Annotated in this window: 133 protein-coding genes, 2 tRNA genes and 1 other RNA gene (1 of these 136 only partly in view); 66 read left to right on the top strand and 70 right to left on the bottom strand. The window is 51.1% G+C overall.

The window, feature by feature from the left end:
• A protein-coding gene (locus QU595_RS09010) for a hypothetical protein (RefSeq protein ID WP_315921033.1) crosses the window boundary here: on the bottom strand, positions 1-818 show its 5' portion. The gene continues 460 nt to the left of window position 1, outside the view; the window shows 818 of its 1,278 coding nt (coding positions 1-818); the start codon lies at positions 816-818; the stop codon falls past the left edge of the window.
• A gap of 146 nt (positions 819-964) precedes the next feature.
• Here QU595_RS09010 and QU595_RS09005 point away from each other — a divergent pair, with 146 nt between their 5' ends.
• Together QU595_RS09005 and QU595_RS09000 are read left to right on the top strand one after the other, a co-directional pair.
• Positions 965-2,137 carry a polysaccharide biosynthesis/export family protein gene (locus tag QU595_RS09005; protein WP_315921031.1) on the top strand — a complete coding sequence of 391 codons (1,173 nt, stop codon included), beginning with the start codon at positions 965-967 and terminating at the stop codon, positions 2,135-2,137.
• A complete protein-coding gene (locus QU595_RS09000; protein WP_315921029.1) occupies positions 2,137-4,173 on the top strand; it encodes a hypothetical protein in 2,037 nt (678 codons plus the stop codon). Before QU595_RS09005 ends, QU595_RS09000 begins: the two co-directional genes overlap by 1 nt.
• A gap of 188 nt (positions 4,174-4,361) precedes the next feature.
• Here the strand turns inward: QU595_RS09000 and QU595_RS08995 are convergent, their stop codons facing one another.
• From QU595_RS08995 to QU595_RS08985, 3 genes are all read right to left on the bottom strand, one after another.
• Positions 4,362-5,030, bottom strand: coding sequence for a nuclease-related domain-containing protein (locus QU595_RS08995; RefSeq protein WP_315921027.1), 669 nt, complete (start codon positions 5,028-5,030; stop codon positions 4,362-4,364).
• A gap of 121 nt (positions 5,031-5,151) precedes the next feature.
• The gene (locus tag QU595_RS08990; protein ID WP_315921025.1) at positions 5,152-5,568 is read right to left on the bottom strand and encodes a hypothetical protein; all 417 of its coding nucleotides are present in this window, start codon (positions 5,566-5,568) and stop codon (positions 5,152-5,154) included.
• An 18-nt stretch (positions 5,569-5,586) separates the two neighbouring features.
• The gene (locus QU595_RS08985; RefSeq protein WP_315921023.1) at positions 5,587-5,883 is read right to left on the bottom strand and encodes a hypothetical protein; all 297 of its coding nucleotides are present in this window, start codon (positions 5,881-5,883) and stop codon (positions 5,587-5,589) included.
• A 96-nt stretch (positions 5,884-5,979) separates the two neighbouring features.
• Between QU595_RS08985 and ffs the strand changes: the two genes are divergently transcribed.
• Both ffs and QU595_RS08975 read left to right on the top strand, forming a co-directional pair.
• Positions 5,980-6,074, top strand: an RNA gene (gene ffs / locus QU595_RS08980) — signal recognition particle sRNA small type.
• A gap of 17 nt (positions 6,075-6,091) precedes the next feature.
• On the top strand, positions 6,092-6,346 hold the full coding sequence (locus tag QU595_RS08975) for a hypothetical protein (RefSeq protein WP_315921021.1): 255 nt from the start codon (positions 6,092-6,094) through the stop codon (positions 6,344-6,346).
• Here QU595_RS08975 and QU595_RS08970 read toward each other — a convergent pair.
• Both QU595_RS08970 and QU595_RS08965 read right to left on the bottom strand, forming a co-directional pair.
• On the bottom strand, positions 6,329-7,120 hold the full coding sequence (locus tag QU595_RS08970) for a hypothetical protein (protein ID WP_315921019.1): 792 nt from the start codon (positions 7,118-7,120) through the stop codon (positions 6,329-6,331). The two genes, QU595_RS08975 and QU595_RS08970, sit on opposite strands and share 18 nt — an antisense overlap.
• A gap of 16 nt (positions 7,121-7,136) precedes the next feature.
• Complete coding sequence (locus QU595_RS08965; RefSeq protein ID WP_315921017.1) at positions 7,137-8,156, bottom strand: isocitrate/isopropylmalate dehydrogenase family protein; 1,020 nt, start codon at positions 8,154-8,156, stop codon at positions 7,137-7,139.
• An 808-nt stretch (positions 8,157-8,964) separates the two neighbouring features.
• Between QU595_RS08965 and QU595_RS08960 the strand changes: the two genes are divergently transcribed.
• Complete coding sequence (locus QU595_RS08960) at positions 8,965-10,098, top strand: hypothetical protein (RefSeq protein ID WP_315921015.1); 1,134 nt, start codon at positions 8,965-8,967, stop codon at positions 10,096-10,098.
• A gap of 13 nt (positions 10,099-10,111) precedes the next feature.
• Here QU595_RS08960 and dinB read toward each other — a convergent pair whose 3' ends face one another.
• Complete coding sequence (gene dinB, locus QU595_RS08955) at positions 10,112-11,197, bottom strand: DNA polymerase IV (RefSeq protein WP_315921013.1); 1,086 nt, start codon at positions 11,195-11,197, stop codon at positions 10,112-10,114.
• 114 nt (positions 11,198-11,311) lie between these two features.
• Here dinB and QU595_RS08950 point away from each other — a divergent pair, with 114 nt between their 5' ends.
• From QU595_RS08950 to QU595_RS08940, 3 genes are all read left to right on the top strand, one after another.
• Positions 11,312-12,253 carry an MYG1 family protein gene (locus tag QU595_RS08950; RefSeq protein ID WP_315921010.1) on the top strand — a complete coding sequence of 314 codons (942 nt, stop codon included), beginning with the start codon at positions 11,312-11,314 and terminating at the stop codon, positions 12,251-12,253.
• A gap of 9 nt (positions 12,254-12,262) precedes the next feature.
• Positions 12,263-12,523, top strand: coding sequence for a hypothetical protein (locus QU595_RS08945; protein ID WP_315921008.1), 261 nt, complete (start codon positions 12,263-12,265; stop codon positions 12,521-12,523).
• Between the two features lie 80 nt (positions 12,524-12,603).
• A complete protein-coding gene (locus QU595_RS08940) occupies positions 12,604-13,212 on the top strand; it encodes a Type 1 glutamine amidotransferase-like domain-containing protein (RefSeq protein WP_315921006.1) in 609 nt (202 codons plus the stop codon).
• Between the two features lie 15 nt (positions 13,213-13,227).
• On the opposite strand, the gene QU595_RS08935 is transcribed toward QU595_RS08940, so the two are convergent.
• The 3 genes from QU595_RS08935 to QU595_RS30200 form a co-directional block, all read right to left on the bottom strand.
• Positions 13,228-13,515 (bottom strand): hypothetical protein, encoded by a 288-nt coding sequence (locus tag QU595_RS08935; protein WP_315921004.1) that lies wholly within the window; start codon positions 13,513-13,515, stop codon positions 13,228-13,230.
• Positions 13,516-13,583: 68 nt separating this feature from the next.
• On the bottom strand, positions 13,584-13,985 hold the full coding sequence (locus tag QU595_RS08930; RefSeq protein ID WP_315921002.1) for a hypothetical protein: 402 nt from the start codon (positions 13,983-13,985) through the stop codon (positions 13,584-13,586).
• Between the two features lie 521 nt (positions 13,986-14,506).
• Complete coding sequence (locus QU595_RS30200) at positions 14,507-14,887, bottom strand: hypothetical protein (protein WP_410000501.1); 381 nt, start codon at positions 14,885-14,887, stop codon at positions 14,507-14,509.
• Positions 14,888-14,959: 72 nt separating this feature from the next.
• On the opposite strand from QU595_RS30200, the gene QU595_RS08925 reads away from it, so the two are divergent.
• The gene (locus QU595_RS08925) at positions 14,960-15,301 is read left to right on the top strand and encodes a hypothetical protein (RefSeq protein ID WP_315921000.1); all 342 of its coding nucleotides are present in this window, start codon (positions 14,960-14,962) and stop codon (positions 15,299-15,301) included.
• A 10-nt stretch (positions 15,302-15,311) separates the two neighbouring features.
• On the opposite strand, the gene QU595_RS08920 is transcribed toward QU595_RS08925, so the two are convergent.
• Entirely contained in the window at positions 15,312-15,839 is a 528-nt protein-coding gene (locus QU595_RS08920) for a hypothetical protein (protein ID WP_315920998.1), read from the bottom strand.
• 116 nt (positions 15,840-15,955) lie between these two features.
• Between QU595_RS08920 and QU595_RS08915 the strand changes: the two genes are divergently transcribed.
• The 8 genes from QU595_RS08915 to QU595_RS08880 all read left to right on the top strand — a co-directional run bounded on the left by QU595_RS08915 (position 15,956) and on the right by QU595_RS08880 (position 21,347).
• Positions 15,956-16,741: a hypothetical protein gene (locus tag QU595_RS08915; protein ID WP_315920996.1), complete on the top strand. Its 786-nt coding sequence runs from the start codon at positions 15,956-15,958 to the stop codon at positions 16,739-16,741.
• A gap of 345 nt (positions 16,742-17,086) precedes the next feature.
• Complete coding sequence (locus tag QU595_RS08910; protein ID WP_315920994.1) at positions 17,087-17,404, top strand: hypothetical protein; 318 nt, start codon at positions 17,087-17,089, stop codon at positions 17,402-17,404.
• A gap of 345 nt (positions 17,405-17,749) precedes the next feature.
• Positions 17,750-18,544 (top strand): GNAT family N-acetyltransferase, encoded by a 795-nt coding sequence (locus tag QU595_RS08905; RefSeq protein ID WP_315920992.1) that lies wholly within the window; start codon positions 17,750-17,752, stop codon positions 18,542-18,544.
• A gap of 73 nt (positions 18,545-18,617) precedes the next feature.
• Entirely contained in the window at positions 18,618-19,010 is a 393-nt protein-coding gene (locus QU595_RS08900) for a hypothetical protein (RefSeq protein WP_315920990.1), read from the top strand.
• Positions 19,011-19,442 (top strand): hypothetical protein, encoded by a 432-nt coding sequence (locus tag QU595_RS08895; protein ID WP_315920988.1) that lies wholly within the window; start codon positions 19,011-19,013, stop codon positions 19,440-19,442.
• Positions 19,421-20,245 (top strand): hypothetical protein, encoded by an 825-nt coding sequence (locus QU595_RS08890; protein ID WP_315920986.1) that lies wholly within the window; start codon positions 19,421-19,423, stop codon positions 20,243-20,245. The genes QU595_RS08895 and QU595_RS08890 overlap by 22 nt, the downstream gene beginning before the upstream one ends.
• 17 nt (positions 20,246-20,262) lie before the next feature.
• Complete coding sequence (locus tag QU595_RS08885; RefSeq protein WP_315920984.1) at positions 20,263-20,484, top strand: hypothetical protein; 222 nt, start codon at positions 20,263-20,265, stop codon at positions 20,482-20,484.
• A 269-nt stretch (positions 20,485-20,753) separates the two neighbouring features.
• Complete coding sequence (locus QU595_RS08880) at positions 20,754-21,347, top strand: DUF5565 family protein (protein ID WP_315920982.1); 594 nt, start codon at positions 20,754-20,756, stop codon at positions 21,345-21,347.
• A 38-nt stretch (positions 21,348-21,385) separates the two neighbouring features.
• Here the strand turns inward: QU595_RS08880 and QU595_RS08875 are convergent, their stop codons facing one another.
• The 4 genes from QU595_RS08875 to QU595_RS08860 form a co-directional block, all read right to left on the bottom strand.
• Positions 21,386-22,831 carry a DNA (cytosine-5-)-methyltransferase gene (locus tag QU595_RS08875; protein ID WP_315920980.1) on the bottom strand — a complete coding sequence of 482 codons (1,446 nt, stop codon included), beginning with the start codon at positions 22,829-22,831 and terminating at the stop codon, positions 21,386-21,388.
• Between the two features lie 203 nt (positions 22,832-23,034).
• Positions 23,035-23,772: a DUF6339 family protein gene (locus QU595_RS08870; RefSeq protein ID WP_315920978.1), complete on the bottom strand. Its 738-nt coding sequence runs from the start codon at positions 23,770-23,772 to the stop codon at positions 23,035-23,037.
• A 17-nt stretch (positions 23,773-23,789) separates the two neighbouring features.
• Positions 23,790-24,638, bottom strand: coding sequence for a hypothetical protein (locus QU595_RS08865; RefSeq protein ID WP_315920976.1), 849 nt, complete (start codon positions 24,636-24,638; stop codon positions 23,790-23,792).
• Entirely contained in the window at positions 24,628-26,625 is a 1,998-nt protein-coding gene (locus QU595_RS08860; protein ID WP_315920974.1) for a hypothetical protein, read from the bottom strand. The genes QU595_RS08865 and QU595_RS08860 overlap by 11 nt, the downstream gene beginning before the upstream one ends.
• A 320-nt stretch (positions 26,626-26,945) precedes the next feature.
• Here QU595_RS08860 and QU595_RS08855 point away from each other — a divergent pair, with 320 nt between their 5' ends.
• Positions 26,946-27,512, top strand: a complete 567-nt coding sequence (locus QU595_RS08855; RefSeq protein ID WP_315920972.1) for a hypothetical protein — start codon at positions 26,946-26,948, stop codon at positions 27,510-27,512.
• Between the two features lie 67 nt (positions 27,513-27,579).
• On the opposite strand, the gene QU595_RS08850 is transcribed toward QU595_RS08855, so the two are convergent.
• A complete protein-coding gene (locus QU595_RS08850) occupies positions 27,580-28,203 on the bottom strand; it encodes a TetR/AcrR family transcriptional regulator (protein ID WP_315920970.1) in 624 nt (207 codons plus the stop codon).
• A 136-nt stretch (positions 28,204-28,339) separates the two neighbouring features.
• Between QU595_RS08850 and QU595_RS08845 the strand changes: the two genes are divergently transcribed.
• The 4 genes from QU595_RS08845 (at position 28,340) to QU595_RS08830 (ending at position 33,399) form a co-directional block, all read left to right on the top strand.
• Complete coding sequence (locus tag QU595_RS08845; protein WP_315920968.1) at positions 28,340-28,636, top strand: YiaA/YiaB family inner membrane protein; 297 nt, start codon at positions 28,340-28,342, stop codon at positions 28,634-28,636.
• Between the two features lie 29 nt (positions 28,637-28,665).
• A complete protein-coding gene (locus tag QU595_RS08840; RefSeq protein WP_315920966.1) occupies positions 28,666-32,070 on the top strand; it encodes an acyl-[ACP]--phospholipid O-acyltransferase in 3,405 nt (1,134 codons plus the stop codon).
• 124 nt (positions 32,071-32,194) lie between these two features.
• Positions 32,195-33,118, top strand: a complete 924-nt coding sequence (locus QU595_RS08835; protein WP_315920964.1) for a hypothetical protein — start codon at positions 32,195-32,197, stop codon at positions 33,116-33,118.
• Positions 33,119-33,186: 68 nt separating this feature from the next.
• Positions 33,187-33,399, top strand: coding sequence for a cold-shock protein (locus QU595_RS08830; protein ID WP_315920962.1), 213 nt, complete (start codon positions 33,187-33,189; stop codon positions 33,397-33,399).
• Between the two features lie 53 nt (positions 33,400-33,452).
• Here the strand turns inward: QU595_RS08830 and QU595_RS08825 are convergent, their stop codons facing one another.
• Genes QU595_RS08825 through QU595_RS08815 form a run of 3 tightly spaced genes read right to left on the bottom strand, consistent with a single transcriptional unit; the run spans position 33,453 to position 35,687 of the window.
• Positions 33,453-33,902: a hypothetical protein gene (locus tag QU595_RS08825; RefSeq protein ID WP_315920960.1), complete on the bottom strand. Its 450-nt coding sequence runs from the start codon at positions 33,900-33,902 to the stop codon at positions 33,453-33,455.
• A 6-nt stretch (positions 33,903-33,908) separates the two neighbouring features.
• Complete coding sequence (locus tag QU595_RS08820) at positions 33,909-34,796, bottom strand: hypothetical protein (RefSeq protein WP_315920958.1); 888 nt, start codon at positions 34,794-34,796, stop codon at positions 33,909-33,911.
• A 9-nt stretch (positions 34,797-34,805) separates the two neighbouring features.
• On the bottom strand, positions 34,806-35,687 hold the full coding sequence (locus tag QU595_RS08815; protein WP_315920956.1) for a hypothetical protein: 882 nt from the start codon (positions 35,685-35,687) through the stop codon (positions 34,806-34,808).
• A 138-nt stretch (positions 35,688-35,825) separates the two neighbouring features.
• Between QU595_RS08815 and QU595_RS08810 the strand changes: the two genes are divergently transcribed.
• The gene (locus QU595_RS08810) at positions 35,826-37,721 is read left to right on the top strand and encodes a hypothetical protein (RefSeq protein ID WP_315920954.1); all 1,896 of its coding nucleotides are present in this window, start codon (positions 35,826-35,828) and stop codon (positions 37,719-37,721) included.
• A 71-nt stretch (positions 37,722-37,792) separates the two neighbouring features.
• Here QU595_RS08810 and QU595_RS08805 read toward each other — a convergent pair whose 3' ends face one another.
• A complete protein-coding gene (locus tag QU595_RS08805; protein WP_315920952.1) occupies positions 37,793-38,146 on the bottom strand; it encodes a hypothetical protein in 354 nt (117 codons plus the stop codon).
• 151 nt (positions 38,147-38,297) lie between these two features.
• Between QU595_RS08805 and QU595_RS08800 the strand changes: the two genes are divergently transcribed.
• A complete protein-coding gene (locus tag QU595_RS08800) occupies positions 38,298-39,521 on the top strand; it encodes a DNA cytosine methyltransferase (protein WP_315920950.1) in 1,224 nt (407 codons plus the stop codon).
• A 20-nt stretch (positions 39,522-39,541) separates the two neighbouring features.
• Here the strand turns inward: QU595_RS08800 and QU595_RS08795 are convergent, their stop codons facing one another.
• On the bottom strand, positions 39,542-39,922 hold the full coding sequence (locus QU595_RS08795) for a hypothetical protein (RefSeq protein ID WP_315920948.1): 381 nt from the start codon (positions 39,920-39,922) through the stop codon (positions 39,542-39,544).
• A 110-nt stretch (positions 39,923-40,032) separates the two neighbouring features.
• Here QU595_RS08795 and QU595_RS08790 point away from each other — a divergent pair, with 110 nt between their 5' ends.
• Positions 40,033-41,178 (top strand): NUDIX domain-containing protein, encoded by a 1,146-nt coding sequence (locus QU595_RS08790; RefSeq protein WP_315920946.1) that lies wholly within the window; start codon positions 40,033-40,035, stop codon positions 41,176-41,178.
• A 53-nt stretch (positions 41,179-41,231) separates the two neighbouring features.
• Here QU595_RS08790 and QU595_RS08785 read toward each other — a convergent pair whose 3' ends face one another.
• Positions 41,232-42,299, bottom strand: a complete 1,068-nt coding sequence (locus tag QU595_RS08785) for a hypothetical protein (protein WP_315920944.1) — start codon at positions 42,297-42,299, stop codon at positions 41,232-41,234.
• A gap of 533 nt (positions 42,300-42,832) precedes the next feature.
• Between QU595_RS08785 and QU595_RS08780 the strand changes: the two genes are divergently transcribed.
• Genes QU595_RS08780 through QU595_RS08770 form a run of 3 tightly spaced genes read left to right on the top strand, consistent with a single transcriptional unit; the run spans position 42,833 to position 45,073 of the window.
• On the top strand, positions 42,833-43,966 hold the full coding sequence (locus tag QU595_RS08780) for a type III PLP-dependent enzyme (protein ID WP_315920942.1): 1,134 nt from the start codon (positions 42,833-42,835) through the stop codon (positions 43,964-43,966).
• A 10-nt stretch (positions 43,967-43,976) separates the two neighbouring features.
• Positions 43,977-44,537, top strand: a complete 561-nt coding sequence (locus QU595_RS08775) for an N-acetyltransferase (protein WP_315920940.1) — start codon at positions 43,977-43,979, stop codon at positions 44,535-44,537.
• Positions 44,538-44,596: 59 nt separating this feature from the next.
• Entirely contained in the window at positions 44,597-45,073 is a 477-nt protein-coding gene (locus tag QU595_RS08770) for a hypothetical protein (protein WP_315920938.1), read from the top strand.
• Positions 45,074-45,124: 51 nt separating this feature from the next.
• On the opposite strand, the gene QU595_RS08765 is transcribed toward QU595_RS08770, so the two are convergent.
• The 5 genes from QU595_RS08765 to QU595_RS08745 all read right to left on the bottom strand — a co-directional run bounded on the left by QU595_RS08765 (position 45,125) and on the right by QU595_RS08745 (position 48,757).
• Positions 45,125-45,781: a hypothetical protein gene (locus tag QU595_RS08765; RefSeq protein ID WP_315920936.1), complete on the bottom strand. Its 657-nt coding sequence runs from the start codon at positions 45,779-45,781 to the stop codon at positions 45,125-45,127.
• The gene (locus QU595_RS08760) at positions 45,711-46,340 is read right to left on the bottom strand and encodes a hypothetical protein (RefSeq protein WP_315920934.1); all 630 of its coding nucleotides are present in this window, start codon (positions 46,338-46,340) and stop codon (positions 45,711-45,713) included. The genes QU595_RS08765 and QU595_RS08760 overlap by 71 nt, the downstream gene beginning before the upstream one ends.
• A gap of 260 nt (positions 46,341-46,600) precedes the next feature.
• On the bottom strand, positions 46,601-47,323 hold the full coding sequence (locus QU595_RS08755) for a hypothetical protein (protein WP_315920932.1): 723 nt from the start codon (positions 47,321-47,323) through the stop codon (positions 46,601-46,603).
• 263 nt (positions 47,324-47,586) lie between these two features.
• Complete coding sequence (locus QU595_RS08750) at positions 47,587-48,192, bottom strand: hypothetical protein (RefSeq protein ID WP_315920930.1); 606 nt, start codon at positions 48,190-48,192, stop codon at positions 47,587-47,589.
• Positions 48,193-48,202: 10 nt separating this feature from the next.
• Entirely contained in the window at positions 48,203-48,757 is a 555-nt protein-coding gene (locus QU595_RS08745) for a DUF262 domain-containing protein (RefSeq protein ID WP_315920928.1), read from the bottom strand.
• A gap of 327 nt (positions 48,758-49,084) precedes the next feature.
• On the opposite strand from QU595_RS08745, the gene QU595_RS08740 reads away from it, so the two are divergent.
• On the top strand, positions 49,085-50,071 hold the full coding sequence (locus tag QU595_RS08740) for an adenosine kinase (protein ID WP_315920926.1): 987 nt from the start codon (positions 49,085-49,087) through the stop codon (positions 50,069-50,071).
• 255 nt (positions 50,072-50,326) lie between these two features.
• Here the strand turns inward: QU595_RS08740 and QU595_RS08735 are convergent, their stop codons facing one another.
• Positions 50,327-50,701, bottom strand: a complete 375-nt coding sequence (locus QU595_RS08735) for a hypothetical protein (RefSeq protein ID WP_315920925.1) — start codon at positions 50,699-50,701, stop codon at positions 50,327-50,329.
• Positions 50,702-50,825: 124 nt separating this feature from the next.
• Between QU595_RS08735 and QU595_RS08730 the strand changes: the two genes are divergently transcribed.
• From QU595_RS08730 to QU595_RS08695, 8 genes are all read left to right on the top strand, one after another.
• On the top strand, positions 50,826-51,788 hold the full coding sequence (locus tag QU595_RS08730) for a hypothetical protein (RefSeq protein ID WP_315920923.1): 963 nt from the start codon (positions 50,826-50,828) through the stop codon (positions 51,786-51,788).
• A gap of 320 nt (positions 51,789-52,108) precedes the next feature.
• Positions 52,109-52,828 carry a response regulator transcription factor gene (locus QU595_RS08725; protein ID WP_315920921.1) on the top strand — a complete coding sequence of 240 codons (720 nt, stop codon included), beginning with the start codon at positions 52,109-52,111 and terminating at the stop codon, positions 52,826-52,828.
• A gap of 13 nt (positions 52,829-52,841) precedes the next feature.
• Complete coding sequence (locus QU595_RS08720) at positions 52,842-53,927, top strand: ATP-binding protein (protein WP_315920919.1); 1,086 nt, start codon at positions 52,842-52,844, stop codon at positions 53,925-53,927.
• Positions 53,928-53,974: 47 nt separating this feature from the next.
• Positions 53,975-54,334, top strand: a complete 360-nt coding sequence (locus QU595_RS08715) for a hypothetical protein (protein ID WP_315920917.1) — start codon at positions 53,975-53,977, stop codon at positions 54,332-54,334.
• 3 nt (positions 54,335-54,337) lie between these two features.
• Positions 54,338-55,348, top strand: coding sequence for a hypothetical protein (locus QU595_RS08710; protein WP_315920915.1), 1,011 nt, complete (start codon positions 54,338-54,340; stop codon positions 55,346-55,348).
• Positions 55,349-55,426: 78 nt separating this feature from the next.
• Complete coding sequence (locus tag QU595_RS08705) at positions 55,427-56,434, top strand: hypothetical protein (protein WP_315920913.1); 1,008 nt, start codon at positions 55,427-55,429, stop codon at positions 56,432-56,434.
• Positions 56,435-56,444: 10 nt separating this feature from the next.
• Entirely contained in the window at positions 56,445-57,539 is a 1,095-nt protein-coding gene (locus QU595_RS08700; RefSeq protein ID WP_315920911.1) for a hypothetical protein, read from the top strand.
• Positions 57,540-57,550: 11 nt separating this feature from the next.
• Positions 57,551-58,564, top strand: coding sequence for a hypothetical protein (locus QU595_RS08695; RefSeq protein ID WP_315920909.1), 1,014 nt, complete (start codon positions 57,551-57,553; stop codon positions 58,562-58,564).
• A gap of 46 nt (positions 58,565-58,610) precedes the next feature.
• On the opposite strand, the gene QU595_RS08690 is transcribed toward QU595_RS08695, so the two are convergent.
• Together QU595_RS08690 and QU595_RS08685 are read right to left on the bottom strand one after the other, a co-directional pair.
• A tRNA-Ile gene (locus tag QU595_RS08690) sits at positions 58,611-58,686 on the bottom strand.
• Between the two features lie 96 nt (positions 58,687-58,782).
• The gene (locus QU595_RS08685) at positions 58,783-59,175 is read right to left on the bottom strand and encodes a GreA/GreB family elongation factor (RefSeq protein WP_315920907.1); all 393 of its coding nucleotides are present in this window, start codon (positions 59,173-59,175) and stop codon (positions 58,783-58,785) included.
• Between the two features lie 387 nt (positions 59,176-59,562).
• Between QU595_RS08685 and QU595_RS08680 the strand changes: the two genes are divergently transcribed.
• Together QU595_RS08680 and QU595_RS08675 are read left to right on the top strand one after the other, a co-directional pair.
• Complete coding sequence (locus QU595_RS08680; protein WP_315920905.1) at positions 59,563-60,219, top strand: class I SAM-dependent methyltransferase; 657 nt, start codon at positions 59,563-59,565, stop codon at positions 60,217-60,219.
• Entirely contained in the window at positions 60,216-61,211 is a 996-nt protein-coding gene (locus tag QU595_RS08675; RefSeq protein WP_315920904.1) for a D-alanyl-D-alanine carboxypeptidase family protein, read from the top strand. Before QU595_RS08680 ends, QU595_RS08675 begins: the two co-directional genes overlap by 4 nt.
• A 3-nt stretch (positions 61,212-61,214) precedes the next feature.
• Here QU595_RS08675 and QU595_RS08670 read toward each other — a convergent pair whose 3' ends face one another.
• Complete coding sequence (locus QU595_RS08670) at positions 61,215-62,135, bottom strand: hypothetical protein (protein ID WP_315920902.1); 921 nt, start codon at positions 62,133-62,135, stop codon at positions 61,215-61,217.
• 50 nt (positions 62,136-62,185) lie between these two features.
• On the bottom strand, positions 62,186-62,560 hold the full coding sequence (locus QU595_RS08665) for a hypothetical protein (RefSeq protein WP_315920900.1): 375 nt from the start codon (positions 62,558-62,560) through the stop codon (positions 62,186-62,188).
• 197 nt (positions 62,561-62,757) lie between these two features.
• On the opposite strand from QU595_RS08665, the gene QU595_RS08660 reads away from it, so the two are divergent.
• Complete coding sequence (locus tag QU595_RS08660) at positions 62,758-63,498, top strand: hypothetical protein (RefSeq protein WP_315920898.1); 741 nt, start codon at positions 62,758-62,760, stop codon at positions 63,496-63,498.
• Between the two features lie 24 nt (positions 63,499-63,522).
• Here QU595_RS08660 and QU595_RS08655 read toward each other — a convergent pair whose 3' ends face one another.
• The gene (locus tag QU595_RS08655; RefSeq protein ID WP_315920895.1) at positions 63,523-63,786 is read right to left on the bottom strand and encodes a hypothetical protein; all 264 of its coding nucleotides are present in this window, start codon (positions 63,784-63,786) and stop codon (positions 63,523-63,525) included.
• Complete coding sequence (locus tag QU595_RS08650; protein WP_315920893.1) at positions 63,783-64,772, bottom strand: DNA/RNA non-specific endonuclease; 990 nt, start codon at positions 64,770-64,772, stop codon at positions 63,783-63,785. The genes QU595_RS08655 and QU595_RS08650 overlap by 4 nt, the downstream gene beginning before the upstream one ends.
• 295 nt (positions 64,773-65,067) lie before the next feature.
• On the opposite strand from QU595_RS08650, the gene QU595_RS08645 reads away from it, so the two are divergent.
• Positions 65,068-65,472 carry an EF-hand domain-containing protein gene (locus tag QU595_RS08645; protein ID WP_315920891.1) on the top strand — a complete coding sequence of 135 codons (405 nt, stop codon included), beginning with the start codon at positions 65,068-65,070 and terminating at the stop codon, positions 65,470-65,472.
• 150 nt (positions 65,473-65,622) lie between these two features.
• On the opposite strand, the gene QU595_RS08640 is transcribed toward QU595_RS08645, so the two are convergent.
• Positions 65,623-66,243, bottom strand: a complete 621-nt coding sequence (locus tag QU595_RS08640) for a hypothetical protein (protein WP_315920889.1) — start codon at positions 66,241-66,243, stop codon at positions 65,623-65,625.
• Positions 66,244-66,378: 135 nt separating this feature from the next.
• Here QU595_RS08640 and QU595_RS08635 point away from each other — a divergent pair, with 135 nt between their 5' ends.
• Positions 66,379-66,936: a hypothetical protein gene (locus tag QU595_RS08635; RefSeq protein WP_315920887.1), complete on the top strand. Its 558-nt coding sequence runs from the start codon at positions 66,379-66,381 to the stop codon at positions 66,934-66,936.
• Here the strand turns inward: QU595_RS08635 and QU595_RS08630 are convergent.
• Both QU595_RS08630 and QU595_RS08625 read right to left on the bottom strand, forming a co-directional pair.
• Complete coding sequence (locus tag QU595_RS08630) at positions 66,908-67,285, bottom strand: hypothetical protein (RefSeq protein WP_315920885.1); 378 nt, start codon at positions 67,283-67,285, stop codon at positions 66,908-66,910. The genes QU595_RS08635 and QU595_RS08630 overlap by 29 nt on opposite strands.
• Entirely contained in the window at positions 67,286-67,708 is a 423-nt protein-coding gene (locus tag QU595_RS08625; protein WP_315920883.1) for a hypothetical protein, read from the bottom strand.
• Between the two features lie 130 nt (positions 67,709-67,838).
• On the opposite strand from QU595_RS08625, the gene QU595_RS08620 reads away from it, so the two are divergent.
• Both QU595_RS08620 and QU595_RS08615 read left to right on the top strand, forming a co-directional pair.
• The gene (locus QU595_RS08620) at positions 67,839-68,372 is read left to right on the top strand and encodes a hypothetical protein (RefSeq protein ID WP_315920881.1); all 534 of its coding nucleotides are present in this window, start codon (positions 67,839-67,841) and stop codon (positions 68,370-68,372) included.
• A gap of 84 nt (positions 68,373-68,456) precedes the next feature.
• Positions 68,457-68,894 carry a hypothetical protein gene (locus QU595_RS08615; protein WP_315920879.1) on the top strand — a complete coding sequence of 146 codons (438 nt, stop codon included), beginning with the start codon at positions 68,457-68,459 and terminating at the stop codon, positions 68,892-68,894.
• A 4-nt stretch (positions 68,895-68,898) separates the two neighbouring features.
• Here QU595_RS08615 and QU595_RS08610 read toward each other — a convergent pair whose 3' ends face one another.
• From QU595_RS08610 to QU595_RS08570, 9 genes are all read right to left on the bottom strand, one after another.
• Positions 68,899-69,519: a DUF3841 domain-containing protein gene (locus QU595_RS08610; protein WP_315920877.1), complete on the bottom strand. Its 621-nt coding sequence runs from the start codon at positions 69,517-69,519 to the stop codon at positions 68,899-68,901.
• Positions 69,473-70,555 (bottom strand): hypothetical protein, encoded by a 1,083-nt coding sequence (locus QU595_RS08605; RefSeq protein WP_315920875.1) that lies wholly within the window; start codon positions 70,553-70,555, stop codon positions 69,473-69,475. Before QU595_RS08605 ends, QU595_RS08610 begins: the two co-directional genes overlap by 47 nt.
• Before the next feature lie 123 nt (positions 70,556-70,678).
• Complete coding sequence (locus QU595_RS08600; RefSeq protein ID WP_315920873.1) at positions 70,679-72,049, bottom strand: hypothetical protein; 1,371 nt, start codon at positions 72,047-72,049, stop codon at positions 70,679-70,681.
• 10 nt (positions 72,050-72,059) lie between these two features.
• Entirely contained in the window at positions 72,060-72,287 is a 228-nt protein-coding gene (locus QU595_RS08595) for a hypothetical protein (protein ID WP_315920871.1), read from the bottom strand.
• Positions 72,288-72,290: 3 nt separating this feature from the next.
• Entirely contained in the window at positions 72,291-72,935 is a 645-nt protein-coding gene (gene pncA, locus QU595_RS08590) for a bifunctional nicotinamidase/pyrazinamidase (protein WP_315920869.1), read from the bottom strand.
• On the bottom strand, positions 72,925-73,824 hold the full coding sequence (locus QU595_RS08585; protein ID WP_315920867.1) for a hypothetical protein: 900 nt from the start codon (positions 73,822-73,824) through the stop codon (positions 72,925-72,927). The genes pncA and QU595_RS08585 overlap by 11 nt, the downstream gene beginning before the upstream one ends.
• 8 nt (positions 73,825-73,832) lie before the next feature.
• On the bottom strand, positions 73,833-75,152 hold the full coding sequence (locus QU595_RS08580) for a nicotinate phosphoribosyltransferase (RefSeq protein WP_315920865.1): 1,320 nt from the start codon (positions 75,150-75,152) through the stop codon (positions 73,833-73,835).
• Between the two features lie 269 nt (positions 75,153-75,421).
• Complete coding sequence (locus QU595_RS08575; RefSeq protein WP_315920863.1) at positions 75,422-75,976, bottom strand: hypothetical protein; 555 nt, start codon at positions 75,974-75,976, stop codon at positions 75,422-75,424.
• A complete protein-coding gene (locus QU595_RS08570; protein ID WP_315920861.1) occupies positions 75,960-76,823 on the bottom strand; it encodes a hypothetical protein in 864 nt (287 codons plus the stop codon). Before QU595_RS08570 ends, QU595_RS08575 begins: the two co-directional genes overlap by 17 nt.
• On the opposite strand from QU595_RS08570, the gene QU595_RS08565 reads away from it, so the two are divergent.
• Positions 76,783-78,084 (top strand): replication-associated recombination protein A, encoded by a 1,302-nt coding sequence (locus QU595_RS08565; RefSeq protein WP_315920859.1) that lies wholly within the window; start codon positions 76,783-76,785, stop codon positions 78,082-78,084. The genes QU595_RS08570 and QU595_RS08565 overlap by 41 nt on opposite strands.
• Before the next feature lie 64 nt (positions 78,085-78,148).
• Complete coding sequence (locus tag QU595_RS08560; protein ID WP_315920857.1) at positions 78,149-79,045, top strand: hypothetical protein; 897 nt, start codon at positions 78,149-78,151, stop codon at positions 79,043-79,045.
• Here the strand turns inward: QU595_RS08560 and QU595_RS08555 are convergent.
• Entirely contained in the window at positions 79,035-79,457 is a 423-nt protein-coding gene (locus tag QU595_RS08555) for a DUF3010 family protein (protein ID WP_315920855.1), read from the bottom strand. The genes QU595_RS08560 and QU595_RS08555 overlap by 11 nt on opposite strands.
• Positions 79,458-79,495: 38 nt before the next feature.
• On the opposite strand from QU595_RS08555, the gene QU595_RS08550 reads away from it, so the two are divergent.
• Together QU595_RS08550 and QU595_RS08545 are read left to right on the top strand one after the other, a co-directional pair.
• Positions 79,496-80,092, top strand: a complete 597-nt coding sequence (locus QU595_RS08550; RefSeq protein ID WP_315920853.1) for a hypothetical protein — start codon at positions 79,496-79,498, stop codon at positions 80,090-80,092.
• Between the two features lie 86 nt (positions 80,093-80,178).
• Positions 80,179-80,613 carry an SLOG family protein gene (locus tag QU595_RS08545; protein WP_315920851.1) on the top strand — a complete coding sequence of 145 codons (435 nt, stop codon included), beginning with the start codon at positions 80,179-80,181 and terminating at the stop codon, positions 80,611-80,613.
• A 106-nt stretch (positions 80,614-80,719) separates the two neighbouring features.
• Here the strand turns inward: QU595_RS08545 and QU595_RS08540 are convergent, their stop codons facing one another.
• The 3 genes from QU595_RS08540 to QU595_RS08530 form a co-directional block, all read right to left on the bottom strand.
• Positions 80,720-81,358 (bottom strand): hypothetical protein, encoded by a 639-nt coding sequence (locus tag QU595_RS08540; RefSeq protein WP_315920849.1) that lies wholly within the window; start codon positions 81,356-81,358, stop codon positions 80,720-80,722.
• A 180-nt stretch (positions 81,359-81,538) separates the two neighbouring features.
• Entirely contained in the window at positions 81,539-81,856 is a 318-nt protein-coding gene (locus QU595_RS08535; protein ID WP_315920847.1) for a hypothetical protein, read from the bottom strand.
• A gap of 154 nt (positions 81,857-82,010) precedes the next feature.
• Positions 82,011-82,544 carry a hypothetical protein gene (locus tag QU595_RS08530; RefSeq protein ID WP_315920846.1) on the bottom strand — a complete coding sequence of 178 codons (534 nt, stop codon included), beginning with the start codon at positions 82,542-82,544 and terminating at the stop codon, positions 82,011-82,013.
• A gap of 239 nt (positions 82,545-82,783) precedes the next feature.
• Between QU595_RS08530 and QU595_RS08525 the strand changes: the two genes are divergently transcribed.
• From QU595_RS08525 to QU595_RS08500, 6 genes are all read left to right on the top strand, one after another.
• On the top strand, positions 82,784-83,080 hold the full coding sequence (locus QU595_RS08525; protein WP_315920845.1) for a hypothetical protein: 297 nt from the start codon (positions 82,784-82,786) through the stop codon (positions 83,078-83,080).
• 664 nt (positions 83,081-83,744) lie between these two features.
• Complete coding sequence (locus QU595_RS08520) at positions 83,745-84,386, top strand: hypothetical protein (protein WP_315920843.1); 642 nt, start codon at positions 83,745-83,747, stop codon at positions 84,384-84,386.
• A complete protein-coding gene (locus QU595_RS08515) occupies positions 84,383-85,456 on the top strand; it encodes a nucleotidyl transferase AbiEii/AbiGii toxin family protein (protein WP_315920841.1) in 1,074 nt (357 codons plus the stop codon). The genes QU595_RS08520 and QU595_RS08515 overlap by 4 nt, the downstream gene beginning before the upstream one ends.
• Positions 85,457-85,533: 77 nt before the next feature.
• Positions 85,534-86,340, top strand: a complete 807-nt coding sequence (locus QU595_RS08510; protein WP_315920839.1) for a class I SAM-dependent methyltransferase — start codon at positions 85,534-85,536, stop codon at positions 86,338-86,340.
• 13 nt (positions 86,341-86,353) lie between these two features.
• Positions 86,354-87,115: a hypothetical protein gene (locus QU595_RS08505; RefSeq protein WP_315920837.1), complete on the top strand. Its 762-nt coding sequence runs from the start codon at positions 86,354-86,356 to the stop codon at positions 87,113-87,115.
• A gap of 72 nt (positions 87,116-87,187) precedes the next feature.
• A complete protein-coding gene (locus QU595_RS08500) occupies positions 87,188-87,610 on the top strand; it encodes a hypothetical protein (RefSeq protein ID WP_315920835.1) in 423 nt (140 codons plus the stop codon).
• An 8-nt stretch (positions 87,611-87,618) separates the two neighbouring features.
• On the opposite strand, the gene QU595_RS08495 is transcribed toward QU595_RS08500, so the two are convergent.
• The gene (locus tag QU595_RS08495) at positions 87,619-88,092 is read right to left on the bottom strand and encodes a hypothetical protein (protein WP_315920833.1); all 474 of its coding nucleotides are present in this window, start codon (positions 88,090-88,092) and stop codon (positions 87,619-87,621) included.
• Between the two features lie 10 nt (positions 88,093-88,102).
• The gene (locus QU595_RS08490) at positions 88,103-89,809 is read right to left on the bottom strand and encodes a DEAD/DEAH box helicase (protein WP_315920831.1); all 1,707 of its coding nucleotides are present in this window, start codon (positions 89,807-89,809) and stop codon (positions 88,103-88,105) included.
• A 111-nt stretch (positions 89,810-89,920) separates the two neighbouring features.
• Between QU595_RS08490 and QU595_RS08485 the strand changes: the two genes are divergently transcribed.
• Positions 89,921-91,342 (top strand): hypothetical protein, encoded by a 1,422-nt coding sequence (locus tag QU595_RS08485; RefSeq protein WP_315920829.1) that lies wholly within the window; start codon positions 89,921-89,923, stop codon positions 91,340-91,342.
• On the opposite strand, the gene QU595_RS08480 is transcribed toward QU595_RS08485, so the two are convergent.
• Both QU595_RS08480 and QU595_RS08475 read right to left on the bottom strand, forming a co-directional pair.
• Positions 91,339-91,689 carry a hypothetical protein gene (locus QU595_RS08480; RefSeq protein ID WP_315920827.1) on the bottom strand — a complete coding sequence of 117 codons (351 nt, stop codon included), beginning with the start codon at positions 91,687-91,689 and terminating at the stop codon, positions 91,339-91,341. The two genes, QU595_RS08485 and QU595_RS08480, sit on opposite strands and share 4 nt — an antisense overlap.
• A 2-nt stretch (positions 91,690-91,691) precedes the next feature.
• A complete protein-coding gene (locus QU595_RS08475) occupies positions 91,692-92,159 on the bottom strand; it encodes a hypothetical protein (RefSeq protein ID WP_315920825.1) in 468 nt (155 codons plus the stop codon).
• Between the two features lie 131 nt (positions 92,160-92,290).
• Between QU595_RS08475 and QU595_RS08470 the strand changes: the two genes are divergently transcribed.
• The gene (locus QU595_RS08470; RefSeq protein WP_315920823.1) at positions 92,291-92,908 is read left to right on the top strand and encodes a hypothetical protein; all 618 of its coding nucleotides are present in this window, start codon (positions 92,291-92,293) and stop codon (positions 92,906-92,908) included.
• A 50-nt stretch (positions 92,909-92,958) separates the two neighbouring features.
• Positions 92,959-93,035 (top strand) — tRNA-Ser (locus QU595_RS08465).
• A gap of 71 nt (positions 93,036-93,106) precedes the next feature.
• Here the strand turns inward: QU595_RS08465 and QU595_RS08460 are convergent.
• The 8 genes from QU595_RS08460 to QU595_RS08425 all read right to left on the bottom strand — a co-directional run bounded on the left by QU595_RS08460 (position 93,107) and on the right by QU595_RS08425 (position 98,553).
• On the bottom strand, positions 93,107-93,394 hold the full coding sequence (locus tag QU595_RS08460) for a hypothetical protein (protein ID WP_315920821.1): 288 nt from the start codon (positions 93,392-93,394) through the stop codon (positions 93,107-93,109).
• 64 nt (positions 93,395-93,458) lie between these two features.
• On the bottom strand, positions 93,459-94,181 hold the full coding sequence (locus QU595_RS08455) for an SIR2 family NAD-dependent protein deacylase (RefSeq protein ID WP_315920819.1): 723 nt from the start codon (positions 94,179-94,181) through the stop codon (positions 93,459-93,461).
• A gap of 144 nt (positions 94,182-94,325) precedes the next feature.
• Positions 94,326-94,631, bottom strand: coding sequence for an alternative ribosome rescue factor ArfA (gene arfA, locus QU595_RS08450; RefSeq protein ID WP_315920817.1), 306 nt, complete (start codon positions 94,629-94,631; stop codon positions 94,326-94,328).
• Between the two features lie 110 nt (positions 94,632-94,741).
• Positions 94,742-95,317, bottom strand: a complete 576-nt coding sequence (locus QU595_RS08445) for a type 4 pilus major pilin (RefSeq protein ID WP_315920815.1) — start codon at positions 95,315-95,317, stop codon at positions 94,742-94,744.
• 247 nt (positions 95,318-95,564) lie between these two features.
• The gene (locus QU595_RS08440) at positions 95,565-95,891 is read right to left on the bottom strand and encodes a hypothetical protein (protein WP_315920813.1); all 327 of its coding nucleotides are present in this window, start codon (positions 95,889-95,891) and stop codon (positions 95,565-95,567) included.
• A gap of 70 nt (positions 95,892-95,961) precedes the next feature.
• Positions 95,962-97,383: an AAA family ATPase gene (locus QU595_RS08435; protein WP_315920811.1), complete on the bottom strand. Its 1,422-nt coding sequence runs from the start codon at positions 97,381-97,383 to the stop codon at positions 95,962-95,964.
• A 338-nt stretch (positions 97,384-97,721) separates the two neighbouring features.
• Positions 97,722-98,066 (bottom strand): hypothetical protein, encoded by a 345-nt coding sequence (locus QU595_RS08430; RefSeq protein ID WP_315920809.1) that lies wholly within the window; start codon positions 98,064-98,066, stop codon positions 97,722-97,724.
• A 52-nt stretch (positions 98,067-98,118) separates the two neighbouring features.
• Positions 98,119-98,553 carry a hypothetical protein gene (locus QU595_RS08425; protein ID WP_315920807.1) on the bottom strand — a complete coding sequence of 145 codons (435 nt, stop codon included), beginning with the start codon at positions 98,551-98,553 and terminating at the stop codon, positions 98,119-98,121.
• A gap of 313 nt (positions 98,554-98,866) precedes the next feature.
• On the opposite strand from QU595_RS08425, the gene QU595_RS08420 reads away from it, so the two are divergent.
• From QU595_RS08420 to QU595_RS08410, 4 genes are all read left to right on the top strand, one after another.
• On the top strand, positions 98,867-99,415 hold the full coding sequence (locus QU595_RS08420; RefSeq protein WP_315920805.1) for a hypothetical protein: 549 nt from the start codon (positions 98,867-98,869) through the stop codon (positions 99,413-99,415).
• 45 nt (positions 99,416-99,460) lie between these two features.
• Positions 99,461-99,583, top strand: a complete 123-nt coding sequence (locus tag QU595_RS30195; protein ID WP_410000500.1) for a DUF433 domain-containing protein — start codon at positions 99,461-99,463, stop codon at positions 99,581-99,583.
• 305 nt (positions 99,584-99,888) lie between these two features.
• Positions 99,889-100,032 (top strand): DUF1127 domain-containing protein, encoded by a 144-nt coding sequence (locus QU595_RS08415; protein WP_315923264.1) that lies wholly within the window; start codon positions 99,889-99,891, stop codon positions 100,030-100,032.
• A gap of 251 nt (positions 100,033-100,283) precedes the next feature.
• Positions 100,284-103,241 carry a DEAD/DEAH box helicase gene (locus QU595_RS08410; RefSeq protein WP_315920803.1) on the top strand — a complete coding sequence of 986 codons (2,958 nt, stop codon included), beginning with the start codon at positions 100,284-100,286 and terminating at the stop codon, positions 103,239-103,241.
• Between the two features lie 81 nt (positions 103,242-103,322).
• Here QU595_RS08410 and QU595_RS08405 read toward each other — a convergent pair whose 3' ends face one another.
• On the bottom strand, positions 103,323-103,724 hold the full coding sequence (locus tag QU595_RS08405; protein ID WP_315920802.1) for a hypothetical protein: 402 nt from the start codon (positions 103,722-103,724) through the stop codon (positions 103,323-103,325).
• A gap of 3 nt (positions 103,725-103,727) precedes the next feature.
• Positions 103,728-104,084 (bottom strand): hypothetical protein, encoded by a 357-nt coding sequence (locus QU595_RS08400; protein WP_315920800.1) that lies wholly within the window; start codon positions 104,082-104,084, stop codon positions 103,728-103,730.
• A 138-nt stretch (positions 104,085-104,222) separates the two neighbouring features.
• Between QU595_RS08400 and QU595_RS08395 the strand changes: the two genes are divergently transcribed.
• Positions 104,223-105,296, top strand: coding sequence for a hypothetical protein (locus tag QU595_RS08395; protein WP_315920798.1), 1,074 nt, complete (start codon positions 104,223-104,225; stop codon positions 105,294-105,296).
• A gap of 41 nt (positions 105,297-105,337) precedes the next feature.
• Here QU595_RS08395 and QU595_RS08390 read toward each other — a convergent pair whose 3' ends face one another.
• Positions 105,338-105,727 carry a hypothetical protein gene (locus QU595_RS08390; protein ID WP_315920796.1) on the bottom strand — a complete coding sequence of 130 codons (390 nt, stop codon included), beginning with the start codon at positions 105,725-105,727 and terminating at the stop codon, positions 105,338-105,340.
• Between the two features lie 129 nt (positions 105,728-105,856).
• Here QU595_RS08390 and QU595_RS08385 point away from each other — a divergent pair, with 129 nt between their 5' ends.
• Positions 105,857-106,444 (top strand): hypothetical protein, encoded by a 588-nt coding sequence (locus QU595_RS08385; RefSeq protein ID WP_315920794.1) that lies wholly within the window; start codon positions 105,857-105,859, stop codon positions 106,442-106,444.
• Here the strand turns inward: QU595_RS08385 and QU595_RS08380 are convergent, their stop codons facing one another.
• The gene (locus QU595_RS08380; RefSeq protein WP_315920792.1) at positions 106,445-106,738 is read right to left on the bottom strand and encodes a hypothetical protein; all 294 of its coding nucleotides are present in this window, start codon (positions 106,736-106,738) and stop codon (positions 106,445-106,447) included.
• A gap of 117 nt (positions 106,739-106,855) precedes the next feature.
• Positions 106,856-107,461 (bottom strand): hypothetical protein, encoded by a 606-nt coding sequence (locus tag QU595_RS08375; RefSeq protein WP_315920790.1) that lies wholly within the window; start codon positions 107,459-107,461, stop codon positions 106,856-106,858.
• A 134-nt stretch (positions 107,462-107,595) separates the two neighbouring features.
• Between QU595_RS08375 and QU595_RS08370 the strand changes: the two genes are divergently transcribed.
• Positions 107,596-108,459: a hypothetical protein gene (locus tag QU595_RS08370; RefSeq protein ID WP_315920788.1), complete on the top strand. Its 864-nt coding sequence runs from the start codon at positions 107,596-107,598 to the stop codon at positions 108,457-108,459.
• Here QU595_RS08370 and QU595_RS08365 read toward each other — a convergent pair.
• From QU595_RS08365 to QU595_RS08355, 3 genes are read right to left on the bottom strand one after another with little or no spacing between them, the layout of a single operon-like run.
• Complete coding sequence (locus tag QU595_RS08365; protein ID WP_315920786.1) at positions 108,456-108,797, bottom strand: HesB/IscA family protein; 342 nt, start codon at positions 108,795-108,797, stop codon at positions 108,456-108,458. The genes QU595_RS08370 and QU595_RS08365 overlap by 4 nt on opposite strands.
• Positions 108,794-109,345 carry an SMC-Scp complex subunit ScpB gene (locus QU595_RS08360; RefSeq protein ID WP_315920785.1) on the bottom strand — a complete coding sequence of 184 codons (552 nt, stop codon included), beginning with the start codon at positions 109,343-109,345 and terminating at the stop codon, positions 108,794-108,796. The genes QU595_RS08365 and QU595_RS08360 overlap by 4 nt, the downstream gene beginning before the upstream one ends.
• A 7-nt stretch (positions 109,346-109,352) precedes the next feature.
• Complete coding sequence (locus tag QU595_RS08355) at positions 109,353-110,021, bottom strand: DotI/IcmL/TraM family protein (protein ID WP_315920783.1); 669 nt, start codon at positions 110,019-110,021, stop codon at positions 109,353-109,355.
• 173 nt (positions 110,022-110,194) lie between these two features.
• Here QU595_RS08355 and QU595_RS08350 point away from each other — a divergent pair, with 173 nt between their 5' ends.
• Both QU595_RS08350 and QU595_RS08345 read left to right on the top strand, forming a co-directional pair.
• Positions 110,195-110,569 carry a hypothetical protein gene (locus tag QU595_RS08350; RefSeq protein ID WP_315920781.1) on the top strand — a complete coding sequence of 125 codons (375 nt, stop codon included), beginning with the start codon at positions 110,195-110,197 and terminating at the stop codon, positions 110,567-110,569.
• Positions 110,570-110,596: 27 nt separating this feature from the next.
• The coding region (locus QU595_RS08345; RefSeq protein ID WP_315920779.1) for a hypothetical protein at positions 110,597-110,841 on the top strand (245 nt) is incomplete at its 3' end.

Below are 110,841 nucleotides of genomic sequence, written 5' to 3'. Positions count from 1 at the left end.
CTCTGCTCGATCTGCGCCGTGCCAGTGACGTCGATGATCTGCTCTTTGTTGCGAAGCCCCTCAACCGCCTGACGGGCTTCATTCAGACGCTCCTCAGTGCGCCGAACTTCCTCGGCCGCAGATGCGATCACCTGTTGCTTCGCATTCTCCGAGAGGGTGTTGACGAGCTTGTCAGACGCTTTGAGCACAGCCTTCGCGATCTGCTGGGCGTCTTCTGCACTAAAGGCGTCGACCTTGAATGTGATAACGCCAGTCGTGGAATTAAACTCGACTGCCGACATCCAGCGCCAATATTCGACGAATTTCGTTATGGGATTGTCTCGATCAATTCGATAGAGCCAATCGATCTCATGGCCCGCGAATTTACGACGCACATCCAAGCCCGTCTGCTCCAAAATGTCGGCAACAATCTGCTGCGAGCGAATATATTCCGTCACGACATATGAATCACCCGATTGCGCGGCCGCGCCAGGCAGCGAGAGCATGCCGAGAGCGGCGAGGGGAGAGGTCGTGGTTCCACGAACGGAGAACAAAGTTTCCGACCGATACTGATCCGAAGCGATCCCAGTATAATAGACAACCGATGTGAGAAACGGCATGATCACCATCAGAAAAAAACTGATTATTGAACCTGACCGGAACTTGCGCCTTGAAGCTGGCTTGGTCGAGAACTCAAATTCAGGCTCTGCCTTTCTCTTTGGCAAGTCAGCAGTCGCTTTCTTTGCTTTAGCAGGTTTCACCACAGCCTTTTTGCTCTCTTCAGCTTCAATTTTTGGAAAATCTTCCATTCCCACGTCCATATTGCGCGTGCTTTCCAAGATTAAACCCCGAACAGAAGCGTTCAGGACATATTTCCTTGATTTTATTTAGCGAAATGCGAGGAGGTCAACAGTTTTGCGTCTTGCACCTAATTTATTTTCACGATTATCATGTATTCATGTCGCAAATTTTTTGAAGGTTCCCCGTGAGCGCCCATTCATTTTTTCGAAAAATACGCCCAGTTGCTATTGTTGCCTGTAGCGTATCGACGCTCGCCCTGACGGGTTGTGTTTCGATGATGCCGAATGATGGCCCGCTGCGCGCCGAAATTGCCGCCCGCAAGGCAGCGGCGAACGCACAGCAAATCCCCTACGCCGTCGTGGATGTCTCAACCAAAAATATTGCTGCTCTTCGCGAAACCAAGCCCGAGGGCTTCCGAAATACGTTCGGACGCGGCGGGGCGGCCGGAACCCATGTCGTGGGAATTGGCGACACTCTCAACCTGACGATCTTCGAGAGCGCCCAGGACGGCCTATTCACCTCCGGCGCGCAGAAGAACCTGTCGCTCGACCTGCAGGTCGACAACAAGGGTCATATTCCGGTTCCATATGCTGGCACGGTCAGGGTTGCTGGAAAGACATTCGAGCAAATCCGCACCGACATCGTTTCCCGCCTCCGTGACAAGACCAGCGAACCTGATGTGATCGTGTCACTGAAGACGAACAACACCCAGTTCGTTTCCGTCAATGGCGCGGTTGGCCGTCCGAATATGGTTCCGATGACTGGACGCGAAAAGATTCTGGACGCACTGGCTGCGGCAGGCGGTCCATCCAATCCGCCTTACGAGACCGACATCACGCTATCTCGCGGTAGCAAGACAAAGACACTTCCGTTGCAGGCGCTGGTCGAAAACCCAGCGGACAACATCTTCCTGCGTCCATCCGACCAGCTCTTCCTTGTTCATGCGCCACGCACGTTCTCTGCCTTTGGCGCAGTCAACAAGAAGGACAACATCAAGTTCGGTACAATCAAGCTATCGCTGGCTGAAGCGGCTTCTTTAGCAGGTGGCATCGACGCAGGACGCGGCGATCCAGGCGGCTATTTCCTGTTCCGCTATGAGAAGGAAAGCGTCCTGAAGAAGGCGCTCGACGCCGCCACCTTCAAATCGCTGGTCGACAACAAGTCCCTCCGCAATGCCGATGGCAACTGGCCAGTCGTCTATCGGATCGATCTCGCCCAGGCCGATGGCTATTTCCTCGCCCAGCAGTTCGAAATGCAGGACAAGGACGTGATCTATGTGTCGCGCAAGCCGTCCGTCGACCTCCTGAAGTTCATTGGCGCTCTCAAGGCAGTTAGCTCGGAGGTTCGGGCATATTGATGTGGGAAGGCAAGACATATTCCATCGCAAGTCGAGGGCTTTGGGCGCGCAGAGACGATCTCCGTGCCGTCTTGCAGGCTGATGTCCAATACAGACCTTTCGGCTTCCAGCACTCTACCGATGGATATCTCGGATGGGGTGACAAGCCGAGCAGCGTTCGCGCCCGCCAAATGGCTAACAAGCTACAGACCGGATTTATTCGCCTCGAAGACGGCTTTCTGAAGGGCTGGGGATCGGGAGTTGACGATCCTTCGGTCTCTTATGTGATTGACCCAATGGGCATCTATTACAACGCCAAAGAGACCTCGCATCTTGAAAGCATAATTACCCATGGGATTGATTATCCGCATCGCGATTTACCTCGCGCACAGGCGTGTATGCAGGAAATTATCGAGGCGAAGCTTTCTAAATATAACAACGCTCCAATTGTCGACCTAAAGACACTCGGCATCGGTCCAAAGAAATTCGTCGTTCTGGTTGATCAAGTCATGGGTGACCAGTCGATTAATGGCTCAAAAGCCAACAGTGCATCCTTCGCCAGAATGCTGGAGCACGCAGTCACCAACCACCCTGACTGCGATATCGTCATTAAAGCCCATCCGGCATCCAGAGGATACGCAGGACCGCTCCTGGAAGCCGTCCAGAAGACCGGGGTGAGTTGCAAGATCATCAAGGACAGGGTCAATCTTTGGCCGCTGATCGAGAATTGCGAGCATTTCTACACGGTATCAAGTCAGACTGGGTTCGAAGCGCTTATGGCTGGGAAACACGTCACATGCTTTGGCATGCCCTTCTATGCTGGCTGGGGCCTAACGACGGACATGATGGATTCGTGGCGCAACGACCATGAGCAGTCTCTCGAACAGCTCTTCGCCGCAGCCTATATCGAATATTCGCGGTACCTGAGCCTACACACCCGCAAGCCAACCACGATTGAGAACGCAATCGACGAGTTGACCTGGCTAGCGAAGACGCGCCGTCGCAATGGTTCGCACTTTGTCACGGCTGGGATGTCGTATCGCAAACAGCGGGCGATGGAGCCTCTCCTGAAGGGTATGGGACACCTCCCTTTTCACTTCCAGAACCCCAATGACGCGATCAAGTACCAGCATCACTGGCCAAAGAGCAGGATTGCCGTCTGGGGACAGGACGAGATGGCAGGCGAACAGGCGCACGGTGCCCCGGTTTCTCGTGTTGAAGACGGATTCATCCGCTCGGTCGGCCTGGGTGCGGCCTTTGCCCGCCCATACTCGGTGGTCGTGGACAACAGCGGACACCTGCATTTCGACCGCCGTGGCGCAAGCGATCTGGAGACCATGCTCAACACGCTCGACGTCAAGCCGCATCAGGTGAAGCGCGCGAGAGATCTGAACAAGCGCATCCTGCTTGAGCGGGTGAACAAGTACATGCTCCAGGGGGAGACGACGCACGGCCTGCCGAAGCCCGAAGGAAAGCTGCGTATTCTGGTGCCTGGTCAGGTCGAGGGCGACGCATCGCTCCGATACGGCTCTCCAGAGATTTCGACCAACACGGCGCTGATTAACAGGGTGCGAGAGCTTTATCCAGACGCCCTGATCGCGTTCAAAGAGCATCCAGACGTCGCAAGGGGTCTTCGTCCTGGCAAGGCTGACACCAAGGCGGCCGATCTCGTGGTGACGAACCACAACATTGCCGACCTTCTGGAATGGTGCGACCGCGTCGAGACGATGACCTCGCTCACTGGGTTTGAAGCCCTGGTCTATGGCGTTCCAGTCGGAACCCATGGCTATCCGTTCTATGCAGGCTGGGGATTTACCACTGATCGCATTTCGGACGGATACAAGCGTCAGCGTCGTGAACTCGGATCGTTTTTCGAGCTTCTCTATGTGACGATGTACGAATATCCAATCTATATGCATCCGCACTCTGAGCTGCCGTGTTCGCCAGAAGCGCTTCTGGATGTGCTGACGACTATCAAGCCGACACGATGGCAGAAGATGCAGTCAGACATCTTGACTTCGATTGGGCGACTGCGTCTTCGATTGAAGGGCCGTTAAATGCTCTGAGCCATTATCGGTGACTACGTCGGATCTCGTAGCCAAACCTAGACCAATAATCGTCTATGAACCCGATACGATACGAATATCAGGCTCCTCAAACACGAAAAAAAGGCATCATCAGACGCTTCTTAAGGGCCTTTCTTTGTTAGACCAAAGGGCTTCAACACGATTTGTTCTGCCAGAGATTAATCGAAGGTCGGCTCCACTCGATGGTCTGATGAAACCGTTCGAGTTCCAGCCTTTGCATTCTTCACGGTTCTCATATGCTCCTTCCTGTCAGCTCGTCCACCGCGAATCTTCATTTCATCGATCAACTCTGCCCAGGCCTGATCAATGTTTGTCTTTGCGCCCGCATCAACGAATGTCTCCCGCAACCAATCGGCAAATTCGAACATGGTGAGGACTCCCTCTGGTCGCCCCTTCGGGAACTTGGCGGTACCAACAAAAACCACTACGCCGCGCACATCGACATTGCCACCGACCACAGCTTGAACAGCCTTTATGTGCCCGTAATTCTGATTAATCGGGTTCTGGAAAGGGAATGAAGTTCCGCGACGAAAGACCTGACGCCAGTCTTTATCCCATCGGCCGCCGTAGATGGCTCCCTTGTAATTCTTTGTCTCGATGACAACGATGGAGTTGCCGACCTTGGCTATATGATCAATCTGAGTCATTCCATCTCGTGATGGTAGAAGGACATCATCGAATGCCTCCAGATTCATCCGCTTCAGCTCATTGCTGACCAGTTTTTCGCCGCGTTTTCCCTTCTTTTTCGAGCTGCCCGAAGATCCGAATGCGAGCTTCAGAACAAACGACAGGAAAACCATCAACCCAATAATGTAAAATAATCCCATTTTCTCCCCCAGGTTATTTCTAGGGGAGTCCGTTGCGATTACCGGCGCAACGAATTATTCATAAAAAAACCACCCGTTAACCGAGTGGTTAAATATTAAAGCCCAGAGACAATGCTTCCCGTCATTTCGGAGAAGGCAGGTCTACCGAAGGATTAATCGGTTCCTGAATTTTTACCCGCTCAAACGTCCCCAGACCATCATTAATCAACGCCTGCTCACATACAGGTAAATAATACCAGTCTGGAGGCCACTCATTTTCTTCGTCGAATTCGGCCAGATCGCGAATGATCTCGACTTCCTGCTTGGCGAAATCCAGATAGGCCAATTCACCATCATCTCGAATGAAGAGGTAATTCAGGTTCTCCATAGCGGGATGATGAAGTGTGCCGTCCTGATAAGAACGAAGATAGGAAAGGCCATCCTCGAACGTCATGTTCTCCCGATAAACGCCTTCGATACGCATCCCTGAAGTGTCAAGGAATTCGACCTGTCCATCCACGACAGTACCTTCAATGATTGAAATCGTCATACTGGTCATCACCGACCCTCCAAAGTCCTAGAGCGAGTTCGTTGAGGATGGCTCCAGCTCGACGGCCTCGCCATCAACATAGACAGGTTGACCATTTTCACGTGCAGACCACAGCATGTCAGTGGCGATATCGTCTGTCTCGCGTGCGAGCTGAATCAATTCGTCAGCCGACATTTCCTTCAATGCATCGCGGGTAGGTACGTTGTTGTTATAGGTGACGGCATTGTCATCAAAAATTCGGATGCCATAAGTCTCGCCAGAAATGCTGCCATCCTTCTCCATCGTCTGAAAAACAGTTCGCTCGATTGAAATCGTGTTGCTCATTATTTTCTCCATTAATCCGATATTGCATTTTCATATTTATCATCCAAATACGCGTATATCCAATTGCACAAACATGTTCGCCGATGCATCCTGTTTATCAGGTCTTCGCGGACGGCAAAGCTGGATTACCTGGTCAGGGCCGGAAGGCAGCAGCCAAATTCACCCAAGCCGGGTCGCGAAGGCTCTTATTTGAGCGCAGTGGGGATTTATGCTGAAAGTTTGGTTTATGATTTATAGCGGTATTTTTATCGCCGGAACTGTCGGTCCAATGCCCTACAATCTGCAGGTCTGCAAAATCGAAGCCAGAGCGAAAGCAGAAGAAATGAAAAAGGCCATCAGAACTGGCAAAGCTCATGATGGCCGAAAAATTAGTAAAGAAGAGCGCCAGGAGCTTCTGGATATTAGATATGGATGTATCGAATCCGAAGTCCGGCCAGAGCGCGATTTACCTGAGCGGCGCTAACGACTGCGCCTTAACGGCTTCCAATTCATCCTGAAAATCCTTCAGTGAGCGTAATTCATTCTTGTCGACGCCCATAGCTGAAAGCTCCAAATAGGCGCATGATACAGCCCGCTGGATGGCCTCACGTCGATCAACATCGAGTTCCATATGTCCAGCATTGATCTCATCGGAATAGGTTACGGCAGCTCTGGCAACTTCAGTCAGAACTTCCTTTGGAGAAATGCGATCCGACATACGCTCGCGAAGGCGTTCAATGAGCGATCTTGCAGGCGGACGAGGCTTGCCGCGTTCATGCGCAATTCGACCATAAGCAGTCAGAACCAGACCAATATCGACTTCGCTACCGAGCTTCTCAAGACCAGGCAGTGCGTCCTTGAGACGAGCACGAAGAGCGGCATCAAACTTTGGTTTGTCAGAGAGAAGCAAATCTGGACGCTCTGACATTTCACGTCCAAGCATGAAGTCGAAATCGTCGACATATCCGGTACCGCCAGCGAGAGTATTCGCTTCTCGAACGGTCTCAAGGAGATTAGAAACCGCCTTTTGAATTTCGTGCTCCTGACCCACACGGCCATCGCACAGTTCAAACCAGCGCTTTCCCTTATCAAGGATTAGGATTTTCACATCCTTATCGTAGCCGAAAATCAAATCATCTAAGTTACGCTGAGCTTTTTCAGTCATTTCAACAGGCCCTTTCGTTATCTCCAAAAATTCTGCCTGCCGATTGCGAAAGGCACAAAAAAGCAGGCCGCGACATTTTCGAGGCCTGCTCATCGAAATCCTGAGAAGATTAGAGCTTATCGATCAGAGCCTGCGCATACTGCTCGGTGTTCAGCTTGCCGCCGAGATCGCCAGTGCGATTGCCTTCAAGGATCGCCTCCTTGATGGTCTCGCGCAGGTTGGTCGCCAGATCACCATTTCCAGTGTGATCAAGAAGCATTGCCGCCGCCATCATCAGGGCAGTCGGGTTTGCGATCCCACGACCAGCGATATCAGGAGCGGTGCCATGCACGGCTTCAAAGATCGCCGCGTCGGTGCCGATATTGCCGCCTGGCACGAGACCCAGACCACCGACCAGACCTGCGATCAGATCCGACAGGATGTCTCCGAACAGGTTGGTAGTGACGATCACGTCGAAGATTTCAGGCTTCAGAACCAGATTCATCGCGGCCGCATCGACGATCATGTCGTTAATTTCGACCTTGCCTTCATATTCGGGAGCCAGCTCGCGCGCAGCTTCGAGGAAGATGCCAGTGAGAATCTTCAGGATATTGGCCTTGTGGACGATGGTGACCTTCTTACGACCCTGAGCGACCGCCAGATCGAGCGTATGACGGATGACGCGCTTCGCGCCTTCCTTGCTGTTCTGACCAATTGCGATGCCGACTGCATGCGGATCGTCACCCACGCCGATATAGTGCTCCTTGCCGACATAGAGGCCTTCGAGGTTCTCACGGACGAGGATGATGTCGACGTTGTCGTAACGACCGGGGAGGATGGTCTTGCCGGGACGGACGTTGGCATAGAGATTGAAGGCTTCACGCATGCGAACGGTTGCCGAACGATATCCTCCAGCAGCAGGCGTCGCGAGTGGCCCCTTGAGGGCAAAACGGGTCTTGCGAATGGTGTCGAGAGTTGCCTGCGGGAGCGCGTCGCCGTGTTTCTCGAAAGCACCCAGACCAGCCTCGCATTCGATGTAATTGAACGGAGCGCCCAGCGCCTCCAGAACATCGACGGTAGCCTTGGCAATTTCAGGGCCGATGCCGTCGCCAGGAATAAGTGCGATATCGATTTTCGGCTTACTGGTCATATTAATTTTCCTTCTAATTTGAGCGCTTCGCTCTTGCGCCAGATATAGGAATTTCCACATAAATAAGCAATACTAAAAACAAAATAAATTGACAAATTACGCATAAAAACTGAGCATTTATGCAGAAAGAATTATGCGAGGTTTAAAACCTATGCCCATGCCAATGTTGCGCCGAGTGTCTCTCATGTTTTTGGCTATCACTCCGATCATCGCAGGATGCAAAGATGATCGACGATATGCGCAAAAAACCGACTGCCTTCAGCAAGCGCAGCATCTGCAACCAATGCTCGTTGGCGACGTAACCATTTTAATGCCCATGTACACATGCAGAAAATATTCGGAGCCATATTGCTTTGACAAACAGCAGAATCAAAAAGCCGATAGCTCTTTCTGCATTAATCAGCCTTGAAATAAGCAGAATTCGTCTGCATAGTGATTTCACTTGATGCGATGCAACGCGTGTCATAGCCAGCGATAGATCGACTGGGGCGGCGATACCGCTTAATCGCGCTGGTCCATCGGATTTATTCCGGTCACTTGCTTACGGCTGTGGGTCTTCGGACTTGGTAGGTCGAGTAATAAAACTGGGCAGAAGAAATTCTGCTCAGTTTTTTCTTTTCAGAATTATTGACCAAAAAATTCAAACCAAATATATTGGCTACAACGCTGCTATCGACAGCGAAGGTGCCATCCGTTCCAAGCTTTAAAGCATCGACTCGCAAACACTCAATTCAACGCGCTGAACAACGATTGGCGTGCTGTGTTCATGGATGGCTGACCGCGATAGCACGCTTGGATTGGAGTTCCGATGCGCTACACACCTATTTCCGCAGCCAATATCAAGGCCAAAGCCAAACTTTTCAAAAACTCGCTCGCCAAGACGGGCAGGGATGTGCCGCTGACCGTTTGCCAGAACCACCTGTCGCGGGCGTTGGGTTACAGCGGCTGGGCTGAGTTCATGAACGGTATTGCTTCCTCATCCCAGAACCCTATGAACCATTCAGTGCCCGATTTTGTGTCCAGCGGCTTACGTCTAGCCAATGATCTCAGAATCCCAAACACGCTTGGCTTTGGGATGTTATTGCGTCTCGGCCTATTCCCAACTGGCGGCTCGGACAAGACAGGTGAATTCGCCTTATTTGCAGAACGTCTCGAAAGCGATTTGCCTGCTGGCAGCAAACACGTTGATCTCACTGCCAGACACACACAGAGCTGCCTTGATCACCTTACCTCCATTGATCTCGCTTTTGAGCGTTTTATGGAATTGAACCGAAAACCAAAACCCGAGGAAATGCTTGCGATTAATCACTTCATTAGCAAAACTTCCCATTGGAGTCATTTCGCTAGAGATCCAAAATCATCCTCGTTCCCTGAAATCATCTTCGACATGTCGGAATTCGCGGGTGATATCTGCAGTGCATTTAGTGATCGACCTGGAAGAATTGCTGACTTGAACTTTGAGGAGGATCACACGGTTCGGGACATTGCTTCCCAACTGCCCAAAAGTGGACTACTCGTTATCTGCGGGCCAACAGGTAACGGCTCAACGACTGCCGCAATGCGGCTTCTGCATCATCTTTCCAAAACACGGCGCGTCTCCACCTCATCCGCTCTTGTCATCAACCATGATGTCGCCAAACCCAACAACAGATCGACCGTCTATAATCTCAGCAAGATAATGTCCTCACTATCTTACATGAAGCCTGAGACGGTTCTTGAATTGGCAGAGAACAACCTTGTCATCACTCACATTTTCGCCCTTCCAGGCAAAGTGGAACCCAAGCAGCTCATAGCCCATTTTGCGACTAACGGCCTCATGATCACTGAGGAACAGGTGAAGAGAATTGTGGCAGGAACACTGGACGTTAAGTATGGCGGTGTACTCGACGGTAGGGGTCTTGCCCAAGACTGGTGGCCAATCGTTCTGCATTCACCAGAGTAGCCGCATTCGGACGCTAGAACAGAACCATTTGCGCATCATCCTTGGGCTTCGATAGTTCAAGGATGTGCTCAAAGCCAGAATGCGTGATGCCGATGAGCCTGATACCCATTCGCACTGGCAGGAGTTCCTTGAGCAGCTGAACTCCGGTCTCCAGCAATTCCTCTCCGCTTTCGATGTTCTTCAACAGGGTGCGACTGCGCGTGATCTGCTTGAAATCGGAGAACTTTACCTTCAGCGTCACCGACTTGCCGTTTGCACCCAAACGCTTGGTATGCGCCCACACCTTTGCCGCCAGCGGCATCAGCTCCTCATAGAGGCCATCGAAGTCTGACTTGTCGACATCGAACGTGTTTTCGGCTCCGATGGATTTCCTAGGACTGTCGACTTCGACCTCGCGGTTATCGATGCCACGGGCGATCCAGTAATAATGGGTGCCGACCTTCCCGAATGCCTGCTGAAGTTCGATCAACGAGCGCTGCTTCAGGTCTCGGCCATTATAGATGCCCAGCTCATGCATTCGCTTTTCAGTCGCTGGTCCGATGCCATGGAACCTGCCGATCTTGAGTTTTTCAACGAAAGCTTCACCCATATCAGGCGTGATGACATAAATTCCGTTGGGCTTACGATAGTCTGATGCCAGTTTCGCCAAGAACTTATTATAACTGACACCAGCCGAGGCGGTCAGCTGAGTTTCGCGGAAAATGTCTTCCTTGATCTTTATTGCAATTTTGGTCGCAGTCGGAATTCCGCAATTTGCGTTCGTGACATCCAGATACGCTTCATCAAGCGACAGCGGTTCAACGAGGGGCGTGTAATCTCGAAAGATCGACCGGATAATCCGAGTGACTTCCCTATAGGCGTCGAAACGGGGAGGAACAAAGATCAATTCAGGACAGGCTTTGAGGGCGAGCTTAGACGGCATCGCCGACTTCACCCCATACTTGCGGGCCTCATAGTTGGCAGTGGCCACGACTCCGCGATCACCAGCGTGCCCAACAGCCACGGGCTTGCCGCGCAAGTCCGGATTGTCGCGCATCTCGACTGACGCGAAATAAGAATCCATGTCCACATGGATTATCTTGCGAGGCACTTGCTCCATCGAGCCTGAATATTCTCCTGCTTATCTACGATCTATATCGCTTTATTTGCGATTCAAATTGCACTCTTGCGATGGTTTATGATAATGATTTCTCATTATTCCGAAAGGCACCTTATGAAGCTTATCACACATTCTGGCTCATTCCACGCTGACGAAGTTACCGCATGCGCCATCCTGACAGGCATTGCCAGATTCCAGAATGCAGAAATCATTCGCACCCGCGACCCTAAGATTATCGACGCAGCTGAAGCTGGCGACATCGTCTTCGATATCGGGATGGTGTACGATCCAGACCAGCTTCGCTTCGACCACCACATGGGTGCGAGCGATCCAACCAAGCCGTATCGTGAAGACGAAAACAACACGCCCTACAGCTCAGTCGGCCTGATCTGGAAGTTCTTCGGTCACGAGTACCTGGCTGAGCGCCATCCGAACCTGAGCGAAGAAGCTATCGATGAAATTTGGGGCAAGCTTGACCGCAGCATCATCAAGCGCATCGACATGATCGACAATGGCGTTGGTTCGGGCTTTGCGCCTGACGACCTTACCTCAATGATCGATGATTTCTCGCCTGACTGGGATGACGAGAGCACCTCAGAAGACGAAGCCTTCATGCGCGCTGTCGCCTTCGCACGTTCTGCAATCGAACGCCGCGCAGACCGCGCCGCAAGCCGCCAGCGCGCATATTCGCGCGTTGTCGAGTACATCAACGCTTCGCCAGACCCGCGCTACATGGTTCTGGAGACTTCCATGCCTTGGGAAGACACGGTCTTCAAAGGTGGCTACACCGACCTCCTCTACGTCGTAACCGAGCGCGAGGGCGGCTGGTACTGCACCGCTGTGCCGCTTGAGAAGGGGAGCTTCGACAAACGCAAGGCCTTCCCGCAGGAATGGTCGGGCCTCCGTGGCAAGGATCTTGCAGCTATCACGGGCGTCGAGGATGCCATCTTCTGCCATCCTGCACTCTTCATCTGCGGAGCCAAGAGCAAGGAAGGCCTGATGACCCTCCTGCAGCAGGCACTCGACCACGAACCAAATCCAGCACCAACGATCTGAGGGGGAGCAATGGCGGACGACGACTATGTGAGTTTCGGGGATATAGCGAGGAGGCTTGGCTCACAGGCCCAATACTGCTCTCGCTATCTCGATGGGCTAGATGACCACCCATACCTTGGCGAAAACATTCGCATTCGAGGAAACACCTCGGACTACCATTCGCTCGAAATCCACAAAGACGATGTCGCCCTGTTCATCAGTCGCTACGAAGAATATGTAGCATGGCGCGATGACCCTGACCTTGAAGGTCCTATGCCCAAATTCTGTTAATTTAATAAAGCCTGCGTATTATTTCCGCAGGCTTTATTTTTTATGTTGATTAATTATTTTTCATGGATATTAATGCGCCCATGACAACACTTATTCTCGCTTCCGAACTCACCGCTGGTACTCCGAAAATTCGCGACCTGGTCGCCAATGAACCGAAGGGCCTTATCCTCATCATTCCAACCGCTTCCCGTGGGGAAGGCTGGGAACCAATCTACGAAAAGCATTATCAGCCTTTCGAAGAAATGGGATACACGACCGAAGAATTCGACCTCAATGGCAAGACGCCTGCCGAGGTCGCCGAAAAGCTCGGTCAGGCCTCAGCCATTTACGTCTGCGGCGGCAACACCTTTGTTCTGATGGAACACATGCGCAAGAGCGGCTTTGCCGACCAAATTGCCAAGCGCATCGAAGAAGGTCTCGTCTATATCGGCTCCAGCGCTGGTGTCGTGGCCGCCACGCCGGACATCATGTACGCAGCTGCATTGGATGATCCGTCGAAGGCCGACCTGAAGAGCTTCGAGGGCCTCAATCTTCTGCCATACGCCGTTATCCCGCACATGGACCATGTCGACTACGGCGGCGCATGCAAGAGCCTCTATGACCGCATGGTCGAGAAGGGTTATTGGGTTCAGCCTCTGAACGACGACCAGGTGATCCATGTGAAGGGCGACCAGATCACCATCGTCTAATCGCCTGCTGAATCATCAGCCTTGAGCGGCCGCGTTAATCACATCGATTGCGCGGCCGCATAGTTTTGCAACCTCATCGGAGATGCTGACCTCGTTGCCAATCTCAGCGCGCCCCGTAATCAGAAGCATCGCCTGCTCGGCAGCCCTGAGCACATCGTCGCGATAGCTTTCGTTTTGGTGAGAAGAGACAGCAAAGAGAAGGGAGGAGGCGACATTGCCTAGATCATGTCGCCCTTCTAGGGCATAGGCATCGGCTGCATGTTTAAGTGTGAGTAGCCCAAGAGAAAGATCGTTTGGTGTCATGTAAAATGCCAAGCTAAATTAATCACTTGCTCAGTCTACCTCAAGCCAATCGCCGAAACCACCATACTTTAGGGACGAGGACCAGAATAAGCCTGCAGATTGCGAGCGGCGCGCTCACAACGTTCGTACACATCCTCGACGCATGCAGAAAATCCGTCTTCGTCACCTTCGGGAATGTCCTCTTCGAAGAGGTACTTATGAAAATCAGTTTCATAATAGTCGCGAGCCATCTCTACGACTTCAGCACCCCACTTTTCGATGGCCTGAGCCTTCGTAAGCGGGATCAGTTCATCCTCGGCACCCAGAGTGTCGGCTGGGACATCCGCCAACAATTCAGTCAAACGGCCACGCCTTCGGGCGAAAGCAGCCGCATCGATCTTGCCCTCGGCGACGTCCTCCATCAGGGAATTCAGCGCGGTTGCGACATCCTGCAGGCTCACCAAGATTGCCTGTTTATCATCTTCATTCATTTGTTTCTCCTATTCCGCGCACTCTTATAATTTTCACCCAAAAAAGTCCAATATATTTTTTGGGATTTAAGGGGAATGAATATTGACCCTTCCGAATTAAATGCTAAATATGGGCTTATCAGCTCGGGCGATGACGAGCTGGGCATGGCAAGGATGTCAGATGTTTTACGTGACAAACTAGCGCTTTTTGCATCGCTTAACCTTAGGTTTGCCGTCGACCGATTGGGGATTTTAAAAAGGGGATGGCCTGATCGCGTAGCGCGCAACCGCGTTGCACTGGAGAGTTCGCTCGTAGAAGGTAGATCAGCCCAACTACTGTCTGATAGTATTTTTCAGACCCGCTCGATGAAATGTGGTCCCGTACTTCATCGGTGTAGTGTTAGAGTGTAGAACGGGACATAACTGATATAAACCCTTGTCAGCCTTTTCCTCCTTTCAGCTGGCAAGGGTTTATTGCATTCAAAATACAAACACCAGACAAACCTGCAGTTGAATGATCTCTAGACCCTGATTATTCGGGATTAAGAATAATCCTTGATTTTACTGGATTTCATCCTATCCTCTAAAAATCGGGGTAAACACCCAATGTTCTTTGAAATCGTTGCAAACACTACATTTTCTCCAAAATTTGGAGAGTTATCCGCCGCATAGGCGGCTCTGAAGACGATCTTGCCTCTGGCGAGGTCGACGTAGCCGTTATCCGCCGCATAGGCGGCTCTGAAGATACTCCGCCGTCCGGTCGCCGTCTTTGGTGAGTTATCCGCCGCATAGGCGGCTCTGAAGTTCAACCCGCTGCTGGAGCGCACAGGACTTAAGTTATCCGCCGCATAGGCGGCTCTGAAGTATGTCGTCTGTCGGGGCCTTGGGTTCCCCAAGTTATCCGCCGCATAGGCGGCACACATATGTAGTGTTCCAATGATTTCTAACTTGCAGTACCATTAGATATCCTTTTGAAAATGCAAAGGATGCCAATTATGAAGACCGAAGCCGAATTCTTCGAAGCTTTTAACCCGCTGCTGGAACTCACAGGACTTAAAGTCCTCTCGACCGAGGTTAAGTCATACGACGAGGGCGTGATGGAGATCATCCCGAACATCACCATCGCTGTCAGCCTCGAAGGCACGAATTCAGACACGATCTACCGGACGATGAAGGGTCTGGAGATGGCGTTCAACAAATCGACCAAGTCGGACATCCGGACTGGCTACTACGATGCCGAGATCGGGTATGACGAAATCCCTGCAGGCATTGCCCACATCGAGATCGACAGTCTGCCGTTCTTTCTTGAGCCGAAGGCCCCTGCGGCGAAGATGTGAGATTGCAGGCCTAGGCTGAGTAGCCAAGCCTTTGCATAGCCGCCAACGTTGCAGCCACATCGACTACCTGCGGCCGCCTCAGGACGGTTGCAAGCCAAGGCAAAGACGCTGCAAGATCCACCAAGGCCTGCTGCTCGTCGTCATCGAACTCTGATCGCTCGATCATCCATCCGATTGAAACGCGCTTTACGTCCGCCAGCGCCGCAATCTCCTGGCGCATCAACTTGAGCGGCCGCCGACCCAGAATGTCGACCCCGTAGCCCCTTAGCTCCTCATCATGCTGGTCAGAGCAGGCCACCACTGCATGGCATAGCCGCCCATCACCCCATTGAAAGCTGACCAGGCGCTCGCGACCAACTTCATAGGCAATCGCACTCGCCAGCGACGCGCAGCCGCCGAGCAGGTACTTCTCAGCAAGCCACCCGACCATCTGGGATGTCAGTTCAGCCGAAAAGTCACCGGAACGCGCATCGAACGACCACCGAATGAGGTCCGACTTCACGAGCATTTCATGTGTGAAAACAGAAAGGGAATCCATGATACCTTTTAGAGATAATTTCGAATTTATTCAAAGGGAATTTTATCCCAACAGACAGCGCAATAGTGCCTTGCTTTCCAAGTTGGCAGACTGTACCTGATACTAAGGATTATCACATGAGACAGTCACCAAACGCTATCATCACCACTTTGGATTACGTGTTCGAGGACAAGCTCGGCCGGGAAATCACGTTCAAAATGTTTGATGACAGCGAAACGCCAAACAGAGGTTTTCGAGTTGATGAACTCGCAGCCTACGCTGATGAAGAGAAAGTCGGCTACCTCAAGGCTTCATACATAAGTGGGGAGACTTTCAAGAAATTCTTCCCATCCGGCGTGCTGAACTATATTGATCAGCACGGTGGCGCATCACTATTCGAAGTTGGAGAAGGCTTCGAACTGCCAGCTACCGACATCAAGAAGGTAGATGCTGACGAACTCAACAAGGTGGCTCACCGTTTGCACGGCTACGCTTACGCTAACAACACACCTGCAGAGCCTCTATCAAGCTATGCTGATTTTCAAAACTGGTTCAAAAAAGAGGTCGTTTCAACTGGCAAATACCTCAGAAAACTTGCAGATTACAAAGAGTTTAAAAGCAGGATCGATCTTCCATTCGTCGATTACATCAACACCAGCCCATCCGAGAACAACGGTGTTTTCACCGATAACCGCCGCTTGGGGATAGGCGGGATGCTCTACAAAATCATGGCCAAAGAACTCGACAAACGAGGAATGAGGCTCCACTCGTCATCTCTTCAGCAGCGGGAAGCCGTTGCCGCTTGGCAGAAGCTCGCCAGCGAAGGTATCTGCTACAAATCAAGAAAGATGAACGGCCGTCTGGCGATCAATCCTAACAAGTTCGATCTCGAACTCAGGACCGAGCCAGGGATGAGGTTTTGATCTCATCCAGTTTTGGGAACTGACAGCCAGTGGCACGGTCGTAGAGCTTGTGCCTCTCTTAGCAATTGAGACGACACTGGCGGGTGAGGCGATCTATGTAGCCATTTATTCAACAGGCAGAAAATAAATGACCAAGGCCATCACAACCTGTTTCAATGATTCCCGCTCATATAAAACGCTTCTTTTATTGGGATATTCATTGAATTTCCCGCAGTGGACTGATAGAAGAATTATATAAAATGCAAAGTCACCCGGCATTGCATTTATCACACTCACGAAAGGCATCAGAGATGAAATACTGGCTGCATTATGACGACCGATCATGTCTCAACTCTGGAGGACATGATGTCGAGAACTATCCGCAGCCGCGAAAAGAGCGGTTATTACACCAACGTTGAAACCTATCTTCGTCGCAATCGCCGCTGGGCATGGCTCGGCAACTACGATGAAAACGAAGAGATCGCGTGGTACAACAAACTGACCCGCGACGGCACCTATCACGAAGGCAATGCTCGTCGTGACTACCGTCACCACACGACCAAGCTGGTCCGTGCGGATAACCGCCGCAAGATCGACCGCCTCAAGAAGGACGTCGATCACTTTGACGACATGCAGTTTGCAGACAAGCACGACGGCAAATTCTACGCTTGGTGCGTGTGGTGATCCCAAAGGGCAGGGGCTTCGGCTTCCTGCCCTTGCTTTTTAACTATACAGAAATCCAACCAGTATGTTGGCGCACGCGCTTACTTTTTTGGGGATCAATCCATCCCCTTGTGCCTATCAGGCCAAAGAGTAAAAATCTGCTGATTACCACAAGCAATTGAGATCAAAGTAAACCTACTGCCGGACATCAAAATCATGCCAATCGATTACACATTCGAAGATAAGAATCCGCACTCTTGTTGTGGACCGAATTAACGCCTTACGGTCGACATCCTCAACTTCGTTCCGGCGACGCGCCTCTAATCGGGGAACTAAGCAGAAGATTGAAAATTACAGGAGATGCCAATGAAAAATCTTAAATCGCGCATTCAGATGTCGAGAGCACATGTGGAAGATTTATGCGACACGCCACCGAGTGAGGACCAAGTCCAAGCTGCCAAAAAGATTGCTAAAAAGATCAAGCTTTTACCTGCGCTTTCCTCATGGGAAAAGGATGAGAATGATGAATTCTTTATCTTCTCAACGGAGATCGTAACTATAGCTCCTCCTGCTTATGATCCATTCGAAAACGAAGAGGTGTACGCTTTAAAACAGATAAAATCAGAATCAGATGCCAAGGAACTCAGAGAAACAATTTCAACTTCAATCAGCTCCGACATGCTTCAAAAATGGATAAACCACAGCCTGTCAGATGAGCGAATGACATTGATTACTATCAGACCCGAGGACGGGGAAAAGCCAGTAGGTTTTCTCACCTATCGTCGTGGAGTAAGCATCGACATGTACAATGATGACGAACCTATTAATGTCGTCTGCCATACAGTTTCCATTGACTATGTTTACGTTGATCCTCGACACAGAAATGGTCTTGTTACCAGTTCATTAATTAGAGCGGTTATTGAAGATGTCTACGACGACGTCACAAAGCTCGCAGCACTTGTAAGAAGTCAAGAATTCAAAGAATTAGAATCTCCGATCAATTTCAGGGTATATGCCGACGCAGCTACTGAAGGCGGTGAAAAGTTTGCAGCGCGAATGATGTATGCAATCGATGATGTGATCCAAGAAAATTTCACACCCCATGAGATCGCTGAATTTTACAGCAAATCCGAAGATTACTCCATTGAAATGGGATTTTAGTCAAAACCAGATAGTCCCTTGCCAAGAATCCTCCAATAATTGGGTCAATATCCAATTATCAGGGAGTTTAGGCATGACTAAGCATAGCGTACCGCCGATTGCCATTCAGTACATCCGCTCAGTCCTGCACGACATGGGCATTAACCATCTCGTTGGCAACAATGGTAGGCAGATCTTTGTGAAATTCAGTCACCCATCATCGGGCGAGGTCACGACAGTCCACTTCGAAGACGGCGCACCGTCAGCAAAAAAGGGTTCTCCAGAAGGCCCGCACTTCGTTGTCCAGGAGAAGACGCTGAATGCGGACGAAATCAAGACAACTCGCTTCACAGCCATATTGCCGCTCCTGCAGCATCTGGACGTTGATCCTGAGCTGATCAAAAGCCTTCGCAACAAGTTCGAGGCTTCAAAGGCACGAAGGGCAGCGGAAAGCCAGGAGCCTGCATCGCCTAGAATGGGCATGTAAGTGACTGAACTCGACGTGCAAGAAGCTCAAATGTTGCAGAAGCACAGGGCGACCACAGGCTCTGAGCTTGAGGGGCCTGATCTCCATGCTCGCACCGAATTCACCTGCGGCCTATGTGCCGTCTTCGCGGCCGCATTACACGACCGCATGGGCTGGGACATCGTCGCCGAATACGAGAACGAAGATGACGTCGCGCATGTGTGGTGCGTCAACGAGACAGGCAAGGCAGTAGACATCAACGGTGTGCATCCGACGTCTTGGGCAAGGACGCCGTTCTCGGAAGCCAAGCCTGGAAGGATTGCGCCATATCCGCGCTCCGACTGCAATTCGACTTCACCGCATGCCGATAATGAGTTCCAATGGGCAAACGAAATTATTGATGCGCATCTGGAACTATATGGATGCAAGCCATGTCCAACGCCCGTCAGGTAACAGGAGGGAAGATGCCAAAATTCAATAAGAGCGAGATTCGCCCTCCATTCGATTATGTCCGCAGCATATTGTCTGAGATAGGTGTCAATCACCAAACCAGACTGACCAAAGGCGGATGGCCATATCTGACGTTCGCTCACCCCCAAAACGGCGGACGCATATCATTCCAGTTCAGATCCCCAAAGAGAGACCTTCCTGCACGTATTGTCGTCTTCAAGCCAGGGAAAGAGCAAGGCACGCAGAAGAAGCTCTACTTCAACGATATGAGCGGCTTTCTCGCATTTCTTGGTCTGAGCGCAGAGAAAATCGAGGAACTACGGCAGGAACAGATATCCAAAAAGGAGGAGAAATCAATGGATCACAACGGATGGACCTATAACGGCGATGTTGGCATTCGGCATGGCGGCTATTACTGGCGCGCGGACTCAAACGATCAGAACACGATCTATGTCGTGCGCGTTACGCCTCTCAGTGACGCGGGCGGCCCCGATAACCAGTTCAGGATTGAAACCGGACAAGTCGACCTGTCGCTGGAAGATCAACTCACCAGAGCGCGTGAGATCAGCGGCATCGATCCCGAGAACGCGAACCTCGACACTGATGTCGATGCAATGATCTCAGCCTTCGGATTGGGCGATTATGACGAGAGCTGGGTGCTTCAAATCGGACCCGACGATGAACTGTGGGATGGTCATGGTAAACGTGAAGAGCCTGCCCAGAGGTTGCCCGAGGACAGCAGCTTGCGGGATTGGATTAAGGCCGAGTACCTTCACCCAGAGCCAGAACAGAAACCAACGATGTGATTCAGAAAGGGGCTAACATGAAACCTATCAAGAACGGCGCAATCATCGACGACAACTCCGAGATCATCGAGATTCGTGATGGCAAGAATGCCTCCTTCGAGGACGGATACAACTACGTCACCGAAGGATCAGAAGACACCGCCTATCGCGCTGCCCACAGTGGCCTGATCGACGGCGAATTCACGCTTTACGCCAACCGTGCAGATGTTGAGGCCGCGATCAGCAGCCCAACACCGTGAGATCAGGCGGCTTCGGCCGCCTTTTTCTCAGCCATTTCCTTTTCCTGATCCGCCTCCAGACATTTTATAAGAAATTCTACCGCGCCGATTGAATCGCGATTGCCGACTTGCGCTGATTTCCTACCCTAATAAACGACCTAAGGAATTAATTCGAGAGAATAATGCAATTTCTCGAAAATAATTGTTGCATATCGAAATCTGAATATGTAAATACACCCCGTTACTAACTCTCCGGGCCGGATTCGAAAACAGCCCAACAGGAGTTAGTAATGCAGAAAATTAAGACAGTATTCGTCATTGATCGTGAATCCCATCGCGCTACCGAAACGGTATATGCAGACTGGGTTTTGGAAGGAGAAGGCCACGCCACCATCAAGTGGGACGGCACCTCAGTCCGGATCAAGGACGGCGAAATGTTCAAGCGGTACGACGCCAAACACGGAAAAGTGCCGCCAGCTGGTTTCGAGCCTGCTGAAGAGAAGCCCGATCCGGTTACTGGTCATTGGCCAGGCTGGGTTAAAATCTCTGAAGCTGCTCCCGAGGACAAGTACCATCGGGAGGCTTTCCGCGAGGGACTGGAAGACGGCACCTACGAACTCGTAGGCCCGAAAATCCAGGGAGACCTGTACAAGCTGGACAGACATATGCTTGTTCGTCATGGGGCCGATATTGTGGAAGTCGAGCGTTCTCGCGAAGGCATCCTCGAATGGCTTTCAACCCATGAGCACGAAGGTCTCGTCTTCCATCACTCTGATGGTCGCATGGCCAAGATCCGCAGGAAGGACTTTGGCCTGCCTTGGGGACATTCGCGCAAATCACATCGCAAGCCTAAAGAAGATGATGGGCCTGCACTGAAGATGTAAAGGCGACAAGGGAAAGGCGGTCAATTGACCGCCTTTTTCTATTCGGCTGCTTCCTGAAAAAATAAGTCAGGCTGGTCATCAGAAATTTCGAAATCCCCCAGTTCGGCAACTACCTCAGCGTGAAGCTCCTTTTCGATTTCTTCTTTTTCCGCTCTAATTCGTAGCAGCTCGGTGAAGTCGCCAACCAGCTCTGGCTGGGGCAAAGCAGCACGACGAGCCTCTTCCTCACGCTGGCGTTTCCGCTCACGCGCCTCAAGCTGTTTCTGGCGCTTTATCTGCTTCTGCTTTACGAAGTCAGGGTCCATTTCCTGATCTAGATTTGGTGGCACCGAGTCATAGGTCTCGCCATTCAACATCTTTAGAACTGCCTGGATAATAACTTTCGCACCATCTGGTGGAACAGCCATGCCTATCTGACGTCGAACAGCAGTAGGACCACCGTAGAATTTATAACCATCTGGGAACGTCTGAATGCGAGCACGCTCCCGATCCGTCGTCACGCGACCCTTCCAATGATACATGTGTGTTCCTCCACCGCCGCTACCCACGACCGTATAGGCGGGTTTGGTCGGATCGAGAATCTTATAGATTGAACTGATACAGGTTTTTGTCGCTTTGATTTTGAGATGTTCAGGAAAATCGGGACGCTTCATCGCTTCCCAAATGTTTTCGCCTGGATTCGTCTTCTCAAGCCGCTCCTTCACAATTGCATTTATCTTCTTGTCCTCATTATTCCAGACGCCATCAGGATATGGATTAGCAACCTCATCGAGAATCTCACCAACAGGCACAAATTTCCCTAAATGTGTCGGAGCCGGAGGCTGAAAACGTTTGCAACCGACTTCAGCAGCGATATCAGCGCGGATACCCACGACAATAATACGATGACGCGTCTGCGGAACACCGTACTCCTCAAACTTATAGAGATGAGGAGTTATAATGTAGTTATGACTGTCCCCGCGTAGCTTTTCAAACTGAAGCTCCGTCATAATCTCAATAAATGCGCCATAATTGTTGGCGTGCAGAAGACCAGATACATTCTCGGCTACGAAGAATTTTGGACGCTTTACCTCGATAAGCTTCATTCCCTCCTTGTAAAGCTGACCGAAATCACCATCCAACCCCTTACGCTCTCCTGCATTGCTAAAATCGTTGCAAGGGAAACCAAAGAGAAATGCATCGACATCATGAAGGTTCTTTGGATTTACGTCTCGAACATCCGCGTTTAGCACAAGCGGAACACCTTTGGGCTGCTCCAGATTAATGCCGGGAATATCGTTCCCTTCCGCTGATTGGCGATGGAGCAAACCTTTTTTTTCATGAATATTCGCATGATAGGTCATGCAAGCATCGGGATCATAATCAACCGCAAACATCGATGTCATGGAATAATCAGAACCTAAACCGACGTTCACCATAGTTGCACCAAGGGACATCCCTCCTGGGCCGCTAAAAAATTCTCCAAACGTCAGTTTCTTGTACATATCTAAAACCCTAATTAATCGTCATATAATCACGATAAGCATTGGCGTCGCTTACAACACGCCCTTGAGATCAATGGTAAACTGAAATAATCCGTGTGTGCAGCATCAAAATTCAATAAATATCATTTTTTCTCGTTGACTTGTTTTGACCATATTGCAATTGAAAAAAGGCGGCTGTAATTCAGCCGCATTTTTTCAATAACTTACGAAACGATCAATCCTGCTCTATAGTCAGCAACGACACTCTCGGTGACCTCACCAATCCGCTCATAAGCTACTTCTGAAGAGAAGAACTCGACCAGAGTGGAGCCGCAGTAGGCATTAATCCGACGCTGCGCTTCACGGAATGCTCTACGCGCCAGCAGAGACTGATCACCATGGTACGCTTCGAGCATCTTTCTAACGACCGCACTGAAGATCGTTCCGGCCAAGACCACAGTAGGACGTTCGATCATGTCATGAACGATCTCCTGCTTAAAGAACAACAGGTCGATTACTTCGTCCTGATCAATGCCCTCAAGCTGACCAGCCACATGGGCCGTCCAATAGAATCGAGCGACGGCGTTACGAGACTCCATGTTACGAGAGCTACTGGCAAAGAAGCGCTCTTCAATGTGCTCAACAGCCTTGTCATCGTCTTCTGGAATTGGCCAACGGTTACGGCTGTACTTCAAGAGGGGACCATGTGTAAGGAAAGCCCATAGTCGCTCATCGCGTGCGGCCTGCGGTTGCACATTGGCGAATGCGTCCCTGATCAGCTTGCAGTTTGTTGAATCGGCAGAGGCGTCGAAATCAGCAATTTGCTTCAAGAGATTACGATCAATATCAAGCTCTAGAGGCAAAAGGTTGTCGCGAACGCCAGGAATTTCATCACCGTTTCGGTAATGTTCAAGGTTCTCCTTGATCTTCGCCCGTAGCTCATCGACGAACGTCTCGTTCAAATAGCACTTCATATTAATCAATCCTCCTCCTTAAATACACGCTCAATGAGCGATCCCAACGGATAGCGCAGGATCATCTGGGCGATGCGGTGCGCACTTTCTGCTTCAAGATTAATTCGCCGCGATGAGCAATTATTTCGAATGACATTCGCCCACGCCAAATCCGAGTTTGGATTCTGCTTGAGATAATCGATTGCCACATGAACAGCGGTCATGTAGATCGAATTCAAAAGCACGGCCTTGTCGGCAGCAGAGTTTTTACCTCGAACACGCTGGATTTTGTCATAGACGACTTTGGACACCAGAATTTTTACGTGGTGGTCTTCAGTCATCACGTCCATCTCATAAGCATCGAGATTGTCAGATGAATTGATCTCGAAGACGGAATCCAGCTTTTTGAATGAGTCACGCCCCACCGTGAACTCAATCTCTGTCTCATAAGCCAGCATGTCACCGCTTTTGAGATCAAATGCAAAGCCCTGATAGTCATCCGAAAAGTTGCGACTTGTAAATCCGTAAACGTCTTCAGAAACAATAACCATCGCATTCACAACGATTTCGTCCTTGATATTGGAAGCAGGGATGATGAACTCCCCGCCCTTCTTGTCGACGTAGAAGTTCCAGGTCTTCATAGTTTCGCGGCAACGCACAATAACGCCAACGCGAGCCTTACCTTCGTCAACGAGACGCGCAATTGCGTATTCGGTCAGTTCGTAGCGAATACTCAGTTTGACATTCCCGCGATCCACAGAAGCAGGATCACATTCGCTCGGAATGACCTCTACGTTAAACTCGCCCTTTTTGTAGTCTTCGGCATCAGGGCGAAGAACCGGATAAGAGTAGATAACCTGATTTTCAAATCGCATGTGCTTTTACCTTCAATCCACCCCGGAAATTCGCAACGAAATCTACGTCGACGATTTCCTTTGCATTCTCTTCGGCATTGATAACCAGCTTACCGTCAATGATCTCGCCTTTGTTGGTGGCAACAGCAGCGATAGCGAGGTTTGTGCCGTAACCAATTCGCTCAAACTCAAATCGCACCTGACCGACGACAGGAGCCGCGAAGATCAATCGATAGCGATTCGGAGCGATCTGGATACCCTTACAGGTACCGAGCGTCAGGCTCACGACCTTCTTACCCTCGCCGTTTCCTTCCACAAGCCTTTCGCCTTCGCCCTCTTCGCCATTCGACTGCGAGTTCAAACCACCACCTTCAGACTTTTCGCCAACGGCAGAAGAACTGCCGTCACCACCAAGGTTTTCTGGGTTGCTCCGTTCATGGACGTCGCCACCAGCAACGGCCTTTTTACCGCCAAACTTACCAGTTGAAATTTTACCTTTTCGGCGACCTGAGACGCTATCAATTGTAAAGACGTCTGAAATCTTCAAAACACCCATTGGATTGACTTCGCCTTCACCACCGTCCTTATCGGCCGCGCTCTCGTCAGCAAGGAACTCGCTAAGCTCGGTAAGATTGGTATCCTCGCAAGTTGGTGGTGCAGCAAACAGACGGAGCTTTTCACGAACGAACCCAGAGAGGTTCTTCAGAATTTTCTCACCCTCCTTAACGCCGTGGATGTGTCGAGAGGCTTCGAAATTATCGTGAGCAGGGGGTTCCATGCTACGCATAACCTCACTTCCAGCCTTGTCTTCAAAATTCACGACGCACGCGAATTCCTGTAGAGAACGGAACTGACGCAAGCCATCAAGATTTGCAGTAATGAACATGCCATTTCGGACAATAATCACCTTTTGCGGTAGTTCATCCTGAACCAGCAGCTTCAAACTGACTTCACCCAGACCTGGCACTTCCTCACAGACCACAGCCCACTCGCCATGTGCAGGCATCACGTCACCAGCGCATGCAGCGAGAGCCATATGGCCCGCTCGTGCGGTTAAATAGTCTTCCGAAGATTCACCGCTATTTTCCACAGCGAGAGAAATTTCCTCGTCATCAAACAAGTCACTTAGAGTTTCCTTGCTGATCACAATGTCGCCGACTTCAACAATCATTTCTTCGCTGTGGATTGCTGGAAACAGCGTCTGAAGACTGTAGGCGATGATGAGCTTTTCCCAACCCTCAACCTTGTTGAAGCCAAGAACAGCAATCGTGGTACCAACGTCGTCTTCGGTTGGAGCACCTTCAAAACGCTTCATGAACCAAGGAACATCTGGACTGTCACTAGAGATAGGCATGAAACCATCTGGATTACCCCAATAAACGCTGTTTGTGTGAGTGTGACCGTTAAGCTCGTAATAGGATAGAACGCTTTTCCCCTGAACCAACGACTTCAACTCTGCACCTGGAACGCCCCCTTCAGGATAAACCGTCGATACCATAATGGCACGGAAATCAGAAAGCAGGAACGGAGCCGCCTTGCCGATGCCGAAAGACCCAGAAGCGGTTTCATTGTCCTTTTGAGAGGAGCCGACCGTTTTCATATAGGTGTAATAGGGATTATTGCGTTCACAAGGCCCGCGCAGACCCTTTGTATTGTAGTCAGAAACGAGAAGAACAGGGATTGTCTCCCCAGACAGCAAATCCAGAGCCTTGTCATAAAACTGCTTGGCTTTTGGATTGTTGTCCGTATCGGAATCGACGCACGCTTGAATAATCTCACGGAAACCGTCGATATTCGGAATGTCGTCAAGTGGAACATCGATGCATTCGTACTTAAGACGGACAATTTTGCCGAGATTAGTACCAGCATCCTTCGTATTTTGAGAGAGTTCGCCCGCTGCATATCGCATCGGATTACCAGCAAACATTTCAATGCCAGAGTCGTTGTGACCCTTCCACTCACCAGCCGTATCCTGAGCTGACGCCCAAATACTTTCCCTCTGGTTCATACTACCTCCTTTAAATAGCAGTCACTCAAAAACTCTGTTGCTTTTAAGGACATTCAAGAGGAGTATTATCCTATTAATCCTTAATTGTAAACATATTTTGTTCTTTATTTACGCTATATTTAAGCCCTTGATAACATTACGTTTTCTGTTATTTTTTATTTTTTTGCAATTATTTTATGAATGTCTGGCATTTTTGGTTGCATATCGCGGTTATTTTCTTCATTTTTCAGCGGATGGACGGGTATGCATGTGATCAGCAGTCCGTTTAAGGGAATTAAATGCGTTGTTGGACCCAAGCCCAAAGAAATGGTGATTGCCTGATGGACAAAGTCCTTACCGAAATCTACGAGATCGTCGATGAAGGTGCCGAAAGCGCTCGCGCCTTCTACGCTGAGTACGATGCTGCCGCAGACGCGCAGCGCGCAGTCGCGGTCGAACTCGGTGGAGTAGATTGCCTCATCGATTGGTTCGGACGCGTTGACGCCATCTCATTCGGTGAACAGCCCGATCAGAATTGGCGCATTCTCGATGCGACAATTGCAGGCGACTTGTACGCAGCTGTACCTCGCAGAAACACAAGGGCAGGCAAGGAGCTTTACGCCAAGTTCGAGACCGCTCCGCGTCTTCCGAATGATGCCGCCTTCAAGAAGTCTCTCGGCTGGGATCGAGACATGCAGGTTGTCGAGGGGACACGACACTTCCGATCAGTGCTCGTCCGCACAAGCCTCCCTCAACCTCGCTATTTCATCAAGATTCCTCGGCAGCTGAATGACGGCTGGTTCCCATCGAGCAAGCTTGAAGCGCGGCGGGAGAGAGAGTTCCTAGAACTGATTGCCGAACACAATCGGCTCATTGAGGAACGCAACGGGATGGCTGTCGGTTTCTAATAGAAAAGGCGCTGTTGGGAGATCTCAGCGCCTTTTCATGTCCTGGATATCAGGGCAGGGTGCTAAATCACACGCCTTCGTCTGCAAAGCCCTTCACAAACGACGTCACGATCAATTCGACTTGTTGCCAGATAACCTCATGAGACAACGGCTTCAAACGAATCTGGCGGCCAAGGGAGATGATCCCGTGCACGCCTGAGAACAGGCTACGAGCAAGGATCGTCAGCTCCTCATCAGACATGTCGGCCTTGAGGTCGGCAATCGGCTCCTTGATGAACGTAAAGAGGCGATAGTGATCCTCCAGGTGCCAGTCTGGGATATCTCTGCCTTCTTCTAGAAGGTGCTCGAAAATGGCTGCCCAACGACGAGGATTGGCCTGGCAGAAGTCGAGATAGATGCGCGCTGCCGTCAAAAGACGTTTAAGCGGATCATCTCGCAAGACAATGGACTGGGTCAAAGTCAGCGCCATTCCGAGATCAACAAGCGTTCGCGAATTTGCGCGCATGATCAGATCATCGAGATCGTGATACACGTTATAAATCGAACCTACTGAACAGCCGATTTTATCGGCCAACACACGAGCTGAAAGCGCCGACAAACCTTGATCGGCGATAATCGCGCAAGCTTCATCAAGCAATTTTTCAGCCCTATTTTCCTTATTTTTCAGGGCCTTTGATTTCAATTCTGCCATTTCAAAATTCCTTCTCTATGAAAAAATTGAACACTGTTCATTTTTCATTTGATCGGCGTATTTTTATTTATTACCTTAAAAATGAACGGTGTTCAATTTCTTTATTCAACGCGAACCAACACCGAGGGGAATTAAAATGAGCAACCAGTATTTTCAGCAGCCAACCATCAACAAGCACTCGAACGCATGGGTCGGCTTCGTCGTCGGCAGCTTCGGCATATCAACTCTGCTTGTCGCACTTGGCGTCTACAACCTTCCAGTCAACGTTTGGATTAAGGGCTTCCTAGCCATGGGTATCCTGATGATGGTTCAGAACGCAATTAGCCTGACCAAAACCATCCGCGATATCGAAGAAGGCAAGAAGATTTACAACAAGATCGAAGACGCCAAGAATGAGAAGCTCTTGTCTGACACAAACAAACTGAAGATCTAAGAGCGCAAAACGGATCAAGGAACGCCAAAATGTCTCAGAAATTCATCACATCCCGTCAATTTGCCCCTTTATTCCTTACGCAGGCGTTGGCGGCATTTAATGACAACTTCCTCAAGAACACGCTGGTGTTCCTGATCCTGTTTCAAGTTGCAAGCTCCGGCCTGGACGCATCGTCCGCTGCTGCACTCATCACTCTATCAGGGGCCATTTTTATGGCTCCTTTCTTACTCCTCTCGGCTCTCGGCGGGGAGATGGCCGACAAATTCGACAAAGCCACGATGACCAAAAATCTGAAACTGGCAGAAATCGCATCTGCCGCAGTTTCGGTTACTGGTTTTTATTTTCACTCTATCCCGATTTTGATGACCGCATTATTCCTGTTCGGAGTTGGGTCAGCATTATTCGGGCCAATCAAATACGGCATCCTTCCTGACCTTCTACCACGCAAAGACCTTGCGAAGGCGAATGCATGGATTGAGGGTGCGACGTTCGCGGCGATCCTTGGCGGCACAATTGCGGCAGGCACTGCATTCACGACAGGCTCAACAGGCGTATTTGTTTTCTCGGTTCTGATCATGGGCCTATCGGTCCTCTGTTACGTCGCCAGCCTCTACATCCCGAAGACAGGCCGTGCTGCACCTTCGCTTCAGATCGACAAAAACTTTGCACGCTCGACATGGATGCTGGTCAAGGAACTCAATAGCGACAAGCGCCTTCTGGTCACCGCCCTGATGGTTTCCTGGTTCTGGCTTGTTGGCTCCATCGCGCTTGCAGTTCTGCCGACCCTCATCACAACCAACCTCGGCGGTTCTGAGCTGGCAATCTCGTCCTATCTGGCAATCTTCGCGGTCGCTGTAGCCCTTGGGTCTGCCGTGGCGGCATGGATGGTCTCGGGCCGCATTGTTCTGCTTCCAGCGCCTGTTGGCTCGCTGATTGCTGGCCTGTTCGCGATTGACCTCGGCATCACTGCCTCGACCGCGACGTCAGTCGCAACCGCAAGTCTCTACGAGTTCATGACGCAGGAAGGTTCCATCCGCATCGCTATCGACCTCGCTGGCATGGCCTTCTTCGGTGCGATGATCGTAGTTCCGACCTTTGCCGCTCTGCAGGCGTGGGCACCCGCTGATCGTCGTGCTCGCATGGTTGCGGCCGCTAACGTTATCTCCGCAGCTTTCATGACGTTGGGCGGCGGCCTCACAGCGGTCTTTCAGTCGGCTGGTGCTTCCATCACCGTCATCTGCATTAGCCTTGGCGTGGCCTCCATCGTGGCTACTGGCCTGATGGTCCGCTATCTGCCGACCAACATCTTCCGCGACTTCATTACGATCCTGTTCCGCGCATTCCATCGCCTTGAGATCGTGGGAGCCGAGAATCTGGATAAGGCTGGCGAGCGCCCAATCCTTGCTCTCAACCACGTTTCATTCCTGGACGGCCCGCTGGCACTTGCCCTGACAGAACGCGAACCAGTCTTCGCCATCGACTACAACATCGCCAAACGCTGGTGGGTAAAGCCGTTCCTCAAATTCTGCCGTGCAATGCCACTCGACCCATCAAAGCCAATGGCAACCCGCACGCTCATACGAGCAGTAGAAGGCGGCGACCCGCTAGTCATCTTCCCCGAAGGCCGAATTACGGTCACCGGAAGCCTTATGAAGGTATATTCAGGCTCTGCCATGGTTGCCGACAAGACAGGCTCAAAAATTGTCCCCATTCGTATCGAAGGCCTTGAACGCTCGTTCTTCTCTCGCCTTAAATCTTCACAGATCAAAAAGACGCTTTTCCCGAAAGTGAAGGTCACGATCCTCGAACCAGTCAAGCTGGAGATCGATCCTGACCTTAGGGGACGAAACCGTCGCAATACTGCTGGCAACGCACTCTACTCAATCATGTCCGACCTCGTGTTCAAGACTAGCCTGAGCGACGACACGATCCTTGAGCAGATCATCAAGCAGGGCAAAGCCCACGGCATGGGCAAAGTCGCGGTCCAAGATCCGGTTACTGGCTCTCTGTCATACGGCAAGTTGCTGACTGGCGCATCGGTCCTTGGCCGCAAGTTCCTGGCCATGTTCCCGAACGAGCAAACGCTTGGAGTCATGCTTCCAAACGCCAATGGTGCCGCAGCGACTCTTCTCGGCGTCATGAGCGCTGGCAAGCTTCCGGCCATGATCAACTTCACGGCAGGCGTTGCGAACATTCTGGCTGCATGCACTGCTGCTGAGGTCAAAACGATCCTGACATCACGCGCTTTCATCAAGCAGGCCAAGCTCGACACGTTGGTCGACGAACTGACCAAATCCGTCCAAATTGTCTATCTCGATGACGTTCGCGAAACAGTCACAACTCTTGATAAAATCAAGGCTTTGCTGACTAAAACGAAACCTTTAGTTCAGGTGTCGGCCGACAGGCCTGCTGTGATCCTCTTCACGTCTGGTTCGGAAGGCACTCCAAAGGGCGTCGTTCTCACCCATAGAAACGTGCTGGCGAACGCTGTTCAGGCCGCTGCGCGCATCGACTTCAACACGGGAGACAAGGTATTCAACGTCCTGCCGCTCTTCCACTCCTTCGGCCTTACCGCTGGATTGGTCCTGCCGCTGGTATCGGGCGTTCCTGTCTACCTCTATCCGTCGCCACTTCACTACAGGATTATTCCTGAGCTGATCTACGGCTCCAACGCCACGATCATCTTCGGCACCGATACCTTCCTGTCCGGATATGCCCGCTCGGCCCATCCATATGACCTTCGTTCGATCCGCTACTGCTTCGCTGGAGCGGAACCCGTAAAGGCATCGACCCGCGAGACCTATCTGGAAAAGTTCGGCATCCGCATTCTGGAAGGTTACGGCGTCACCGAAGCTGCACCTGTCGTTGCCCTGAACACGCCGATGTACAACCACTCTGGAACCGTTGGCAAAATCATGCCGGGTATGGAGACCCGTCTGGAAGCAGTTCCCGGTGTCACGGAAGGCGGTCGTCTCTTCATCAAAGGGCCGAATATCATGGCTGGCTATATGAAGGCCGAGACACCAGGCATCCTGATCCCAACAGAGGACGGCTGGCATGACACTGGCGACATCGTCACAATCGATCCAGAAGGCTTCATCCGCATTGTCGGCCGCGCCAAGCGCTTCGCAAAGATCGGTGGCGAAATGATCTCGCTGGCAGCCGTCGAAGCAATCGCTGGCGAGTTCTGGCCAGGCACTCTTTCTGCGGTCGCTGCACTGAAGGACGAGCGAAAAGGCGAAAAACTGATCCTGATCACGGAAGCCGAGGACGCGACCAAGACAGCCTTCCAGCAGTTCGCCAAGAGCAAGGGAGCTACCGAACTCTCGATTCCGGCTGAAGTTCACATCGCCAAGGTTCCCGTCCTCGGCTCCGGCAAGATCGACTTTGTCGGCGTCACCAATCTGGCCAAGGAACTGACTGCCAGCCGATAAGCGATCAGCATCGTGAACGAAGGCCTCATTCAGGAAACTGGATGAGGCCTTCGTTTTTCTGGTTCAATGCAACGCCGCCCATCATTCTCAGATCATGAGATCGAACCTGATGGGAGTTCGGACATTGGAAAACGATGGCGTAATGAAGTGTCGCTGCAGAGGGTCCAACTCCGACTGCTTCCATTGCTTTGGCACGGGCATCATCGCCACTGCCGAACCAGTCGACGTTTCCAGCTTCGACGTCAAACGCTCAACAGCGACCCCGAGCACCTCTATTCTCGACCCGAAATTCGCGCAGCGCTCGAACAAGATGTCCATGGAGCAGGCCATCATATCGCACGGCACTCTTAATGGCGATCAGGCGACACCACAACGTTTCGCCGATGCCGTTTGCGCCATTAAGGCCTTCCGCGAAGCCGATCCGGCCCATATTGGACCGCATGCAGATGCCCTGCTGGACACGATCAAGGGCGCTTTGAAGTTCGCCAAGCCGAAATTCCGCAAATTCATGAACAACATGCATTCTATCTCCACACGACAGGGCGTCCCATCTCGCGAGAAGGCAAAGCTGCTGACTGTCCGATCCGCGCTACTCCAAGGATCTCTCAAGTTCACTGCAGCTCAGATATCGGTTCTGGATGAAGCTTTCCGATTGGCATCGAAGGGACCAGCTGCGTACGAGGACAAGACCTTCCGCATTCAGCTAATTGCACTCAAAGACCGTCTGAAAACGCTCGAACCAAAACCTGCTGAGCCTGCTCCACCCACAGTTCCTGTGGGCAAAGCAGGTCTAGTTCTGGTTTCTCCAGATAATTATTTAAGCGAAGGACAGACGTCCCAATTTCTGGAACGCCTGAAGGATCGCAAGATTGATCATGTCTATTTCATTGGGACTGACGATGGCTTCGATAATTTCAAGGCAAAATTCAGCCATGTCAGCACGCTTCACCTAAAAACAGAAGCTGAGTTGAAGGCGGTAATGTCCTCATCTTCAGTTTGCACACTGCGACTTCAGTCAGAAAATTCAGACCTCAAGCTCGCCATATGAGGTCGTTGCTTCTCAACGTCGGTCATGCCATAAATCCAGGGAATTTCGCCTTTAAAGGAGAGACTGACTTGGCGACGACAGGGACCGTAAAATTCTTCAACGGAGAGAAAGGCTTCGGCTTCATCACCCCTAACAACGGCGGAAAGGACGTATTCGTTCATATATCTGCTGTGCAACGCTCTGGGTTGGACACGCTCGTTGATGGACAACAGGTGTCATTCGACGTTGAACCAGACAGATCAGGCAAAGGCCCAAAAGCGATCAATATCAAGAGCGTCTAATCACTGCAACCGAACACTAAAGGCCTTGGATCGTTGAGACTCCAAGGCCTTTTTTACATAGTAAAGGTGTCGTCTTCGCCTTGCTCTGGATCAGGGTAGATTGTCCCCAAATCGGTTTCTATTGGGCCTGCCTGCAGCATTTCGAGATCGATGCACCTGTTATAGCCGTTGACGATAATCTCGTCGATCAAGCCTTCTTCAAGCATCTTCCGCCAGAATCGGAAAGAAGGATGCTGCGCAATGCCACCATCGGCATCATCCCCAACGTCACAGGCACAGATAAAATCGAAGTTTTCGCGAAATGCCGCGACAGCCGTTCTGCCGATTCCGGTTCGTTGACCGACCAGGTTCAGGTCCTTGGCCATGAAGCTATGAATACGCGCCACGCCCGCGTAATCCAGCACTTCAAAATGAGCGGTCACGTGACCATCATCAAAGAACCAGAAACCGTCTCGCTTCGGATCTGATGACACAGGCATACTGGTTGAGAAATCCTTGTTCATGTCGCCTCACATTCCTGGAACCGGAGATGTTTGATATTTCTCGACCGGACCTTCAATCCACGAATATTCCTCCATATTGTCTTGGGCTTGAAGAAGTTCGATGCCTTGCGTCCCTCCAAAGTCATGAAGCCGCCAGAAGTAACCCGCCCCCTCAAGAATCATCTCAGGCCTTTCCTCGTTTCCATCTTTCCTTTCGTGCGTCTGCTCGTAGCCATAGCCCTTATATTCTGACCCATCGGGCAGGAGTGAATAGCCAACAATCTCCAACATTTCGCGCTCAACACGGTAGGTCGGCACCCGATCATAACCAGGACAATAGGCATCTCCCCAGCCATCTTTGAATTCGCTACGGAAAGCTACACCAATAGACAGGTCGTTCCGGCTATGCAAACTCACCACAACACCGACCGAGCCTGCAAGTGGATAGCTTTTGCGATCATCGCCCAGACGGGTCACGTCTTTATATTTAGGCACTCCAATGATGCGAACGATTGTTCCAATAGGCAGGAACACCTGTTCAGGGTCTGTCTCAAGTTGCTCCAGCTTTTCATTTAGGGCTTCAAGATGAGCAGCGACGTTGGCCTCAAAACCATCATCTGCCATTTCGGCCAAATATTCTTTCCCCATCTCTTTGAGATCCCCGCTATCACCATCGAGGTAACTTTCATAGCGAGCTTTTTTCTCACGATACTCTCGTAGTTTTTTATCAATTTCAGCAATCTTCTTTCTGACATTTCCCTGAAGCTGGGCAGTTACCACCGCAAGCGGGTCGGTTTCCCTGACGACTTGAGCGATGGCTTCAGGTGTAGCTCCGCCTTTCATCATAGCGCGAACAGTATCCAGGTTATTTTTCACCCACTCCAACTCGGCGGCCGTCAATTCCTGTTTGCTCATCTCATCACCTCACATTTTCATCGTTGAAGTGGAGTTTTCAGGCTCATACGTGATCGGATCACCAAGCCACTTACTCCCCCACAGTGAGTCATCGATGGAGACTATTTCAACTCCATGTTCGCGCCCATATTCGTCAGTTTTGATACCAAAACTAAAATAGCGACCTGCCGTAGCGAGTACCATATGACCGTCCTTCAAATCAGAAGACTGCGCATCAGCATAGGTAGGTAGATAACCAAAACCCTTGAACTCGGAGCCATCAGGAAGCTTTGCGTATTCGACCACGTCCAACATATCCGCATCGACCGCAAAAGATTCGAATGAACGATCACCAGCCAGGCAGGAGACGCCATTTTCAGTGGTGTAGTTATCGAATATCGCGACACCGACAGCAAAATCACCCTGGCGCTTGAGTTCGGTCACAACGCCGATTGTCCCTTCTGCAGGCATGTCGACGTTGTCTAATGCCAGAGCGTGACTACAAGGCCGCTTGAAGCGCACGATAGCTCCAAGCGGCAGGAACATTTCGGTAGCTCCCGCCTGAAGGTTCGCCAGCTTACGTTCGAGACCAGCGATATGCGACTGAACGACATTAATGCGCTCCTGCCGTCGCTTTGCAGCCCTCTCACGAAGGGCAGGTGTAACCGTCGCCACGGACCCACCAGACTCCGCATGCGAGGAATGAAGATCCACCAATCTCTTCTTGAGGTATCCCAACCTTTTTGCCATCGAATTGGAAAGATGAAATGACGCCACATCCATCGGATCACCGCTGCCGCGATAAACAGGCGTTTCGGCAGCCTGTACCGCTATTGCAATCGCATGACGTGCAAAAACAGGATTGGCCTTCAGGAATTCAATTTCTTGGTCAGTTAATGGCTCTATGCTCACGACGTCTGTCCTCAGGTTGTTAATTCAAAATAATACCTTAGAGAGCATGGCACACCAAAGAAAAAGCGGCTATCCGACATCTGAGGTTGACGGAAGGTTTTTGAATAGCTAGAATTTATTCCTAGTTGGGGATAATCATTGATCAGAACTTTTGAGACACGTCTGGATTTAAGATCAGAAGAATCGCTTCCGCTCGCGAACGTGCTTGATCAATATGCTGCTGTGATGAACCACGCCCAACGCGTTATTCATGCAAAGCTCAAAGCAGGACGTGAATGGAAAGGGGATTTGCATAAATCCCTCTATAAAGAACTTGGAATTGGCTCCGTTCATTTGAATATGGCTTATCGCCAGTTGCTGGCCAAGCTCGCCTCGATCAGAGAGTTGGCCAAAGACCGTATCGTTGAGCTGAAGGGCAAGATCAAATCCAAAGAAGGGGATATTGCGAAGCGCAATAAATCTGTTGGTAAAAACAAAGTCACTACAAAAAAGGCTACAACCGAGCTGGCGTTATGGGAAGAACGTTGCGCGAGGTTTAAAACCGCCGCAGATGCCGGACATAGAGACGCTGACAAAAAGCTGAAACGCTCCATCAAGGAATATTATACGGTGCTGAAGGCACTGCGGAAGCTGAAGGTCCAGCGGGAAGGTTTGAAATTTTCGGTTCATCAGAACAAGCGCCATTTGTGCATTTTGCGTGATAAGCTGCTCGTTGCAGAAGGTGTGTTTGCCAATCCTTCAATCTGTTTTGGCACGAAGAAGCTGTTTAAGGCTCAGTTTAATCTCACAGAAAATGGCTATGCTGATCATGACGAATGGCTGATGGATTGGCGCGAGGCGAGAAACAGTCAGTTCAAATTCGATGGAAATGCAGCAGCTCCAAATGGGAATGATTTTGCAAGATTGTCTATCCGGGATGATGGGTTGTTTGATCTTGAGTTGCGCCTGCCGGAGAAGCTAAAGCATCTCGCCCAAGAGCATCGCTTGAATAATAAGCTGCATATCATCCGATTTACTGGTCTGGCGTTTAATCACGGTGCAGACGTCATCCGCGAGGCTTTGGCGAATAAACAGCCAATCACCGTGTTGTTCCACAAAGATGATACGTCCTGGAAAGTCGCAGTCACTGTCGATCATAAATTGGAGTGGATCGAGCCTAACTTTGAGATTGGGGCAATTGGCGTTGACTATAACTCCAACCACATCGCTTTGGCCTATATCGACCGCTTCGGGAATCCGGTGCAGACATGGACAATTGCGCTCAACACGTATGGCCTAAGCAGTGGTGAAGCGAAGGACTTAATCCGCAAAGTCGCAAAAGAGATCGCCATGGAGGCGCAACGTCTCGGCGTGCCTGTTATCAGCGAAAAGCTCGACTTTGTGCGGAAGAAGCGCGAGATGAAGGCTGATGACGGTGCGAAGTACGCCCGTATGCTGTCATCTCTCGCCTATAACAGTTTCGACGCTGCCCTGGCGTCAGCCTGTGCACGCAACCGCGTCGCACATCGGCGGGTGAACCCCGCCTACACGTCATTGATCGGTCGTGTGAAGTTTGCTCGCCGTTATGGTTTGAGCGTCCACACCGCCGCCGCAGTTTCCATCGCTCGCAGGGCTATGGAACTTTCCGAGGGGCTACCTCGCAACGTTGATGGGTCGGTCATCGTCCCACTCAACAACTCCGAACATGTCACCCTTGCTCCACCTGTAAGGAAGGAAAAAGGTAAGGTCGTAAAGACCAAACCCGCGAGGCATGTATGGTCGGAATGGAGCGAGGTGAACAAGGAACTGAAAAAGGCTCATGAAGAGCAAAGGTTGTCTGCGCGACCCAAACGTCGCAGACCCTACACCCGTCATTGGCGGGATTGTGGTGGCACAGGTTATCTGCGCCATGGTCTTTCTGGATTGATCGGCCGTGCCGAGAAGATTCAGCTTAGTCGTAACGGCCAAGGGCTGGCCAAGCGCCAGGAGGCAACTCCTGAAATGAAAATCCTTCAAAGATGTCGGAACACCGTTTCAACCTCAGATGTCGGATAGCCGAAAAAGCGGGCTTTCTCGCCCGCCTTCCATGTTTTCGTTTGTGACCTTGGGAAAAACCAGGCGGAAAACTATCCGCGAACCACCTGGCCGTAGTTGGCCTCTCGGTCTTCCGCGTTCACCTTCATGCCGACCACATTCTCGCCAGTACCGAGATGGCCGAGCAGATCGCCAAGTCCCGCCGCCTGCAGTTCTGGAATACTTGCATGATAACCGTCCTCGGTTTCGAGCTGGACATAGCTAAACGACTGCTTGGCGACTGGGACGGCGATGTCAGCGACGAAGGATCGAGCCTGCGTTTCATTCTCGAAGACCGCAGCGGAATTCTGCCCGACAGCGTCAAGCTTGGACCAGAAGGCCAAGCCTAGTCCTTCTCCAACAAAAATCCCGTATTCGGGATGTGTAATAACAACTGAATTGAACATTCACTTCTCCATTTTCACTCGAAATATCATAGATCATACATATTTGTCTACGAATTATGCGGACGGAATTATTCATTTAATGTTTACGACTGGTTTTTAATCCCTCATCATTCCTCTCGGATTTATTCCATAATTCGAGAGGTTTCATTCCGTGTCCCGCACTCATTCAAATTCTGATATTTTCCCAAAATTCATTGCCGTTGATTTCTTCTGCGGGGCAGGGGGCACGGCGCGAGGATTAATCGAGGCCGGAGGCCACGTCCTCGCTGGTATCGACAAGGAGGGCGAAACCAAGGAAACCTTCGAGCACAATAACGTCAATTCCGATGGCTCAAATGCTATTTTCATCCAGAAGGATATCTTTGCACAGGAAGACGAATATCCAGACGGCCAGCGGCATGAAATTATTGCCGAACTCAACACGCTTATCGCGGACGCGAACTCGAAATTTCCTGATACCCCGCTGCTATTCTCCATCTGCGCGCCGTGTCAGCCATTCACAGGTGTCACCCGCATCGATCTATCTGATGAGCGCTCAGAAGCTCGCATCCGTGATCAGGGCCTGCTTTCACAGAGCCTTGCCTATATCGACGAATTCAAGCCTCAAATCCTGTTCTGCGAGAACGTAGCAGGCATTCAGGCTGAGAAGTACGGAGGTGTCTGGCAGCACTTCATGGCCGAGATCGAGAAGCGCGGATTTATCGTCGGCTCCGACATCATAGACACCGTGAATTACGGCATTCCTCAGAGCCGCAAGCGCTCGATCATGATCGCGATCCACAAGGACTTCACCGATCTACAGTCGGCCCAATCCTTCATACAGGATGACCGCCTGGTACTTCCAAAGGAGGACGAGGGCGCTGGTCGACCGACCGTCAAGGAAACGCTGGACAAGTTCCCTCCGCTCGCCGCTGGTGAACGTCATCCAACGATCCCGAACCACCAGACAGCCAAGGTGCAACCGATCAATATCGAGCGCCTCAAGCTGGCCCAGCCAGGCGGCAAGAACGATGTCTACGACAACACGCCCTTTGCACTGAACTGCCATCTAAAAATTCGTGAGAAGGCGAAGGCCGACCCAAAGGCTCGTTCCGCCAGCGGCTTCAGCGACATGTACACACGGCTATCTCCCGACAGACATGCCCCAACGATTACGACGAAGTGCATCAGCTTTTCGAATGGTCGCTATGGACACTACGACCCCAAGCAGCTGCGCGCTCTAAGCGTTAGAGAAGCGGCCGCCCTGCAGAGTTTTCCTGATGATTACGAATTCATCGGAAAATCGATCACGCACACCGCTCGTATGGTCGGCAATGCAGTTCCACCAAAGCTGGCGACATTCTTCGCGAATTTTGCGCTCTCTTTAAGACGATGAGAGAACGCAATTGAGCGCTTTCAGTGCATGCTACCAAAAGGCTTTGGGAAATTCTCGGACTCTTCTGCGAGATCCATCAAACGCTCTTTGAAGCGTAGCACGCGCCCCGTGGTGCCAATGCAAGCATTTAGCTCTTCAATGGTCTCTGGAGTGATCGAGAATTCGACGAGTTCAAGGGTCTTGGCGAACTCTGAATATCCGCCAGATGTAAAGGCCTTGACCATGCGTTCATGATCCATGCTCACCTTCGACTTCTCGCCGTGCTTATGCAGGATTCCGTCATTCACATCATAGAGCACCGCCAGCGTGTCGGTCTCATCACAAATTTCTACCGTGTTCAATTGCGTCGAAAACAACACCTTCCCCTGCGCAAGCACGTAGGGACCAGCCTCTTCAGTCATTTCTTTCTCCAAAATTCTGTAGTCGCATTCTAATTATTACCAGATAAATGCAATTAACATCTTCATTTCTCCGTTTAAATCTGATATCCGAACTGCGAAAAGGAAAACACATGACCACACATCCGGTTAAATCAGTTCACGTTCTCTCTGACGACTTCCAATGGCTTACGCCTAAGCATATTGAAGCGGTTGAAAAGGCTGCCTCAAATTCGGATATCATCATGTTTCTGGTTGCCGATGCCGACGTTCATCGCAGCATCGTGACACCATTCACTTTCGAAGAACGCTCTGACCTTATTAAGGCAGCTTTCTCCGATCTCTGGAATGATGACCGCATCCGCATCGTCGACGTTCCGTCGCAGCTCTACGTCACCACGCCTTACCCTTATGCCCTCCAGGCCATCGACGAGGAGCTGGAGCACCTGCTCGATTCACCCGCTCAAGCCGACAAGAACATTCCGGTGACGGTGCAAGGCTACCAAATGGCAATCGCGAAGCAGTCCAAACCTGAATGGGTTCATGTCGAAGACGAGATCAAGGACATCGACGAGCAGATCACCGCTCTCGACAACTACATTCTGTCCGATGAGCCGATTGGCTACGGCACTGCCCATAGCGACCTTCTCGATGCGTTCAAACGAACGGAGGAATTCGCTGAGCTTCAACATGAGTGCAATGACAAGCACTTCATCCTGACCAATTTTGGAAAGGGGCCTTTTTACACTGCGGATGCTATCTGCACCATTGGCGATCAGGTCCTGCTGATCTCTCGCAAGAACCCACCTTACCGTCACACGCTGGCGACTCCTGGAGGTTTGCTCGACCCCAACGAAGACCCTTTGACCGCAGCCGTTCGCGAACTGCTTGAGGAAACCGAAATGCGTGTTCCGGCGTACGTCCTCACGGGCGACACGCCTACTGATGACGCAGAATGGGTTCCTATTACCGAGGAGTTCCTGAAATCCAAGGCTAGGAACACCGTTCCCCGCACCTTTGTCTCCAAAACACGCGACCCTCGCGGGGACTATCGCGCCAACGTATTCTGGTTTGACCTCGGCGACCTGCCTGTTACACCGAAGGTTAAAGGCATGGACGATGCCGAGAAGGCAAACTGGGCGTCGAAACATGGGCTTACGACCTCGTCGATGGCATTCGACCACTTCGCGGGCCTGTGCGCCATGGGAGTGACCGAATACCCTGAAACAGTTCAGGAGGCTCGGCTCAGGAACGAAGTGACGGTCGCACCAACATTGTGATCTCCATGTCCCACCAAAAAGGCCGCCAGAGTGATCGGGCGGCCTTTTTGGTTTTAACGGCATAAGCCTCGTAGAGAATGCGCGAAGTGAGAATTATCCAGTGCGTTGTGTCGACGCTGCATCTCAGATAAAAGCTGGCTGTAAAACGCACGATAATCCGCTTCAGGATTACGAGAATTCGCCAGCATCTGCTTGATGCGACCTTCGTACTCACGAGGTGTCTGCTGATAAATTCGAACATGCTCCTTCTCGTGTTCGAGCGTACGGCGATAAACGCAGTCATCAGCCCCATTCGGAGGTCGCATCACGATCTCCATCGGGTCAATCCACGACCACTCGGCAACGATCCTTGCATTGCAACCGCGACCTTCCCGATAAGCCTTCACCTTTGCCCGATTTGGTGCCGTGTATGCATTAACGTAGCTCGTCGGATAGGCGGCCTTGAAGCGGTTCTGCCCGCTGTACGAAGAAGCAGGATTTGAGACATGGCGCACAACGAACCCGCGATCTGAGTAGCGGAACTGGACCGTTGGCTGACATCCAACCCGACCACGCGACTGACGGACATTTGAGGCAACAACATCCAGCTGCTCTGGAGCAGGCGTCACCGACGCGATGTCACCATAATCAGAAACTGTTGATGCAACCTGATTTACAGCGAAAATACCCGTTCGCTTTCCACGATTGGGAAACCACTCAATTTGATTGGATGTTGGAACTGCTTGCAACTGGGCGCTCGCCACCACTGGAACTGAATCTTGCGGCACGGACGGACGCTTCGTTGATAGCGGAGACTTCGCCATACGTTGAACGGATGTCCTAGCTTGAGCAGAAGCTCTTGCCTGTCGCTGAACAGGTGCTGGGGCAGGGCGGCGAGCAATCGTCGACTTCCCCAAACCCTTGGTGAAATCCGGCCGAGCTTCACGCGTCGGCTCTGGCCGAGTTGCTCGACCTCCCTGACTATAATTATTGACGTATCTCTGCCACGCAGAATAACTGGAACCACCTGGTGGATAAATAACTTCTGCACTCACAAGGCCCGAAGAGCCGAGCATCGCCGCGACGAAAAGGCCGCAGAATTTCATGACACCCGATTTATTCAAGGTGACACCGCCTTTCAATGTTGAGGAATTATTTCCGGCTTCAATAATGTGTTTTATTTCGGAAGAGTGTCAACCTATTTTGCATTTTAATTATTTCATAAACAGGTGCACTCTTTCAATTATCTTAAGCCGTTCACCGGATACGAGGTCTTCACCGAGCAATCCCAGCTGTTCCCGATATCTAAATGATCGCCTAAAACCATACTCATTTAGCCCTTCAGAATTTTTGATAATAATTACATTCTGAGCGTTATTTCCCATTGATTTCTTCAAAGCCATAAATTATCTCTTGGCTTGCCCATAAACGCACGTGCACAGGACACTCATTGTCCCGCTGAGTAACGACGGTGCGGGCTTCTAGTCTCTTCCGTGGTCCAAACACGGGAATTCCGGAGGCACACCCAAAACTCGCCCTCAAGTGCGGTGGTCAATCCATCCAAACCCAAAGGCTCTTTCAGGCGATCAACCGCCTTTAATGCCGTAAATTCGCGCGTCGCTCCACCAGACACCGAGTTTGCGAATGATGCCGTTTTCAAATCAGGAGCAATTGGATGACCACTCAGAAGATCATTGATTTCATCGCACACAATCAGCCAGCGACGCCTTGCCTTATCCTGGATCTGGACGTCGTGCAGGAGAACTACGAGCACCTTAATGCTGCGCTCCCGACCGCCGAGATTTTCTATGCTGTGAAGGCCAACCCTGATCCGCAGGTTCTCAAGCGTCTTTCCTCGCTGGGATCGCGCTTCGACACGGCTTCAGTCGCCGAAATCAAGATGGCATTCGCGGCTGGCGCATCGGCCGATCAGATCTCTTTTGGCAACACAATCAAGAAGGAGAGCGACATCGCGACCGCTTTCGATCTTGGCATTCGCCTATTTGCCGTCGACTGCCTTGAAGAGGTCGAGAAGGTTGCCCGCGCAGCTCCAGGTTCTGCAGTCTTCTGCCGCATCCTGACCGATGGTGAAGGTGCAGAGTGGCCCCTGTCGCGCAAGTTCGGCTGCGTGTCTGAAATGGCTGTCAGCGTGCTGTCCCACGCCCACGCACTTGGCCTGACCGCCGCTGGCGTTTCCTTCCACGTTGGCTCGCAGCAGTGCGACCTGACTGCATGGAACCGTGCAATTCTGGAAGCACGCTCCATTTTTGCCGGGATGGAAGAGCAGGGCGTTCGCCTTACGCTCTTGAACATGGGCGGCGGCTTCCCGACCCGTTACCTCAAGGACGTTCCGACGTCAGCTCAATACGGCGAAGCGATCTGGTCCGCACTGACCGAACACTTCGGCAATGATGTACCGCGTCTGATCATCGAGCCTGGTCGCGGCATGGTCGGCAATGCGGGTGTGATCCGCAGCGAGGTCGTGCTCGTCTCCAAGAAGGCTGACAACGACAACGTACGCTGGGTTTACCTCGACATTGGCAAGTTCGGCGGCCTCGCTGAAACCATGGACGAGGCGATCCGGTACCGCCTTCGCACCGATAAGGATGGCGACGACCATTCGGCATGCATTGTAGCTGGCCCGACCTGCGACAGTGCTGACGTTCTTTACGAGAAGAACCACTACCCGCTTCCGGTCACCCTGAAGTGCGGCGACGAGGTCCTGATCGAAGGCACGGGTGCCTACACCACCACCTATTCGGCAGTCGCCTTCAACGGCTTCGAGCCGCTGCGCGCTCACGTCATCTAGGGAGAGGTCGATGATCATCCGTCTGGAAGAGGAAAACGACGTCAAAGAGCGCGAACAGCTGCTGGATGCGGTCATGGGGCCGCATAGGAAGCGCAAGTCATCAGAAAAGCTTCGCAGAGGCCGTATGCCATCTGCGGGGCTGGCATTCTCGGGTATCGCAAACGACGGTCACCTGATCGGCACCGTGCGTCTCTGGGACATCGAACTCGACCATGACGAAGAAGGCATCCGCAATGCCCTGCTTCTCGGCCCTCTGGCGGTTTCGTGCAGCCACCATGGATCAGGAGTCGGCAGCCAACTGATGCGCACGGCAATCCGTTCTGCGGCACTCCTCGGCCATGGAGCAATCATTCTCGTAGGCAACCCAGCCTACTATGGCCGCTTTGGATTTTCGAATGAGCTGACAGGCAAGATTGCGATGCCGGGACCATTCGAGCGCGAACGTTTTCTTGCCCTGGAGCTTACCGCTGAGCACCTGTCTGGATGCAGTGGGATCATTCGGCCGAACGGTCGCTATCGCAGAGCAATCAAGGTGGCGAACTGTGTGAGCAAAGTTGCCCTGGCGAGTTAGTGACTTGCACTCGGCACCCCTAGTCTTAGGATACAAGCAACTCAGGAAGAGCAGAATCAATGACCGATCTTGACCACAAACTTGATGATGCCGCTGAAGCAATCACGAATGCTTTTTATTTGTCCGTTCAGGAACAGATTGGACAGGACGATGGCGGAATAGCTTCTATTTTTGAAAGTGGCGGTATGTTCAAAGACGAGATTGCGAGACCAATTGTTACTCAACTCATTGGCAACGACCATTCAGATGAGAGCTTCGCAAAATTCGAAAACATCTTCGACTATAAGTTCATCACGTCTCAAATCGACAAACGATGGAAACGTCCATCCGACGTAAATCTGGACAACGGCGAAGACCTCGAAGCGATCTCAAAAAACACCGTCGAAGTGCTCAACAAGGCCATCCAAAAAGAATTTCCTGATTATCCAGGCATCAATTCTGAACTGGCACTTTCACTCGGCGAAGTGACTAGCTCCTATGTGAAACTTGAAAACAGCTATGACGAAGACGCCGAGCCAGCCGCTCCCAGCATGTAATCACAAACTACCATTCGATCCCAAGGCGGCCTCTGTGCCGCCTTTTTCCTTTTACGACCTGCCATGACAGCGCCTTGGCAGAAGATGGCTATCCTTCATGTCGAACGCATCGTTCTTGCGCATGATCTCGTTCTTGATTTCATCCATCAGGACCTGAAGATCTGCATCGACATTAGACGCCTTTGATAGCACCTTTTTGATTTTGCTCTCGTAGCGGCGCGGGGTCTGCAGGAACACTTCTACATGGTGCTTCTCGTGAGCTAAAAGCTCTGAGTACATGCAGGCACCGATAACGGCTTCGGGCGGCAGAACCACCTTAATTGGCTTCGGCCAAACCCAGTCCACCGTCACAACACGGCTACAACCCTCGCCCTCCACGCCGAAATCGACATAGATTTCCTCCTGATCGGTATAAGCAAGAGTACCTTCCCAATCGCGCTCGCCAAGCTGGCGATAGGCCTCCTGCACGTGCCGCTGGTTGGTGACCTTAAATCCTTTATCCTGGTAGCTAACAACCACCTTGGCAGGGCAGACCGCCGCTTTTCTACCGAAAGCATGCGACGGCTCAGCGCCTACGAAAATGGACACAGCAAGGACAATCGCGATCCAACTCGCTAACTTGGGCGACCTCAAACGGTCAACAACCCCGTACCATAGGCAGTCGAGCTTCGAAGGCGTGGAATTCGGCGTTCCTTCGCAGGATTTCATTGGTAATGCTCCGATTTAAATCTAGCAGAGCCTGCCGAGGGTTTGACGAAGTTGCTGCAATGCGCGCAATTTGATTTTCAAAGTCACGGGGAACTTTCAAATAGATGCGGACGTGCTCCATTTCATGGTGAAGAATTCTATTATATCTGCAAGCCCCAACTTGAGATTTATGTGGCATCACAATCGCTATGGGTGCGTTCCAGGTAATTGTGACAGAGACTACACGATTACAGCCAAAACCATTGACAGAGACTGATGGGGTGATACCACGATATTGCGCAAACCCCGCGACTTTCCCAATTCTCGTCTTATGCGAAATCACATTGTCCGGACTCCCAACATGCTCAATCACATACCCTTTGTCGACATACTTTACCGAGACCTTTGGAGAGCAGGAAAAGCCACGAGGCGTGCCTACAGATGCAACCTGATGCTCGACTGCATAGTTATCATCATTGGCCTCCATTTCACCGTAAAAGGTCTGAGCACGCCCCTCTGAGAGAGGCAGAGCCAACATCACCGCGCTCAGGAGCAATGCCTTGGTCTTTCCAAAAAACATGTTTAATCACCGCATTATTGCCAGTGATTAAAAGTCTGAATCCCTGATGATTCAGCGTCAAACAATTCAGATTATAGATTTTTCCCGACCAATTTGGACGAGGCCAAATCGATATTGGTCAACATAAAATCCAATTTTTCGAACGACAATATCCGCCGACACCACCTACGAATTTAACAAAGGCCGCAGCCAGTCGCGGCTCACCCTGTCACCACAAAGCCACCCGACAGCCAGTGACCAGCTTTTCCAGATAGACATGATCACCATGTCATATTTCTAAAGGTCGGCTTGCAGCCTCTAGGTGGGCTAATCCTGCTCTCAAATTTGTGGAATTGATCGTGCCGCCTGGCTGTTTCCTTTTCGATACGCCATATCAACCGGATCATTTCTGATGCCGGATTTGTCGAGTTCTCCGCTATCCCCCGGATGTCTTCCTCGAAGCTTTTCGGGGTCGTTAGGGTGATGCGCACATGCTCTAATTCATGTTGATAAATTCGGTCCCATATACAATCGGTTTCGCCGTTTTTGACAGGCATGGCGACCTGAATTGGCTCACTCCTGAAAACGTCTATCGCGACAGTTTTAGAACAACCTTCTTCTGAAATCCGGACGTCATATTCGAGACCACGACCTCGGGCGGCTCCACCAGTCTGGCCCCGCGCTTTCAATTTCTGATACACCGTCGTGTTCAAGCCATTGCCGAAAGTTACGGTGTGCCCCTTGTCAAGGAAATTGACCTCGGCCTTTTTCCCGCAAGACTGCTGAACGGAGGCCTGCTGCGGCTCAAGCTGCTTCTCAGACTGAGGCTGAGGCTCCAGCTGTGCCTGCATCTGTGCCTGTTGCTGTGGCCGGACTGGCTGACGCCTTTCACCTGGTGACTGTAGAGACATAAGGACATCCGCGATGTCCACGCCCCCGCTACTGCGTTGAGCACCATATTCAGAAAAACGCGCCGAGCCATCAACGCTTTGAGAGTTGGCCAACGCACAACTCCCCACCATTATCATTCCACTAAAGAGGAGTACCCTATGACCTCGATATCTCACAGTTAGTCACCGCACGATTGCCAGTCCTACAATTGTGGGATTTCGAGGATCTTCGGTCAATTAACAAGAATTACGCCAAGTCAACTATGGTGAGAAACCCAGCTTTTCCGGTTGTTATTTCGTCCCATAAGGGAGTAAGGGACTCAATAATTTAATCCGCCGACAAGGTTCTATTTTAGACGACTCGCGCCGCTCTGAAATCACATACCCAAATTTGTCAGGTTTGCCTTGTGCGAGGCAATAGCATCAACAGCCTTACTGCGCTCATCCTCGGACAGGTCTGCCCACCAAGGAATGCCATTCAGCGACCATCCAGCAGGGCCATTGTCGATCACATTGAACTCACCAGCAGCGCCATCCATGTCAGCCACGAGGTTGTATAGGTCGTCATAGCTCTCAACACGCTGATCCCAACGGACGTGAACTTCTGGTGCGCCTTCGACCTTGAATACGCGACCTAGGTTTTCAAGATCGGCAACCCATAGTTCGTCTTCGTAACAAAGAATGGCACCGTAGCAATGCTCGAAATGGCGGGCATCGATAAGCGCATTGCCACCATAAAGCCCCTCAGCGCCCTTCACGCGATAATAAACGTAACTGTCCTCGACAACGACCGCCTCGACTTCCACCAGTCCGTCATTCGCTTGAGCAATTTCGACCAGATCTGCAATCGCCTCTTTGCTCACTTTCATGTTCACGCGCACCTTCTCACCAGGTGCGTGGGTATTGGCCACCACTCTCTTGTGCTCTTCTTCAGTGAGTTCGCGTTTGTATTCGTAGCCCGCAGGAATTTTGAAGTCAGACATCGTTTTCTCCTTACACCTTTGGCAAGGCGCGCATTTCTTCGGTGTGTGCGACGCCTCCGAAATTCATGCGATCATAGAGATCGCGAATAAGAGTCTCGTCCATCAGCTGTGTTTCGGAAGCAGCGAAGCCAGTAGAAAGGAAACGGCGTTTTTGGTTTTCAGGGACTTCTCCCCAGTACAATTCATAAACGGGGAACTCATTGTTCCAATATTTTTGCAATGCCGTGAGACGCTGTTGCCCATCGATCAGCCATTTGTCGTACATCCAGATTTCCTGGCCCGCAGTATTTCTGGTTTGGTGATCGAAATTCATGGTGTTGTTGTAGGTGTAGGTACCGAGGTTCATGCCAAGAATCGCTGATTCAACGAATTTAACCATCCGGCTCTCGTCCCAGACAATCGGGCGCTGAAATGGAGGAATCGCATAGCCAAGAACCCACTCTGATTCCTCATGGAACTGCATGAAGCGTTCTGGGTTCTCTTTGAACCGCTCAAGATTTGAATGCAAATTATCGAGCGTAAAATGACGGACGGTTCCGAAATCCAGTCTCTGCGGCCAAGCCATGCACGTGCTCCTTATGGTTGCCATTGGATTTCGCACATTTAAATGAATAAAACAACCAATTTAGCTCCCCAAAAACGATTACGGGAAACCTTTCGGCTTCCCCTACCAAAATGCCGGAGTCCAAGCCTCTCAGCACACTGGAACGATTATTAGATCGTGTTGTCTTCTTCAGAATGACAGGTCTGTTCATGATTTCTCCTTTTCCCAATCATTCTCAATTAATACATTAAATGAAACGGCAAATTTATTCAATTTATGGTTTTGTGACTTGACGACTGCAAATGATTATGCGGATATAAAGATATCTTTATATGATTGGAGCAGCCAATGGCCAAGAATGATGTTCTTGCAATCGGAAATGCCATTGTCGACATTCTGTCGAAAGGTGATGACGCTCTTCTTGACCAGCTCAAGCTCGAAAAGAGCGCGATGAAACTGATCAACAGACACGAAGCCGAAACGCTTCTCAATCTGCTTCCAGATCAGAAAAAGACCTCCGGTGGCTCTGCAGCCAATAGCGCGGCTGGGATCGCTGTTCTCGGCGGCAACACCAGATATGTTGGCAAGATCGCCAACGACGCTCTGGGCGACCTCTACGCCTCGGATCTGACCTCGCTTGATGGACTAAGCTTTAACTCCTCGCGCCTGTCTGGAGGCGAGAACACTGCCATCTCCGCAATCATCGTCACCGATGACGGCGAGAGAACGATGAACACCTATCTGGGAGCCTGTCTGCACCTCACGGAGGACGATATCGTTGAAAGGGAAGTCCAGGACGCGAACGTCATCTTCTTCGAGGGCTACCTCTGGGATCAGCCGAAGGCGCGTGATGCGGTTTTGAAAGCAATCGACATTGCAAAAGCGACGTCAGATGCGCGGATCGCCATCACGCTCTCTGATGCGAATTGCGTGCGGCGGCACCTGTCAGCATTCAACGAGCTGATTAATGATAGCAAGGTCGATCTGGTGCTGGCCAACAAGCAGGAACTGCAGGCGCTTTATGCCGCTGACACAATCGACAGCGCGATTAATTCGGCGGCGAATGCAAAATGCGCTTTCGCAGTCACGCTCGGATCGAAAGGTGCAGCGGCAATTGAAAATGGGATAATTCATCTGGTGGAATCGAAGCCCGTTGCCAAGATTGTCGATCTCGTTGGGGCAGGGGACGCATTCGCGGCGGGGCTTTTGCTTGGTTACAGTAGAAATGAGCCGCTCGCTAAATCAGCCAGCAATGGGTGTGCATTTGCGGCCGAGATCATACAGACGGAAGGGGCGCGCATTGCGGCCCCTGTCACGTCGTCATTCAAAATCTGAAGCTGGTTCGCAGTGATTTTCACGGTCGACGATGTCATTTTCATCCTTATCGACCGAAATCCTGCTACGAGAGGCGTTCAAGCCCGAGGCGAGAACCCTGAGGACAATGGCGTCAGTGCGAGGAAACCAAGCGCGGCACCACGGATCGAATTGGGAAGCATCTGACAACGCGACTGCTTAATCAGCACGCGCGACATACGCTCACAGTATTTTACGTTATGCGGTGCCATAGCTTCTCCTTTCTCCGTCGTAGCCTTAGATACCATTCTTACTCAAACGCTGATCGATTACCTTGTCAGCAACCTGTTCAGCGAGATCAGTAACAAACTTCTCCAGACCAGGGATTGCCTGAACAAGCCCCTGCATCTGATCGTATTCAGCCTGGTGCTGACCAGCCTGAAATCCTGCGTCATAGACCGTCTTGAACATCGCCCGCAGAATCATCTTCGGATCGGTCGCTGTCAAGTCAGCCGAAGGACATGGCCCGACTGAGTCAGAAAACATGAGAGGAACGGAAGCGATCCGACAATGGCCGACATACCTGTCATCCAAGCCGAACTTCACCAACTCGCTCAACGCCTTCCGAATTTGTCCTTCATGTAGCGCTTCCGCACTTGTATCCTTCCTCATAATTCCTCTCTTTCACGCGCTTAAATAATACTCAAATTCATAAATGTCAACATTATTTGCTATTTTTCTTGTTTTAATTTTCAAGCTGGGTATATAGAGTCCAGAAAAATGGAGATGGATTAAAATGGCTGGCAAGAGATCGGATTTCACATTTGGCCAATTGGCTCTCATGAACTGGCTTATGGAGAAGCCTGATCGCTTTATTTCGATCAGCACCTATTCGAACACATCCAAGAACATCCATTTCTACGAAGCGCAGGTTGATCAAGCTTCCGGCCAAGCCAAGGCCGTGTTGATCTATCCGCTCACGAACTACGGCAACGAAAATGCCCGGAAGCTCAAGGTGGAATTCCTGAAGCGGATCGGCAACAAGGACACTATTGACCTCACCGCCCTGCACCAAGCAGGGCTGGTCACAAGTCACAGCTCGTTTTCGGCCTCGGAATATAGTCGCGCCTTTTTCAAGCGAATTAACATGGAAGGCAATCACCACGGCGAACGCTTTGACCTTCCGACAAGAAAGATGGCGCGTTTCTGGGCAGAGGCAGGCAAGGCTGCTTACGAGGAGGAGCGGGCCAATTTTCAGAAGAAGGCGGCTGAGGTACGCCGCGAAATCGTCATCGGTCGCAAGCTTGAATTCAAGCCGGATGTTCCGAAGGACCTGACCGAACGCTGGCCAAAAGGACTGGCCTTGCCATACCCGAAAGTCTCCAAGGTTCGCCCGTCATTCTCGGCCACAGTGACCAAGGTGACGCCGACTCGCGTCTATGTTGAAGACGTCAAGTGCATCAACGATGTCGACCGGGACTATTACGTCATCAAGGGCTACCCGCCTAACCAGTATGTCGAACGGACTGAAGTCGTCGCCGATTACGCAGATGAGGCTCTCATCGAAAAGCTCGTTGACCTCGACAGGGAGTTCCAAACCGACATCGACCGCATCTCTACCGAAACCATCAAGGAGATGCTGCCGCTCGTGACAAACATCGATTCCCGCTTCAAGCAAAAGGAGGCCGAGCACGACGACATGATGCGTGATCTTATCGAGCAGCACAGTAACGCCATCGGCAAAGGTCCGAAGCGCTAACAAAAAAAGAGGGGCCGCATTTTGCGACCCCTTTTATGCTCCGAGGAGGGCATAAAAAAGAGAGAGAAAACGAGAGGACGTTCGAGAACGCAACCTCTGGGATGATAGCCAACCATCTTGACGGTATTTCTAGCACACGAACTTTTCGCCCGTATGTCCAATATCTTTCATATTGTATCGCTTTATCACTTTTTCATGTCCTAGTTTTTCTGCAAAGGGCACCGCCTGCGCAAACCAAGCCAAAAAATCGTTTTAATCACATTCATTTTTCGACTACCGTGATCAGATAGGCATTCAAAAAATCATAAAAAGGGCGCGAAATGTCTCTGAGGAAGCATATTCTGGTAGTAGATGACGACGCGGAAATTCTAAAGCTCCTGTCTAAGCGGCTGGAAGCTCACAATTTTCGCGTCACTCAAGCCGCCGATCTGGCCGAAATGCGCAACGCTATAGCCAACCATGCGATTGACCTGATCGTTCTCGACGTAACCTTACCGGACGGCGACGGCTTTAGTGCCTGTTACCAGTTGCGACAGGCCAAGAATGAGACCCCGATCATCATGCTTTCCGCGATGAAGGAAGAGGTCGACCGCATCCTCGGGTTCAAGACTGGCGCTGACCACTACATCGGCAAGCCATTCTCAACACAGGAACTGGTGTCGATCATCCACTCTGTATTCCGTCGCACGGCCGCAATGGCTGAAGTTGACGCGCCAACCAAGTTCACTTTCGAGGGATTTGTCATCGATCTGTCTGAACGCAGTGTACTCACAAACGGAGGCACGGCTGTTCTTTTCACTGGTGGCGAGTTCGACATCCTGAAGGTCTTCATTGAACGCCCAGGAAAGGTGCTGTCTCGTGACCAGATACTGGACTTCAGCAGAGGCCAGTCCACTGCAGCCTTCGACAGGTCAGTCGACATCATGATCAGCCGCATTCGCAAGAAGCTGCGCGATGCAGGCGGCTCCCCGGAGATGATGAAGACCGTTCGAGGTGGTGGATATCATTTTACGTCGAAGGTGACCCCCGTTGCCTCGTAAAGCCAAGGACACAATGATCGGCCTGCGCCTCAAGATCACCCTTCTTGTGATGGGCGCTATCATTGCCATGTCCCTGATTGGCATCGCTGCCTCGTTCAGCGTGCTCATGATCGAGTCCAACGGCGAACGAATAGTTTTTCGATACCAGAACGCGCCGACAACCTATGAAGCACTCCCGCACCCTGGGGGCATCTTGGCCAATCCCGACATCATGCCGAGCTACGCGGTCGCGATCATGTTCGCGCTCTTCATCGTTGTTGGTGCTTCAGTCGTAAGCGTCATCGTGGCCAATATGGTCGTTCGGCCGCTCCTGATCCTTCAGAATGCTGTGGATTCGGTCAATCCACACGATTTCATCCCGCCGATCAACGAAGCCAAGCCCCAGTCGGACCTCGGGGCTACCAAACTGTTAAACACATTGTCTAACAAACTGCGTTCTACTCTGGAAAACCGAATGCGGCTCGTGGCGGCCGCAGGCCATGACCTTCGCACCCCAATCACCAGGATGCGACTTCGTGCTGAATTCATCGAGGACGCCGAGGAGCGTGCTCAGTGGGAAAAAGACATCGACGAGATGACCCACATCGCCGAAAGCACGATCAATCTGGTCAAGGAAGAAATAGGACCAGACAGTCAGGAAAGCGTCGACATAGAAATGATGTTATACGATCTGACGTCCGAGCTTTCCGAGCTGGACCACGACATCAAGCTGACCACTTCTTCCCCAGCAATGGTGAAAGGTGGCTTTCACTCCCTTAAGCGGGCGTTATCAAACCTGATCATCAATGCTGCCATCCACGGCGGCTCTGCCAAAGTCAGCCTGGCTACTGAAGGCGACTTCGCTATCATTCGGATTTCTGACAATGGCCCAGGCATTCCCGATGTCGCGCTTCACATGGCGTTCGAACCGTTCTTCAGAGCCAACTCCGGCCGCGAAAAGAAGGCAGACGGTGCTGGCCTTGGCCTCTCAATCGCCAAGGAGCTGATCGACCGTCATGGCGGTCAGATCACGCTCTTCAACAAGCCGTCCGGTGGCCTGTTGCAAACGGTCAAGCTTCCTCTCGATCTCAACTCTAGCGCGCCTTTGTCGCTTTCATGATCAGAGGCAATCCTAGTGAGAAATCGCGTTTCTCGCTGGAGTTTGAAATGGCAGTCCAAAATATAAACAAAACAGACGAAGGCTACGTGCTTATCGGAACTACTAATCTTGGCCGTCCTGTGCAAATCGAGCTTCAACTTGGTGATGTTCGCAAGGTAGATGTCAGCGTCGAACCATACCCTGGTGTTCCGTTTGAAGAACCATTTGCCGAGACGGAACTGCACAACGTCATGGCTGAACACGACGCCATCCATGCCCGTATCTCCGCGACCTTCGAGATGATGCCTGCAGATGCGCAGGATGAAGAACTCTTGGCCGCAATAGCCACTGTCATTAGCAGGCAGAAGATTTCACAGGAGGTTATCGAAGAATTGACGGCCGCCAACGAACAACGGATGGGCATGTGAGCAATGGCAATCATAGACGTCCCTTATATTGTTGAGTTTGGGAATGAGACCGAAAAACGCCAATGGAAAAAGACCTATGGCGCGGTCGGGACGTTCGAGATTGAGGAAGTCTGCAAGCAAGAAGCCCCAGTGGCGATCAAATGGATATCCAACTACGGATCAGGGCGCGTTCGCTCCAATCTGACCAGATGGCACGACAACTCACATTGGCTTCCATTGGAGTTCATGGATCGCGAGACTGGCATTGAGCGCCATTTGACCCTGAAGGCGTACCAGCTGATGGTCGGCCGTTCCTTCAGCGCAAATGGACATCTAGATGGCTTTACGTCACCAACACGACGCCTGGAAAGCTCGCAGCTCAAACAATATTTCAAGGGCGAAATCAAGGAACTGGCCAGCAGAAAGCCGACCGAGAAATATTCGTGGTCAAATCACGAGAAGGTCCTTGATGACATCGAAAATACGCTAGCCGACACGACCATAATCGACGGGCACCTATGGACCCGTTGCCCAGAACCCATCCTAACACTCAGCGGCATGCGAGACGCGCCTTCGATTATCGCTACAGCTAAACGCCCAGCCCCGAATAAGAACGGAATGTTCTTCAGATTTGACCGTCTGGATGATTTCCTGAGCCAAATCGAATTTGAACAACCGGGAACGGTGATCACCAACATACCTGATATTGAAATCCTCCTTCCAGAGACCATTCATTTCAACGATGAGAAGCATAGTCTACTCGCCACGGCAGGAAAGCTGCTGGAATTGAGCAAAGACTTGTTACCACTGTGCGAATGGGAAGAGTCGAAATGCTGGTACGATTTGCGGCGGGCGCAGAAAAACGTCTCTGCTGATATAGACACGGATGTAGAAACGCTGGCCATACTCATTGAAATGGTCAAAACGACATTCAACCCATATTTCGAAGATGCTCATTCGGTTCGGACGATGGTGTCCCGCGCTCTCAACCGCTGGAACCTGAGACCCATGGAGCTGATGAATTTCGCTCCATAACAAATTGGAAATTTGTGCCTAGCAAGCATCGGTGGCCAAATAGAAGGCAAGTTTTTGTTTTGTCTTCAGGAAAAATCGATGCGAGTCAGGATTCCCTACACATTCACGGCACACGTTGTTCCGCTCAAGAAGATCAAGGAAATCAACTCCACAGAAGGCGATTGGCTGACGGCCGATCTCAAGGAAGTTGATGACCTAGACGCGCCAATAGCCACCGAATGGACCGATTTCAAAGGCGAAACCTTTCAAACGCGCTGGCATGACGGCTCTCACTGGCTGATCCATAAAATCTACGATGAGGATCAAAACTATCAGCTCCTTTCTCCTGACATCCTTTCTGACATGCTTGAAAACGGCAACGCGAGAAACCCGCTTTCTGTTGGTGCTGGATCATCACTTCGAGAATTGATCAGTGGTGAAATAAAACCCTTTGACAAAGCCAACTTCAAAACGGTCAAAGAGACGGAACAAGAGGCCGTCATTCGCCGCATTCACGATCAAATAGCCGACTGCATCATCGTTGAAAATCAGGTATGGAAAAGATGCGGAGAACCGTATTACCGCTTCAATCGGCTCAGAGTTGAAAAACAGGCCGATGGCAGGGTCATGCGCTATCCTGAAGTTGAATTATTGCCGAAAGATGGCGAGATTTACCGCGCTCACGAAGCCTTCAGCGCAGATCAATTCGAAGATTATGTTGATTTCGCCACCGGGAATTTTCACGACGCGATCTTTGTACCTGAAGAATTCAAAATCACCGTACTCGTGCCCGAGTCCATAAGCTTCAACAGCGAAGTGGCGGCACTTCACAGCACAGTCGGCGATTTCCTCACAGCCACAGCCGGAGACCTAGCGAAAAAATCTACAGATTTCATCCGTAGCTGGGCAAACCTAAAGGATGGCTTCGAACTGGCCACGGCACAAAAGTCCGAGCAAGCCAACGACACCTTGGTAGAACTAGCAAAGATCGTGGTCGAAATATCTCCAAACAAGTCGGAATATAACGTCGACAATTTGTTCAAGACAACTGAACGCTGGAACACGCGCAACATTTCACTCGATTTCGACGTTACCACAACCATTTAAGGGCACAATCATGATGATAAAGGTCCCATTCAAATACGAAGCCCGTGTGCACAAGAAACGCTTCAAGGAACCGTCAAACGAGACATTCTATGAATGGCTTGATGTCGAAATCCCTGAAATCGACGACATCGATGCACCGATAGCGACACAATGGTTTGACGAGACGCCAGACGAACTCAGATCACTTAATGAACGCGAAAACTGGGGGGCTGCGCCACAGGACGGCATCTGCCAGACAAGATGGTTCAACAATGATCATTGGTGGCCAGCCCTCGATGTCGAAACCAAATCCCAGGACTACAAGAAATTCTATAGGGAAAGGATGACACCTGAACGACTGACAGAGCTTTGCAAAGACGCCGATGAAAAGTGCAACCCCTTGATGCTCAAGGACACCTTCACTCGCCAGATGCACACAGACATCGAGTACAAAGGCAATGCGCTTGACCCTAAGGACTTCAAAGCGGTTTACGACTCAAACCGAGAAGAGGTTTTTGAAAATCTTCAAGACAGGCTCACCGACCTTATGATCGTTGACGGTCAAATCTGGGTGCGCGGCAAACCACCTGTTGTCTATCTAAAGACCCACATCCTTGCCAATGACGAAACTGGAAACCTCGTTGGTCTGCTTAAGATCCTTCCAGAAGGGGATTCCTCAATCAAGAATGCAAATCAGGTTTACTCTCTCAACCAGTTTAACGATGCCAGAGAAGTCGCAATGTCATTCGCGAGTGAAGATCAGGCAGATCCGAATGAGCGCATAAAGCTGACTGTGCTCGTTGCAGAAAGCATCAAAGACGATGCCGAGCAGAAAGCGATTGTTCAGATTGCCCATGAGGTCGACGAAAAATTCAGCGATCACTTTTCAAAAGACTACAGAAAAATGAACGAGCTACCACCAGAGACCGGAATTTCATACTTCGAATTCCGGCGAGCACTACTGGCGCTCGATGGCAGCGACGAACGTATCGAGAATCTCGTAGAGGCTATGCAAAAATTCCAACCTCTCTGCGAGATTGCACATGAGGACAGCGGCCGCCGAATGAGACACATTCTTGGGCGCTGGGAGACGAAACCCATCGAACTCAATTTCGACAATCATTAAGGATACCAACAATGAGAATTTCCGTTCCTCTCGTCTTTCAAGAAAACGTTCTGCCAAAAGGCATGCAAAAAGTTCGATCCATGAGCTTTGGCGAATGGGTTGATGTCGAAATCAAAGAAGTGAGCGAACTAGACGCTCCAATTGCAATACAGTGGACGCCTGAGAAATATGACAGAACATTTGGCGATGTGGATGGCGTCGTTACAATGCGCTATTTCGACGGCGAGCTTTGGTCACCTCAGATTTATAGCGCTTCAGGCGAGCCTAACGAGCATATCTCGCTAGAAAGGCTGTTGGAAATGAATCGAAAGGGATATGAATATGCCAATCCGTTCATCCACTCTTCGGATGCAAGCTACTTTATTCAAAATCCTGAAAGATACCCGAACTTCGACCGAGATGCTTTCCGGCGTGTAGACACGGACAATCGCAAAGAAGCCATTGAATTCCTTGATCAGAAAGCAGCCAAGGTTCTGATCGTTGATGGCATGGTTTGGCGCACCACAAAAGAGCCAGTCCTCATAGTTGAGCCTGTGTCGGCTCACTATCGCGATGACATCTTTGATATCAAGGTCGGGATTAAACCCGGACCAAGAGAAGATGACGCTATGCCGAATTTCTTCAGACTTGACCGAATGGATGACGCTATTGCGTACGGCAAGGAGCGCTGGGGAGATGGCAATTTCTACGTCAAGACAGACCCTCAGATTTTCATACCTGAAATTCTGAGTAATGAAGACGATATGGTCGTCATTCCCAACGACCTCAAAAACTTCATCAGGCGCACCGAAGACAAAAGCATTCTCGATCTCCCACGGCCTCAGATCACCGCCTGGCTAGATTTGCGGGATGCGATCCGGGAGATTTCGGAAAGTGACCTTGAAGGAACCATTGAAAATGCAATGGAGAAAGCCAAAATTCTTTTTGATGAAGGCTACGACCATGGCTGGTACAGCAATGAATTGAGAGGGCTTATCTATCGTTGGGACAACAAGCCAATCACGATAGCTGAATTCAAAGTTTAAGAAGAAGAAGAAAAAACAATTCGATAGATGACGCAAAAAAGTCGATTGGTAGTTGCGGCAAGATTTGAACTTGCAACCTCTCCGTTATGAGCGGACTGCTCTAACCATTGAGCTACGCAACCATTATCTATTTAGTTATCAGGCAGCTTTAAAACTGTCAACATTGATTTCTAAAATTCCTACATAACAAAAACGGCCCCAAATGGGCCGTTATAAATTCACGCAACTACTGCAACCGACTTAACGTCGACGATCTTCAGTGGCGTTTCCTTGCCGTCGCGGGCACGCAGCATGACATCCGAACCAGCGCGACGACCGAGCAGTGCAACGCCAAGCGGCGAAGTCACCGCAACTCGCCCAGCATCGATGTCCGCATCAGCAGGAAACACAATGGTCACGGTCTTTTCGTCATTGCCAGCGGAATAGACGACGCTGGAACCCATACGAACAAGATCATCCGGGGTCTTCGCTTCAGACACGATCAGCGCGCTATCCAGCTTTGCCAGCAACGGCTCAGCTTCGACAGGATTGCGCTGCTCCATAGCCTCAGCCATGCCCATCAGGCGCTTGAATTCAGTTTCAACGATCAGGACGTCGTTCTTCCTAGCCATAATTTCTCTCTCTTTGCTTGCCTGGTTTTCAGGACTTTAAAATAGGGCGATGACCGCTCAGGGGCGGTCGGTGAATTTCAGTAAAATTTGGAAGTGCCCCACGTACGGGGCGCGCAAGCGACCAGTCGTGGGTTCAATTGCCCGCGATTGGGCAAACCCTCAAAATCTCAACAGTGGTTTCAAACTTCTTGCTCATGCGTCCTAGATAGCCACTCAATTATCTAAAGTCAATCGAATAAAACCGAGTTTGAATATTTATTCAGAAATTCGCCCAGATGATCGGATTTTCCGATATCTATGGATATTCCTGTTGTCAAACAAACCAAAAATGATGACCATGTTCAATAAATACTCAGAAATCAAACTGATAAATAAAGGAACACGGCATTGCACGGCACATTTGAAACTATGGAATCCGTCGATATCAGCACAAAAATTATCGACTGCTATACGGAAAATTCCCAAAAATTCACTGGACAGTATGAAAGCCTCACTCCAGCTGAGGTATTCGGATCTGCAATCAGCCTTTTCCCGCTTATGCCGTCATTCACCCTCGATATTGGCGCTGGTTCCGGCCGCGATGCTGCATGGATGGCACGCCAAGGTCATATCGTAACCGCTGTCGAGCCGTCTGATGGAATGCGCGAACTGGCAATCCGAACACACGCGGACCAGCCGATCACCTGGGTTGCAGACCGTCTACCAGAGCTGAAGTCCGTACAGCGTCCTGAGGGCGGGTTTGACTTCATCCTGATCTCAGCTGTCTGGATGCACCTTGTTCCCGAAGATCGCGGTATCGCATTCAGGCGGCTTGCAGAACTCGTTTCGGCAAACGGAACGATCTTAATCAGCCTGCGTCACGGAACTTCCGACCCTGCACGCCCAATGCTCCCAATCGACACCGCAACCGAAATCGAGAATGCCAAGTTGGCAGGCTTCAGACTGGCAAAGACCGTCAACACCGAGGAAGACGACAAGCTCGGTCGAGGCGACGTCCATTGGGAGCTGCTCCAGCTCTCCCTGAAGGCTGAACAAGCCCCATGAAGCTGTCTCATCGACTCCTTGCCCTCGCCATCGCTGTTTGCCCCATTCCAGCGCCCTCTGCGGCGCTTGCGGGGCCTACGCTCGTGTTCGACATGATCACAGGTGAAATTCTCCAAGACAACGAGGCTACAGCTTCATGGCATCCAGCTTCCCTCACGAAGATGATGACGACCCACCTGGCGCTTCGAGCGATCAAGGAAGGACGCCTAACCCTCAACACCCCGATAGTGTTTTCAGAGCATGCGTCCTCACAGCCGCCGTCGAAGCTCGGAGTGCAACCAGGTCACGGATTGGTCCTGCACGATGCCCTGAAGATCATGCTGACCCGCAGCACGAACGACGTCGCGACTGCCATTGGTGAAGCCATTGCGGGCAACGAGACGACGTTTGCGCAGCTGATGACGCTGGAAGCCAAGTCGATTGGAATGACCGCCACCCGTTTTGCGAATGCCAACGGACTATATGATCCATCGCAGGTGACCACGGCCCGAGATCTAGCCATTCTGGCAATGGCGATCCACAAGCAGCATCCGGAATATCTGTACCTATTTGGCATCAAGGAATTGCCGTACAAGGACAAAGTCCTCAAAAACACCAACAGGCTTCTTAAGACCTATCCAGGCATGAATGGTATGAAGACGGGCTTCATCTGCGCATCCGGCTTCAACATCGTCACATCCGTCCAGCGAAACGGTCGCACCTTTGGCGCAATCGTCCTTGGTGAGCCATCCGTCAAGGCTCGTGAGGCAAAGGTCGAGGCGCTGCTCAACCAGACAATCATTTCGCCTTCGCGAGGCCAATTTAACGTCCTTACTTACGGCCGCCATCAAGAGAGGCCCGCAACCAACCTCAAGGATCAGATTTGCGGGCCTCAGCCGATTGCCTCCAACACCAAGCAAAAGGGCAGGGGCAAGATCACTTCTGTTAAAAAATCTAAGCCCAAACCGACCGCAGCTCCGAAGAAACAAGCTGAAAAGACAAAACGCTTCTAATTGTCAGGGCTTCGCACTGTTAGACGGCATGGCCTCATCCATTTCTCGGATCAGATTGCCGATATCATCAACCTTGGCCACTTCCTGTTTCTCGGCAGGGCGGTTGTCCTCCACATACTTATTGACCGTATCTGCATATTTATCGATTGCAGTAGCTACAGCATCAAGGTCCATATTAGTGGCTACGGACGACGAATAAATGACATCCAACTGCTTCAGCATCGTAAAAAGCGTTTCGCGAAGTTCGCTGTTGTCCTTGGAGAAAACCGCAACGGTTTCCTTGAGATTCCCAAGCTCCTCTCTGATTCTCGAAGCCTCGACCTTGTAGTCGATTTTATTATCTAAGAATTTATAGACCGGAGCTGACCTCATCCAACCATAACGATCCTCCGAAGGGGTAATCTGCCTTTGCAAGCTCATACTGCCCAACGTAGCGGAAGCAGGAATTGATGGAACGACCTGCTGCTTGGCCTCATCTGGAATCATCTCTCCCATAGTTCCCTTATGATGGGCCAGCCAATCCATAGCTACGCCTGCCAAGAGCTTCACTTCCACTTGAGGGGTCGCGCGATCATTCAACGCATAGTGGACAGCCTCAAGCTCATCATATAATCCCACTAAGGAATCTATCGATTTCAGAAGCATGTCATTTTCGTAAACAAGTGCATCCGACGCGTTCTTCACTTTGTCGAATTCCTTCTTTGCGAGCTGATACTCCTTGATTTCGGCACTATTGTCGCGAGGCAAAACGACTTCTCGGCTTGCTCGTTCACTATCCTGGATCGCCTGATCCATTGAAGGGCCAAACACATCGGCCAATTCGGCCTTAACTCTGTCGATAGCACCAGTGCCGAGAACCGCCACCAGGCATCCGCACATGAAAGCCCCTGAGGGCTTCTTAAAATATTCCGACAGCTTGCTCACATGCCCCTCCAAAATCTGATTTCAAAACGAAGATACTTAACGGTCTTGCATTAAACGAGGTCAGCCCTAGCTTGCTCGATTGCAGAGAGCGCACGCTGCATCATGATTTTAGCTGCAAAATCATTCTTTGGCTTGCCGTCCAGTATTTTCAGGACCTTCTCCATTCCCGAAATTGCCAAGCCAAATTTTCGACAGCTTTCGTCCAGCTTCAGCTTTGCCTTCATAAGCCCAATGACTTCACCGGCGTACCCTTCCGGCAGCGGCCCGTCCATCCTTGCCATCAGCTCGTTGAATAATGCGATTGAATCGCCTTCTCCAGCTTCAATTCCGGCTTCCAGGACCGAAATAAATTCTGCCAACGTCTTATCATCAGCCCCTTCCGACATCAGCAGGCATGCAATCATGACTTTCTGCGCAACTTCCATCTTTCATCTCCCAGCCGACGATAATCGTGATCTAGACGCACAGCATCCGCCCACGTTCTCACCACTTATAATAAATCGCTTTATTCGATGATCACAAGGAGCGTGAGTTTTTCAATATTCCGTTGGTAATATGCGAGGAGCAGAGGCATTCTTAAGGCAAAGATTTATTTCTCAATCTTGATTTCGGGAATAATTCCATGATGCGACCACGCGACAGAAGAAGAGGCCAGACAACCGTTCTCGAAGGCGACAAGCCTGTCATCGACGGCTTTGCCATGGCCAAGGAAGCCAATATCGTCAATGCGCGCAATCATAGCGTTGCCAATACCGAGCTACCTGGACGACAGGCGACGGCACACCAGACGAGGACAGCCATTCGCGCCAATTTTTCGGAGGAAGCCTCGGGTCACCTCGCAGACCTGCTTAACAGCGACCTCAGAGATGACGTCCCCGTTCACTTTGACAATGATACTGATGACACCGTTGCAGGTGTGGAACGTCGGACGCCGGAAAATCTGCCTGCCATCATCTCGACCGCTGTCGCCAGAACCGACGACATGATCGTTCCCGAATGGCATCAGCTTCGCAATTTACCTGGATATCGCGCAGAGCAGATCAGAGCGCCCGGACGCCAGGTATTCAGCATGTTCACTGACACACCAATCGAAGACATTCAGGCATGCACGACGCTCTCAAACGACGTTCAGGAAGTTCAGGCTATGATGGCTTGGATCAAGAAGAACGGCGTCAGAAACGACAAGATGGAAATGGATTTCAACCAGCTCATGCGCGGCTACATGGCCGATGTTCAGAGCTGGGACGCGGAAGGCTTTTCATTCCTTCTCGTGAGAGATCATTCTGGCCACTACGTTTATGGATGGCCAGGTGGTCGCGGCGTTCACCTCACGCAGGACGCCCCGCGACCACTACTGCGATAATCACCAAGCGGTGGCGGCTCAACCCTAGAAGGGGTTTGAAATCTCCGTCACCGCACTTTCTTCCACCAGATCGCTGGTCAATCCAGCCTTGACGTCCGCATCGAGCTTATTGGCAATTTTCGAGAACAACTCGGCCAGCTGCCGCGCCCGCTCAATCGACTTTTCATCACGAGCCAGTTCCAGACTGCCATTAACCAGCAAGGTGTCTGATCCATTCTCGACGGACAGCCCACCGATACTTATCACGCTATCTGCGTCCTCCAGCGGCTTGAATTCAATCGCGCTCACTTCAGTGCTCCTTTCACGACTTCAATCAGTACACGCTTGCCAAGCTCCTTCAAGGCAGCGTTCTCATCCTCAGGCTTCTCCTGCTGCGGGATATAAGGCTGTCCACCACCTTGCCCACGCGACTTCGTAGAAGAACGGGTTCCGGCCGCACGATCCGCGTACTTGGAAGGCTTCGGAAGCTTCGCAGCGACCGCCTTCACTTTAGGATCAAGCTGCGGAAATACATCGACGTTAGCGCGGCGGCTCAATTCGTCGACTGAAATGACCTCAAACTGGTTTCCAGGCTCGACATTAGGTGCCCACCAAACTGCAGATGCATTCGCAGACGGGATATAGATCGCCTTGTAAACGGCAGAAGGAACGATCACCCGGCCTCGGAGCGCTTTCAGGTTCTGCCCCTGAAAGGCGACGCCAGTCACCACATAGACGTCATCATAGCGAAGAGCCAGACCGCGCGCCGTCGCCTCGATCTCGGCCCAGAGATTCCGGTTCAACTCAGGCTGCTGTGGAAAGATATTGGACAGGCTGAAGGAATTGGCCTGCGACCGAATTGTCGGCATGTCACCAGACGGCGCGAGATGACCCCTGTCATAACCGCTACGGGCATAGTGACTGAGTTCTGCGCGATCCTTCGCCGGAATCGATGTCTCGGCGTAGAAGCGATCAACGCGGTCAACCTGTTTTGCCGCGAAAACGCGCTGTGCGGTCAAATGCTGTGCCGACCACAGAGGCGTAGCCGTCACGCCAGAATGCACGACGCCGAAGCCATCATGGCAGAGTTCAGCCGCACGAACCTTCAGTTTTTCGTTCAAGATGTCTGGGGCTTCAGAGGAGAAGTAATTCTCACCACAAGATGTCGGCGCTGCCTGCGCCACAGAGACGACGCCAAGAAGCATCGCCGATCCAAAAATAACCCCAACAGCTCGCGATAAACCAGAAAAATTCATAAATCCCTTCCTTTGCGGCGGACCATAAACATGTTTCATTGGATTTTCCATAATTATTTTTAGTTAATTCGATTTTCCACTATAATTTGGCAATTTACGATCTCATTGCAAATTAACGGAACTGGTGAAATCAAATCGCATCAACTGCAACTAGAGCGCGGCCATGAAGTTGGTTAATTCGTTACGGTAAATCTAAGATGTGCCTTCTAAGGGAAAGTAAATCCCAATGGCATTCCAAACTTATCCATTAACAATCTTTAATACTTTCAACGTTTTGCGCGAACCGCCGATGTGGCAATGTTGGACACTGTCGCTAATTTGTGAGGAGATTATCATGAAGCGAATGATTTTAGCTGCCGCACTATCCGTAATGTTTGCGCCTTTGGCATCTGCAGAAGGAACAGATACGCCAGCTGTTCAAGCCGTGAAAAAACATTCATCTCATATGGGCATGAAACAGGCGGACCTTAACGAAGATGGAAAAATCGACATCGATGAATTCACCCAAAAAGCTCTGAACCGAGCTGAGAATACCTTTACCGAGATCGACAAAGACGGAGACGGGGTAATCACCAAGGATGAGTACCGCGAATTTTCTCTTGAAAAATCGAAGGCCATGTTCAAGCGCATGGATCGAAACGGAGACGGATTCTTGACCTCTGAAGACGCACAACACCGGAAGTTCAAGAAAAAGTCTCACAAGGCCAAGCCCCAAACACAAGAAGCTCCAGCAGAATAAAAGGAAAGGGAGGCGTGAAAACGCCTCCCTTTCCTTGGTCCCTACCGCCACCTGACAAAGTCAGGATCAGATGTCACACACCTGATATCCATCCAGTTCCAACAGCGCATCAGCGCTGAAGTTCGCACAACCTTCAAGGACATTTAAAGGTTACTTCAGAACTTTCCCAATGGGCAAGAACTTTTTTCGCGCAGCCTTATAATCCCATTCAGGTTCTACCAGAATTTTGAAAGTTGCAGCCAATTGGACAGCATCATCGCTGGCGCGATGAGTATGAGGGAAAGTTCGCATCACTGCCTCAGTGATGTCCATAATTTTTTGAGCGTTTTCCCATCGTCCCGTCCCTTCGATGTTCGCGGCTTCCCCCCAAGCCTCATAGAGATCATGAATATAGGTCATGACTTCGCCGAAAGGGTTCCTGAATACAAAGTCAGCCTTGATTTCGACAGCTTCGAACAGCCTCAGGAACCATTTTGCTTCATAAAACGGGTTATCCGAAATGATCAGCTTTTGACGGAAAGCGTCGATTACGCGCTCGGCCGCAACTTTCGGATCGATCCCTTCATCCATCAGCTGTTCCCAGGAGATGTTGTGAATCTTCTCAGACTCCGGATTCCAGAATTCCTTTGTCCAAGTCTGATGCGGCTTAATTAGAAAATGATGTGGCACAAGGTCGACACCAGCCCAACCGATTTCGATAGGAAAAGACCCCACTCCAAGCGCGCTCGCTTCGATATCGGTAAAAACAAATAAGTCAGGTGTCAGCTTCATTTTTCAATCTATCTTTCCTGGGCTATTTTCTTTGATAATTACACCAAAAACCCCATTTTCTGTCCATCTTTGTTGATCTATTTTCCTTGAATTCCGGTCGAATTATGCCCAAAATAATGCATCAGGAGATTTTCGATGTCGACCATTCTTACTCTTTTTCAGGAAGCGGCAAGTAATCTGCCTCAAGAGCTACGTACAAAGGCGGCGCTTGAATTTGCCTCTCTTCTGAAAGCTGACGTCAACGCCCCGAGCGCGTCTGTAATTGATAAACTCGCAGACCAAGATGAGCTGATTTCACTTCTTCAGCAGGAGATCGGCCGCCTCAACAGGGTTATCGTCAGCCACGCTGACGGCATCGAGAATGCCTCTATCGCTGGACTGGACATCCTTGGAGAGCGCGCACGGCAGCGCCGCCGCGAAGGATATGACGATTCCCATGATGATCAGCTTGATGACTGGTCTCTAGCCAGTGCCGCCATGGCGTTTATCGAGGATGCACGTCTTAGAAGCACGTCTGGGGGCAAGGGCTTCGATGACACGGTTCCGGCAACCTGGCCATGGGGAAAGGAAACCTGGAAGCCCAAGCAGGTCCGCCAATCGCTCGTGGTCGCGGGCGCAATGATCGTCGCTGAGATAGATAAGCTGGATCGCGCTGTCGAAAGGATCAAGGACGTGGAGACACAGGAGGAGTGATCTCCACCCCCATATCTTCCATCACCTGCGTCACCAGTTGCCTCAGTGACCGATCAAATCGGCGACCGTAGCGATACATATTGGAAGATGTCTGTTCGATCTCGATCCGATGCCTGTTTTGAACCAGCAGAAACAGCCGCTGCTCTTCAACCTGCATCGAAGTCATGGGTCGCCCGCGCAATTTCGCGTTGATAGCAGCTTTCATCAATTCATTTGATCTCATAGGACGCCGTGAGGGCGTGTTATGAACTTCAAACGGAACGCCCGCTTCGGTCTCGCCAGAGAACACCCCCCTGATATCGCGAGCGTTATGAGGCAACTCGTCCAGAGACCTTCTGACCACCATCATTCACATCCTCATTACGCGACCGACAAGGCCACACTTATCTTCGACGTCAAATGCGAGATCGCGAACCAAATCCCGCAGATTGGTGTTGCGCTCCCTGCCAGATGAATAAAACCCATCAGGGCTGACGTCTACATTGAAACGATGAATTCTCTGGCCATCCGCGATGCGAAGCAGGATTGTGGTCTTTTCCTCAACGCCCTCAACTTCAACGCTCGCAGTACGACGAAAACCTTCATATGCCGTCAGCCCTTTGTGGGCCATGATCTTTTCACGCAGCTCCATCGTCCTTCTTGCGCGACCATTTGCGGTTAGGGGCATCTGTTGCGATGTGACCTCAATATCAAAACGTAGCCCACGGTCAGTCGTGCCACTTACATGACCTCTAACACCACTGTGATGAGATGGAAGAACGTCGAGACCCATGAATAACCTCCATTTTTTCAAATGGTGGTTCGTGGGCATGCAAGGGACGAATAGTTTTGCTTTTAAATTCGCGATTTGCAGGTTGCAGACATCGTCAGTTTAATAAATACGCAGAACGAGGAGATCACCAATGACCCGCATTAAGAATACGGAACAAGCACCTGACGACCTGGTCAAGCGCACGAAGAATGGCCCCCACAAAGGCTGGAGCTTCTTCGATGAGAAATTTGAAGGCGCGCGATACCAGATGCTGCACGAACTTGTATCGGCAGAAACATTCGACGCAGATACCGCCCAAGTCGTGTTATCAGAGCTAGAGGACTATGCGCAGAGTTACGGATACGGTTCCGCAGACAGCGCCTTACACCAGTTCGGACACCTAACCGATGATGAACTCGAAGAAGAGGCCAATATTCAGGCAAAGTTCGTCATGAACGATCTGTTCGATAATGATGGCGACAATGACCCATATTTTTCGGAATTGCTGACATCCGAAAAAGCCCTCAGAGATGCCGCCAAAACGCCAGAAGCACTCCATTTCCTTGGAATGAAACATGCAAACGACAGCTACGGAACCATCTGGGATACCGTCAAAACGGCGTTCATTCGCGGCCGTGACATGAAGAAGGAAGAATACGAAGCCCCCTCCGGTCCACGACCATAAACGATTATTAATCCCGGTAATTATTGACCACCTCCGTTTTCGGCAACATAATTCTGTCTAACGAAAACGGAGGGTTTCCCTGCAATGGCATCAGCCTCGGGCATCGCGTTGCACATGCTTCCAGTTCAAACGCGCCCCGGTTATTCCGCTCGCATCGCTCTGGACAAGCTCAACGCCACCGCAAGTCGCGTAGAGAGCATCCTCGCGCCTAAATTCTGGCGAAAATTTCTTGGCGGAACAAGCAAGGACCACGCGCGTGCAGTCGTTGCCGCATGCGGTGAAGAATCCAAGGCAATCAGAGTCATCTTCCAGGAAGCCAAAAAGCACGCCCGCAACAACGGCGCAAATCCAGCCATAGATGGCTCGCTTGAACGCGTCATCAAGCTCCTGGATCAGTGGCGAGATGTTGGACTGGAATTCGAAGAAGCCGAATTCGGTGCAGACCAGAAGCTACTATCGACGACTCGTCGGCTCATCACTCTTTGCAACGACCTCAAGAACCCTGCGGCAGGCCTTCAGTAGGCCATCAAGCGCACTTTAGCGTTTGCTCAGGGACAGTTCCCTTACAAGGCTCTTCCTTGATCACCTGACTAGCATTCAACACCCAGAACGTAGCCTGTACACCATGCTCGCCCTCGCGAACATCAAAGACACGCTCCCAGCTCTTTGTAACCCGCTGCCAGAACGGCTCTGGATACGGCCGATCCGCCCACTCAATGCCCGCGCTCTCCAGCTCTTTACTGAACGCCTCGTCTTCGGCCAATCCTTCATCCGCCGTATGGCGATCAGCCAGATACCAACCGTTCAGCACATGGTGCCAATCTCCGAAATCCGACATGACCACTTGCTCGGGATCAGCCTCGAATGTCAGCACCCAAAGGCCCTGATCTTCGTATTCCTCATCATTGGGATCTACGATGCCAGTTTCATCCTTCTTGAACCAGGCCCATACTGGCCAGGCTTCGACGCCTGCAGGCGGGGGCGCTATCTTGCCCGCCATCTGATCTGCCATCCATTTATAGGCAGGCTCAAAATCTTCAAAAGTAATCCGACTCTTGTCGCCGACGATACGCCCTTCATCATAAAGGGCCTGACGTGCCTCACTCGACAGCACTATCTGAAGCTTGATCTTTCCGTCCGCCTGCACTCAATGACTCCACGATATTCAAATTGAGCGACTGAGGCTCACGTTTGCCCGACAAATCTTTAATTCGCAAACCTGGAGCGGCGGAAATTACCAGACGTGAAGGAGCTTTCATAAATGCTTCTACCGAATTTTTCAGCAAAAGGCCATCGTCAATCGTTCCTAGCTGTGCAATAATTCCGCCGAATAATTTTGATGCAAATTCGATGAAAGAGAAGCGCTCCTCTTCGCTGTGTTTCGCGAGAGCCTCACCCAGCCATTCCATGTTACCAAGCGTCAATTCGAGCTTTTCGATCTTGGCGTCACCATAGGAGGGCACAAGCGATTGGGGACGCGTCAACGCGGTAGACGAAATCTCCGAAAGCGCAAATTTCAGCTGATAGTCACCAAAGCCATCCAGCTTAAGGAAGGTGGATAGCGAGGCCGACGTTCCAGAACCAGCATCAAGCTTCATGCTTCCCTGAAACGGAACCCGTTCCTCGGCAACAGGCGTCAATGACCAAGGCACAAGCGCCGACAGAACCTGACCAGATATGTGTCCCTGATAGCCAAGGTCGATGACCTTTCCACCCTCGGCCCGCGACAGAATGAATCGATCAAGAGAAAGGGCGTTCATAGCATCGTCCATTACGATGGCATCAGCCATGATCGCGGTCGACAGCACCAACCCTCGATCACTGGTCGAATACGGGAGTTCAACCCTGTCAAGGTTCAGCTTTCCGAACCCAACGACCATCCCGTCTCCAGTTCGGCTCACTCCCGAAAAAACCAACCGATCTGCTGCGAATCCCCAATCGTTCGCTTTAGGGCTGGTGGCCGTAAGCTCGTTGATCTGAATCTTATAGCCGTCCTGATCGGCGGTGAGTTTTGTCACCTTCAGGGAGCCACCAACATCTTCGACAGAGGCGGCCGAAACGTCCTGAAGACCTTGATCCTCTAGAATGCGCTTCAGCGCGTCATATGCAGGACCGGACAGGGCAGGGGTCACGCCCACGACAGAGAACAACGCGCCAAACAGATACAAACCAAATTTATTCACTTCTCTACACCTCAGTCACCGCAGCACTAACCTGGGATTTTGCTAAAAGAGCCTGCTGAAGGCCACGAACTTCAAGTCGCCGCCACAGCAGGAAACTGCTTTGTTTTGGCAAGTTGCGGAAACTCAAAGCGAAGGCGCTGGAGTCGACATTGCCAACTCGTGGACCTCATCCCAAGTCAGGATGCAGCCAGAGCGGTCTCCATCTTCCCATGTATTCGGATCTCCCACGAGAACATGGGGCATGTTCCGGAAGGCGACGCCATTCGTTTGAGCGCGGTTGCCAAGGGTCGGCTTCCCACCACACCCTGCGAATGAACATGGATGGCCGCCGCCCATAGGTGACGCACCAGGCCCACCCTCAAGAAGCATCAAACCCTGTTCAGTCTCGATGAAGTCGAGAGTGCACGAAACGGTCTCGCGACCGAAGATGCGCATTCCTTCCTGAAACTGCTCGTTCTCAGCAAGACGAGGATTGCGAACACGCCTTGCATGCTCAACATCCATGTATCGCGGCCAGAGCTGACGCTCCATGGCGACATCGACCATCCGCTGTGCGGTCTCTCGCACTTCGAGGGCAATCGCGGCGTTCTCTTGATTGGCTTCGCCAGTCCAGCCGTAATAGTAGGAGACGCCAACGACGACACCGTCCTCGACAAAGGCTCTCCACTCCGCTGGCCAAACACCCTTACCTTGGAACGGAGTGTTCTGACGATGCGGATCGTTGGTCACGAAATATCGTGCAGCCTTGACCCATGGACGAGCGATGAAGGTCATATCTCCACCAGGCCCCTCGGCCGCAGCGCTTACCGTGCGCATGTCTGACACGTTCACGCGACGACGGTTGCCATTCCGTACCCAACCAGGGCCGACTTCTAGATCGTTGCTAAAACGAATTTCTGGCGTTCTATCAGCAACAACACCAGCACCAGCCAGAACCTTCAATTCCGACCCACCAGTTCTCGCGAACCTGACCATCCACCCCTCGGGCACGTCGTCCATGGCATCGTAGAGCTTTTCGAAGGCTTCATCTTCATTGACGCTCTCCGAGACGAACAGGTTTACAACGCCCTCCAATTCCTTGGACACGACGTCGGCATTCTCCTGCAGTCCATGAGCCAAGGCCGTCAGGGCGCGACCTTCAGGCAACTTCACCTTACCAGAAAGGGCGCTCATCTCACTTTCAGTTAGCGTAAGGATTTCACGTGCATCGACAAACGGAACGTCCGCCATCTTTGCGATTTCGATCCAATGCCTGATATCGCAAGCATCAAACGGCACGCCCTCGCGTTTACTTAAATCTGCTGGAGAAACCCAGCTCGCCGTCTCGGTCTCATGGAATTTTGCGACTTCGGCAAACCCTTTCAGATTTTCAGCGAGATTGGGGAGCCGAAAAAGCTTAGCCGCGACGGCCGTGAGTTTTCGTGAGCTGTCGTTAGCCTGCTTTTCATCGCTTTTCGCGCTCAACCATAAAAGGGCCTGTCGAAGCTTTCCCATTTTCTCGTCCTTAGTCGTTATACCAACCGCGCCAACGCGTACGCGCCGCATCAGCACGCATGGTAGTCAGACGCTCGTCCCAGCTTCGCAGCAAAGCCTCTTCAGGAGCGCCTGACTTCTCTTCCAGTTCACGGCGGATGATCCCCTGCAGCAGCTCCGCCTGCGGATCGGACTTGACCTCAATCATTCCAATAACGGCAGCGAACACTGGCTTGGGATCATCATACCTGTTTTCCATGCATCAGACTCCTGGAGCTGGCTGCGGGTCGAGATCAAAGCGCTCCACGCCCGCTTCCGCCATCGATGCCCATGCGGCATCGAGCGAACCGTCGATGTCGATGCCACGGCACGCATCAGCAACGACCACAGCCTCAAAGCCCTTTTTGCGAGCATCCATCGCCGTCCACGCAACGCAGAAGTCAGTCGCGAGACCAACGACCACGACACGCTCAATGCCGAGATCATGAAGGTATCCAGCAAGGCCAGTCGTCGAGCCATCGGCTTCGATGAATGCCGAGTAGCTATCAACGTTCGGATTGAGGCCCTTGCGGATAACGTTCTTGGCGTGCGGAATATCGAGATCAGCATGCAGGGCCGCGCCAGTCGAAGCCTGAACACAGTGATCCGGCCACATGACCTGCGTGCCGTAGTCGACGTCCTTGGCCGAGAAGAGATCAGCTCCGTGTGTCGATGCGAACGAAATGTGACCCTTCGGATGCCAATCCTGCGTGATGATCACTGTGTCGAACTGCTTGGCCATCTCGTTCACGAGAGGAATAATCTTATCACCCTCGTTCACGGCAAGCGCGCCACCAGGACAGAAGTCGTTCTGAACATCGACGACAATCAATGCGTCTTTCTTATTAATTCCCAACTTATCCAGCATGATTTTTTCCTTTCGCTGCTGCTTCCAAGGCCTGACGAGCGAACTCTGCCTTTTCGTCAAATTTTCTGATCGGACGCCATTTTCCATCGTCCTTTAATTCAAGAACAAGAACTTTATTCCTTCCAACCACATCAAAAGGAATATTGCGTTCCTTTAATTCATCGACATTCATCGGCGCTGAAATGCCAGAAACTCGCGTGCCGACTGGAAAACTTCCAAGTTCAGACAGAACCTTTTCTAGCATACCGTTTAGCAACGCACCCGCGATGCAGAAATTTCCATCATAAACAATTGGCTGACGCAAATGCGGCGGGTAGTTAAACTCGATGTAGTCGTGAAGCCGTTCAGGAACATGATTTCGCCAACGATCATCACGCATCTCAATGAGAAGCCTGATATCCCTGCCAGACGGCATCTTGATCGCATCCCTATTGACGACATGAAGCCTTTTCACGGTTCCGGAATAATCGGTATTTTCACCGATATATACCGTTGTAACCCCGCGCACTTTGCTAGGGCGATCCAGCGTCGCAAACTCATGAAAATAATATTTTGCGTCGATTTCACTGCCCGTGAAATAGTCAGTCGGCTCCGGCAGACGAGCAGCTTCGATCTTCGACTTCACGTAGTCGTACCATTCGGTGATATGGAAACTGCCGTCGATATCATGGAGAGGAATGAACTCGAAAAAATCCCCATGAATCTTCGAGATCATTTCCCTTCGCTGGTCGTAAGTGAATGGATGACCATGCACTCCAAATTGATCGACCGATCCAAGTCCGATAATCGCCCGATCACACGTCATGCGCATTTCATTGAGCATTGCATTGTGCCCGCGATGAAACGTCTGCATATCGGCAACTGCCAGCCCTACACGATTTTTCGACATAGCGTCCCTCAAACCTTCACTGCATGTTCAACCATGCCCTCGGTGCCAAAGACACGCAGATAGCGCGCGACTTCATCCTTCGGACCAGTTGCCTTGGTCGGATTATCCGAAAGCTTCACGGCCGGACGACCTTCCGCTTCCGTGACCTTGCAGACGAGCGACATCGACTTGAAATCCGCATCATTGTCGATTGGCGAACAGCCAGCAAAGTCGTTGGTCAGGTTCGTGCCCCAACCAATCGGCGTCGCGCCGATCTTGTCGTGGAACAGCTTCACGCACTTCTCGATGGAGTCGATGTCCATGCCATCCGACAGGATTGCGATCTTTTCCATCGGGTTTTCACCCTTCAGCTTGAGCCATTCGATGTACTCGTTCACGCCCTCGACAGGGTCCTTCGAGTCAGGACGAATACCCTTCCACTTGGCGACGAACTCAGGCGCACGGCGAAGGAAGCCCGTGGTACCGTAGGCGTCAGGCAAGATGACTCGCAGGCGTTCGCCGTAGAAATCCGACCAGTCCGACAGAACCTGATACTGAGCTGCGATCATTTCCTCATCGGTATTTGCGAGCGCGGTATAGACCATCGGCAGTTCGTGAGCATTGGTGCCGATAGCTTCAACGCCGACATCCATCGCATGCTTCACGTTCGAAGTGCCCGTGAATGAAGAGCCGATACCCTCCATCAGAGCCTCGATAGCCCAACGCTGCCACAGGAAGCCATGGCGACGACGAGTGCCGAAATCGGAAATCTTGACCGCGTCGTCACCAACCTGCGTCTGGAGGAAGCGAATACGTTCAACCTTGTTCCAGAGCTTGGCCTTGGCGCGAGCATAGAGAACATCGATCTCGAAACGGCTCATACCGCGCATAGCGGAACGGGCACGAAGTTCGTTCATGATTGAGAGGGCAGGGATTTCCCACGCGCTGACCGATGCCCAATCACCCTCGAAGTCGAGCACGAACTGATCTCCTTCGACGCGGAGATCGTATTCCGGCAACTGGAAGTTCCGAAGCCAGTCAATGTACTTCGGCATGAACATCTGATCCTGGCCATAGAAGGTGTTACCAGCCAGCCAAATCAGCTCAGAATTCGTGAAACGCAGAGTGCGGGCGTAGTCGAGCTGCTCGCGCAACTCCTGCTCGGAAACGATCTTCGCCAGCGGAACCGACTTCGTGCGGTTGATAAGGCTGAATTTTACCTTGGTATTGGGGTGCAAATCCAAAATCATCTGTTGCATCAGCAACTTGTAAAAGTCGGTGTCAAGCAGTGTGCGAACGATGGGATCGATCTTGAAAGTGTGGTTATAAACGCGCCCCGCGATATCCATGGAATTTCCTTTCGATTAATGCGGACCCTTTTAATTGATTGGCCACCGATGTCAATCGCAAATGCAATATTTCTTATTTATTTAAGTTTTTTCATGCCCATTTCCAGTGCCCAAGCAATGATTTTCCTGTCGCCTCATCGGCCTTCAATAATCGCGACAAGCGCACATCGTCAGAAAGCCAGTCCTGCCGGGATGAAGTCATCCGCAAATTTAAAAAAAGCTACTGAATGCAGCCCCCTGATTCATAAAAGGAAGTCGGCAGGATACCATTACAAACTGAATTTTACGCTCGCGCTTGTCTTCAATAATCCAACGCTACCGAGTCGTGTAAGCTTATTTCCACGAGTTTCGAGTGCCGCTATCAGTGCACCATTGCGACCAAGCACCTTATCGGCAAGCTCAACGACCCATTTGTTTGGGGTTGCCCACCTACGAACAACCTTCAGGGCATCAACAGCTTCCATTTCACGACCAGGCCCCATACGATCAGCAATGATAGCAAGAGCTATGGCTGGAGACCTGCATTGGCCCGCATGGCAGTGAACAAACAGCATGTTGTCTTTGTGGTTCCGCGCAAATTCCACTGCGCTACGGATATGAGCTTCTTGAGCAGAACGCCCATCTTTCGACTGGTATTCAATATCATCAAAGGCCAGCACCAGGTGATCCGTCTTCGCGTCCGCTGGAATCCGCAATCCCGATCTAAATTCGATATCCTCAATCGAAATAACCGCATGGAATAGCTTTTGTGCGCTACGCGCCTCCGAGAGCGTTCCGACTACAATATTGGCCGCCTCTGGATATCTATTATCGAACAGAGACATGCTTTCCCCTTTCCCACGCAGTTTCCATCTGCATATATCCGCGACCACAAACCGAATGGAAAACTTCCGGCTGAAGAACTGGCCCCATTGCGGCAAACTTCAGCCCCTGAGGGCTTATGCCGTTCGAATTCATCATCACCCACGAATTATTAGTGATTGCTCCAGAATATTTTCGACCTAGCCATGAAAATTCGATTGAACCATTATTTATTGTGACATCAAACGACTTCCCCCATTTGCAGGGGTGGTCCTCATTGTCGTCAAAGACAAGTCGCGCTTTCCAAACGCCATCGTATTGTCCCGTATTGATATCCGAAACCGACGTCACGGAATCACTAGAAGAGAACATGCAGTGCCGCCGCTCAGCCTCCCTAGCAACAACTCCCTCTGGCCAATCCTCTTCATACCTCGACACGGACAAGACCCGCAGATGCCCACAAGTTAGCGCTGGGGCAGGGGCACCCACCTTCTTTCCCAAACAATCACGGCGGAGATCATCGAAAGAACGTCCGAAAGCGTCCTCCATCGTCGATGGACATTGTCCATTGATTTCTTGGTCAAACCCTACTGTGGTAATCAGGCCGAAAAAAGCAGCAGAGGCAATAACCCCTGCTGGCACAATATACCAAAAAGCACTCTGTTCTTTTTTCATATTTATCTCCAGCCGATTGCAGTCAGCCTCAATCAACAATAGAATGATTTCTGAATTTTGCGCAATGATCGACTGATAATTATCGGCCGAAAATCGTTGCACATTCTGATTTTTATCTCTAAAACTATCCACCTCAGATGACAGGAAGTTCGAGTTGGAAAATCTTTTCTCAGTAGCCCAAGCAGCAGAACGCATTCGACCGCTCGCGGACGAAATTCGCCCGACCGCATTCAGCGACATTCTCGGCCAGGATCATCTTCTTGGCGAAGACGCTATCCTTCGTCGAAAGATCGACAACAACCGGATTGGCGCGATTGTGCTCTATGGGACAACAGGCGTAGGCAAGACGACGATTGCTCGCGCCATCGGCAAGCACATGAAGAAGAAGTTCATTGCCCTGCATGCGGCCCACCACAAAACTGCGGATATCCAGAAAGCAGCTGAGGAAGCGAAAGAACAGGACACCATCGTCTTCATCGACGAAATACATCGCTACAGTACAACCATCTCCGACAACCTCCTCAGCCACACCGAGGCAGGCCATTTTGACCTAATTGGTGCGACGTCTGAAAATCCGAACTTCGCGCTATCGAAAGCACTGGCCTCTCGTGCTCTGATTTTTGAACTCAAGCCCCTGTCTGTTGAGGATATGGAGCGGGTCATCACCAGAGCCGTCTGGAAGCTGAAAGATGAGGGGCTGATCATCTCGTTTGATGGCGAAGCGCTCAAAATGCTCGCTGGTCGCTCTGGCGGGGACGCCCGACGCGCTCTCAATGCACTCGAAGCCTGCACTATCGGAAGGTCTGGTGCGTTCAAAATCACAGAGGCGCTGGTCGAAGAAGTCTTCAAATTCTCACCAATCCCGTACGACCGTAGCGGTGATGCCCACTACGACGTCATCTCAGCATTCGTGAAGTCGATGCGCGGCTCTGATGAAGATGCGACCCTCTATTGGCTAGCTCGATTGATCCAGTCTGGCGAAGACCCACGTTTCATCGCCCGCCGCATCATGATCCACGCCAGCGAAGATGTTGGCCTGGCTGACAACACCGCGCTTCAGACGGCTGTTGCAGCAAGCCATGCCGTCGAGAAGATTGGCTATCCGGAAGCGCGCATCATTCTCGCTCATGCAGCCCTTCACGTCGCCCGCGCACCGAAGTCGAATTCAGCTTATCGCGGCATCTCTCTCGCTCTGGACTACGTGGCAACGCAACCGCTCATCGATGTCCCCATGCATCTTCGGGACAGCCATTACAAGGGCGCAGCAACCCTCGGTCGTGTTGGGTATCAAAGCCCCCATGCGACGGAACTTGGCTGGCTGAAACAAGACTACGCACCAGGCATCTCGCGAGGCACCTTCTATCAGAGCGATGCTCGCTCCAACTCGACATTCGAAGGCCGCGCTGACGCATTCTGGGAGAAGATCAAGGGCTTCAAGACAGGCGGATCGGTCTAGTATTGTCCAAAGCAAGCTTCCGGCCGAACATGGGACATATCCTACAGAACGGCCGGAACGACCCATGAGACCAACCTGGGACTACAGAGATGATGGAGCAACAGCCTTCTTCGACAACAAGACGGAGAATGACAACCCGCATCCAGAGCAGTCCCTAGCCCACTTTCAATGGCTTCAAGGCTTCATTTCCGAGCAGGTGATGGTCCTGCAGGACGAAGACCCCTTCGAAGGATCTGACCGCTCGACCTACCTCGAAGACGTCAAATATTGGGTAAGGCAGCAGGCCAGCCGCCTGAAACGCGAACTGCCATCCGCAGAAGATGTCGCAAAAGCGATCAACATCGATCTCAGCGAATGGCCTGCCAACTGTTACGCCATCGCCAAGGCAACATTGGAAAGCGGTATTCTGGACGAACATCAGGAGAAGCACGGCAAGCTGTTTCTGACCTACGGGCAATATCACGGCCACATCTCGCCAACGAGCATCTTTGCCAAACGCCCATTCGCTCGGCATGGATGGCTGGAAAGCACCAACGGACACGTCGTCGATCCAACGCGCTATGTCTTCCACGGGGGTGAACCTGAAATCTGGGCTGGATCGATTGAAGATTACGATATGTCTGGAGCAAGGTTGCGCGAGCGCATGGCTCCGTCGCCCCCAGAAGTCACCGACTCCGACCTCGTGAAACTGCCTCTGAACGATCCGTCATCATTGGCGGTATTCGACCGCATCATGAGGAACAGAAATCGGGAAGTCGAGAAATCCAGTCAGATTGAACTCGCCCACCTGAGATGGGTCGCCAACCGTCCCGTTGCAGAAATGGGCGACGATGCGCCCATGATCTTAAGAACAATCGATATGATCGGGAAGTCAGCCCTCATGCCTGTCGACACCCGCAACTGGATTTCAGAAGTGTCAGAATGGCGCGAGAACAGTGCGCAGAGCACCCTCAAGCCTTAGAGATGGCTACAGCGGCACGATATGCGTCCTTGTACTTCTCCTTGACCCCAGAGGCCGTTTCCATCGCCTTCGCAACTGCCTTAGGCGAAAGGAACTTCACCTCATAGGGAGCCGTCAGCAGGAAAACACCTTCCATCTTCATTGCCGCCGCGCCCGCACGCATACGTCCAGTCTCTGGCTTGTCCTTTATGGCGATCTTGGTTGCTGGATAATCGGCGAACAGCTGCTTGAGATCCGCTACATACTGCTTCATATCATCAGCGGACTTCGTACCAGCGATTTTGATGAATCCAGTTTCAAAGCTGGAAACTTCTCCACCATCAACGAAAATGGAAACCCAAACGGTTTGGTCAGATTGAAATTCTACACCGAGATATCGCATAAATTGTCCTTCTTCCTTGCCCTTCGCCAATATAGGCTTATTCCCAGTGATAATTGAGGAGCGAAAATATGTCTAACGAAAAGCACGCCAGCCTTCCGAAAGCGAATGGCTCGTCCGTAATGGATGCCCGTGAATGGTTCGGCAAGCTCCACGACATGGGCCTGCACGGCTTCCATGCTGACGACATCTACCCTGGCGAGTTTTCCGATCTCTTCACGCCGGAAGAGGAACAGGAGTTCTGTGATACGGTCGCCTCATTCCGCACAGCTGCAGCAGAGTGGCCAAACCCGGACTTCCTCTATGACCTTGCTGGAATGGGGCGCTTTCCCGCCGAAGAGGCATATCCGGCACTTGTGATCGACACTGTTCTCCCTATGGCTGGACGTAGCAACTACTCTCCGGTGCCTGGTCAAGCTAAACCAACGATCATCGTTGAGGAGTGCAACGAGTTCGTCGCAATTGAAATCGACACTCCGACTGGAAAACTCAGTGATGCCACTGGTTTCCTCGCAATCCCCGTCGAGAATGCACACCACACCGAAACGGGCATCGATACAAGGAACGCCATCCTGCATCGTGATGACGCAATGGATGTCGACAACATCGACAACCTCGAAGAAGTCGTTGAAGACTATACAGCGAGAAAAGCAGGCCTTCGCATCTAAATTCTAATTGAAATAATATAAAATCTGGCCAGAATTAGACACAACTGGCCAGATACCTGCGCCACCTTCCTTGAAAAGGCGCAGCCATGTCCAAGAAAAAGAACAAGAACTCTCCGCGACCAGATTATTCGGTGCCTATTGCTGGCATTGGCCACAACAATCCTCCGCCTGAAATCTACGCAGGCAAAATGGCTGTCATCGGTAGCCGCACATTTCAGAACTTTCGCTTTCTCTGCGAAATCCTCGACAAATACCTGAAGGACGTCACCGAGCTGATCAGTGGCGGTGCAGATGGCGCAGATAAGATGGGCGCTCGTTGGGCACGCAAACGAGGGATCGAGACGAAAGTGTTTGAACCCAATCACAAGAAGTACAAGCACGCCTATCACCACCGGAATAGGCTGATAGCTGAGGCGTGTGACTTCGTCGTAGCATTCTGGGACGGCAGTTCGACTGGCACGAAATATACGATTGATTATGCAAAACGTCTCGGAAAGCCTGTATTAATCGTGCGATTCTGAAAGAACCATCCCACGAAAATTTTTAGCCTCCAGAAATTGTGTGCCCTCTGGCAACGGAAAACTCCATGGCAAGATGGAGGTTTTATTTTTGTCACTCGGAAAATGCCTATGGGTTTGGAGCCAGTAACGCATTTACACCGTCGCGAGCGCGATGCAGCCAATCATTCATGTCCGACGCATTTTCAGCCGTTTCGACAAGAACGCGATTAAGGGATTCGTCGTCGACAATTTGAGCACCCTTAACGCCGAAGATGAATTTGGTCAAAGCATCGCGAGGACCTGCCAAATCAGGCGTCATCGCAATCGAAAGGGACGACTTGTTCACCTTCAACTCGACCCGCTCGCCGCTTGGAAAGTGAGCATTGATGATCTGACCACGCGACTGCTTTGTGGTCACAATTGCCTTTTCAGGGGCATCTGCAGGACGTGCGATCTCGGCCTTGAAGCCCAGCTTTGCCTTGATGCCTTCCACGAAATCATCAGCTGTCGTAGCCGCCTTACCGACCTCTTCCACGACCTCGAAGAACTTGCCCAGATTCCAGTCGCTCTCGTCCTTAGACTTCTGCCCATTCTCAAGCAGGATAGCAGAAATCTGATTGGATAGCTTCGTTGTCGTTGAACTGGTCGGAGAAACTTCGACAGAAGAACCGCCACGATTGAACACACACTTGATACTGATGCCATCCGCGAACTTCACGATGAAGCGCATCCAGTCGTGCTGGTTTGTGATCGAAATTTTTGCCATTTTTATCTCCCTCAATTGTTGGACATTTCCATACCTCAGGCGCATAAAACAAAGCAATAGAAACCGAACGATTATTTATAGCGTCCTTTGTCCTCGGACTGAGGACACCTCAACGAAAATACAAAAGGCCCCCGAAATGAATTAACACTTCGAGGGCCACGAAATCAGACTCAGGTCCAATTACTGGTAGTTACACGGAGCCTGATATGGACGGCCGTACGGATCGGTATAATTGCAATACTGATATGGCGATGGACCAGGAGCAGTTGGCTGTGCATTCTGCGAATTGGCAGCACCAACGAGCGTACCACCTACGCCACCAATAGCTGCACCCGCAAGCGCTGAGCGGCTGTTACCACCGATTGCAGCGCCAGCCAGACCACCAAGAGCAGCACCACCGACACCGTAGCCAACTGTACGCTGTTCGGCTGTCGTGCAGGCCGTGGTCGCAAGTGCCAATAGAGCAATGCCAGCGGACATAAGTAGACGAGACTTCATAAAGTTTTCTCCTAACAGGTTCCAGAATTTCTGGATTGATGTCGAATTAACAGAAAAGCGACATGTGCAGATTCATTACGCCATTAATTTGATTACCGTCAAGGAATTATCGAGTTTTATTTAAATAATTCCCGATAAACACCAAGCCTTTCAATTAATTCTTGGCGAGTTTCCGCCCATCTTTATTGGAAACCCGTTTCAGGTTCATATCGATCACCGGGACTAGTTCACTGTCCACCTTGACCGATATCGTAACGTTCATGCTGTCGTCGCCATCAACGCGGGCCAACATGACGCCATCCAGCTCTTTGCGATTAAGCCCTAGGACGACCTTATTGCCAGCTACCGAACCAGAAACGACGTCGAGGCCTTCGCCTTCAGAACCGTTATTGAACTCACCTTGGTAGGTTGAGCCACTGCGAACAATGCTTGCCTTCATAGGCTGTGAGAAGATGCCGACGTTACAAGAACCGTCCAGCTTCATTCCGGCTACGAAACCTGGCGTAGAGCCTTCCAGCCTGCAGACAAATCTCGTCCCCTTGTACTTTCCTGCGACGATCTCGCCTGGACCCGACCAATTTCCTTCAACCGACTGGAAGAACAGCTCATCACTGTCAGCCGCCATCGCGGAAGGAGCAATCATCAATACCGATACCATTGCCAGGCATGCAGCGATGAATTTCTTCATTTCAAGCCAATCCTTGAGTTAACCCGCAACGGGTTTGTTGAGACATCCACACATGATCCACACGGATACCAATGTGGAACCTGAGAATGTCCACGAAATACGTTATTCATGATTGATTATAGAAATTCAAAATGCGATGCCAAGCAATAAAATTCAGAGGCTCAACATTTATACGATAAATTCTGCAGATCGCTTTTTGTTAATATCACGTTCAGGCACATAATGTTACCGTAATAGTCATGATGAAAAAACTCGCCAAGACACTCACACTTTTGTCCCTAACTATCGGCACGCAGACGTCGAATGTTCTTGCCATGCCTGCAACGAACCATCCTCGCCACTCCAATATCAAGGCGGCATCAGCAGATTGCACGAGCGCTGGCAAGAGGGTTGCAGAAGAGCAGGGTGGTCGGCTCTCTCGGGTAACGCCTACGGTGCAGAACGGGCAATCTGTCTGCGTGATTGTAGTGATTGTTCCAGCAAAAGACGGAGAGCGCCCACGGCGGGTAGAAGTGGCTGTCCCTCAACAACAATAACTCATCATCTCAGAAAAAGAAAACCCCAGCTCAAGGCTGGGGTGAAAACTGGCCTCTGTGATCGTCGTACACGCTAGTGTCTGTGACGAATGCAGTTCGGCTATCGCCATCCCGCCACAGTCACCACCTGCGATCCAAGCGGAGCTTTCAAGAATCGCGCAGAGCAAGCGAGATAATAAAGGACATCGACTCCGCTACATACCGAAGAGTCGAGCCAAGAACCCACGTCGATCTTCAAGGAGCGAATTTAACCTTTGCCTTGCGGTATCATCATCGATCTTCCCGCTTTGACGTTCCAATCGAATATTCGCAGCTTGTTCGCGCAACCACTGCAATTTGCGAGAATTATCGAGTGCTAATTTTTCAACATTTTTAGGCATCTGAGTGTTGCAAAACATCAAATTCCCTCCTTTGTATTAAAGCAAAATATCATGCAATAATAAAAAGGAAATCTCGATTATCCGCTTCTGCGCTTTTTATATTGCAATGAAATTCCCTGCCGATTTGCCCGCTGATCTTTTCAGCTTTGCCATTCTTGTCTCTTTCCACATAACACTCAATAATCCATAACATTGAGTGCCATATGGATGTTAACCAATTTCCATAAACCACTCAAAATGCGGCTTAAGTGAGTTAATTACGAAAATAACGGAAATATCACAAAATGACGACACCAGTGACATCCACATCAAATGATTTGTTCATTGAGAGAAAGTCTCGGTTGCTCGCAGAAATGAGCGCTGGAGTTCCCCTTCGTCATACAGAAATACGTAAAATCATCGGATCAAGCACTTGGGTTAAAAACCTTATCGACGAAGGTGTCATTGAACGACTGCCTATGGGACTCTACGGACTGCCAACCTTCGATAATTCATGGCAATCACTGTCCATTCTGGCAATTACGTCACCTAAGGGTGTCTTCTGTATGGAAACAGCCGCAGCCTACCACGGCCTCACGACTGCCAATCCTGCAGAAGTACACATCGCGGTCCCATACAAGCAAACACCTCCACGCAACACTGAAATTTCAACTAAAGGATATCGCTGGCAGGAAGCGTCGATGACCGTTGGCGTGGAAGAAGTCACGGTCTCGAATGTGCCCGTCAGAATGACCAATCCAGCCAGAACAGTTGTCGACTATCTAAGGTCGATGAACAAGTTGGGCAATCCTGAAATGGCGATGGAAGTTCTCCAGAACTTCAAGGGCAGGCCAGCGGAGATCCTCAAAATCGCTCGCGCCCTTGGCTGCGAAAACACCATCAGACCGTACACACAGGCCATCCAGAGCCTCGGGAGGAAACCATGAGTGGAAACGTTGGAGCCAGAACATGGGAACTTATCCGTCAGCAGGCAAAGAAGCTTGGAGCTGACGTCCAGTCTCTCGCGACATCCTACGCAATCGAGCGCTTCATGGTTCGTCTCATGGAGGCAGACCCGACTGGACGCATCACGGTCAAGGGCGGACAGTCCCTGGGCATCCTTTTCGGGAACCAGATGCGTCCAACCAAGGACCTCGACATCAATGTCAGCATGGATGGCATGGACGATCCGAAGGAGTGGGCCGAGAAGGTCATTCGCGAGGCTTGCGCAGTTGAGGCAGGGGACGGTGTCGCCATTGACGTTGACACGGTCGACGTCGACTTCCGCGAACATCAGGGCGAGGGCGGCCTACGGATTACCGTCAACGCGTCCATACACACCTGCAGGACGCCATTCATGATTGATGTAGGCATCGGCAACGAAATCACCTTCGAACCATCCAAGATCGTCGTCCCCGGCGTTCTATCAGCACACAAGACCGCTCCAAAAGCTCTCGAAGCTCGGGTATATCCGCACGAAAACACACTGGCAGAGAAGATCATTGCCAAGGTCGAAGACGGCATCGCTTCGATCCGCCATAAGGATTTCTTTGACATCTGGCTGTCGGTTGAAACTCTTCGCCGCGTTGGCGATCTTCGACTGCTGGTCCTCAAGTCCGATGAATTGACCGAGGACGAAGCCATTCTGGTTGAGGAGGTCAAAAACAAGCTCTCTGACGGCACACTTCTCGAAATGCCTGAGATTGAGATTTCTGAGGATTGCATGGAGCGTCTTGGATTGGCTCTGCATCGCACTGCAGCTCATCGCGGCACCGAAATTCCCCCGGATTTATTAGAGTGGCTCAATGAAGAATTCGCTGACGACGCTCTACATGCTTCGCAGTGGACAAATTGGTCTAGAAATCAGAAAGGCCGCCTTCTTTTCCAGCCACCTGGAACAGAAAAAGGTGCCAACAAAGACAATTCATTGCGTGTTTTATTCGAGAATATAGGTCCAATCCTCCAGGAAATCGGGGGCAGGGCACTTTCACACGACAGCGCCTCCTTAAAAATGTGATTTATACGATTAAATCCGATGTTAATTATTGACTTAAAGGCTGTATTTGTTATTAATCCCGCGACAAAGGATTAATTATGGACCGCCTCGTAGCCGACAAAGACAAGCATCAATGGTTCACGCCAGTTTGGGCAGCAGCTCGCCTTATCGAGATGCATTTCCCCAACCTCACTGAAGACGACATGATTGTCGAACCGACTTGTGGAACGGGTAATTTCCTGAAGGCTATCCCGCATCACGTTCCGGCCTATGGCGTTGAACTCGATCCTGAAATCGCTGACCTGGCTCGACAGACCACTGGTCGTCACGTCGTCACTGGCGATTTCACGACAATCGACCTTCCTGCGAACCCCACCCATCTGGTTGGTAATCCTCCGTTTGATATGGAAGTGGTCGATTCCATTCTTGCGCGCTGCCATGACATTCTTCCTGATGACGGCCGTGTCGGTTTGATCCTGCCCGCCTATGGTCTGCAGACTGCCTCGCGCGTGGTCAGCTACAAGACGAAGTGGTCTCTTTATCAGGAAATGATCCCGCGCAATCTCTTCAAGAAGATGGAAAAGCCCCTCAGTTTCGTCATCTTCAAGAAAGACAAAATGGGTCTCCTGCAGGGCTTCGCTCTCTATGAAGAGTTGCATGACATTAATTCTATGAAAAAGGATATTGCTGAAACCCTTTCGACACAGCAGTCGCCTTGGAAAAAAGCCATCATTCGCGTTGTTAAGGAGCGCGGAGGTCAGGCCACACTGGAAGAAATCTATAAGGCTATTGAGCCGCGCAGACCAACCGAGAACAATTGGTGGAAGGCTAAAATCCGCCAGACCCTGAATCGTTCGGGGGCTTTCACTCGCGTTGGGCATGCAGCCTACGCAATCGCGGCATAAAAGGAGAAAATGGATGCGCATTATTGGGGGACATGATTATTTCGACAGCGCGATGGGCTTTGGTATCGACAAGACTGTCGTATTGAATCGCACAGTTTATGCTGACACTCCGATTGCCCGCTACAAAGATTGCGGCCTCAAATACCCGAAGCAGGAGACAATCGACCTGGTCGGAGCCGAGCGCCTTCACAGCCGCATCTATGACTACGAAACGAAGCATCATAGCTTCTCGTTCGAACCGTTGGTCGTCTGGTTTGCGGGCGTTCGCTATGGTGGCATCATGGTCAAAATCGAAGACAACAAGTCTCGCACGCCGATGCACCGTGAGTTCTTCTGGGATAAGGACGCGTTCGCGGTTTTCCTCAAGGAACTCGGTGTCGAGGTCAAAAAGGACACCGGATGGAACGGTGATTATCGTTTCAACGCCACCAATCTGGCCGAGCACTTCGACAACAAGGGATCGCAGGCAGAGCAGGAGTGGCTGATCGCAGCTGGTGTATCCATTGCTATCCTCAACGTCGCGCACGCTTATCGGGGTGGCAGCGGGTACGAGGAGAACGCAGGATGGCGCTTCGACTGTGACGGCCTCAAGGAACTTGGCTTCTGGAAGGTTCTCGACGCATATTCAGCATTCCAGAATCTCTCGCAGTGGGTTGGAGGCGTTCTTCCCCGCCCTAGCGCGCCGATGATTGACATCACGGACGAAAAGACCCAGCTACAGAAGCACGGTATGGATAAGTGGTCTTTCAAAACTATGCCAGGCTCAAAGAAGTAAGGAAGGCGGCGCAAGCCGCTTTTCTTTTTTGCATTAACTCCTGCCAGGCTCGTCCGAAGGCAGGAGTTCCCAATGAATGGCATTTTCTACCACGCGACCAATATCGAATTCGACAAATTCGATCCCGAAATGGCAGCCACAAAAGGCGCTACCAACGGATATCTAGGCGTATGGACTTCCGTCGACCAAGAGGGCTGTGAGGTTTTTGGCGACATCGTCATGAAACTTGAAATGCCGAATATCACGCCTTACTGCATGCCCCTTCGCGAGCTACGGAACCTTCATCAAGAAAGCAGAAAATTTAAGGATGGAGGCAAGGAGATGTATCAATCCCTTGCTCGCGATCTCGTCAGCGCAGGCTACAACGCCATTTACATCACAGAGAGAGACGGAGAACCGTCTCAGGCCATTTTAATTGACGTTGAAAACATTAAAATCCTCGAACACATCCCATCAAACAGGGCCACTCCATCAAATTGGGGCATGAGCATGTAAGGCGGTCCTTATACCGTCTTCACCTTGTGGACCAGCTTGTTAACGACCAGACAGAAATCCGGCAATGGAATGCTTAGAAGGCGATCCTTATATTCCGCATTGCTGCCGCGAATTGATACATGTGGGTTGCAGGGGAAGTCGGAAACATGCCCGTACGAGCTTCCGTAATATTCAACCAAATTGCTGAATAATTTTTCATGCTTCAGTTTAATCGCCAGAATATCGTGGTTCGGGCCGAACATCTGAAGGGCGTCTGGTTTTAGAGAAAACGGATAAATTCCATATTCTCCGTCCACAAACTTAGGGTGAGCGACCTTCGAATACATAACCGTGACATGGAATTTATAATCCTGAGGCGAAACTGAAGACTGATCTTCCGCATCAAGCAGCCCAAGCTTATTTATCCGACAATAATCAAATAACCGTTCCGTCGTCCGATTGTCGAATTCAAGACGCACATAATTTATCAGATTAGATTCCATATTTTTTCCTTTAAGCGGCTTCAGTAGCCAGTTTGCGCCGCTCGATAACCATCGCAGCAAGCTTTTTCATTCGTTCTTCGTCATGGACAGGGGCAATCGGGGCGACACCTGGATTCATGATGCCGTGTGCCTGGCTGGACTTAACGCCCAGCACCTCGACCATCAACGGATCAGAGCCGCCGTTTGCGATCATGTAATGGGCATTGACGACCTCGCTCTGGCCAGAACGCCGTAGACGACCGAGAAGCTGCTTCAAGATCATTGGTGACCAATCAAGTTCACCGATGACCAGATCGCGGCAGCGGAACTGAAGTCCATCTAGACCAGCTCCTGACCTGTTGGAAATAATCATCAGATTGGTGTCGCCTTTAACAAAGGCTTCCTTCGCTTTTCTCTTTTTTAGCTTAGTTTCCGAACCGGTATACATGACCGGATCGTATTCCTTCAGACACGAAAGCCACACGTGGTAAACGTCGCGGTGCCAACCTGAAAGTAGGACCGGGAGATCAGCATCGAGTAGAATTTTCACATATTCGGCAACCGATTCAGCCTTAGCCATGCCTGTCTGAAGGCGGGTGAGGGCGTCCAACTCCAGATAAGCCTTACCACGCTCCATGTAGCTGCCTTGTGTCGCCTTGATGGCCAGCGTATAGGCAAGGTCTTCACTCTCCTTGGCCCTAGCCTCGTCATACTCACAGTAATGTTTGGTGACGTTTGGACGCGGCAATTCGCGATCAACGTCCTCTTCGGTTCGTCGAAGCATATTGTGATTCTGACGGAGGTAGGCACCGAGCGCGTCAGGGTCGCTCACGATCTTTTCGTTCGAGCACCATTCGCGCAGAAACTCGTCCAGAGTACCGAGAACACCTGGGCAGATAAACTGCATCACATGCCACATTTCCACGCCATAGTTCATCACTGGCGTTGCAGTCAGCCCGAGAACGGCCTGAGCATTATCGCAGAACACCTTTGCGGCCGATCCTTTGTCTGTACCCGTCCCAGAACGCAATTCCTGTGGCTCATCAAGGACAACAGTCTTAAAGAAACCAGTGGCCGCCACATCACTCCAGCCAGAAAGCTTGGTATAAGAGAAAACGTAGACGTCAGCTTCAGGCAGTTCGTAAGCCTTTACCGTTTTAATGACGTGGACGCGCAAGTTTGAGAAGTCCTCAATGCGCTCCTCCCACTGTTCGGGCAGATGCGCCTGAACGACAACGGCGGCTGGAAGCATTCCGGGCTGAAGCATGCAGCCAATTGCGGTGTTCGTCTTACCCAAACCGATGTCGTCGCCAAGCAGCATACGCTTTACGACGCGGAACATTTCGACGGCCTGCGCCTGATATTCCCAGAGCTTACAGCCTTCAGCGAGACCAGCATATTGCTGCGCTTTGAATTCCGGCGTGAACAGCGTTTCGACAATCTCCTCTTTTTCGAAATACCGCTTTCTACCTGCCTTCAGACGCGAGAGGTCGAACGTCTCAATCGCCATTGGATAGCGATCCATGAACCAAAGCAGCTCAAAGCAATGCAGGTCATCGTTCTTGAAGCGAAATTCGCCCGTCTGAACCTTGGAAATGCGACGGAAAACGTCCTTGATGAACAACGAGATATTAGGCGCAGTGCCGCTGATTACCCACTCGTTGGCATGTGCATCAAACCTTAATTTCCCGAATTTCTTCTCAATTCTCTTAGCCATAAAGCAAGAACCTTTCGTCAACAAATTTATCCTGAAGCCATTTAAAGAAATATTCAACCGGAATTAGCGCCTGACATTTGTCGCTTTCCTATTTATCCGAAATAATTGAGGTACAACATCAGGAGACTTGATATGAAAATCACGATTGACGCTGAGAAGAACGTCACAATCGACATTCCGGAAAACGCTACAGCTGAGCAAGTCGCTGAAGCGCTGGCGCAAACCAAGTTAATCGAAGACATTTTTGTAAATGTCGGCAAGAATTCGTATTACGAGGCATTCCCGACTGCGAGTGACATTGACCTTGCGACAGCAAACAAAATCGTGGACACATATCTTAACGATGGCCACAGCGGCGTTCACCAGCTCTTTATCGACGAAGACTGGGATGTAAATCCAAGCACATATTTCCATGATGCAGGAGTTAAGAGCGATCTCGAATCCGAACTCAGGGACATTCTTGATGCGATATTTGAAGAAACCGATCTCGATCAGGATGACATCTTTGAAGCCCTGCTAGAAGCCGATGAAGGCAAGCTCAAAGACGTGATTTATGAAGCAATGAGAGAGGCAGACAAGAGCACTCCTGAAGAGTCATTTCCGAGCCACATTAAGGCAGACATCACCTTTATTCCCGACAACCACGTCCTTGATATCGACGACATGTACCCGTCATATCGTGGATACTGCTTCAGCGCAGAGGACGCTCGACCATCGAGCAACCTGATGCGCATTCTTCGCTTCTTCAACGTCTCCCCAGCGGAGTTCGTTCAAGAGTGCAAGAACCGTGGATGGGACCCGACCAATCCAGAAATCCCTGAAGACATTTCCGATTACCGTCGCAAGGATATTGAGCTGGACGCGCTTACTTGGAAGTCCATCCTCGAATTAGGCGAGGGCACCACCAATTTCATTCGCCAGCTTCCTCTCCCGAGCAAATACGACATTGCCGAATGGAATTCGACGGTCAAACAGGTATTTGGCGGCAAAGACATTGATCGTCCTGCGGTCGTCGACATGGACACACTCTTCACAATCCTCGATAACGCGACAGGCAGCGGCGTACCTTGTTTTGTGGCCCGCGTACCCATCAAGGATATCCTTGGCGGCCAACTTGATGGCCCTTTCAAGGTTACAGGCGGCCAGATTGGTGTCCACGACTTCATCAATGGCTCTGGCTACGTTGACACCCTTCGCGGCGAACTGATCATCGACCCATCTAAGGGCGAGATGACGACCCTTTCGATTGACGATGTCTACGGGATGGTCGGCAGCGCCTACAAAGCCGATATCGAGAAGGTAGAACTTTCGGGATGGGTGCACACCAAGGAAAATCAGTGGATCAAGGCAGAGGGTGATCGTGTGGCCGAGATCAGCCGTACCTTCGCGAGTGACGGCGTCGAAGAGTTCTGGGTTCTGACCAAGAACGAAGACGGCGACATCGCCGGACCTCGTGAGACGTCGGAAGTGTTCCTGACGCTAGAAGATGCCAAACTAGACGCTGACACCTGCCTCAAGGAAGAGTGGGAGCTTAACGCAGCACCTACGCCTTAAAGCCAGCCGCCACCTAACGATGCGACCCAAGTCGACTTGCCATGGATTTCTTCAGGGAAGCCCATGGCAGTCGCTGAAACGAGAATAAGAGCCTTCACGGCGTCATATTCACAGTAGCGGGCACATTGACGATAAATTGCCCGCTTACTGGCCTTCAGTTTCACCTCAATAGCAATGCCACCTTCAAGCACGAAGTCTGGTCGATCACCAGGTCCGAGCACAACTTCTCTCTTATGCAGGATTCCGTGTTGCGTAAGGAGTTCAGAGATTTTCTCCTGAACGGCAATCTCGTTACTCTGAACGAGCGGCGTCCTGGAAATTAGCGCCGCGATCTCAGCTGGATGCATCTTTACTCCCCGCGCCCCTCGGCGATCATCGTCAATTGCTGCCTCAGAAAGTCATCTGACAGCGTACCAAGCACCTTCAGGTTCCAGTGAATGTCGGCCAATCGCTTCGCATGAATTGCCGTGGTTCCCACCTGAACATTGAAGTGATGACCCAATGTGGCCATGACGCCTTTTCCACGAGATTGCCAAACCGAATAAGTAGCTAGCTTGTGGGAGGTATCACCGAGCCAGGTCCCCCCGTCATCGCCTTCATGAAATCTCCAGACGACTTCGCTTACCAGAGGCCTCTTAATCAACTCCAGGAGCCACCGAGCTTCATCACAATCGGGTAGCGGCAACTCACCAGTAAACCCAGCAGCATGAAATGCGATCTGCCAAAAAGGCGACACATGCTCCTCAGACGTGCGATAAAACGGGTCCAATTCAAGCATTTGTCTGACTGACGTCATATTGATGGCTATTTTCGACATAAAACCTCTCTTTAAACCGAATAATGTCAACTATTCCAGAATCGTCAATCATTTTCGTCAACTAATTGTAATTAAAGCTTGTTCCATTCTCCGCCAAAGGCTTCAATTATTGCATTGTTGAGGCCGCGCACATGGAATACAAGCAGTCTGAAATACTCCTGAACATCAGCAATATCTCTTTTGCTGCAGTTCGCTTCGGTGAAACGGACCAGTTCATGGCTGTCATCGCCATCGCGCAGGACGGCAACAAGTGGATGATTTCATCTACCCAGCCAAAAATGACACTTGGCAAGCTCAATCGGGAAGTGACCAATCTGGTGACCAAGGCCATTCACATGGCAGCCAAGGAATTTGCTCCAGATTACATGGGCGAAGCAATGGCTTACGTCAGAAATTTGCCGGATGGACATCGTTCCAACTACCTCGGCAGCGTTGACCGCGAACTCTACAACGAAGCCGTGACGGATATTAGCAACGCGCTCGAACACGCACTGATGCAGAACGACTCCTTTCGTGCGGCTGTCGAGTTTGAATCACGCGTTCCATACCTTGTCGGAGATCGTGAACTGGTCCTGACCATGGACGACATACTCATGGATTTCAAACTTAAATATAATCAGGAAACATGGATCGTGTCAGCCTGTGAGGCAACGGAAGAGGCGCTGCGGCGGGAGAACTCCTTCCTGGACAGCCAGATCTCGGCATGGAAAAAGGCGGAAGGGCTGAGCGAAAATTCGCTCCAGAAATGAAATAAATAGTTGACGAAATTCCCCATTCCTGTAGTTATCTATTCATCGAAGGTCCCATAACTCAGCGGTAGAGTGTCGAGAGTGCTAGCCTCGAAAGTCGCGGGTTCGAACCCCGCTGGGGCCTCCATCAATTCCCCATCAGAAAAAAGAAAAGCCCCCGTTTTCACGGGAGCTACACTGATATCAAATCGCCGTCATTTAAGGCTGAAAGCTGGATTCCGGCTCATCTTCCACAGGCGTTCCCGCCATAAGACATTCGCCCGCGAGAACCGAACCGAACGATGTGCCCATAAAGTGGTCATCGACTTCGTTCCCGTCGATGTCTGTCACTTCCCACCCAATGACATCCCCACCAGGCTCGTCAAGTTCAACGACGACGGAATGCAACCCTTCTGGGATTGGCACAAGCTCGTCGTCTTTCAGCTTCTGTATAAACGCCTCAAGCGCCTGACCGCTCAAACCCCATTTCAAATGATCCTGGCTCATTTTGCTCTCCAAGTGTTTCGACATGGGAAAGCCTATCGACACGGGATGCAATCAACAAAATCACTTAGTCTGCCTGAAGCCTCTCACGCACAAGGGCTTCGATATCAGACGCAACGTCGACAGCTCGTTCCATGAAAACATGGTCGAAGAGAATTTCCTCGATGTCTGAGCTGCTATGCAGATTGTTCAAAACCGTCTTGGCAGACGACTTGAGCGCTATATTGATCGCCTCCCTGATGGGATAAATGTTGCCCTGTGTTCCAATCACAACGAACGTGTCCTGAGCGCGCAAACGCTTGGCCGCACTATATAGCTTCGGATAATCGAGACCCATTTCGTCGAACAGAACGACATCGGGCCGCATCAGGCTTCCAGTCTTTGGACAGCGGAACTTGAAGCCTCGGGGAGGGGCCTCCGACGGATCGCCCTCCCAATAGCGCGTGAAGCCGACATCCTCGGTAACTTTCGAGTTGCCGATTGATCGCATACGCGTAACGAAGCCGTGGAGGTGCACAGAGCCATCGTAGCCAGCTAATTCGACCAGCGGGTCGATATTCTGGGTAAAATGAACCACGCGGCCCCCAAACTTATTACCTAGGCGAGCGATCATCATATGAGCCGCATTCGGCTTTGCACCGCCCATCTTGGCGCGCATATTATCAATGAACCTCTGAATGACCTCAGGCGACCGTCTCATCGTTCGAAACGAGAGCAATTCCTCAGCCCTTAGGCCATTATAGAACCCTTCCTCACCGCGAAAGGTTGGCACTCCGCTGTCGGCGCTCAATCCAGCTCCCGTCAAAAAGACCACCCGTGATGGTGAATTAAAATGCTTTGAACTCAACGCGCCCTCTGTTCTTTTCTGCCAAAAAATTCCACAACCATATTGATGCTGAAAATTAGCACGAACGCGAATAAACTGCCAACCAGGCTAATGTCGAAGACAAAAGCCGCCAGAAAGGTAAGGGCTGCCGAAAAGCACATTGTGGCGAACGGAGCAGAAACCTGCTTTGCCTTGATGATCTTCATGAATTTCACCCTCCTTCACGAAAAGTGGTTCATTATAGAAATCACGTCGGATATCACAAACAAAAAAAGAGGCACCGTCGATATTTTTCGAAAAGTGCCTCTTTTTGCGGTTGTAAGAACCTTTTCCTTTCAAAGACTTGACGATTTTTACCCTAAATAGAGGGGTCGCCAATTCTTTTGCCATCGGGTTTCGTTTCGCGGGCTTCATTACCTTTCTCCTATTATTTGGCGCTTTTATATAATTCTTTCCAAAAATATCCAATAAAAAACCTCCCGAGCCGAAGCCGGGAGGTTTTCAGGATTATTAACCCGATCAGATCAATAGAAGACCCAAGATACGTCGTTGTAGTTGGCCGAGCAATGGCTAGCAGCAGTCGTCGGGGTAAACGGCAGACCGTCCTGACCTACCTGGCTGGAGACGCCAGCCGAGTACAGACCACGACCGAGGTCAGCAGTGAGCATCTTGACGCAGACGTCAGACGGAATCTGACGGAACGTAACCTGGAAACCACTGCCCGCACCGCCTGCAGCAGAAGCGGCCACAACGTCAATCTGACCACTGAAAGCATGACGAAGCGTGGTTCCAACGATCATTTTGGCGGGAACAGACTTGGTGTTGATCAACGTCGACGCATTAACACCAGTGAAGCTCGACTGACCATTGTAGAGGCTTCTAACAGCCTGCTGAATGACGTTCAGTTCATTGCTCGCCTGCGTAAACAGGCGCGACTGGTTCACAACGCTAACGAGTGTCAGAGCACCAAGCACGAGAATAGCGACAACAGCCAGACCCGCAGCAATTTCAACGAGCGAATATCCGCGCTTACGCAGCCTGCTGTTTTTCACTTTCAAGGACCGATCCACCGCAGTTTCGGCCATCTTTGCATTTTCCATCGTTCTCTCCTGTGCGTTTCACGATTCAAAGCCAATGGCACTCGGTCATTGGTATCTTCAAATATTAACCTCCATAAACATTGGCTTGTAAAACGCCGGCAACAATTCTGGAAAAGCAATTCGCGGTCATTCCTCCTTTATAAAATCAGGGGAAACGCTGAGAACAATCGAAAATACTAGGCTTTAAAACAAATTTGCCGCCAACATTGTTGACGGCAAAAAGTTGACCGACATGTCGGGCCGTTGATTACATCGGCGAATATCCACTCAGATTTCGGATCTCTTCCTCGCGTTCCAACGATTCCCTGAGTTCGGAAACCATCTCAAGATACCGCTGAGTTGCAGTCTCTCGTCCTTCAGGCACCTCCTCAACGCTGGACGAACCCAAATCCGGCCGATCAGGGTCGCAACCATAATGAACGATCACAGCCCAGTCCGTGGTTGCAAGATCGGTCTCCGGAGGCAACAATGCCACTTCTATCTGCTCGTCTTGATCAGGCAGGCGCACGGTGGCAACGGCACTGGGTAGCCCCATTCGCTCTGCGGTTTTTGTATCCAATTCCAACTCTGGCATATCGACACCCTCCGATTGTCGCTTCAACGATGCGCCGCCACCGTGAAAGCGACAATCGATGCCAAATCCGTCAGTTCAAAAGCCGCTGTGTGGCCTCGACCTGCTGAGTAGCTTCTACCCTCTGAACAGCCTTTGAGAGCACATGCCTGTATGCACGGGCAAAGTCTCGCAGCGATGCGTCGGAACGCGAGAACTGACGATACAGCACCTCGTATTCATCACCATCGAGGGCAGGCAGCATGTTCACTGACACACCGAGGTAGTCCGCGTACCTTTGCTTCGCAGTCGCCAACACGACATTAAAGTGCTCCGCACTGGGACGAGGCACGTAGAAGATCGTAAAGCGATCCAACAACGCCTCTGGGATTGTCTTCAACGAATTCGCTGTCGCCATAAAGATCATTCTCGACAGGTTTACGTTCTCCAGCAGGCAAGTGTCCTGAAAGCGCTCAGGATTACCCATCATGCCGAGCAGAGTCCCCGACGCAGAGCCATTCTTGGCCCCAGGCGACTGTGTCTTATCGAGTTCGTCCACGATGATTGCAGGATCACAGCAATCGAACTGCAACGCCGCCATCACCGGACCACAAGGGCGGGCACCCGCCCAGCCGCGTGAAACTGCCCCAAGCCCTGCCGAGTCATTTGCTCCACCAGCAGGCACAACAAGCGATGGCACACCAAAGATCGCGGCTATCTTCTCAGCGAGAGCCGTCTTGCCGCTGCCTGGAGGTCCTACAAACAGCATGGGCTGAACAATTGGCTTCTTAAGACCGACCGAACGCTGCACCTGAAGCATGCTTTCGAGGTGACTCGCCACCTTATCGGCCCAGGGCCACACAGAGACGATGGCGGCACTGACCTCACCAACAGCTGGCATATCGGCCCTCATGGAAGGCAAGGCCTTTCCGACGATACGTGCAAACCTCTTCGCGAGCTGCGCCCCTTCTCCAGCGGCGGAATCACCAACCGCAGGAACGACGACCACGCCATCTGTAGCGTCCTCTGACGCCTTTGCGCTGGAAGCGTCGTCTCCATCCGACAGGTCATCGACCGTACGCGCGGCTCGCTTCAACGGAACACGGGACTTTTTCGCCGCAGGAACAGAACGATCCCCCATGACAATCCACCGTTCAGCAATCTGCTCGAACAGCTCTCTCTGCGGGCCGAGAGGAGCATCAACCGTCAATTCGGACATGATGTGCCTGCCCAACGCAACACATGCCTCTGGCACGCCCCGCGATGCGGCAATCCAAAACTTCACCATTGCCTCATGACGAGTTTTCTCGGCCATAGCGTCTGCAACGCTATCTCCATCGCCTGTTTGAGCATATTGATCCAGTTCGGAGAGACTACTCAGAGCACCGTTATAGAACTCCTCAGGAGAGCGCTCGAAAAAATCGAAATGCTCGATTGCGGCTTCCACCTCATAGTGGTCTCCAGGTCCTCGCATCCAATCGGTGCCACTGACCCGCGCCTTCTTATTGTTGTCCATGCTCACTCCTTGAACGCACTTTAAAAAGGTTCGCCTCGAATTCAAGGATCATCCTTGAAACAAGATGCCATCGCCACAAGGGCAATCAGCTGTTTCCCACCAAAGGGGGGATCACACGAGGGAACCTAGCCTCGACAACGATGCCTAAAGGCACATGCCCAGCGCTCAGGGAATTTAAAGGTCAACAACGGAATGTGTTTTGCCAGCAATTAACTGCTCCAAATATGTGCATAGCTAATTATCAACATTCAAAGATTAGTCAATAGACTTAATTCTAAAAAACAGACCGGAAACGCCAGTTTTCCGATCTGTGCTCTTTATTCAGATTGTAGCGGGATTTATGGGGCAGGCGCGAAGTAGTCGGACAAATCGTCATCGAGTGGCATCTCTGCCATCGTTTGAAGCGTCACAAGAGCCGCCTTCAATTCTGCTTCAATTTCATGGCGACGCTCAGGGGACATGCTCGCCCCAATCACTGCTATTTCCCTGGCGATCTTTCCACACGAAGCTGCTTCAAGGTGCAAATGGCCAGCAACCGCATCGCCTTTACGATTGATTGCAGAAATAGAGACAGCAGGCTGTCTGCCGTACCCCCTTGAAACTTCGACCGCAGCGAGATCAATAGTCCCATTGCGCCCCTCATAACCATAACCCACCACATTCTCAAACTTAATTACGGCCATCTCAATTCTCCAGTTTCAACTCATCCTAGGGATCAGAGGCGCAATCGACCAATCACTTGGAAGCTTCGAGAATCGAGATTGCTGCCTTAAATGCTGCGACGACGTTCACCGATTGCCCCATTGCAGAGAGAACCGCGCTCTCTTCAGGCTCCATGAATGCCGCACCAAAGGTTTTGTGGGCCAAATTAACGATGTCGTCTGGAGCCATGTTCGGGTTAGTGGCAATACCGCCGAAAAAGATCTCCACAGCCTTGATTTTACGAAGGTCAGGGGTCTTAAGCCGCTTGTATTCCTTCAAAAGAACCGATAACGCCGCTTCAAAAGTCATTCCCGCATCCATCAGAACAGAAAGGGCAATGTAAACCTTCAAGCGCTCTTTAGGCTCCAAATGAGGCTTGACCACACCGTGTCCGCTCTGACCTGGACCGTGATCCTTCGGGCCTGCAGAGGAACCAAATGCATCATTTAATTTATTATCGGAGTTCATTGACTCAATCCCTTCTTTAGCGCGAAACATGTCGCGACAAATCCAACGCTCACAAGGAACATGCCTAGAATTAACAAAGCTTCATGTCCCTCATCTCCCTGCGAAAGCCGTATCAAAATCAACCCCGAAACGACCATTCCCAGGCAGTCACCAATATGCTTCCGACAGAACCTTGCGAATTTTAGAAACATAAAAGCGACCCGTTTCCTATTATTATTAGTGTCGTCGCTGGCCTTTTTGAAATCAAGCTCACAAAAATCATCGTTTACGCCGTAGCTTTTCAAAGCTCTAATAGTGAGAAGGAGTATGCCTCATGCGCGCAATCGCTATTGCAACAGTTCTTCTGGCATCAATTTTACCCTCTCAGGCAAACGAGTCTCTGGGGATCGCAATCGATTTGGCAGAACAAGCAATCGCAAAAGGTCATGGGAGCATGTGCAATCTAGAAATGAAGCCTGTTCGCACTGGGGGCTACTACCCATGCCTTGACTTCGGCCCATACCGATATGTTCGCGGATATAACAAGGTGACTGGCTACGTGATCGAGAAGGGGAAGGCACCTTTCGCGATCTTTTCTGGACCGAAGTCCAATCCTACCTTCATCTACGACGGCCCATGGGAGACCGACGTCGTTTCTCGAATGGTCATGTGGTGGAACGACAATGTCGAAGGCACCAGCAAGAAATTTCAGGATGAGGCTAAGGCGAACGCTAATCGTTCAGCTGCAGCGGAGTACATATCTTCGCTGAACAAATCAGCCGACGACGATAAGGCAGCCGAAGGCAAAGAGACCCCAAAACCAGTGCCGCCCGCCAAGACTGAAATTATGACGGACGACATTCGCTCAATTCTCAGCCAGTGATCACGGCAATATCGACACATTCGTTCTACTGAACATGGAGGACAAATGATCGTTACCACAGGTTCGGAGCCAACAATTCGAGGCACCTCGATTGAAGTTCACAGAATAGCTGCTCTACTGGACGGCGGTATGAATGAGGATGAAATCCTGCTGACTATCCATCGTTAGACCGCGAGGCGTTGGCCGCCGTAAAGCTTTATGCAGATAACCACCCGAGAAAGGACAATCCCTATCCTTCGCGAACCGTTAAATCGGCATTGCGAAATATGGACCTTAGCGCATTGGACAATTTGGATTGAATTTATTGTCGAAGTGATGCCGACGATTCTTGTGCAAATTTCTGAATGAAAAAATGTTGAGAAATCAGCTATGTTCCTGGTGCATAGCTCCTCTGCAGTTACTTGCATTGTTATATTTAAGCTTAATTCCTATTTTCAATTCAGACGGATACGAACTAGGAGAAAAGAAATATGATTGGTATCGCAGAGTCCTTCAAACGCTATCGCAACGCCCGCCGCACCATGAACGAGCTTTCCAGGCTGTCTGATCGTGAACTCTCGGATATCGGCATTTCGCGTAGCGACATTCGCTCCGTCTCATTCAAGAAATTCGGCTGACCTCACCCCCACCCCCTCACTTAAGCCGAACAGAAACCGCGCAGCAATGCGCGGTTTTTTGTTGTCGAATTTTCCTCAGCCCCATCTCTATTCCATAAGCCTCTTCAGCTTTCACTGCCATTTAATCCTTATTTTCAACCCTTAATTTTGATGAATTTAAGGGATTATTCGTGATTTTTGTCCACGTTTTATCTTGACGAACCTTTCTATTGCCCGAATTCTTGTAGGGTAATGTGCAAAGGTTCATTTGTATGGTAAGCGTAAATACCTCGCTTTTCAGGAAGCACGTCATCGGTAAGATAAAAGGTCCGATCACCTCCTTTAAGCAAGTCAAAGAAGCAATCGCATCCGAACCGAAGCCATCGCTTCGCGGTCGGCTGTTTGAAATTTTTTCTCATGCAATGCTCGCGACTGATCCTGCTATCCAAGTTGAGCAGATCTATCGCATTGAAGATACCCCACCTCATATTCTGAAGAGACTTGGCCTGAAGAAGGCTTCTGATAACGGCATTGACACAATCATCGTAGACAAGAATGACCGCATTATCGCAGTCCAGGATAAATTCCGCACCGTGGCGGCCGACAGTGTCACTTGGAGCGATTTGGCAACGTTTTTTGGCGATAGCGTAAAAGCAGACTTCCGCCTCGTAATCACCACCGCCGACCATATCGACCGACTGGACAAGGCCCCTGAACACGGACGCCTGCAGAAAATCAGTTCAGCCCATCTCAACACGCTGTCTACGGATCGGCTTAAAGAAATCGTCTCTTGGATCGACAGTCAGAAGATCACTGCCGCCCGCAAACAGACAAAGGCGCACCAGAACCGCGCTGTCAAAGATATCGTTCGAGAACTTAAGGTCGCCAATAGGGCGCTTTTCATCTCTGCATGCGGCACAGGAAAGACCCTTTCGTCGGAACGGGTCATGGAGAAGGTACTGGGCACGAATGGCGGCGACGTCATCGTATTCCTCCCATCGCTTAACCTAGTGCGCCAGACCATCCGATCATGGTCTAACGAACTGACGGGCAACAGGCACTATCGCTTCATGGCCATCTGCTCCGATAAGACCGTTACCAGCGCAACGGCCAACAATCAGGATGACGAAGCTGATATCGGCTTCGACGAGATCGGCATCCCAGTTTCCACCGATTTTACCGACCTCAATCGCTTCCTGTCCAAAAAGCGCCAGAAAGGCGAACTTCGGATTGTCTACACGACCTATCAGTCCTCAAAAGTCGTGGCCGATGCAATTCGAGGCACCAAGTTCAAATTCGACTTCGGCTCCTTTGACGAAGCCCATCGTACCGTCACCGCAGGGTCTGAGGAATTTGTCCGTGAAAAGTCGGCGTTCTCCCATGGCCTATTTGACGAAAATATTCCGATTGCCAAGCGCCTGTTCATGACAGCCACGGCCAAGAAACGAATTCGCCGCAACGTTTCCGCAGACCGCGACAGCTTCACATTCATTTCGATGGATGACGAAACCAAGTACGGCAAGATCGCCCATCGATACACATTTCGAGAGGCAGCGGATGAGGGTGTCATTTGTCCGTCCAGGATCATTATTTCGGTCGTAAACCCAAAAGAGATCAGCGAATTCCGTATCAACAAGGTTTCAGTCGAAGGCACCGAACTGCCTTTCGAAGAGGCTGCTAGACAGCTCGCCATTCGAAAGGCCATCGAGCAGGCAAACGCAAAGCGCGTGATCACCTACCATTCGCGCCTGAGTGATGCTGAATACTTCTCCCAGTCGCTCAAGACGGTACTGCCGGATTGGACGACAGGTTTCATCAGCAGCAAGCAGGGCGTGGCGCTTCGCGACCAGATTACGCAGATCGTGCGCGAGAACGATAATTCTCTCGTCACAAACGTGCGCTGTTTGGCTGAAGGCATGGATTTCCCTGCCGTCGATATGGTTGCGATGATGTCTCGCATCGACAGCAAGACTGAGGTAATCCAGATCGTTGGCCGCGCGCTGCGCAAACCCGATATCGGAACCAAGGAAGTCGGCTACGTCATGCTTCCACTCATCATCTCGACATCGGGAGAAATTTTCGAAGACGAGATCGCAAAGCTTGGGTTCGAGACCATCTGGAATGTCGTCGGAGCCTTGATGGATGATGATGAGGAACTTTTCTCGACCATCGAGGACCTGAGTGTTGCAACGACGTCTGGAAACAAAATTCTGCGAGGCAAGATAGGCAAGCGCCTATCCAAATACATGGAAATCATCGGCATCGACAGCGACGTGCTATACGATTCCATCCAGACGCAGATCACCAGCCGCCTACAGTCCTCATTCTCGGTCGGACTTGGGCATTTGCAGCGCTATATCGATGAAAACGGCACGTCCACGATGCCGACCAACTTCAGAACCGAAGACGGCTTCCCTTTGGCCAAATGGCTCTCAAACCGCAAGTCGGAGTGGACCACAGGCAGGCTGTCTGCTGAGCGAATTCAGAAGCTCGAAGAACTCGACATCTCGGCCGTAACGCGCTCTGAACAAAGCGAACTCGGCCTTCGCATGCTTCGCGAATATATCGAAGAGTTTGGCGACCCCAATATCCCGCCTGGTTGCGTCTATAAAGGCTTCCCGCTGAAGTCTTGGCTCGCTAATCGCAAACGTGACGTCAAGCTTGGCCGCGAGAACAAGCGCGTCATACGCGCCATCTTGAAAATGGGCGTGCCACTGCTCGAAACCCCAAAGAGCGCATTCGACCATGGCCGTGAACCTCTAAAGACCTATGTTGCTTCCGAAGGTCACGCCAACGTCCCAGTGTCATACGTCGCAGACTGCGGCTTCAAGCTTGGACAGTGGGTTCGCAACATGCGTGCCAAGTGGAAGAACAAGGAACTTACCCGCGCTCAGATCGCATTCCTGAGCCGATATGGCGTCAGCAAAAACCAGTATGAGAACCAGTTCGAGACCTTCGTCGAACTATTGCGAAAGGTAGCTGAAGAAACTGGATCTCCGAACGTTCCGGACACCTTTGAATATGAAGGCAAGAAAATAGGGGTATGGCTTCGAGACAACCGCAAGAAGTGGCGGGACAACAAGCTTTCTCCGCAACGCGTGCGCATGCTGGAAGAACTGGGCGTTAATCGAGGGGCGTCCCTAGCCGAGCGTCGCAAGCGCAAACAGCGCAAACTGAAAGCCAAGAAGACAAAGAACCAGAAAAATACCACAAAGAAGAAGGCGGCCTAACGGTCGCCTTTATATTTTACGGCTTAGGCCGCGTCAAAAACCACTCCATATGCCACTGAACCATAGGACAGATCGAAGAGGTTACCAGGCAGCTTTACGGGCAAAATCTCCCAACTTGTGAACCAAGAGGCCACTAGGAACACCCATCACTAGACCAATTACGACAAGATCTCGAATATTCGATCCTGCATAAGGATTTTCGTACACCATCTTCATAAATACGTTGGCGTAACTTGCATAAATAATGAAACCAACCCCGGCAGCAACGGAATTATGCCTAGTAATCATGCTCCGAAACCAAATCCCAGCAAATCTCTCGACAAAAAATAACAGAGGCAACAACAGCGACAAACGCAAAACAACATTCAACTCGCCAGGTGCGTATCCCAGCAATCCCAGCACGAGAAATCCCCAAATCACGACCCCGAAATATCCTGCTGACAGGGCCAACGACTCACGCCACAACCATTCAACCGCCTTCATCGATCAAAGCACCCCTGAAGACTGGATGATGGAAAGGACGCGGTTACCCAATGCACCGATGAAGTGCGCCACCGTAGCGTCTGGAATGTAGCCAAGCCACCAAAGACCAATCACCGCAAAGAATGACAGGAATACCATGGACACCAGCATATCGAGAGCCATGGCAGCGAAACGAAAAGGGGAAAAAATCAACACTAGACATTTATGTGCGATTTCCGGCGCTTCGCTCCACCACGGACGCCCGACAGAAGCAATCCTATTCAGATCAGGTTTCACCGTCTGACCCTGCTTTTTCACGGGCTTTTGAACCCTTGGCAGGACGTTCGGAGCATCTACGACAGGATCAACTTGAACCTTCATCTTCTTTCCAACTCGGGTTGCGCTTCAGCCATTTTCTGAGGTATTTTCGATATAATTAAGTCATCCATGGTACATGTTTGCGTAATTCTGGCAAGGATGTCACTGTGAATTATAGTATGAAAAAGGTTTCCAAGTACGATGAAGCTTAGATCGCTTATTTTCGCTTCTCTGACCGCCCTCACAGCGCTTTCAGCGTCAGCGAATGCACAATCTCCAAGCCCTCAGACACCCGAGCCTGCAGCAAGCGACTGCATTGCGCCGGACTATAGCCGATCCGTGCATATCCCATGGTTCCTTGGCCTGCATCCGACTGACGATCTGCTGACCGCATTCTGTCGAATTCAGCAGCTGCCAGGTGATATCCGCTTCAATATCCTATTCCCGACCTACAAGGTCCATCGGTCTTGGGACACCAGTTTCGATGGCAGAAAACTACCTGCTACACAGATCGTCAAACTAGTGCAATCAGTGCTTCCGATGGTGGACGCGGTTGCCAAGGACGAAAATGGAATGGAGTTCCACAAGGTTCTGAAGAGCGTCGTCCAGCTTCAGGCCGCAAAGACGCCCAGCGGCCGTGACCTTGGCTTCGCCCCTGAGCATCCCGCTGCTAAAGAACTCGTTCTTTGGGAGCCGATCATCCTGCGCATCAAACCTGTGGTCATGGCCGGACAGGAGTTCACCATGACCGTCACACTAAAGCCAAATCTTGGCCTTCTCGCGCTCGCCCTACAGGGTAAGGCAACCGACGTTCGCTTTAAGGGGTGGAAGGGCAGAATGGATACTGGCGGCGTTTTTGGACGAGGATGTTCTGAAGCGATACCCGAATGCAAAGACCTGCCAGACTCTCCGATTTTTCACGCACCATGGCTGGTTAGCGATGTCGTTCTGGAAGCCAATGGCACCAATATGACAAACGCAGCCGTTGCTATCATTGACCGCCTCGCCCAATACAAAAGCAAACGCGGTTTCACGAAATCCTTCAATGAAGCGACAGGCGAAGGCACCCTCATTGCGGATGACACCATGAGCAAGCTTGAAATGAGAGCTAGCGGCTCATCTGGCGGCACCAAAAAGATAGTCATCAAATGGGAGCCTGCGGACAATCCGATGAGTGTCGAAAAACAGCTTCGCAAAGCTGCCGAGGAGTACAAAATCGGCACTGGAGAAGACGAGAAGAAGCCTGCTGCTCCCGACATTCTCAACAAGCTTTGATCGAAACGAAGGGCGGTCACAACATAAGCCGCCCTTCGTTTTTACATCGACATCCGTCGTTCATTCCGCTCTTCAGCATCATCTCGCTTCATCTTCTGAAAAACGAGAGACACTTTGACACCTTCCATCTCCTGATCGGATAAGCTTTCAAAATCACGCTTGAAAGCTGATCTCAGCTCATGTTGATCAAGATTGGAAAAGCGCATCCACGTAAATCGAGTCTGGTCTCCTGTGTGAACAGTGAAACGACGGAAGACACCAGGGGACAAGGCTTGAAAAATCTCGTCGCACTCAGGATCGTCAATCTCATCATGAGTGTTGCGATAGCAGAGGACTATCTCTTCGTCATTTACTGGAACCTTCACCAGACCATTAGTGCTCTCCAAAGACTTATGAAGGACAGAAATCATTGATTCATAGTGGTTGCTCATTTTTCTTTCCTATTTATCCCGATATCCATTTATATATTCGGCCCACGCAACCAGCGAGACTAAATTTAGGTGTTGTATTATACCGCGTAGAAATGGACATTAGGCCGGAACCCCGATAAGGAAGGCCACATGACGCCAGAGAAAGAGCATCTTTTCGACAACGACTTTGAAATCCTCAAATTCAAGGATCTTCCAAAACCCGCTCAACTCGCTATCTCCTGGTACATGGCAGTAGACGGCGAAGCCTGGGCGGACGTCTGGGGCGACATTGAATTCCCCCACTTCAGCAATTCATTTGGCAATCCCGATTACCACTCCAAGATGAGGGAACTCTTGGAAGGCGCACTACCCGCACTCATTGATGAGTATGGTGATATGGAGTTCGGGATCGGCAATTGGCCGACGAAAGACATCGTAAATTCGATTGCTCACGACGAAAACATCATCGTAGACCAAAGCGTCGAGCAAACAATCGAAGGCTATCAGCCTGGACGTGAACTCGGCCCAGCGCTTAGCGGGTACTACAAATCCTCATACCCCGAAGAGGATCGCTGGCCCGTCATTCTGTCGAACTTTGACGATGAAACCCTTCAAGACGGATGGAAGCGCTTCAGCCTCTATACGCACTCCGGCTATAACGAGACGCCCGTGGTCTTCTACCCGGAAGAATGGCACTACGAGCTGCTCCAAAAAAGAACCAGCGGCCTCAAGCCATAATCACATCGATACCGCGCTTTCCAATTCCAGAGAGCGCACTTCAACGACACTGGTCACAAACAAATGAAGATTGCTGATTGACCGCCAGATGGCCTCTTCAGCCTCCTCACGATAGTCCCACCAGTTTTCAGACCGAGGCTCGATCTTATAGCGACTACCGAGCTTCATGCGATCCAATACGTAGACGTGACCGCATTCCGCACCGTTGTCGCGGGCGAGATAGGCGAAATGCAACGCCACGGCAGGATCGCGGGTTAGGGAAACGCATTGATGGCCAAACTCAGGAAGGTTCATCGCGTTGCTTCTCGCGATCTCGACGCCAAATCTGGTTCCGTGAAAAGTGTGGGGCGTTGCTGCGCCATCACCTGCAAAACACGATAGAGGGAATGCGAGCGAAAGGCATCGAAATGACTAGGCAACGACGAGCCTGTTCAGATTCACATGACGCTTCTTGACGGCTTTCCAGCACTCGCCCCAGGTGTGAGCAGTACCACCATCCTTAAGGCCAGCCTCACGCGCATTACGGAAACCTTCATCTGACGGCAGGAAATCAGCCGGATCACCAGAACCGAAGGTATAGGCGATCATCCATTGGCAGTCGGCCGCAACTTCGCTGTTGCGACGGTGAAACCCCTCGATCACATGTGCTTTCGCACCCAATTCGATAGCCTTAGCAATCTCGGCTAGGCTGTCGACACCACACGAGGAAGAGAACTGACGATGATACGTGTTGCAGGTCTGACCAGGGTTGAAGCGGATTTTGGGATTGGGAACAAATTGCCCATTCTTGAAATCGGCTGGAAGATATAGCGTCAGCTCTGAAATAACGCCCTCAAGAAATGCGCGGACAATCAAATGATCCGCGAATGCAGCTCCACCAGATACTCCGTGGGTTGCGCCCCAACGCGCCGCTGACGCCACCACGTCGGCATAAGCTGCATCATAAAGTGCACAATTAATGCGAGCTGCATCATCCTGACGCCCCGCCGTTCCAATCACTGCAAGTTTTCCAGCCAACTCCATCTCCATACAACTCGCTTTTCCAGCGGGCAACAATCAGAAAATACTAGCCAAATATATCAAAATATGAAATAATTTCCAACATAAATCTGGCTGTTTTCATTAATCAGTCAACATTTTAGGAGTTTCTCATGGCCACTGTCGCTTTCCGTTTGACAAAGAATACTGACCCAGAAGAGCGTTTGGAAGAAGCAGCCCTATGGAAAGCTCTTTACGATTTCTACGGCGACGAAATCGTCGCATTCGATGATGAAAAGGGAGAAGGTCCTGATCTGCCGACCTTCGGCCGGAGCCATGGCTCACCACTCAAACCTAATCGAAATCCAGTTCCGTCGACTTTGAATTATTGGCTCGATCCCACATTTGAAAGACACGCTCAGAGGAACTTCTGGGTGTGCGACTGGAATGCGGCCGAGGAAAAGGTGAAGTATCTGCACGACCTGGGGATCGACGCGTTCGTCAAATCGACCAAGTCCAAGCATTTCATCTGCAAAATTCCAGCAGACGGCACAACTTTCTACGAGGCAATGGGCGACATGGCCTACTCATTCATCGACGGCGGCCCAGATCTGATTGTCCAAGAATGTATCCCAATGAATTACGAGCACCGCTTCTTCGTGATTGATCGAAAAATTGTGACTGACAGCCCAGTCCAAACCAGTCTGACCCCAATCGACTACCCGCTAAAGCCAGGAAGCCTAAGCAAGACTCCAAACTCGGCCAGCCTGGAGATCAACGTCGACATCTACAACGAGCTACGACGCGTTGCTGAGGATGTCGCAGCAACCATGGACTATCCTCATGCCTCGGTCGATTGTGCGATTACGACTTCTCCAGATTCACCGATTGGCGTTGGGTGCCTGATCGAAATGAACCCGATGCAGATCGGACAGCTCGGTCTCTACGCATGCAATGTCAGAGCACTTGCAAAAGCGTCCGCAAAGCTCATCGAGGAGTACAAGCCGTCAACCGAACCGCTCTTCACATTGGTCTAATTGCAGCGCGTTGTGGTGAATGACTCTCCGCAACCACATCGAGCCGTTTCATTTGGATTTCTAAATTCGAATGAGCGGCTCAATCCATTTTCTATCCAGTCGATTTCGGTGCCTGCAATGAAAATGAGAGACATCGCATCCACGTAGAGCGTCGCACCACCTGCATCGATCTCTATGTCCATGGGATTTGGACCATCCACAAAGTTCAAATCATATTTCACGCCCGAGCAGCCAGCGGTCTTTGTCCCCAAACGAAGCACCTTCCCACCGCCAGCATCAATCAGCTCACGGATGCGCTCAATCGCTGAAGGCGTCAGCGCCACGATCTGCTTTGTCACGATACTTCCTCCATCACTTCGTCGGTGAATGGCTTACCCATTTCGGCGATTTCTTCGGCCGTTGGTATGTCAGCCAAAGATGACAAGCCAAAGTGATCCAGAAACGCGTCCGTCGTCACATAAGCCACTGCTCGCCCCGCATCTGTCCGTCGCACTGAGGAACGAACCAACCCAGCATCGAGCAGGCTATCCATTACGCCTTTGAAGAGCTTCAGCCCGCGAGCTTTCTCGATGTCATTGATTGACACAGGCTGGTGGACAGCAATGAAGCACAAGGTCTCAATGGCCGCAGAACTCAGGACCCGCGACTTTTCTCCCTGAACCTCGGCCAAAACACGCACATGGACGGGAGAGGGGACAATGGATGCCATCCCACCCTTGACCTGCAGACGCATACCACGGGACTTCCAGAACTCGCCAAGGGATGCGAGTGCCGCGTCAACTGCCACCTTATCAGCTGCCTCATAGATTTTTTGAATGAGAACAGGTTCAGGCGAAGCAAGTAGCAACGCCTCCAACTGCAGCTCAAGCGACGATCCAGCGGCCATCAAAAAATCACTCCGCAACAAGCGCGCGAACACCTAACCCAGCTGCGTTCAAAAATTCAGGCTGACGAATAACCGTAACGGCCATCGTCAGCTGCTGGCTAGTATTTTTGGTACGACCCGTAGACGGGTCCCGAAATGATGATCGGTAACTGATCAACATTGGAAATTCCACTTTCCACGCATATCGACCAAAAATAGCGCCCTTTTTTACGATGCGACCTGGCCCAGTTGGAACTGCAGTGGTTACAAATCCATTCCCGATAACGGCATTGAAGTTACCTGAAATTTTCATTGCGTTCTCAAAGTTCACCCAACCCTGTGTAGTCAGGTTGGCCTTGGCGTCTTGGAATTGAGATCGATAATTGACGAAATCAAATGAATATAGCCTTGTTACCGCATCAATCGTCCATTTAACAATATACTCATCATCATGGTTTGGATCGCTCAACGGGACAATATCCATGACGGACCCTTCATCGGTCGACAAGATATATCGGAATTGCGGCGGCCGATTAAAGAGCGCGATTGTGCCAATCAAACTCACCATCAATGCGACTGTCAAAGCGGTTTTAATTCTAATGACATAATGCAAGCGAGCATTGGCATACCAATCTCTAACCAACAATTTTGCCGTTACACTTTCCGCCGATGGCCAAGGTGATTTTTGCGCGCTCATAAGCAAATCCTGTTTACAAACCCAGCTTTTACTAGGTCTAAAAAAGTCGATAAAACTACTCCTTTCCATATTACCGCAGATTATCTTGTTTTGCTCAAGGAACAACGCAATCATAATTGTACCGTGCTCCAAAAGGGCATTGCGGCATCCGTACCAAATTAAGGAGACATCCAATGAAATTAATTAAGTCGGTCTCTGATCTGCCTTATGCCTTGATGGCAATGGCGACCGTTGCTTTTTCCAGCGAAGCCAGCGCACAGTCAAGAGATGTTGGCACCCTTGCAACCGATTTAAAGGGGCAGTTCGGCTCGCTCGGCAAGGCACTTGTTGCTGGTGCATTCTTCGTCGGCATCGTCATGGTCATCACTGGCCTGATCAAGCTGAAGGCCGCTTCCGAGAATCCCAATCAGACCAAGTATTCCGATGGACTATGGCGTCTTGCAGTTGGTGCTGGCCTGATCGGCATACCTGCCGTTACCGGCATCCTCGGCGCATCTCTGGGCATCGAAAGCGAAACACGCATCAGTCCGACTGATGTGGCATTCTAACCATTCCATCCCAAATAGGAGAACAAAATGTTCAACAAAATCCGCGATCTTCCATACGCCGTCGCAGCAAGTGTAACAGTCATGATCATGGCTGAAACCGCAAACGCCGCAGGTGAAAATATTGGCCAGAAGGCTGATCAGCTGAAGTCGCAGTTCGGCTCGCTCGGCAAGGCACTTGTTGCTGGTGCATTCTTCGTCGGCATCGTCATGGTCATCACTGGCCTGATCAAGCTGAAGGCCGCCTCCGAGAATCCCAACCAGACCAAGTATTC

This window comes from Mesorhizobium sp. SP-1A (assembly GCF_032460275.1).
In the GTDB taxonomy this organism is placed as follows: domain Bacteria; phylum Pseudomonadota; class Alphaproteobacteria; order Rhizobiales; family Rhizobiaceae; genus Mesorhizobium.
The sequence above is the reverse complement of the archived record's forward strand: the minus strand, read 5'-3'. Positions and strand labels throughout refer to the sequence as shown.

Coding starts and splice junctions, on each gene's coding strand:
- QU595_RS09000 (WP_315921029.1), top strand. CDS start 2,137: ATGTGGGAAGGCAAGACATATTCCATCGCAAGTCGAGGGCTTTGGGCG.
- QU595_RS08995 (WP_315921027.1), bottom strand. CDS start 5,030: ATGGGATTATTTTACATTATTGGGTTGATGGTTTTCCTGTCGTTTGTT.
- QU595_RS08990 (WP_315921025.1), bottom strand. CDS start 5,568: ATGACCAGTATGACGATTTCAATCATTGAAGGTACTGTCGTGGATGGA.
- QU595_RS08985 (WP_315921023.1), bottom strand. CDS start 5,883: ATGAGCAACACGATTTCAATCGAGCGAACTGTTTTTCAGACGATGGAG.
- QU595_RS08975 (WP_315921021.1), top strand. CDS start 6,092: ATGCTGAAAGTTTGGTTTATGATTTATAGCGGTATTTTTATCGCCGGA.
- QU595_RS08970 (WP_315921019.1), bottom strand. CDS start 7,120: ATGAGCAGGCCTCGAAAATGTCGCGGCCTGCTTTTTTGTGCCTTTCGC.
- QU595_RS08965 (WP_315921017.1), bottom strand. CDS start 8,156: ATGACCAGTAAGCCGAAAATCGATATCGCACTTATTCCTGGCGACGGC.
- QU595_RS08960 (WP_315921015.1), top strand. CDS start 8,965: ATGCGCTACACACCTATTTCCGCAGCCAATATCAAGGCCAAAGCCAAA.
- dinB (WP_315921013.1), bottom strand. CDS start 11,197: ATGGAGCAAGTGCCTCGCAAGATAATCCATGTGGACATGGATTCTTAT.
- QU595_RS08950 (WP_315921010.1), top strand. CDS start 11,312: ATGAAGCTTATCACACATTCTGGCTCATTCCACGCTGACGAAGTTACC.
- QU595_RS08945 (WP_315921008.1), top strand. CDS start 12,263: ATGGCGGACGACGACTATGTGAGTTTCGGGGATATAGCGAGGAGGCTT.
- QU595_RS08940 (WP_315921006.1), top strand. CDS start 12,604: ATGACAACACTTATTCTCGCTTCCGAACTCACCGCTGGTACTCCGAAA.
- QU595_RS08935 (WP_315921004.1), bottom strand. CDS start 13,515: ATGACACCAAACGATCTTTCTCTTGGGCTACTCACACTTAAACATGCA.
- QU595_RS08930 (WP_315921002.1), bottom strand. CDS start 13,985: ATGAATGAAGATGATAAACAGGCAATCTTGGTGAGCCTGCAGGATGTC.
- QU595_RS30200 (WP_410000501.1), bottom strand. CDS start 14,887: ATGTGTGCCGCCTATGCGGCGGATAACTTGGGGAACCCAAGGCCCCGA.
- QU595_RS08925 (WP_315921000.1), top strand. CDS start 14,960: ATGAAGACCGAAGCCGAATTCTTCGAAGCTTTTAACCCGCTGCTGGAA.
- QU595_RS08920 (WP_315920998.1), bottom strand. CDS start 15,839: ATGGATTCCCTTTCTGTTTTCACACATGAAATGCTCGTGAAGTCGGAC.
- QU595_RS08915 (WP_315920996.1), top strand. CDS start 15,956: ATGAGACAGTCACCAAACGCTATCATCACCACTTTGGATTACGTGTTC.
- QU595_RS08910 (WP_315920994.1), top strand. CDS start 17,087: ATGTCGAGAACTATCCGCAGCCGCGAAAAGAGCGGTTATTACACCAAC.
- QU595_RS08905 (WP_315920992.1), top strand. CDS start 17,750: ATGAAAAATCTTAAATCGCGCATTCAGATGTCGAGAGCACATGTGGAA.
- QU595_RS08900 (WP_315920990.1), top strand. CDS start 18,618: ATGACTAAGCATAGCGTACCGCCGATTGCCATTCAGTACATCCGCTCA.
- QU595_RS08890 (WP_315920986.1), top strand. CDS start 19,421: ATGTCCAACGCCCGTCAGGTAACAGGAGGGAAGATGCCAAAATTCAAT.
- QU595_RS08885 (WP_315920984.1), top strand. CDS start 20,263: ATGAAACCTATCAAGAACGGCGCAATCATCGACGACAACTCCGAGATC.
- QU595_RS08880 (WP_315920982.1), top strand. CDS start 20,754: ATGCAGAAAATTAAGACAGTATTCGTCATTGATCGTGAATCCCATCGC.
- QU595_RS08875 (WP_315920980.1), bottom strand. CDS start 22,831: ATGTACAAGAAACTGACGTTTGGAGAATTTTTTAGCGGCCCAGGAGGG.
- QU595_RS08865 (WP_315920976.1), bottom strand. CDS start 24,638: ATGCGATTTGAAAATCAGGTTATCTACTCTTATCCGGTTCTTCGCCCT.
- QU595_RS08860 (WP_315920974.1), bottom strand. CDS start 26,625: ATGAACCAGAGGGAAAGTATTTGGGCGTCAGCTCAGGATACGGCTGGT.
- QU595_RS08855 (WP_315920972.1), top strand. CDS start 26,946: ATGGACAAAGTCCTTACCGAAATCTACGAGATCGTCGATGAAGGTGCC.
- QU595_RS08850 (WP_315920970.1), bottom strand. CDS start 28,203: ATGGCAGAATTGAAATCAAAGGCCCTGAAAAATAAGGAAAATAGGGCT.
- QU595_RS08845 (WP_315920968.1), top strand. CDS start 28,340: ATGAGCAACCAGTATTTTCAGCAGCCAACCATCAACAAGCACTCGAAC.
- QU595_RS08840 (WP_315920966.1), top strand. CDS start 28,666: ATGTCTCAGAAATTCATCACATCCCGTCAATTTGCCCCTTTATTCCTT.
- QU595_RS08825 (WP_315920960.1), bottom strand. CDS start 33,902: ATGAACAAGGATTTCTCAACCAGTATGCCTGTGTCATCAGATCCGAAG.
- QU595_RS08820 (WP_315920958.1), bottom strand. CDS start 34,796: ATGAGCAAACAGGAATTGACGGCCGCCGAGTTGGAGTGGGTGAAAAAT.
- QU595_RS08805 (WP_315920952.1), bottom strand. CDS start 38,146: ATGTTCAATTCAGTTGTTATTACACATCCCGAATACGGGATTTTTGTT.
- QU595_RS08795 (WP_315920948.1), bottom strand. CDS start 39,922: ATGACTGAAGAGGCTGGTCCCTACGTGCTTGCGCAGGGGAAGGTGTTG.
- QU595_RS08790 (WP_315920946.1), top strand. CDS start 40,033: ATGACCACACATCCGGTTAAATCAGTTCACGTTCTCTCTGACGACTTC.
- QU595_RS08780 (WP_315920942.1), top strand. CDS start 42,833: ATGACCACTCAGAAGATCATTGATTTCATCGCACACAATCAGCCAGCG.
- QU595_RS08775 (WP_315920940.1), top strand. CDS start 43,977: ATGATCATCCGTCTGGAAGAGGAAAACGACGTCAAAGAGCGCGAACAG.
- QU595_RS08770 (WP_315920938.1), top strand. CDS start 44,597: ATGACCGATCTTGACCACAAACTTGATGATGCCGCTGAAGCAATCACG.
- QU595_RS08765 (WP_315920936.1), bottom strand. CDS start 45,781: ATGAAATCCTGCGAAGGAACGCCGAATTCCACGCCTTCGAAGCTCGAC.
- QU595_RS08760 (WP_315920934.1), bottom strand. CDS start 46,340: ATGTTTTTTGGAAAGACCAAGGCATTGCTCCTGAGCGCGGTGATGTTG.
- QU595_RS08750 (WP_315920930.1), bottom strand. CDS start 48,192: ATGTCTGACTTCAAAATTCCTGCGGGCTACGAATACAAACGCGAACTC.
- QU595_RS08745 (WP_315920928.1), bottom strand. CDS start 48,757: ATGGCTTGGCCGCAGAGACTGGATTTCGGAACCGTCCGTCATTTTACG.
- QU595_RS08740 (WP_315920926.1), top strand. CDS start 49,085: ATGGCCAAGAATGATGTTCTTGCAATCGGAAATGCCATTGTCGACATT.
- QU595_RS08735 (WP_315920925.1), bottom strand. CDS start 50,701: ATGAGGAAGGATACAAGTGCGGAAGCGCTACATGAAGGACAAATTCGG.
- QU595_RS08730 (WP_315920923.1), top strand. CDS start 50,826: ATGGCTGGCAAGAGATCGGATTTCACATTTGGCCAATTGGCTCTCATG.
- QU595_RS08725 (WP_315920921.1), top strand. CDS start 52,109: ATGTCTCTGAGGAAGCATATTCTGGTAGTAGATGACGACGCGGAAATT.
- QU595_RS08720 (WP_315920919.1), top strand. CDS start 52,842: ATGATCGGCCTGCGCCTCAAGATCACCCTTCTTGTGATGGGCGCTATC.
- QU595_RS08715 (WP_315920917.1), top strand. CDS start 53,975: ATGGCAGTCCAAAATATAAACAAAACAGACGAAGGCTACGTGCTTATC.
- QU595_RS08710 (WP_315920915.1), top strand. CDS start 54,338: ATGGCAATCATAGACGTCCCTTATATTGTTGAGTTTGGGAATGAGACC.
- QU595_RS08705 (WP_315920913.1), top strand. CDS start 55,427: ATGCGAGTCAGGATTCCCTACACATTCACGGCACACGTTGTTCCGCTC.
- QU595_RS08700 (WP_315920911.1), top strand. CDS start 56,445: ATGATGATAAAGGTCCCATTCAAATACGAAGCCCGTGTGCACAAGAAA.
- QU595_RS08695 (WP_315920909.1), top strand. CDS start 57,551: ATGAGAATTTCCGTTCCTCTCGTCTTTCAAGAAAACGTTCTGCCAAAA.
- QU595_RS08685 (WP_315920907.1), bottom strand. CDS start 59,175: ATGGCTAGGAAGAACGACGTCCTGATCGTTGAAACTGAATTCAAGCGC.
- QU595_RS08675 (WP_315920904.1), top strand. CDS start 60,216: ATGAAGCTGTCTCATCGACTCCTTGCCCTCGCCATCGCTGTTTGCCCC.
- QU595_RS08665 (WP_315920900.1), bottom strand. CDS start 62,560: ATGGAAGTTGCGCAGAAAGTCATGATTGCATGCCTGCTGATGTCGGAA.
- QU595_RS08660 (WP_315920898.1), top strand. CDS start 62,758: ATGATGCGACCACGCGACAGAAGAAGAGGCCAGACAACCGTTCTCGAA.
- QU595_RS08650 (WP_315920893.1), bottom strand. CDS start 64,772: ATGAAACATGTTTATGGTCCGCCGCAAAGGAAGGGATTTATGAATTTT.
- QU595_RS08645 (WP_315920891.1), top strand. CDS start 65,068: ATGAAGCGAATGATTTTAGCTGCCGCACTATCCGTAATGTTTGCGCCT.
- QU595_RS08640 (WP_315920889.1), bottom strand. CDS start 66,243: ATGAAGCTGACACCTGACTTATTTGTTTTTACCGATATCGAAGCGAGC.
- QU595_RS08635 (WP_315920887.1), top strand. CDS start 66,379: ATGTCGACCATTCTTACTCTTTTTCAGGAAGCGGCAAGTAATCTGCCT.
- QU595_RS08630 (WP_315920885.1), bottom strand. CDS start 67,285: ATGATGGTGGTCAGAAGGTCTCTGGACGAGTTGCCTCATAACGCTCGC.
- QU595_RS08625 (WP_315920883.1), bottom strand. CDS start 67,708: ATGGGTCTCGACGTTCTTCCATCTCATCACAGTGGTGTTAGAGGTCAT.
- QU595_RS08620 (WP_315920881.1), top strand. CDS start 67,839: ATGACCCGCATTAAGAATACGGAACAAGCACCTGACGACCTGGTCAAG.
- QU595_RS08615 (WP_315920879.1), top strand. CDS start 68,457: ATGGCATCAGCCTCGGGCATCGCGTTGCACATGCTTCCAGTTCAAACG.
- QU595_RS08600 (WP_315920873.1), bottom strand. CDS start 72,049: ATGGGAAAGCTTCGACAGGCCCTTTTATGGTTGAGCGCGAAAAGCGAT.
- QU595_RS08595 (WP_315920871.1), bottom strand. CDS start 72,287: ATGGAAAACAGGTATGATGATCCCAAGCCAGTGTTCGCTGCCGTTATT.
- pncA (WP_315920869.1), bottom strand. CDS start 72,935: ATGCTGGATAAGTTGGGAATTAATAAGAAAGACGCATTGATTGTCGTC.
- QU595_RS08585 (WP_315920867.1), bottom strand. CDS start 73,824: ATGTCGAAAAATCGTGTAGGGCTGGCAGTTGCCGATATGCAGACGTTT.
- QU595_RS08580 (WP_315920865.1), bottom strand. CDS start 75,152: ATGGATATCGCGGGGCGCGTTTATAACCACACTTTCAAGATCGATCCC.
- QU595_RS08575 (WP_315920863.1), bottom strand. CDS start 75,976: ATGTCTCTGTTCGATAATAGATATCCAGAGGCGGCCAATATTGTAGTC.
- QU595_RS08570 (WP_315920861.1), bottom strand. CDS start 76,823: ATGCGTTCTGCTGCTTGGGCTACTGAGAAAAGATTTTCCAACTCGAAC.
- QU595_RS08560 (WP_315920857.1), top strand. CDS start 78,149: ATGAGACCAACCTGGGACTACAGAGATGATGGAGCAACAGCCTTCTTC.
- QU595_RS08550 (WP_315920853.1), top strand. CDS start 79,496: ATGTCTAACGAAAAGCACGCCAGCCTTCCGAAAGCGAATGGCTCGTCC.
- QU595_RS08545 (WP_315920851.1), top strand. CDS start 80,179: ATGTCCAAGAAAAAGAACAAGAACTCTCCGCGACCAGATTATTCGGTG.
- QU595_RS08540 (WP_315920849.1), bottom strand. CDS start 81,358: ATGGCAAAAATTTCGATCACAAACCAGCACGACTGGATGCGCTTCATC.
- QU595_RS08535 (WP_315920847.1), bottom strand. CDS start 81,856: ATGAAGTCTCGTCTACTTATGTCCGCTGGCATTGCTCTATTGGCACTT.
- QU595_RS08530 (WP_315920846.1), bottom strand. CDS start 82,544: ATGAAGAAATTCATCGCTGCATGCCTGGCAATGGTATCGGTATTGATG.
- QU595_RS08525 (WP_315920845.1), top strand. CDS start 82,784: ATGATGAAAAAACTCGCCAAGACACTCACACTTTTGTCCCTAACTATC.
- QU595_RS08520 (WP_315920843.1), top strand. CDS start 83,745: ATGACGACACCAGTGACATCCACATCAAATGATTTGTTCATTGAGAGA.
- QU595_RS08515 (WP_315920841.1), top strand. CDS start 84,383: ATGAGTGGAAACGTTGGAGCCAGAACATGGGAACTTATCCGTCAGCAG.
- QU595_RS08510 (WP_315920839.1), top strand. CDS start 85,534: ATGGACCGCCTCGTAGCCGACAAAGACAAGCATCAATGGTTCACGCCA.
- QU595_RS08505 (WP_315920837.1), top strand. CDS start 86,354: ATGCGCATTATTGGGGGACATGATTATTTCGACAGCGCGATGGGCTTT.
- QU595_RS08500 (WP_315920835.1), top strand. CDS start 87,188: ATGAATGGCATTTTCTACCACGCGACCAATATCGAATTCGACAAATTC.
- QU595_RS08495 (WP_315920833.1), bottom strand. CDS start 88,092: ATGGAATCTAATCTGATAAATTATGTGCGTCTTGAATTCGACAATCGG.
- QU595_RS08485 (WP_315920829.1), top strand. CDS start 89,921: ATGAAAATCACGATTGACGCTGAGAAGAACGTCACAATCGACATTCCG.
- QU595_RS08480 (WP_315920827.1), bottom strand. CDS start 91,689: ATGCATCCAGCTGAGATCGCGGCGCTAATTTCCAGGACGCCGCTCGTT.
- QU595_RS08475 (WP_315920825.1), bottom strand. CDS start 92,159: ATGTCGAAAATAGCCATCAATATGACGTCAGTCAGACAAATGCTTGAA.
- QU595_RS08470 (WP_315920823.1), top strand. CDS start 92,291: ATGGAATACAAGCAGTCTGAAATACTCCTGAACATCAGCAATATCTCT.
- QU595_RS08460 (WP_315920821.1), bottom strand. CDS start 93,394: ATGAGCCAGGATCATTTGAAATGGGGTTTGAGCGGTCAGGCGCTTGAG.
- arfA (WP_315920817.1), bottom strand. CDS start 94,631: ATGAAGCCCGCGAAACGAAACCCGATGGCAAAAGAATTGGCGACCCCT.
- QU595_RS08445 (WP_315920815.1), bottom strand. CDS start 95,317: ATGGAAAATGCAAAGATGGCCGAAACTGCGGTGGATCGGTCCTTGAAA.
- QU595_RS08440 (WP_315920813.1), bottom strand. CDS start 95,891: ATGCCAGAGTTGGAATTGGATACAAAAACCGCAGAGCGAATGGGGCTA.
- QU595_RS08435 (WP_315920811.1), bottom strand. CDS start 97,383: ATGGACAACAATAAGAAGGCGCGGGTCAGTGGCACCGATTGGATGCGA.
- QU595_RS08430 (WP_315920809.1), bottom strand. CDS start 98,066: ATGGCCGTAATTAAGTTTGAGAATGTGGTGGGTTATGGTTATGAGGGG.
- QU595_RS08425 (WP_315920807.1), bottom strand. CDS start 98,553: ATGAACTCCGATAATAAATTAAATGATGCATTTGGTTCCTCTGCAGGC.
- QU595_RS08420 (WP_315920805.1), top strand. CDS start 98,867: ATGCGCGCAATCGCTATTGCAACAGTTCTTCTGGCATCAATTTTACCC.
- QU595_RS30195 (WP_410000500.1), top strand. CDS start 99,461: ATGATCGTTACCACAGGTTCGGAGCCAACAATTCGAGGCACCTCGATT.
- QU595_RS08410 (WP_315920803.1), top strand. CDS start 100,284: ATGGTAAGCGTAAATACCTCGCTTTTCAGGAAGCACGTCATCGGTAAG.
- QU595_RS08405 (WP_315920802.1), bottom strand. CDS start 103,724: ATGAAGGCGGTTGAATGGTTGTGGCGTGAGTCGTTGGCCCTGTCAGCA.
- QU595_RS08400 (WP_315920800.1), bottom strand. CDS start 104,084: ATGAAGGTTCAAGTTGATCCTGTCGTAGATGCTCCGAACGTCCTGCCA.
- QU595_RS08395 (WP_315920798.1), top strand. CDS start 104,223: ATGAAGCTTAGATCGCTTATTTTCGCTTCTCTGACCGCCCTCACAGCG.
- QU595_RS08390 (WP_315920796.1), bottom strand. CDS start 105,727: ATGAGCAACCACTATGAATCAATGATTTCTGTCCTTCATAAGTCTTTG.
- QU595_RS08385 (WP_315920794.1), top strand. CDS start 105,857: ATGACGCCAGAGAAAGAGCATCTTTTCGACAACGACTTTGAAATCCTC.
- QU595_RS08380 (WP_315920792.1), bottom strand. CDS start 106,738: ATGAACCTTCCTGAGTTTGGCCATCAATGCGTTTCCCTAACCCGCGAT.
- QU595_RS08370 (WP_315920788.1), top strand. CDS start 107,596: ATGGCCACTGTCGCTTTCCGTTTGACAAAGAATACTGACCCAGAAGAG.
- QU595_RS08360 (WP_315920785.1), bottom strand. CDS start 109,345: ATGGCCGCTGGATCGTCGCTTGAGCTGCAGTTGGAGGCGTTGCTACTT.
- QU595_RS08355 (WP_315920783.1), bottom strand. CDS start 110,021: ATGAGCGCGCAAAAATCACCTTGGCCATCGGCGGAAAGTGTAACGGCA.
- QU595_RS08350 (WP_315920781.1), top strand. CDS start 110,195: ATGAAATTAATTAAGTCGGTCTCTGATCTGCCTTATGCCTTGATGGCA.